The organism is Kitasatospora sp. NPDC087271 (assembly GCF_044744605.1).
Classification (GTDB): Bacteria; Actinomycetota; Actinomycetes; order Streptomycetales; family Streptomycetaceae; genus Kitasatospora.
The window spans coordinates 285,192-396,359 of record NZ_JBIUYQ010000001.1 but is presented as its reverse complement, the minus strand read 5'-3'; the positions used below and the strand labels follow the sequence as shown (position 1 = coordinate 396,359).

The following is a 111,168-nucleotide window of genomic DNA, read 5'->3' as shown; positions in this document are numbered from 1 at the left end:
GGGTGATCAGCATGGTGGTGATCTGGTTGGTGACCGGCTCCTGGCCCGCGACCAGCAGCTGGAACACCATGGAGTCGAGTTCCTCGCGGCTCAACTCGCCCGCGTCGTGGGCGGCGACGAGGCGGCCCAGCAGGTCGGCGCCGGCCGTGGCCGGGTCGTGCCGGTCGTGATCATCGGCGGGGTTCCCGGCGCGCTTGTGGGCGACGACGTCGGCGATGTACGTCTGGAGGCCGCGCAGCCGCGCCTCGTACGCCGGGCGACCCGGGTCGTGCGGGCCGACGGGCTGCACGACCTTGCCCCAGTCGCGGTCGAAGCGCATCGCCAACTCGGCCGGCAGACCGATCACTTCGGCGAGCACCCGGAACGGGAAGTGTGCCGCGAAGCCGGCCACCAGGTCGGCGCCGCCGGCCTCGGGCAGTTCGTCGACCAGTGCGTCGGCCAGCTCCCGGAAGCGCGGGCGCAACGACTCCACCCGGCGCGGCGCGAAGGCGTCCAGGACGAGCCTGCGCATCGTGGTGTGCTTGGGCGGGTCCTGGTGCAGCAGGTGGACCTGCAACTGGGAGTGCTGCGGCTCCGGCATGATCGACGCCAGCTTGCGCCAGTTCTCGTTACCCAGCGCGTGGTTCTTGCCGAACCGGGGGTCGTTGAGGGCCTCGTGGGCGGCCTGGTAGCCGGTGACCAGCCAGGCGTGGATGCCGCTCGGGAACTCCACCCGGTGCACCGGCCCGGCCTCGCGCATCCGCCGGTAGAGCGGGTACGGGTCGCTCTTGTACGCGGGGCCGTACAGCGGTACGGGGTCCGGGAGCTGGTCGTACCCGTACGGGCAGCGCGGCTCGTCCGCCGGGTGGGCCGGCGCCGGGTCGTGGACGGTGTCGGTCATCTGCGGTGTTCCTCCGGTCGTGCGGGCATGACGGGGTGCGGGCTCTGGGGGCACGGGCCCCGGGGTGCGGGCGAGGGGAGTCGGGGAGACGCGGTCCGGCGGTCTCAGGTCCGTGGACGGCGGTGCAGGGCGAGCAGGACCACGGCCGTCGCCGCGACCAGGGCGGCCATGGCGATACCCGCCCGGGTGCCGGTGGTGGCACGGTCGCCGGCCAGCGCGGCGGCGCCGGCCAGGGCCGGGCCGAGGGCGAAGCCCAGGCTGCGGGCCAGTTGGACGGCGGAGCCCGCGGTGGCGAGCTTCCCGGGGGGCGAGGCGGTCATCACCAGGGCCTGGGTGGGGCCGCCGTTGAGGCCCATCCCGACACCGGCCAGGGCGAGCCGCCAGGCGACGTCGGCCGCGGACCAGCCGGTGTCCAGCGGGACGAGCAGCGCCAGGCCGAGGGTGGTGACGGTGGCGCCGGCGAGCGCGGTCGGGCGGGCGCCCCAGCGGTCGGCCAGCCGCCCGCCGACCCGGCCGGCCAGCACCATGCCGAGCGGGAAGGCCAGCATGGTGAGCGCGGTGGCGGTGGCGCTCTCGCCACCCGGGCCGCGCAGGTGCTGGGCGAGCAGGTTGTGGCAGGCCGCGAAGCCGGCGGCGAGGGCCAGCACCGACGCGTTGACCCCGACGGTTCCGGCGGCCCGCAGCACCTCGGCGACCGGCCTGCCCCCGGGGCGGCGCAGCCAGACCAGCACCAGAGGGGCGGCGGGCAGCGCCAGCAGCAGCCACAGCGGTGCCTCCGGGGCCAGGGTCAGTGCGAGCAGCACGGCGGCGACGGCCGCGCCTATCAGGGCGGCGTCGCCGAGTGATGCCCGGTCGGGCGGGCGCAGGCGGCCCCGCCGCGGGGCGTACCGGCGCACGATCAGCACGGCGGCCAGACAGACCGGCAGCTTGATCAGGAAGACCGCCCGCCAGCCGAAGTGGTCCAGCAGCAGGCCGCCGATGACCGGCCCGGTGACGGCGCCGAGCGGGCCGAGCGTCGCCGGGACGCTCATCGCCCGTCCGCGGGACTCGGGGCGGACGGAGGTGGCGGCCAGCACCGGCATCAGGACGAACAGCACCGCGCCGAAGGCGCCCTGGAGCAGCCGGGCGGCGATCAGCCAGCCCGCCCAGGGGGCGAGGGAGGCCAGCACGCTGCACGCGGCGAAGCAGCTGACGGCGAGCAGCAGCGCCGAGCGGGTGCCCACCTGGTCCAGCCAGCGCCCGGCGGGCAGGAGGAGCGCCACCAGAGGGAGTTGGTAGCCGAGGGTGGCCCACTGGGCGACCCCGGCGGACACGTGCAGGCTGGCCGAGATGTCGGTGAGGGCCAGGTTGACCACGTTCATGTCGAGCATCGCGACGAACGAGAGCAGCCCGGCGGCCACGACCAGGATCCACCGGTCCGCTGCATCGGATTGACGGCTCGTCAGTGTGGCGGCGGCCAGTGGCTGTTGCGCTGCCATGGAGTCCCTCCGTTGCCCGGCTGCTGTCCCGGACACCGCCTCGGCGGCGGGGTCCGGTACAGCAGTCGGAGGCGCGGGGGCTCCAGTTCCGAACATGTGGGGGAATTTTCGGATGGGCGGACGGATGGGCGGGTGGGGGTGGCAGGTGGCGTGCGGCGGGCAGAAGACAACAGACAACTAACAACTGACAGATAACAGATTTCGAAATCTGTTATCTGTTAGTTGTCATCTGTTACCCGCCACCTGCCGTCCGTCCGCTCAGCAGGCCGCTGCGAGTTCCCCGCCCTCGGCCGCGCGGAGCCGGGCTATCAGCTCCTCCCGGGCGCGGGCGACTCGGGAGCGTACGGTGCCGATCGGGCAACCGGCGACCTCGGCCGCCTCGGCGTAGCTCAGGCCGACCACCTGGGTGAGCACGAAGGCCTCCCGCCGCTGGGCGGGCACCCGGTCGAGCAGGTCCCCGAGCGCGACGCCGTCCTCGAACCCGGCCGCCGGTTCGGCCCCCTGCCGCTCCGCCGCCTCCTGCCAGTCCGGCAGCGCCGCGCAGCGCGGTCGGGCGGCGGCCGTCCGGTACCGGTCGATCACCGTGCGCCGGGCGATCGACAGCAGCCAGGTGCGGGCCGAGGAGCGGCCGGCGAACGCGGGCAGGCCGCGCAGCGCGCGCAGGAAGGTCTCCTGTGCGAGGTCGTCGGCGGACTGGACGTCGGTGAGGTGCGCGACGAACCGCCAGACGTCCCGCTGGGTGGCACGGACGAAGGCCTCGACGTCCGGGGCCCGGCCCGCGCGGGCGGTCAGCGCGAGCGCGGTGAGCTGCTCGTCATCCACGGCGGCCTCCCACCCGGCTGGTCCCACCGCGAGGATAGTGCGGGACGATGGTCGTATGAGATGCGCGCAGTTCCGTACCGCCCTGTCGGCCCGGCTCGACGGCGAACCGACCGGACTGCCGGTTGGCCGGCTGGACGGGCACGTCGCGCGCTGCGCCGGCTGCCGGGCGTGGCTGGAGCGGGCCGAGCAACTGCGCGGCCGCGTCCGGGTGAGCGCCGCCGCCGGCCCGTCGGAGGAGTGGTCGGCCCGCCTGCTGGACGGGCTCGGCGTGAGGGGGCTCGGGGGCGGTCAGGCTCCGGACGGGCCGGAGGCCGTGGAGCGGTAGGACGGTGGCGCCGGCCCAAGCCGGTGCGCCGTCGTAGTCAGGCATGCGAAGGTCCTGAGGGGAGGGCTGGGAGCGGCGCCACCCGAGGCGGCGCCGCCGGCGGTCCATGGGACTTCCGCGCGGCCCACGGCGCCTCCACGGAGGAGACGGCGGGCGGGCGCGGGCCCGGGCCCTGGCGGCACGGCGGCGAAGGCACGGCCGAGCGGCAGGGCGACCTGCCCGCCGAGCGAACCCCGTGGGCCCTGCGGTCCCCGGCGGCGGTGGGCTGCCGGGGCGGTGGGCGGAGGAGTGGGGGCGGCGGGCGCGTCAGCAGGCGAGGGCGAGCGCCGGCGGGCCGCGCCGGACCACGGCATGGGTGAGCAGCACCGACCGGGATGGCCGGGTCCGGCCGCCGGTGGGCCGGGGCGCAGTCGGCGGGCGGTAGCCGAAGGGGCGCGCGAACAGCGCCAACAGCGGGAGCACCAGCACTCCCGCGACCACGGTGCCGAGCGCGCCGAGCAGGTCGAAGAGCCGGACCAGCGCGGCGTCCCCGCGCCACAGCAGCAGCGCGCAGGCCAGCGCGGCGAGCGCGTGGGCGGCGATCATCCCGAGGGACATCCCGTGCGCCATCCCGTGTGCCATGCCGTGTGTCGTCCCGGAGGGCATCCCCGCCATCCCGGCCACGTCCAGCGCCGTCCCATCGGCCGAAGCCGAAGCCGAAGCCGAAGCCGAAGCCGAAGCGGACGCGGAGACCGACATGGAGACCGACGCGGACGTGGGTACCGATACCGATACCGGGGCGGAAACCACACCCGCCGCCGCCGTCCCGTGGTGCATGCCAGCCATGGCGTGCAGGCCGTTGGCGGCGGGCGGGACGTCCGGGTCGAGGCCCGCCATCCGGGCCAGCTCGACGGGGGAGAGCCCGCCGGGGATCCGCTCGGGGTTGCAGAGCAGCAGCGAGGCCCAGTCCGTGGTGGCGAGCCGGCCGAGACCGCCGCCTCCCCGCCCGAGCGCCGCGGCCTGTTCGAACAGCAGGTGCAGCGCGCTCTGCGCCGCGACCATCCAGGCGCTGATCGCGCCGAGCCCGCGCCGCTTGCCGGCGAGCAGCCAGGTCAGACCGAGGACGGCCCCGAACGCGCCGGCCAGCACCGGCGGTGAGACCCCGGCTCCGGCCATGGCGACGTGCGCCGCGGCGGCCAGCGCCACGCACAGCGCGGCGAAGACCACGGCGCGCAGCAGGCGGATCCGGTCGGTCATCACGATGGCACTCATCGTCGCACCCGTCCCGCCCGGCCCGGACCGCACCCTCCGGTATTGGCCGGTTCCACCCCGTGAGACCATGCCCGGCCCCGTGCCGCCGCGCGTCGAGACGCCCGGTCCGGCCGCCGCACCAACCCGTTCGTACGACCATCGACGCGGTTTGACATCGCTCCCCGCTTGCTCACTAAATGTGCACACCCCGGTACCGATGGTGGCCGCCGGGCGGACCCCGAACGCGAAGCAGGAGGCCCGGCCATGGAGACCTCGACCGGCTTGGCGGCCCCCGCCGCCGACCTCGCCGACCCCCGCTTCTGGCAGCTGCCCGCCCCCGCCCGCGCGGCCGCCTTCGCCGAACTGCGCCGACTCCCCGCGCCGGTGTTCTTCGGAGATCCCGCCACCGGCCGGGGCTTCCACGCGCTGGTCCGCCACGCCGACGTGGTCGAGGCCAGCCGCACCCCCGCGGTGTTCCTCAGCGGCCCCGGCGTCACCACCCCGGAACCGCCCCGCTGGGTCCGGCTGGTGTTCGGCGACTCGATGGTCAACCTCGACGACCCCCGGCACGCCCAGCTGCGCAGGATCGTCTCGCGAGCCTTCACCCCCCGGCTGCTCGGCCAGGTCGAGGAGGACATCCGCCGCGTCGCCACCCGCCTGGTCGACGACGTCGAGCGGAGGCGGCCGGAGGACTTCGTCACCTCCGTGGCCGCCGAGCTCCCCTTCCAGGTGATCTGCACCATGATGGGGATCCCGGAACACCCGCGCCGAATGATCCTGGACCAGGTCAACCACGCTTCCGAGAACATCGGCGTGGCCCGCCCGCTGCGCCGCCGGATCCGGATGCCCGGGCGCGGGCTGCTGGCGCTGGCCCGCATGCAGGGCATGGTCGCCTCGATCGGCCGTGAGCGCCGCCGCAGGCCCACCGAGGACCTGATCTCCGCCCTGGTCACCGCCGACGTGGACGGCCGTCGGCTCACCGGACGCGAGCTCGGCGCGTTCTTCTCCCTGCTGCTGGTGGCCGGAGTGGAGACCACCCGCAACGCGCTCGCCCACGGCCTGCACCTGCTGACCGCGCACCCGGAGCAGCGCGCCCTGCTGCTCGCAGACCTCGACGGGGGGCTCGGCGGTGCGGTCGACGAGATCATCCGCCACGCCACGCCGATCATCCACTTCCGCCGGACCCTCGCCGTCGACCACGAGCTCGGCGGCCCCGGGGGCCCGCTGCTGCGCGCGGGAGAGAAGGTCGCACTGTTCTTCGGCTCGGCCAACCGGGACGAGACGGTCTTCCCCGACCCGGACGCGTTCGACATCACCCGCACGCCCAACCCCCACCTCGGCTTCGGCGGCGGAGGGCCGCACTACTGCATCGGGGCGCACCTGGCCCGGCAGGAGATGAAGGTGCTGTTCCGCGAGCTGTTCGCCCGGCTGCCCGAGGTGCGGTCGGTCGGCGAGCCGGACATCGTTCCGTCCAACTTCGACCACCGGGTCCGGTCGCTGCGCTTCACGTTCTGAACCGTCCGAGCCCTCCGAGCCCTCCGAGCCCTCCGAGCCCTCCGAGCCCTCCGAGCCCTCCGAGCCCTCCGAGCCCTCCGAGCCCTCCGAGCCCTCCAGCCCTCCGAGCCCCCGTTCGCGCCCTACCCGCCGATCGGCAGCCCCCGGTCGGCCTTCACCTGCTTCATCGTCAGATGGGAGTTGACCTGCGCGATCCCCGGCAGGCCGGAGAGCACGTCGGTGATGAAGCGCTCGTACGCGGCGATGTCGGCCACCGCGATGCGCAGCAGGTAGTCGGGTTCCCCGAAGAGGCGGTGCGCCTCCACCACTTCCGGCAGCTCCGCCACCCGGCGTTCGAACTCGGCGACCGTCACCTGATCCTCGTGACGCATGGTGATCGTGACGAAGGGTTGGAAGCCGCGTCCGACCGTCGTGCCGTCCAGGAGCGCGCGGTAGCCGCGGATCACGCCGTCCTGCTCCAGTTGTCGGACCCGGCGCAGGCAGGGGGAGGGGGTGAGGTCCACCCGGGCGGCCAGGTCGGCGTTGGTCAGGCGGCCGTCCTGCTGGAGCTCGCGGAGGATTCTGCGGTCGATTCGGTCCATGGCGCAATATTCTGCCAAAACGCGGGCCGGGCGAGCAGGAAGTGGCCATCGCGTGCCAGGGCTATCCGGCTACCTTCAGTGACCGAACGCACCGGACAGGTGCCGCGAGGATCACCGGACCAACGGCCGGGACCCGCCCGAACGAGCACGACAGGTCACCGCCACCCATGGACACCCACGCCCTCCTCCTCTTCCTCGGAGTCGACCTGCTGCTGGTCTGCACACCGGGGCCCGACTGGCTCTACATCGCCGCCCGGGGCCTCGGCCAGGGCCGGCGCGCCGCCTTCACCGCGGTCGGCGGCGTCTGCGCCGGCTACGCCGTCCACACCCTGCTCTCCAGCGCCGGCCTGGCCGCCGCGCTGCGTGCCGTCCCCGCCGCTCTGCCCGTCCTGCGCCTCACCGGCGCCGCGTACCTGCTGGTGCTGGCCGTCACCATGCTGCTCGCGCTGCGCAAGGGCGGGGGCGCCACGGCCCTCACCGAGCCCAAGCCGCAGCCCACCGCGACCGTGCTGCGCCAGAGCATGCTGACCGCCCTGCTCAACCCCAAGGGGCTGCTGCTCTACCTCTCCCTGGTGCCGCAGTTCGTCGAGCCGGGCGCCGCGCTGCCGGTCGGCGGGCAGGTGCTCGCCCTCGGCTCGCTCAACGTGCTGGCCTGCGCCGTCGTGTACGGGCTGGTCGCGCACGCCAGCGGACGCCTGGGCGGACGGCTCGGCGGCACCCCGCGCGCGGCGCGCCGGATGACCCTCGTCTCGGCGGTGCTGCTGATGCTGGTGGCGGGCGTCACGGCGAGCGCCTGAGAACGGGAGCACAATGCCGGGCATGACAGAGCGTCCGACCTTCCCCGGCACCCGGCCCGCCGATCAGCCCGCGCCCGCCGGTCAGGCCGTGTCCACCGATCAGCCCGCGCCCGCCGATCAGCCCGCCTCCACCGGTCAGGCCGTGTCCACCGAACAGCCCGCCCCCGGCGGGGAACCTGCGGACCGGCCCACCGCCGAACTCTGGACCGCCCTCGGCGGATCGGCCGACCTGCTGGGGCGGGTCTCCTTCCACGGCCCCGGCGACGTCCTGCCCTCCGGCCTGCCGGTGCGCCGGCTCGCCCGGGCCACCGTGGCCGCCTGCTCGCTGGCCGCCGCCGAACTCGCCGCCCACCGTGCCGGCGGTCCGGTCCCCGCCGTCCGGGTGGACCAGGGCGCCGTCGCCACCGCCTTCGTCAGCGAACGCCACCTGACCGTCGACGGTCGCACGCCCGTCAGCTTCGCCCCGCACTCCGGCTTCTGGCGCACCGCCGACGGCTGGGTCCGCACCCACGCCAACTACCCGCACCACCGCACCCGACTGCTCGCCGCCCTGGACCTGCCAGCCGACGCCGGGCCCGAACAAGTCGCCGAGTTGCTGGGTGGACTGCCGGCGGAGCAGGTCCAGGAGCGGGCGTTCGAAGCGGGGGCGCTCGCCGTGGCCGTCGCGCCGGTGAGTGCCACCATGCACCCCCTGGTGGAGAGCCGGGTGACCGGCACCGCGCCCGTCCGCCCGCTCGGCGACGCCGGCCCGGAGCGGCCCGCCGCCGGGATCCGCGTCCTCGACCTCACCCGGGTCATCGCCGGACCGGTCGCCACCCGCACCCTCGCCCTGCTGGGCGCCGACGTCCTGCGCGTCGACCCGCCCCAGCTCCCCGAGGCCGACGACGCCCACGCCGACACCGGCTTCGGCAAGCGCTCCACCCGCCTCGACCTCGCCGATCCCGCCGACCGCGCCGTCTTCGACGGCCTGCTCGCCACCGCCGACGTCCTCGTCACCGGCTACCGCCCCGGCGCCCTCGACGCGCACGGCCTCGCCCCCGACGCACTGTCGGCCCGCCACCCCGGCCTGATCGTCGCGCAGCTCTGTGCCTGGGGCTGGACCGGCCCCTGGGCCGGCCGGCGCGGCTTCGACAGCCTCGTCCAGGCCGGCGTCGGCATCGCCGCCCACGAGGCCGGCCCCGACGGCCGCCCCGGCGTACTGCCCGCCCAGGCCCTCGACCACGGCACCGGCTACCTCGTCGCCGCCGCCGTCCTGCGCGCCCTCACCGAGCAGCGCACCGGTCGGCCCGGCGGCCGCCACCTGCGGTTCTCCCTCGCCGGTACGGCCTCGTGGCTGCTGCACGGCATCCCGCCCGAGGCGCCCGCCCCTGCTGCCCCGGCGGACGGCGCTCCGGACACCGGGGCGTACGACCCGGCCCGGTGGCTCGCCGAGACCGACTCCGCCTACGGACGGCTGCGCCACGCCCTGCCGCCCATCGCCTACACCGGCGCACCCACCGACTGGTCCCGCCCGCCGGGGCGCTGGGGGACGGACGCGCCGGTCTGGCTCTGAGGACGCCGCGCAACCGCCGCCCCGACCGGCGGTGTCACCGGCGGCTGGCAGCATCGGCGCATGACTGCACACGCCACCGACTACACCTGGTTCGAGCAGCGCTACCCCATCCCCGGGGCAGCCCACTGCCTGACGCTGGTCGAGGGGATCACCGCCGACGAACTGCTGCGCCGCTTCGGCGCCCTGCCCGGGCGGGAGGTCACCGGCCTGGACGCCGTGGTCGCCGCCTGGGAGACCTTCGACGACGGGGAGGACGAGGAGGCGGAAGCCCGGATCGAGCCGGAGGATGACCGGCTGCTCGTCGCCGTCACCGAACTCGACGGGTGGGCCGTCGTCGTCGAGGTCTTCGGCTACCTCGGCAGCCTGCCCGACGTCATCCGCCGCCTCGCCGACGGCACCCGGCTGGTCTCGCACTTCCGGAACGCCGTCGCGGTGGACCACTTCAACTGGTGGGAGCAGGGCAGCTGCCGGCTTCAGTTCGAGCCGCTGTTCCCCACCCAGCGGCACGGTTCGGACGCCGACGCCCCCGGTGTCCCCGCGCTGCTGACGGCCTGCGGCTTCCAGCTCGACGGGGAGGGTCACGACCTGCACACCGAGGCCGCGTTCGCGCTGGCCGAGCGGCTGACGGACGTCCGGCTCACGCCGGAACGGCTGGAGGCCGCCACGTTCCGGATCGGCTACGCGCCGACGCGCTAGCTAGCTGCGGAGTGAGGCCCGTGAAGTCAGGCCCGTGAAGTCAGACCCCCGCCGGGATCTGCTTGGCCCGGCCTCGCATCTGGAGGGCCGTCACGATCTCGATCAGCCCGAGGATCAGCAGCCAGCAGCCGGCCAGGACGGTCAACGCGGCGATCGAACCGACCGGCCAGACCAGCAGCAGCACACCGGCCACCGTGTTGGCCGCTCCTGCGAAGGCCTGCCAGCCACGGGCCGGCATCTCCGGGTCGGAGACCGCGGCGGCGAGCTGGGTGATGCCCCGGAACAGCCAGCCGATGCCGATCCAGATCGCCAGCAGGACCAGCGACTGCGCCGCGCTGCGGAAGCAGAGCAGCCCCAGCAGGACGCAGATCGCCCCGCTGATGAAGGCCAGCACCCGCAGTGCGGTGGTCGCGTGGGTGCCGAACGCGGCGACCAGCTGCACGATGCCGATGACCAGCAGGTAGAGGCCGAACAGCACGCCCACCACCAGCAGGGTCTCCTTCGGCCAGACGAAGACGACGATTCCGAGGGCCAGCGAGACGATTCCGGCGAGCAGCAGGACCTGCCAGGCGGCCTTGGCGAGCTGGCCGAGCGGACCCTGGACCGGGGAACCGTCGGGGGTGATGATCGGGGAAACCACGGTGGTGCACTCCTCGGGGCCGGGGACGGGCAGGGGTCGAACCCCAGACTGGCCGGGCCACCGCCGACCGGCGCGTCGGGTACGGCCGTTCGGGGGACGGAGACAGGAGAGGGAGGAGAGGTGGCGGAGGGGGATGGAAGGGGGACGGGAGAGGGAGCAGGGAGGAGACGAATGTTCGATGGAGCGGCTCCGGTGGCCTTCCGGTCGCCGGAACGACACCGTCCGGCCGCCTGCCGTCGATATCATCCGGCGGTATGACTTCTGAAGGGTGGGGGACCCGTTCGGTCGAGCCGGTCAGTCAGCACTACATCGTCTGCGGGGGCAACGCACTGGCCCACCGGCTGGTCCTGGAACTCGTCGAGCACTACGAGGTCCCGGTCGTCGTCCTGGTCGCCGATCGCACCCGCGACCACGCGCCGCAGATCGAGCAACTCCCCGGCGTCGCCGCCGTCGTCGAGTACGCCAGCATCACCGACGAGGCGCTGCGCGAGGTGTCGATCGACACCGCCCGCGGCCTCGCCCTCGTCGAGGGCAGCGACCAGGACAACATCCACGCCGCGCTCAGCGCCCAAGGCCACAACCCGGACATCCGGATCGTGCTCCGGATGTTCAACCAGCGCCTCGGCGAGAACATCGAACGGCTGCTCAGGAACGGCGCCGCGCTCTCAGGTTCCGCCACCGCCGCACCCGCGTTCGCCGCGGCGGCGCTCGGGCGGCCCAACTCGGTCGAGATCGGCGGACGCTTCCTGCACATCGCCTTCGACGAGGCCATCACCTCCGACCGGATCTGCGTGGTCGCCGACCACATCGACCGCCAGGACCTCAGCAGGATCCGCCTGCTGCCCGAACAGCGCGGCGACTCGGCCGACTTCGTCCGGCTCGCCAGCGAGTTCGGCGACGACGGGCCGGTCCGCCCCGGTGGCGTCCGCCGCGACGCGGAGCCGGAGCCGGAGCCGGTGCCCGAGGAGGAGCCGGGCGGCGTGGCCGCCCTCCAAGCGCTGCGCATCGAACCCAGGGAACCGATCAGCTGGGTGCGGCGGGCGCGCTGGCGGCTGCTCGACATGATGCGCTTCTTCACCAGCGCCCGGATGCGGCTGGTGCTGCTCACCGCCCTCGCCGCAGTGCTGATGGCCTTCGGCGTTCTCTGGTACCTGAACCGGAACTTCGGCTGGACCCTCTACATCTCGCTACTCGACCTCGCGGGCGCCGCCCAGCCCGACCAACTCGCCGACATCGCCGCCGGGACCGGGACGGGCGGGCTGTGGCAGCGGGTGGCACAGGTGGTGATCACCATCTGCGGGATCACCTTCGCCCCGGTCGCCACCGCCATCGCGGTCGAGGTGCTCGGCTCCGGGCGGCGCGGGCAGCCCCGCAACCCCGGGGCCGGCACCCGGGACCACGTGATCGTCGTCGGCCTCGGCAACGTCGGCACCCGGGTCGCGGCCCAACTGCACGAACTGGGCGTGCCGGTGGTCTGCATGGAGCGCGACCCGCAGGCCCGGGGCATCGCCGCCGCCCGGGCGCTCGGCATCCCGGTGGTCCTGGGCGACGGCCCGTTCGAGGAGCAGTTGCGCCGCGCCCGGTTGAAGCACAGTCGGGCGCTGGTCGCGGTCAGCGGCGACGACGCCACCAACCTGGAGGCGGCCCTGGAGGCGCGCCACGGGAATCCCGAAGTCCGCGTGGTGGTGCGGCTGTTCGATGACAACTTCGCCGGGCACTTCTACGCGACGCTGGACAACGCGGCCTCGCGCTCGGTCTCGTACCTGGCCGCACCCGCCTTCGCCGCCGCCCTGATGGGGCGCGAGGTGCGCGGGATGCTGTCGGTGTTCCGGCACGTGCTGCTGATCGCCGAGTTGACGGTCGAGGACGGCAGCGGGCTGATCGGGATGAACCGGCACGACCTGGAGGACCCGGGCGGCGTCCGGGTGATCGCCGTCCGGTTCGCCCGCAGCGCGCAGTTGCAGTGGAACTTCCCCGACCGCACCCGGCGCCTCACCCCCGGCGACCAGATCGTGGTCGCCGCCACCCGTAGCGGGCTCGCCCGGCTCAACACCGCGCTGGTGGACGAGGTGTGATGGCGGCCGACGGGTAACAGCCGACAGGTAACAGCTAACAGATAACAGCTGACAGATTTCAGATGACGAAATCTGTCAGCTGTTATCTGTTGCTTGTCGGCTGTTACCTGTCAGCTGTCAGTCGTGAGCGGCCAGGTCACCGATTGGTGAAGGACGGCGGGCGCTTCTCGGCGAACGCCGCCATGCCCTCCTTCTGGTCCGCCGTGGCGAACGCCGCGTGGAACAGCCGACGCTCGAAACGGACGCCCTCGGCGAGGGTCGTCTCGAAGGCGCGGTTGACGCTTTCCTTCAGCATGACGGCCGCCGGGGTGGACATCGCCGCGACGGTCTCGGCCACCGTCAGGGCCTCGGCCAGCAGCTGGTCCGCCGGGACGATCCGGGAGACCAGGCCGGCCCGCTCGGCCTCCTCGGCGCCCATCATCCGGCCGGTCAGGCACAGTTCCATCGCCTTCGCCTTGCCGACCGCCCGGGTCAGCCGCTGCGAGCCGCCGATGCCCGGGATCACGCCGAGCTTGATCTCCGGCTGCCCGAACTTCGCGGTGTCCGCCGCCAGCAGGATGTCGCACAGCATCGCCAGCTCGCAGCCGCCGCCCAGCGCGAACCCGGCCACGGCCGCCACGACCGGCTTGCGCAGCGCGCCGAGCCGGTCCCAGGGGCCCAGCCAGTCGTCCAGGTAGACGTCCGGGAACCGGTTGCCCTGCATCTCCTTGATGTCGGCGCCGGCCGCGAACGCCTTCTCCGAGCCGGTGATCACCAGACAGCCGATCTCCGGGTCCCGGTCGAAGGCGGTCGCGGCCGCGACCACCTCGTTCATCAGCTGGGTGTTCAGCGCGTTGAGCGCCTTCGGCCGGTTGAGCGTGATCAGTCCCACCCGGCCCTTGCGCTCGACCAGGATCGTCTCGTAGGTCTCGGTCTCGGTCATCGCCGTTGACTCCCATTCCGCTGCTCGGCGCCGCGCGGGCGCGCCCTGACCATCCAACGATCTACGACGCGCCCCGCCTCGCGCCAGTCTTGGTATGCGAGACGGTCGTCACGGGTCCGGCTCCCCGCTGCGGAGCCGGGGCCCAGGGCTCCGGACACGGGCCGCCAGGGGTCAGAAGCGGACCCCGTAGCGCTCGGCCGCCTGCCGGACGGTCTCCGCCTTGACCTCGCCCCGGCGCGCCAGCGCGGCCAGCGCCGCCACCGCGACCGACTGGGCGTCCACGCCGAAGTGCCGGCGCGCCGCGTCCCGGCTGTCGGAGAGGCCGAAGCCGTCCGTGCCCAGCGACGTCCAGTCCTGCTCCACCCACGGGCGGATCTGGTCCGGCACCGCGCGCATCCAGTCGCTGACCGCCAGCACCGGCCCGGGCGCCCCTGCCAGTGCCCGCGTCACGTAGGGGACGCGCGCCGCCGCACCCGTACCGGCCGCAGCCTGCGTCAGGTTGGCCGCGTCGCAGTCCAGTGCCTCCCGGCGCAGCTCCGTCCAGGAGGGTGCCGACCAGACGTCCGCCGCCACGCCCCAGTCCTCGCCGAGCAGTTGCTGGGCGGCGAGTGCCCAGCGAACGGCGGTGCCCGAGGCGAGCAGTTGGAGCCGCGGCGCGTCGCCGTCCGGGGAGGGATCCGCCGGGCGGTAGCGGTACAGCCCGCGCAGGATGCCGTCGGTGATGTCAGTGACGTCGGTGACGTCGGTGACATCCGTGCCGGTCGGCAGCGGCGGCTGTGGCAGCGGCTCGTTGTAGACGGTCAGGTAGTAGAACACGTCCTCGCCGTGCGGGTGTCGGGGGCTGCTGCCGTACATCCGGCGCAGGCCCTCGCGGACGATCACCGCGACCTCGTACCCGAAGGCGGGGTCGTAGGACAGTGCCGCCGGGTTGGTGGAGGCGATCAACTGCGAGTGTCCGTCGGCATGTTGAAGACCCTCGCCGGTCATCGTGGTGCGTCCGGCGGTGGCGCCGATCAGGAAGCCCCGGCCCAACTGGTCGGCCAGGGCCCACATCTGGTCGGCGGTGCGCTGCCAGCCGAACATCGAGTAGAAGATGTAGAACGGGATCACCGGCTCGCCGTGGGTGGCGTAAGCGGTCGCGGCGGCGGTCAGCGAGGCCATCGAACCGGCCTCCGTGATGCCCTCGTTGAGGATCTGGCCGGTCGCCGACTCCTTGTAGTGGAGCAGCTGGTCGCGGTCGACCGGGTCGTAGGTCTGCCCCAGCGGCGAGTAGATGCCGGCGCTCGGGAAGAGCGACTCCATGCCGAAGGTGCGTGCCTCGTCCGGGACGATCGGCACCCAGCGGTGGCCGGTGGCCTTGTCCCGCATCAGGTCCTTGACCAGTCGGACGAACGCCATGGTGGTCGCGATCTCCTGCGTGCCGGAGCCCTTGAGCAGCGTCTCGAAGGGCTTCGCGGGCAGCTCGGGCAGCGGGGTGAAGCGCACCCGGCGGGCGGGCGCGGGGCCGTCCAGCGCGGCGCGCCGCTCCCGGAGGTAGTGGGCCTCCGGGGAGTCCGGGCCCGGGTGCGCGTACGGGACCAGCTCGCCGGTCAAGGCGCTGTCCGGAATGGGAAGTTCGAGCAGGTCGCGCATCGCCCGGAACTCCGCCCCGGAGAGCTTCTTCATCTGGTGGTTGGCGTTGCGGGCCTCGAAGCCGGGGCCGAGCGTCCAGCCCTTGACCGTCTGCACCAGCACCACCGTGGGGGCGCCCCGGTGCTCCAGCGCCGCACGGTAGGCGGCGTACACCTTGCGCGGTTCGTGCCCGGCCCGGGAGGTCGCGACGATCTCCAACAGCCGCTGGTCGTCCACGGTTTCGGCGATCGCCCGGAGCTCGGGCGCGGCCTGGAACAGGTGCTCGCGGACGTAGCGGGCGTCCGAGGCGGCGTAGGTCTGGAACTGTCCGTCCGGCACCGCGCCGAGCCGGCGCACCAGCGCGCCCGTGGTGTCGCGGGCCAGGAGGTCGTCCCAGGCCTCGCCCCACAGTGACTTGACGACGTTCCAGCCGGCGGCGCGGAACTGGCGCTCCAGCTCCTGGACGATCTTTCCGTTTCCGCGTACCGGTCCGTCCAGGCGCTGGAGGTTGCAGTTGACCACGAAGGTGAGGTTGTCCAGCCCCTCGCGGGCGGCCAGGGCGAGCGCGGCGGTCGACTCCGGCTCGTCCATCTCCCCGTCGCCGAGGAACGCCCAGACGTGCGAGCCGGAGGTGTCCTTGATGCCGCGCGCGGTCAGGTACCGGTTGAACCGGGCCTGGTGGATGGCCGACAGCGGTCCGAGGCCCATGGACACGGTCGGGAACTCCCAGAACCACGGCAGCCGGCGCGGGTGCGGGTACGAGGGCAGGCCGCCGCCGCCGGCCTCCTGCCGGAAGCGGTCCAACTGGGCCTCGCCGACGCGTCCTTCGAGGAAGGCGCGGGCGTAGACGCCGGGCGCGGCGTGGCCCTGGACGTACAACTGGTCGCCGGAGCCGTCGGCCTCCTTGCCGCGGAAGAAGTGCTGGAAGCCGACCTCGTACAGCCAGGCGGCGGACGCGTACGTGGCCATGTGCCCGCCGAGACCGCCGCGGTGGTTGCCCCTGGTCACCATGGCGGCGGCGTTCCAGCGGTTCCAGGCGGTGATCCGGCGCTCCATCGCCTCGTCGCCGGGGAACTCGGGCTCGGCGCCGGTCGGGATGGTGTTGACGTACGGGGTGTCCAGGAGCGGCGGGACGTCGAGCCGGCGCAGTTCGGCGTGTTCGACGAGGCGGCGCAGCAGGTGGGCGGCGCGGTGCGCTCCGCCGAAGTCGCGGGCGGCGTCCAGGGAGGCGCGCCACTCCGCCACCTCTTCGGGGTCGTGGTCGGGAAGCTGGTCGAGCTGGGACACGGATGGTTCCCCTTTGCCGGTGCTTCAGAGTGTCGATTCCGGGATGCGGAATGACATTTCTCTCCATGGAAGGTCTCTATGGACGGTAGGGAGTGATCCGGCGGCGCGTCAACCGCTACCGGGGGGTAATGTGAGCGATGATCGATCATCTTTATGCGAACTACAATCCCGGGCCAGGACCCCGCCCGGATCCGCTCAGGCGGAGCGGTCGGCGTACTCCAGGACGTGTTCCGCCAACAGCCGCCCGACCTCCGGATCTCGCCGCCGGAAGGCCTCGATCAGCGGAGCGTGGTCGGCCGCGTTCTCGTGCAGCTCCGGGCGGACCCGGTGCAGCGACAGCACCGTCCACACCTCCACGCCCAGCCCCTCCCAGGTCCGCAGCAGCGCCCCGTTGCCGGCGGCGGCCACGATCTCGCGGTGGAAGGCCACGCCGTGCCGGGCCTGCCCGAGCGCGTCACCCGCCCCGGCCGCCGCCGCCATCCGTTCCGCGTGCCGCTCCAGGGCGGCGGTGTCCCCGGCCAGGCGGATGACCGCAGACTCGGCGGCCAGCCGCTCCAGTGCGGCCCGCACCTGGTAGACCTCGCGCAGTTCGGCCGGGCTGATCTCGCGCACCCGCACGCCCCGGTTGGGCTCGGCGTCGAGCAGCCCGAGCGACTGCAGCGAGCGCAGCGCCTCGCGCACCGGCGCCTGGCTGACGTTCAACTCGGCGGCCAGGCGCCGTTCCACGATCCGGTCGCCGGGCTGCCAGCGCCCGTTCAGCAGGCCCTCCAGCAGCAGTCCGCGCACCTGCTCGCCGAGCGGCACCCGGGACAGCGGGTCGGCGTCCCCGGCAGGCGGCGGAGGGCTCGGGCGGGTCATGCGGGCTCCTTGATCGTGGTTCATGACGCGTGGTTCATGACGCGTGGTTCATGACGCGTGGCGGTGCGGGGCCGGCGCCGCCGCCCGGTCAGGCCAGGCCCAACTCGTCGCCCACGCGAGGGGCGAGGAAGCGGGCGACGTCCGCCTCCCCGACCTCGGCGAGCGTCGCCGGGGACCAGTGCGGGGTGCGGTCCTTGTCGATCACCTGGGCGCGGATGCCCTCGACCAGGTCGTGCCCGCCCAGCGCGGCGCAGGAGACGCGGTACTCCTGGTCGAGCACGGCCTCCAGGGAGGGGAGCGTGCGGGCCCGGCGCAGCGCGGCGAGGGTCACCGTGACGGCCGTGGGGGAGTTGCCGAGGACCAGCTCCGCGGCCTCCTTCGCCTCCGCCACGCCGGAGTCCAGCAGTCGTTCGACGATCTCCGCGACGCTGTCGGCCGCGTAGCAGGCGTCGATCCAGCCGCGCTGTTCCGCGAGCGGGGCCCCCGGCGCGGGCTCGGCGTGCGCGGCGACGACGGCGGCCGGGTCGGGGCTTTCGGCCAGGGCGTCGAGCAGCGCCGCGATCCGCGTCGAGGGGACGAAGTGGTCCGCGAACCCGCACAGCAGCGCGTCACCGGGGCCCATCGAGGCCGAGGTGAGGCCGAGGTGGGTGCCCAACTCGCCCGGGGCGAGCGCGAGCAGCCGACTGCCGCCGACGTCCGGGACCAGCCCGATCCGGGTCTCGGGCATGGCGACGGTGGAACGTTCGGTGACGATCCGGACCGCGCCGTGGGCGGACAGGCCGATGCCGCCGCCCATGGTGATGCCGTCCATCACCGCGACGTACGGCTTCGGGTAGTGGGCGATCAGCGCGTTCAGCCGGTACTCGTCGCGGAAGAAGGCCCGGGTGCCGGCCCCGCCGGCCTTGGCGTCGTCGTGCAGTGCGCGGAGGTCGGCCCCGGCGCAGAGGCCGCGCTCGCCGGCGCCGGTCAGGACGACGGTGCGCACCCGGTCGTCCGCGGCCCATCCGGCCAGCGTCGCGTGGACGGTGGTGATCATGCCGTGGGTCAGCGAGTTGAGCGCCCGCGGTCGGTTCAGCACGATCCGTCCGGCCCCGCCGTCCAGGGAGACCTGGACCTCCGCCACCTCTGCGCTCATCGGGTCCGTTCCCGTCGTTCGGTCGTTCCTCGGTCTTGACGACTCCTGTCGCCCACCGTACCGGGGCGGCGCGGAGCCGTGATCACCTGACCGGGGGGCGGGCCGTCCTCGCGGCCCGCCGGCCGGCCGCCCGGGCCCGGTTCGGGGCCCTACGGCCAGGCGCGCAGGGCGAGTTCGGCGGTCCGGGCCAGGTCGGCGACGGTGGCGCCGTCCCGGGCCTGCTGCGACATGCCCTGGATGACCGTGCCGAAGTAGCCGGCCAGCGCGTGCGGGTCGGCGTCGGGCGGGAGTTCGCCGTCCGCCTGGGCCGTGCGCAGCCTGGTCTCGAAGGCGTGGAGGTTGCGGTTGCGCAGATCGCGCAGGTGGGCCTGGACCTCGGCGTCCTGCGGGGAGACGTTGGTGGCGGCGCTGATCACCAGGCAGCCGGCCGGGTGGGAGGGGTCGGGGTAGATGGCCGCCGCCTCGCGCAGGATCCGGGCGAAGGCCGCGTACGCGGTGGTCTCCTCCTGTAGGGCGGCCTCCGCGAACGCGCCGACGGGGGAGTGGCCGTAGTGGCGGACGACCTCATCGAAGAGCGAGCGCTTGTCGCCGAACGCGGCGTAGAGGCTGCCGGGCCGGATGCCCATGGCGGTGGTCAGGTCGGTGACGGAGGTGGCCTCGTAGCCGCGCTCCCAGAACAGCCGGGTCGCCGCCGTCAGCGCCTCGCCCCGGTCGAAGGTCGGTGGTCGTCCGCGCCGGGGCCGCGTCGGGTTCTCGGTCATGCCGGAATTTTAGAACACCCGCTCAACAAGTGTGTTAGCTTCTTTCTTGAGCGACCACTCAACAAATAGGGTGGGCGAAGCGGGAAGGGGCTCAGTCATGGGCAGGCAGGCACTCAAGGGCAAGACCGCGCTGGTCACCGGGGGCAGCAGGGGGATCGGCCGGGCGATCGCCCGCAGGCTCGGCCGCGACGGCGCCACCGTCGCCGTCGGCTACGCCCGCGATCAGGAGGCGGCGGGCGAGGTCGTCGCGGGCATCCGCGCCGACGGCGGCCGGGCCTTCGCGCTGCCCGCCGAACTCGGCCGGCACGGGGACGCGGCCGCGCTGTGGGAGGCGTTCGACGCCGGGATCGGCGCGCACGCGCCCGACGGCGGCGTCGACATCATCGTGAACAACGCCGGGATCGGGCGCAGTGCCGACCTCGCCGCGCTCACCGAGGAGGGCTTCGACGAGGTCTTCGCCGTCAACGTCCGTGCGCCGTTCTTCGTCGTCCAGCACGGACTGCACCGGCTGCGCGACGGCGGCCGGATCATCAACGTCTCCAGCGGCGCGGCCCGCCTCGCCATGCCGGAGATCATCGCCTACGGGGCGACCAAGGGGGCGCTCGACACCTTCACCCTCAACCTCGCCAAGCAGCTCGGCCCGCGCGGGATCACCGCCAACTCGGTCGCGCCGGGTGTCGTCGACACCGACGTCAACGCCGGCTGGCTGCGCGGCAACGCGGAGGCGGAGGCCCATGCGGCCTCGCTCGCGGCCCTCGGCCGGGTCGGGCAACCGGAGGACGTCGCGGACATCGTCGCCTTCCTCGCCTCCGATGACGCCCGCTGGGTCACCGGCCGGGTCATCGACGCCACCGGTGGGGCGGGCCTGTAGGCGCGGTGCGTCCGGTGCGCGGGGGGGGGAGTTCGAGGAGGGGGCGGGGGTAACGGATAACAGCTGACAGATGATGAAATCTGTCAGCTGTTATCTGTCATCCGTTCGCCGTCAGTTGTCGGCCGGAGGCTGTGGACCGGAGGCTGTGGACCGGCTACGGCTGGACCCGCCCCGTCACCTCGCCGAACCCGATGACGGCGCCGTCCGGCCCCGGCGCGGTGGCGGTGATGGTGACCTCGTCGCCGTCCTCCAGGAACGTCCGGGTGGTGCCGTCCGGGAGCTTCAGCGGCTCCTCGCCGTTCCACGTCAGCTCGATCAGCGCGCCGCGGGTCTCCGGCTCCGGCCCGCTGACGGTGCCCGAGGCGAACAGGTCGCCGGTGCGCAGCGAGGCGCCGTTGACCGTCATGTGGGTGAGCTGCTGCTGTGCCGTCCAGTACATCGAGGCGAACGGCGGCCGGGACACCAGGTGCCCGTTCAGCCGGACTTCCAGCGCCAGGTCCAGTCCCCACGGTTCGCCGCCGCGGTCGTCCAGGTACGCCAGCGGCTCGACGTCGCGCTCGGGCGGCGCGACCCGGGCGTGCTGCAGGGCGTCCAGCGGGACGATCCACGGGGAGACGGAGGTGGTGAAGGACTTACCGAGGAACGGGCCGAGCGGCACGTACTCCCAGGCCTGGATGTCGCGCGCGGACCAGTCGTTGACCAGGCAGACGCCGAACACGTGCTCGCGGAAGTCGTCCAGGACGACCGGTCGGCCCAGCTCGGACGGGGTGCCGACGACGAAGCCGACCTCCGCCTCGATGTCCAGCCGCCGGGTCGGCCCGAACGACGGCGCCGGGTCGGAGGGGGCCTTGCGCTGCCCGTGGGGCCGCACCACCGGGGTGCCGGAGACGACCACCGTGCCGGCCCGCCCGTGGTAACCGATGGGCAGGTGCTTCCAGTTGGGGGTGAGCGGCTCCGAGCCCGGGCGGAAGATCCGGCCCAGGTTGGTGGCGTGGTGCTCGGAGGCGTAGAAGTCGACGTAGTCGGCGACCTCGAACGGCAGGTGCAGCTGGACCTCGCCCGCCGGCAGCAGCGCAGGCGACAGCGCCTCGCGGTAGGACTCGTCCGTCAGCCACCGCGTGAGGTCGGCCCGGACCTGCGTCCAGGTCGAACGCCCCGCCGCCAGCAGCGGGTTGAGCGAGTCCGCGGCCAGCAGCACGGACGGCGCCCCGGCCGCCCGGGCGGCCGCCGCGGCGTCCAGCACGAAGTCCCCGACGCGCACGCCGATCCGCCGCCGGCCGGGCTGGTCGGCGGCGGTGAACACGCCGTACGGCAGGTTGTGCACGCCGAACGGCGAGTCCTGGGCGCTGGCGAGCCAGCTGCGGGGGGTGGTGCTCAACGGTCCTCCTGGGGCTGTGACGTGGACGGCAGCAGGCCGAGCGCGGCCAGGTCGTCCAGGGGCTCGGCGATGCTGCACGTGCCGAACGCGGTGAACGAGTTCCGGATCACCGTGACCTGACGATCGGTCAGCGCGTGGACGGCCTTGGCCAGCACCGCGCCGTCGCGTTCCGCCAGCACCGCCGCTGCTGCGGCCCGGTCGGTCTCCTGCGCGGCCAGCAGCACGTTGAGGAAGCCGTGGTGCTCGAAGCCGGTGGTCGGGTCGGTGTGCCGGACGGCGTTGTGCAGTCCGGCGGTGCACTTGTACGGCAGTCCGCGCAGCGCGCAGCCGGTGAGGAAGGCGGCCAGTTCCTCCTCGTCCGGGAACGCCTCGGCCACCACCCCGCCGGTGCGGAACTTCGCCCGGTAGGGGCTGTCGACGAGCACGTCCAGCACTTCGCCCAGGCCGTCGCCGCGCAGGAGTTCGCGCGGCAGCTCGATGGCGGCCGGGACGTCCGGCGGCAGCAGCCGGTCCAGGGCGGCGACCGCCTCGGCGGCGTCCCGGACGGCGAGTTCGACGCCGGCCACCTCGAAGGACGCGGCGGCGGCGAGCGCCGGGCCGAGTTCGGCACTGCCCCCCGGCAGTACGAGCCCGACCCCGAGCGGCGCACCGCCCGCCACCGCCGCGGCCAACTCGCCCAGCCGGCCGGCCCCGCACAGGAGCGGGCCGACCGCCTCGGCGTACCAGGCCGCGCGGTGCCCGCGGTGCGCGGGCACCGCCTCGGCGACCGGCAGGTTCCCCGGGGGGAACACCGCGGCGTCGTCGAAGAGCCCGTGGAACAGCTCGGGGATCGCCCCGGTGGCCGGTGAGTCGGGCGCGGTGGACGAGGCGGCGCTCATCGCCCGGGCCCCCGCCCGGCCCAGGTCCAGGCGTAGTCGCCGTCCTCGCCGGCCCGGCCGCCCTCGCCGAGCTCCAGCGGGCGGAACGTGTCCACCATGACGGCGAGTTCGTCGAAGAACTCCACGCCGATGCTGCGCTCGTAAGCGCCGGGCTGCGGCCCGTGGGTGTGCCCGCCGGGGTGCAGCGAGATCGAGCCCTGGCCGATGCCCGAGCCCTTGCGGGCCGCGTAGTCGCCGCCGCAGTAGAACATGACCTCGTCGCTGTCCACGTTGGCGTGGTAGTACGGCACCGGGATCGACAGTGGGTGGTAATCCACCTTGCGGGGAACGAAGTTGCAGATCACGAAGCCGTTGCCCTCGAACACCTGGTGGGCCGGCGGCGGCTGGTGGACCCGGCCGGTGATCGGTTCGAAGTCCCGGATGTTGAAGGCGTACGGGTACAGGCAGCCGTCCCAGCCGACCACGTCGAAGGGGTGGTGCGGCACGGTGTAGCGGGTGCCCGAGACGCCGTTCGGGCCGCGGTGCTTGACCAGCACGTCGACGTCTCCGGCGGCGTCCCCGGTGGCGTCGACGACCAGCGGGCCGACCGGGCCGCGGAAGTCCCGCTCGCAGTACGGCGCGTGCTCCAGCAGCTGCCCGTACTTGGAGAGGTAGCGCTTGACCGGGGTGATGTGGCTGTTCGCCTCGATGCAGTACGCACGCAGCGGTTCGTCCCCGGCCGGCACCCAGCGGTGGGTGGTGGCGCGCGGGATGATCACGTAGTCGCCCTGGCCGACCTCGATCGAGCCGAAGACCGTCTCGACCGTGCCGGAGCCGGACTCCACGTACACGCACTCGTCACCGAGTCCGTTGCGGTACAGCTCGCTCGGGGCCCCGGCGGCGACGTACGAGATCCGCACGTCGCCGTTGCCGAGGACCAGGCGGCGGCTGCCGACGACGTCCGCGGACTTCCACTCCTGGTCCGCGAACAGCTCGTGCAGCTTGAGGTGGCGGGGGAGCAGGGGGTGGTTGGGCACCGTGGACTGGTCCGGCAGCTCCCACGGCACCGCGTTCACCACGGCTGAGGGGATGCCCCGGTGGTAGAGCAGCGAGGAGTCCGACGAGAACCCCTCCTCGCCCATCAACTCCTCGTAGTACAGCCCGCCTTCGGGTGTGCGGTGCTGGGTGTGCCGCTTGGGCGGGATGCTGCCCAGCTGCCGGTAGTACGCCATCTCCCTGCTCCTCCTCGACCGTGCTCAGCCGACCGTCCTCACGGTACGCCCGACCGTGCTCAGAGTTCCCCGGCACTCACAGGTTGCCGCGGGCGTCCTGCTCGCGCTCGATCGCCTCGAACAGCGCCTTGAAGTTGCCCTTGCCGAAGCCCAGCGAACCGTGCCGCTCGATGAACTCGTAGAAGACGGTGGGGCGGTCGCCGATCGGCTTGGTGAAGATCTGCAGCAGGTAGCCGTCCTCGTCGCGGTCGACCAGGATGCCGCGCGACTTCAGCTCGTTGATGTCCACCCGCACCTTGCCGATCCGGGCGCGCAGCTCCGGGTCGTCGTAGTACGAGTCGGGGGTGTCGAGGAACTCCACGCCGCGCGAGCGCAGCACGTCGACGGTGGTGAGGATGTCGTTGGTGGCGAGCGCCATGTGCTGGCAGCCGGGGCCGGTGTAGAACTCCAGGTACTCGTCGATCTGCGACCGCTTCTTGGCGATGGCCGGCTCGTTGAGCGGGAACTTCACCCGGTGGTTGCCGCTGGCGACGACCTTGGACATCAGGGCGGAGTAGTCGGTGGCGATGTCGTCGCCGACGAACTCGGCCATGTTCACGAAGCCCATGACCCGGTTGTAGAACGACACCCACTCGTCCATCCGGCCCAGCTCGACGTTGCCGACGGCGTGGTCGAGGGCCTGGAACAGGCGCTTGGGCGAGCCCTCCGGGCGCTGGACCTTGCTCTGCGCGGTGATGTACCCCGGCAGGTAGGGGCCGTGGTAGCGGGAGCGGTCGATCAGGGTGTGGCGGGTCTCGCCGTAGGTGGCGATGGCCGCGCGGCGCACGGTGCCGTTCTCGTCGGAGACGTCGTTCGGCTCCTCCAAGACGGTGGCGCCGGTCGCGCGGGCGTGCGCGATGCACTTGTCGACGTCCGGGACCTCCAGCGCCAGGTCGACGACGCCGTCGCCGTGGCGGCGGTGGTGGTCCAGCAGCGGGCTGTCCGGCAGCACCCCGCCCTTGATCACGAAGCGGCAGGAGCCGGAGCGGAGCACGAAGGCCTTGCGGTCACGGCGGCCGGTCTCCGGGCCGGAGTAGGCGACCAGCTCCATGCCGAACACGGCCTGGTAGAACTGGGCCGTCTGGGTGGCGTTGCCGACCACGAAGACGACCGCGTCCTGCGCGGTGACGGGGAACGGGTCGGTGGCCGGGTCGTGCTCGACGAGGCCGACGAGGCGGCGCAGCTGGTCGGCGTCGAGGCCGGCCTCGCGCTCCTCGGGGGTCAGCTCAAGGGCGTGGGACTGCGGGGTCATCGGTCGTTCCTCCACTTTTGGCCTCGGCTCTGAGGCGTCCGCTTGAGGCGGCCGCGCCGCGAACGGGTGGGCGGTGCGGCTGGCGGAGAGCTTGCTCCTGTCCGGGTGGCTGGGCAACAGGTCGGGATTTCACTGTTCAATGTGTACAAGCTGATCAGGAAATCCCGCATTCGGCTGCGCAAAATGTGCTGCCGATCGGGACCGGTTCACGGGGCCCGCGACACCGGGTCCTGGGCGGTCCCGAGCGGGGGGAGGTGGCGCAGGAACCAGGCCCCGGCGAGCTCGGCGACCTGGTCCAACGTGCCCGGCTCCTCGAACAGATGGCCCGCACCCGGCACCACCGCCAGTTCGCTCACGCAGTGCAGCCGGGCCCGGGCCCGCCGGTTCAGGTCGATCACGGTGGTGTCCAGGCCGCCGACCACGAGCAGCGTCGGGGCGCTCACCCGGCCCAGGACGTCGGGACCGGCGAGGTCGGGGCGCCCGCCGCGGGAGACCACCGCGCCGACGGCGGGCCCGAGCGCGGCGGCGGTGTGCAGGGCGGCCGCGGCGCCGGTGCTGGCGCCGAACAGGCCGAGCGGCAGGCCGCGGGTCTCCTCCAGCCGGCCCAGCTCCTCGGCGACGGCAGTCAGCCGGTCACCGAGCAGACCGACGTCGAACACCTTGCGGCGGTCCGGCTCCTCGGCCTCGGTGAGCAGGTCGAACAGCAGCGTGGCCAGCCCGGAGCGGTTCAGGTACCGCGCGACGTGACGGTTGCGCGGGCTGCGCCGGCCGCTGCCGCTGCCGTGCGCGAAGAGCACGATGCCGCTCGGTGCGGCGGGGACGGTCAGGCGGCCGGCGAGGCGCACACCGGCGGCGCGCAGGACCAGCTCGCGGTCCACGTCCACCGGCCCCGGCGCGCGCCGCCCGCCCGCGGCCTCGGCGAGCAGCCGCAGGACCTCCTCGTCGCCGGTCTGCGCGAAGTCCCCGTAGAACTCGCCGATCGCGAAGAACGGCGACGGTGTGCCGACGCAGACCAGCTCGTCGGCGACCTCGGACAGGCGCTCCGTCCAGTCCGCCGGGGCCACCGGGACGGCGAGCACCACCCGGGCCGCGCCCCGGGCCCGGACGATCCGGCAGGCGGCCCGGGCGGTGGAGCCGGTGGCGACGCCGTCGTCCACCACGATCACCGTGCGGCCGCGCAGGTCGGTGGGCGGGCGGCCGCCCCGGTAGCGGCGGGCCCGGCGCTCCAACTCGGTGCGCTCGCGCCGCTCCACGGCGGCCAGCTGGTCGTCGCCGACCCCGGCCAGCCGGATGACCTGCTCGTTCAGCACCCGGACGCCGTCCTCGCCGATCGCCCCCATGCCCAGCTCGGGCTGGTAGGGCACGCCGAGCTTGCGGATCACGCAGATGTCCAGCGGCGCGCCGAGCGCGGCCGCCACCTCGGCGGCCACCGGAACCCCGCCCCTGGGCAGCGCCACCACCACGGTGTCGGCGCCGCCCAAGTGGCCCACGCGGGCGGCCAGCCGCCGGCCCGCGTCGGTCCGGTCGGTGAAGTGGGTCCCGGTGCCGTGCATGACGCGCCCTCCGTGTTCCACGGTACGTCCGGGCGCCACCGGGCGGGGCACCGAGGAGACGGGGCACCGGGGGCGTGGGCCGGAGGTGCGGACCGGGGTGCGGACCGGGGGTTCAGGCCCGTGCCCCCGGTCCGCACCCCCGGGGTCGTTCCACGTTCCGCGCGGCGGCTACGGCCGCATCTCGTACGCGCCCGACAGCTCCTCGACCCGGGCCCACACGGCGGCGGCCCGCTCCGCGTTGGCGACCGGCCGGCGCACGTTCGCCAGCGCCCAGGCGGCCTGCTCCGGGGTCGTCGAGGCCTTGCCGTGCAGCTCGGTCGCGTGCGCGGAGAAGTCGCGGACCAGCGCGTCGAAGATCTGGTCCAGGACGTCCTCGTCCAGGCCGGTCAGCTCCGCCTGCTCCAGCACCAGCTGGCCGTAGACGATCAGTGCGAACAGCTGGCCGATCTCCAGCAGGAAGTCCAGGTCCGCCTGCTGCTCCTTGCTCGGCGCGTGGCTGAGCAGCAGCTCGCAGAAGCCGTCGGCCTGTTCGCGGAAGCGGGCGACGTTCGGCAGCTGCGTGTGGCGGTCGTACGCGGTGCGCCAGTCGTGGAAACGGATCGCGCCGAGGCCGCGGGCCGCGCCCTGGCGGAACAGGAAGGCGTCATCGGCGGCGTCCAGCCGGGTCGGCACCGGAGCGTAGTCGCTCGGGGCGAACAGGTAGTTGCCCATGAACTTGAGGATCAGCGCCAGGTTGACGTGGACGGTGCCCTCCAGCTTCGGCAGGCCGCGGATGTCCTTCGCCGCCTTGTCGAAGTAGGTGTCCGCCTCGAAGCCCTTGGCGGCGATGACGTCCCACATCAGGTCGATGACCTTCTCGCCCTCGGTGGTGACCTTCATCTTGGTCATCGGGTTGAACAACAGGTAGCGGCGGTCCTCGGGGGAGGCGGTGCGGAAGTAGTCCACGGCCCGCGCGCTGAACATCTTCATCGCCACCAGACGGGCGTACGCGTCGGTCAACTCCCGTCGCACGTGGGGGAAGTCGGTGACCTTCCGGCCGTACAGCACCCGGTTGTGGGCATGCGTGACGGCCTCGTACATCGCGTGCTCGCAGATGCCGACCGAGGCCGTGCAGAGGTTGAACTTGCCGACGTTGACGGTGTTCAGCGCGGCGTCGAAGGCGGCCTGCCCGGTGTGCAGCACGTCCTCGGCGCGCACCGGGTAGCCCTCCAGCCGGAACTCGCTGACGTACATCTGGGCGTTCACCACGTTCTTGACCAGGTGGTACGCGTCGTGGCGGCTGTCGGCGGCGAAGAAGACGTAGCCCTCGGGGCCCTCGACGTCGGAGCGGCGGCCGAACACCGAGACCAGGCCGGCCACGTTGCCGTTGCCGATGTAGTACTTGGAGCCGGTCGCGGTGAAACCTCCCTCGCCGTCCGGGGTGAGGATCATGTCGGTGGAGTAGATGTCGGCGCCGTGGGTGCGCTCGGAGAGGCCGAACGCCATGACGTGACCCTCCGTCAGGAGCTTGGCGGCGCGGGCCCGGACGGCCTCGTTCTTGCTCTGCCAGACCGGCCCGAGGCCGAGGATGGTGACCTGCCAGGTGTACCAGTAGCCGAGGCCGTAGAAGCCGAGGATCTCGTTCAGCTCGGCGATCCGGGAGGTGTCCCAGCGCTTGCCCGGGTCGGCCGCGGACGGGGTCAGGAACTCCGCGAACAGGCCCTCCTTGGCGGCGAATTCGAGGAAGTCGGCGTACCAGGTGCGGTCGACGTAGGTGTCGATCAGCGCCTTCTTGCCGCGGGACTCGAACCAGTCCACGGTCGCGCGCAGCAGCCGGCGGGTCGGCTCGTCGAACTGCGCGGGGTCGTACGTACGCGGGTTGAAGAGCATCACGGGCTCCCGGGGGTCGAGGGTGAGGGGTCGAGGGTGAGGGGTGGCGGGTGAGGAGGCGGCGGGTGGTGGCCGGCGGGTGACGGCGAACAGCGAACAGATGACAACTGACAGATTTCAGATTTCAGCGTTCAGATTCTGTTATCTGTCACCCGTCATCTGTGACCTGCCATCCGCGGCGAGGCGGTGCAGGGTGGCGAGCACGTCGTCGAGCCAGGCGAGGGTCATCCGCTCGTACTCGATGCCGCCGCGCAGCACCACGTGCTGGAGCTCCTGCTGGGTGTCGAGCGCGGTGAGGTCGGGGAAGTCGCGCTGCTCGCCGTGCAGGTAGCGGGCGAGCAGGGCGGCGTGGCTCTCGCGGTGCCGTTCGACCTCGGAGATCAGCGCGGCCGGGTCGTCGAAGGCGGCGGCGCGGATCTTGACCGCGAGCTCGTGTCGGACGGACTCCGGCTCGACCGGTTCGCGCAGCCAGCCGGCGAGCACGGCCCGTCCGGCGTCGGCCGCCGAGTAGACCTTCTTGTCCGGCCGGCCGTCCTGGGCGACCTCTTCGGCGGCGACCCAGCCGTCGGCCTCCATCCGCCGCAGCACCTTGTAGATCTGCTGGTGGGTGGCGGTCCAGAAGCGCCCGATGGAGCGGTCGAAGCGCCGGGCCAGTTCGTAGCCCGAGCCAGGCTGCTCCAGCAGTGAGACGAGGATCGCGTGCTCCAGTGCCATGTTCGGCATCCTCCTATGCAACGAATTGCATAGGCAATGGGGGTCCGGAGTGGTGAGACGCAGGTCACCGGCGTGATCGGATGGTTATCGAGCATTTACGGCCAAAAGGCGCAAATCGTCGGAGAAGCGCCAGAATGGGTACGGGGCATGCGCCCTCCATGTTCCGAACCATAGGAGGTGGTATCGGTGTCTACCCAGATTCCGATGGGCATGGAGCATCACCCGGACATCGTCGAACTACGGGAGCACTACGAGCGGATCACCTCGACCCCGCGCGCCCAGGCCACGGAGGCCCTGGCCGTGCTGGCGGGCCTCTTCCTGGCGGCATCGCCATGGATCGTCGGCTTCACCGCCTTCAACACGCTGACCGTGACCTGCCTGATCGTCGGCCTGGCCTACTGCGTGCTGATGGCGGGATACGGGTCGGCCTACGAGCGCACCCACGCGAGGGCCTGGGCGGCCACCGTGCTCGGCGCGTGGACGATCGTCTCCCCCTGGCTCGTCTCCGGATCGGCCGCGCAGGGCAGGAACATCGTCACCTGCGTCATCGTCGGTGCCGTGATGTTCCTGCTCGGTCTCGCGGCGATCTCGATGGCCACGATCACGGCGAACGGAGCAGCGATGCGACTCGGCCGCGCCGGCCGCGCCAAGGGCTGACGTCACTGACAGCCCGTGTCCGGGGCGTGGAGGGCCGAACCGTCCTCCGCGCCCCGGCGCACGTCGTCAGGGAGCCGCGGCCGTCACGGGCGGGTCGGTGGCCGTCACGGGCGGGTCATCCGCAGGACGTCGAGGGCCTCGTCGAGCTGCGCACGGGTGAGCTTGCCCTGTTCCACGTAGCCGTGCTCCAGCACGACCTGTCGGATCGTCTTCCGCTCGGCCAGCGCCCGCTTGGCGACCTTCGCCGCCTCCTCGTACCCGAGGTAGCGGTTCAGCGGGGTGACCACCGAGGGGGAGGACTCCGCGTACTCCCGGGCCCGTTCGACGTTGGCGGTGATGCCGTCCACCGTCCGGTCCGCCAGCAGGCGGGCGCTGTTGGCGAGCAGCCGCACCGACTCCAGCACGTTGCGGGCGAGTACCGGGAGCATCACGTTCAGCTCGAAGTTGCCGCTCGCGCCGGCCAGGGTGACCGTCGCGTCGTTGCCGACCACCTGGGCGGCGACCATCAGCACCACCTCCGGGAGCACCGGGTTGACCTTGCCCGGCATGATCGACGAACCGGGTTGCAGGTCCGGCAGGTTGATCTCGCCGAGGCCGGTGCGCGGGCCCGAGCCCATCCACCGCAGGTCGTTCGCGATCTTCGTGAATCCGACGGCCACCGTGCGCAGTTGCCCGCTCAGCTCGACCAGGGAGTCGCGGGCGCCCTGCGCCTCGAAGTGGTCCCGCGCCTCGGTGAGCGGCAGGCCGGTGGTGCGGGCGACCTCCTCGATCACCGCCGCCGGGAAGCCCGGCGGGGTGTTGATCCCGGTGCCCACCGCCGTGCCGCCGAGGGGCAGTTCGGCGACCCGGGGGAGCGTCGCCAGCAGCCGCTCCCGCCCGTGCCGGACCTGGGCGGCGTAGCCGCCGAACTCCTGGCCGAGGGTGACCGGCGTGGCGTCCATCAGGTGCGTCCGGCCCGACTTGACCACCTGCGCGAACTCGGCGGCCTTGCGCTCCAGCGCCTCCGCCAGGTGCTCCAGCGCCGGGATCAGGTCGTGCGTGACGGCGGCGGTGGCGGCGATGTGGATCGAGGACGGGAAGACGTCGTTGGACGACTGGCTGGCGTTCACGTGGTCGTTCGGGTGGACCGGGCGGCCCAGCCGCTCGGCGGCCAGGGTGGCGATCACCTCGTTGGCGTTCATGTTGGACGAGGTGCCCGAACCGGTCTGGAACACGTCCACCGGGAACTCGTCGTCCCACCGCCCTTCGGCGACCTCCTCGGCCGCCGCCGCGATCGCCGCCGCCGTGTCCTCGTCCAGGACGCCGAGGCGGGCGTTCACCCGGGCCGCTGCGGCCTTGATCCCGGCCAGCGCGGCGATGTGCGCGCGCTCCAGCCGCTGGCCGGACACCGGGAAGTTCTCCACCGCCCGCTGCGTCTGCGCCTGCCACTTCGCGGCGGCCGGCACCCGGACCTCGCCCATCGAGTCGTGCTCGACGCGGTACTCCCGCTGGTTCTCCTGCTCGTCACCCATCACGCGCTGCACCTCCTGAACGGGCCGGTGGTCCGGCCCCGAGCGGTCTCCGATCACCACAGCCGCGCGTGGGCCCCGGGTATTTCCTCCCGGCCGCATCCGGTTGTCGCAGCCCGGCCACGCTCGCCGTTCCGGCCCGGCCGCGTCCACGGTGACGGTCGGGCCGCGTCCGCCGGGCCGTGTCCGTGGTCACCGTCGCGTCCGCCGGGCCGTGTCCGTCGTTACCGCCGCGTCCGCCGGGCCGCCCCCGTCGTTACCGCCGGGGCAGCTCGGCGCGGACGAGTTCGCCCGGCGCGGTGCCGGCCTGGGCGACCAGGGCGCCGCCCGGCGCCCAGAAGCCGGAGCCGCCCGAGGTCTGCGGCTGCTCGCCGCTCGCCCCGGCAGAAGTGGCCAGCACGGCCCACACCCCGTGGGCGGCGGCGCGGTCGCGGAGGTGCCCGTCGCGGCGGGCGGCCTGCGCGGGCCCCGCGCCGTACAGGGTGGAGGCGACGTAGGCGTCGATGCCGAGCGCGGCGGTCTCCTCGGCGTGCGTGGGATCGGCGGCGTCGGCGCAGATCGCGAGGCCGAACCGCAGGCCGTCCAGTTCCAGGACGGCGGGTCCGTCGCCGGGGGTGAACCGGTCGTGCTCGGCGCCGTGCAGCCGCGTCTTCCGGCACGCGACGACGGCGCCTTCACCGGTGACGGCCAGGGTGGCGATGGACTCGCCCCCGCCGGGCTCGGTGACCGGCGCGCCGACCAGGGCGGTCGTGCCGGTCGCGGCGCAGGCGGCGACCAGCGGGGCGAGGCGCGGATCGGCCGGGCCGAGCGCGGGCGCGGCCAGGTCGTACCCGGTCAGGGACAGCTCGGGGAACACCACCAGGCGCGCGGCGGCCTCCCGTACCGCCTGCGCGTGCCGTTCGACGTTCACGGCCAGGGTGTCCGGGCGGCCGGCGTCGGCGCAGGCGGGCTGGGCGACGGCCACGGTGACGGTGGCGGTGGCGGCGATCAGGGGTGCGGGCATGGCGGTGCCTCCGGGCGCGAGGTGGAAAAGATCAACGTATGCGCAGGTCCGGGCGGTGGACAAGGGTTTCGCGTGGCAGCCGGGAGGGAGGCGGCCGGGGCGGACGCACGTACCGCTCCGCGTTGTCCCTGGAGCGGCCACTGGCCCGGGGCATGATCACCCGAATGGATGAATAGCTGCGTGGAGTGCTTCAAACTGCCGTACGCCACTTCGTACGCTCCTGCCTGGGCCGGATTCACACCGGCCCCACCCTGATCGCCGCTGCTCGGCATCATCGCCGTGCGGCATCACCGCCGCTCGGTGCGGGTGACCGGCTAGTGGGGGCGGACTCATGACGACGACAGGGCGGGGCATGGCCGGGGGCACGGAAGACCGCGGGGGGACGGACCCGGGGGTGGAGTCGAGGACGGCCCCGGGCGCGGCTCCGGAGACGGGCCACGGGAAGGGCCGTGGAAACGCCAGGGGCGGCGGGCTCACCAGGCGGCAGATGCTCGGCGCCTCGGCCGCCCTGGGCGGCGCGGCCTGGCTGCTGCGCGGCACCATCGGCCCGGACAGCGCCGAGGCGGCCACCCCGGTGCCGCCCGGCCTGCCCGCCGGCACCGAGCTGTACCAGCGGGTCTTCCAGAACTGGTCCGGCGAGATCCGCACCGACCAGCTGTGGACCTGCGCGCCCCGCACACCGGAGGAGGTACCGGCGCTCGCCGACTGGGCGCACGCCAACGGCTGGCGCCTGCGCGCCACCGGCTACCGGCACACCTGGGCGCCGCTCACCGTCGCCAACGGGACCCCGGACAGCGCCCGCGTCCTGCTCGTGGACACCAGCCGCCACCTCACCGCGATGACCGCCGACTCGCCGACCACCGTCCGGGTCCAGACCGGCGCCACCATGGAGGACCTGCTCGCCCACCTGGCCGACCGGGGCCTCGGCCTGACCGCGTGCCCGGCACCCGGCGAACTGACCGTCGGCGGGGTGCTCGCCATCGGCGGCCACGGCACCGCCGTACCCGCCGCCCACGAACTCCGGCCGGAGGGGCACGGCTACGGCTCGGTCAGCAACCAGGTCGTCCGGCTCACCGCCGTCGTCCTCGACCCGGCCACCGGCCGCTACACGCTGCGCACCTTCGAGCGCGCCGAGGCCGACAGCGCCGCCTTCCTCGTGCACCTGGGCCGCGCCTTCCTCACCGAAGTCGTGCTGCGGGCCGGCGCGGACCGGCCGCTGCGCTGCGTCAGCCGTCTCGACATCCCGGCCACCGAACTGTTCGCCCGCCCCGGCACCGGAGGCGGTGGTGGTGGGCTCCTGGGTGGCCTGCTCGGCGGTGGCGGCCCGCGCACCCTCGCCGACTTCGTCGAGCGCGACGGCCGGGTCGAGGCGATCTGGTTCGCCTACACCGAGTACCCCTGGCTGAAGACCTGGAGCGTCGCCCCGGCCAAACCGCTGGGCGCCCTGCCCGTCGACCAGCCCTACAACTACCCCTTCTCGGACAGCATTCCGGAACCGGTCGCCCGGCTCGCCGGCAAGATCGTCGCCGGCGCCTGGGGATCGGCCCCGCTGTTCGGCCAACTCCAGTACCTGATCGCCAAGGTGGCGCTCACCGGCGACCTCACGGACGTCCTCCTCTCCGGCGGGCTGCTCCGCGACCTGCTCAGCGGCGACCTGATCACCCACCTGCTCGCCGGCGGCCTGCGCTCCGACCTCTGGGGCCCGTCGCGCAGCCTGCTGCAGTACGTCCGGCCCACCACCCTGCGGGTCACCGCCAACGGCTACGCGATCCTCGCCAAGCGTGCCGACCTCCAGTGGGTGGTCAGCGAATTCGCCGCCTACTACCGGAATTTGCTCGCCGACTACCAGGCCCGGGGGGAGTTCCCGGTGAACGGCGCGGTGGAGATCCGGGTCACCGGCGTGGACGACCCGACCTCCTCCGGCGTCCCCGGCGCGCGGCCGCCGCTGCTGTCCGCGCTGCGTCCTCGGGCGGACCGCCCGGAGTGGGACACCGCGGTCTGGCTCGACGTCCTGGCCTTCCCCGGCACCCCGGGGCTGGAACGCTTCGCCCGCGACCTGGAGCAGTGGCTGCTGCACACCTTCGACGGCACCCGGGCGGGCCTGCGGGTCGAGTGGTCCAAGGGTTGGGCGTACACCGCCGACGCGGCCTGGTCCGACCCGGACCTGATCGGTCGGGTCATCCCCGCGAGCCTGCGCGACGGCGGCGGGCCGGGCTGGGATGAGGCGGTCGCCGTCCTGGACCGGCACGACCCGCACCGGGTGTTCGGGAACCCCTTCCTGGACGGGTTGTTGAAGTAGCGGAGCGCATTCGACGGATCGTCAGATGTGTTCCATGACGATTACCGCGAGGGTGTCCGGCGCCAGCGCGCGGAAGACGTGCGGGGCGTCGCCCGGGTAGCTCACGTAGTCGCCCGGGCCCAGCTCGACCGGGGCCTCCGCCGGCCCGGCCAGCGCCCGGCCCGAGCCGACCAGCACGTGCTCGACGGTGCCGGGCATGTGCGGGTCGGAGGCCCGGGTCTCGCCCGGCTGCGCCTCGATCCGGTAGATGTCGCGCCGGGCGTTCGGCGGGCAGGAGGACAGCACGGTCGCCGCGTAGTCGGCGCGCTCGGAGTGGGTCACCGGGCCCTCGCCGGCCCGGATCACCTTGACCGCCGGGCGTGGGGGGTCGACCAGGCGGCTGAACGGCACGTTCAGTGCGACGGCGAGGGCCCAGAGCGTCTCCACGCTCGGGTTGCCCGCGCCCGACTCCAGCTGGGAGAGCGTCGACTTGGCGATGCCCGCGCGCCGGGCCAGCTCCGCCATCGACAGCCCGCCGCGTTCGCGCTCGCGCCGGATGGAGACGGAGATCAGGCCGATCAGGTCCGCGCCGGAACCCGCGCTCGGGGTGGTCCGGTCACTCATGCTTGCCACTCACGCTCTCCTGGCTCCTTCTCCGGCTCCCGTGCGGCTGGTGCCGTTCATGCTGCCACTCGTGAGGGCGGCTGTCCGCATCCGCCCGCCGTTCGTCCTGTCGGCCCAATCGTTCGCCTTGACGAACGGCGGGCGATGGGTTCAGGCTGGTGGACATGCGTTCGATACTCCGAACACTGGAGCGTGCCACCCTTCGGGACATCGCTCTCGTCTGCCTCGCCGACGCGCTCGTCGGCGCCTCCTTCGGCGCGATCAGCGCCTCCGGCGGCCTGCCCCTGTGGGTGCCGGTCGCGCTCTCCGTCCTCGTCTTCGCGGGCGGCTCCCAGTTCGCGGCGGTGGGCGTGGTGCTGTCCGGCGGCGGTGCGCTCGCCGCCGTCGCCACCGGACTGGTGCTCAACGCCCGGCTGCTGCCCTTCGGCTTCGCCGTGGCCGACGTGCTCGACGGCCCGTGGTGGCGGCGGGTGTTCGGCGCGCAGCTGATCACCGACGAGACCGCCGCGTTCGTCCTGCGGCAGGACGACGGGCGACGGCGACGGGCCGCTTTCTGGCTCTGCGGACTGGCGTTGTTCGTGGTGTGGAACGTCTCGGTGGTCCTCGGGGCCCTGGCCGGCGGGCTGATCGGGGACACGGACGCGCTGGGCCTCGACGCGGCCTTCCCCGCCGTGCTGCTCGCGCTCGTGCTGCCCTCGCTCGCGGACCGCCGCGTCCGTACCGCCGCCGTGGCAGGCGCCGTCGTCGCGGTCGCGGCCACGCCGTTCGTCCCGGCGGGGCTGCCCGTCCTGCTCGCCCTCGTCGGGCTGTTGTTCGCCGGGCGGCCCGGAACGCGCGAGGGTCGCGAGGGCTGCGAGGGCCGTGACGGTCGTGACGGTCGTGAGGTGCGGGAGGGTCGTGAGGTGCGGGAGCCGCAGAACTCGCGGGAGTCGTGGGAGTCGCGGAAGGGGGCGCCGGTCGAGGAACCGGGCGTCCCGGTGATCGAGCGGGAGGAAGCCCGGTGATGCCGTTGTACGCCGTACTGCTGCTGGCCGTCGGGACGTACGCCTTCCGCCTCGCCGGGCCGCTCCTCGGCCACCGGCTCGCCCTCTCGGAGCGCGTGCGGCACCTGCTCGCCGTCGCCGCGGCCGTCCTGCTGGTCGCCCTGGTCGCCACCGGCGCCCTCACGCAGGGCCAGGGCTTCGCCGGTTGGGCCCGCCCGGCGGGCGTCCTGGTCGCCGGTGTGCTCGCGCTGCGGCGGGCGCCGTTTCCGGCGGTGGTGGTCGCGGGCGCGGCGACGACGGCGCTGCTGCGGCTGTGCGGGGTGGGGTGAAGGGCGGTCCGTCAGCCGCCCAGCGCCTTGAAGAAGATCGTCGTCGGGTGCGCGCGCCCCGAGGGGTCGGTCGCGTAGTCCGGCACCGAACCGACCCGCGTCCACCCGGCCGCCTCGTACAGCCGCTCGGCCGGGCTGCCCGTCTCGGTGTCCAGCACCAGCAGCCGAAGCCCCAGCTCGGCCGCCCGCTCCTCCAGCACCGCCAGCAGCCGCCCGGCCAGCCGCTGCCCCCGGTCCGCCGGGTGCACCATCAGCTTGGCGACCTCGCCCCGGTGCCGCCCGTTCGCGGGCACCGCCGGGCGCAGCTGGATCGTCCCGGCGAGCCGCCCGTCGGCCTCCGCCCGGACCGTCCACAGCAGCAGCCGCTCCGCCGCGACCTCCGGGGCGAGCGCCCGCCACCACGCCACGGCCTCGGCCCGCCCCAGCGGCGCGAGGAAGCCGATCGACCCGCCACCGTGGACGGTGTCCACCAGCAGTCCGGCCAGTTCCTCCGCCGCGCCGTCCAACTCCTCCGCCGTCACCTGACCGACCGCGTACGCCTCGCCCGCCATGTCGTCTTCCTCACTCGCTCGCGCCCGCCCACCGTCCGGGCGGTTGCGCCATACTCGCCGGTACCGCGCCGAGACCGGGATCCCGTCGATATCCCGCCGACACTACAAGGAGCTTCGATGACGAAGCCGACCCGGATCGACCCGTCCGACCTGCTCGCCGTCGGCGACCTGCTCTCCGACGAGGAGCGGCTGATCCGCGACACCGTCCGGAGGTTCACCGAGGAGCGGATCCGCCCGCACATCGGCGACTGGTTCGAGCGCGGCGTCTTCCCGGCCCGCGAACTCGCCCCCGAACTCGGCGCCCTCGGCGTGCTCGGCATGCACCTCGACGGCTACGGCTGCGCGGGCGCCGGCGCGGTGGCGTACGGGGTCGCCTGCATGGAGCTGGAGGCGGCCGACTCCGGGCTGCGCAGCTTCGTCTCGGTGCAGGGCTCGCTCGCGATGCGCTCGATCCACGCCTTCGGTTCCGAGGAGCAGAAGCAGCGCTGGCTGCCCGGCATGGCCGCGGGTGAGCTGATCGGCTGCTTCGCCCTCACCGAGCCGGACTTCGGCTCCGACCCGGCGAACATGCGGACCCGCGCGGTGCGCAAGGGCGGCGACTGGGTGCTCTCCGGCAGCAAGATGTGGATCACCAACGGCAGCATCGCCGACGTCGCCGTCGTCTGGGCGCAGACCGAGGAGGGCGTGCGCGGCTTCCTGGTCGAGCGCGGATCGCGCGGCCTGACCGCCACCGACGTGCACGGCAAGCTCTCCCTGCGCGCCTCCGTCACGAGCGAACTCGCCTTCGACGAGGTGGTCCTGCCCGCCGACGCCGTCCTGCCGGGCGTCACCGGCCTGCGCGGACCGCTCTCCTCCCTCAACGAGGCCCGCTACGGCATCCTCTGGGGCACCGTCGGCGCCGCCCGCGACTGTTACACCGCCGCCCTCGACTACGCGAAGAGCCGGATCCAGTTCGGCCGCCCGATCGCCGGATTCCAGCTCACCCAGCACAAGCTCGTCGAGATGATGCTGGAGGTGGAGAAGGCCTACCTGGTCGCCCTGCGGATCGGTCGGCTCAAGGAGGAGGGCGCGGCCCGCCCGCCGCACGTCAGCTTCGGCAAGCTCAACAACGTCCGCACGGCGCTGGAGATCGCCCGCAGCGCCCGGACCGTCCTCGGGGCCAACGGCATCACCACCGAGTACCCGGTGCTGCGGCACGCCAACAACCTGGAGTCGGTGCTCACCTACGAGGGCACCAGCGAGATCCACACCCTGATCCTGGGCGAGGCCATCACCGGCGAGTCCGCCTACCACTGACGGGCCGTCCACCTCGGGAATTCCGGTGGCCGGGACCGTCGCGGCCCGGCTACCGTGCCCACCGTGAACAGCAAGCCCACCGCGCCCGGCACCGCCCCGACCACCACCCTCTGGCGCCCCACCGGCCCCGAGGAACTGGCCCTGGTCGAGGCGTCCGGCCGGCGCGCCTGGCCGCCCCGGCTGCCCGAGCAGCCGATCTTCTACCCCGTCCTCAACGAGGACTACGCGATCCGCATCGCCCGCGACTGGAACGTCCCCGCCTCCGGCGTCGGCTACGTCACCCGCTTCGAGGTCGACACCGCCTTCCTCGCCCGCTATCCGGTGCAGCGGGCGGGCGGCCGTACGATCCTCGAACTCTGGGTCCCGGCCGAGGAGTTGCCGGAGTTCAACCGGAACATCGTCGGCCGCATCGAGGTCGTCCACGAGTTCCGCCCCCAGCCGTGACGCGCCCCGCCGCGCCGGGCCCGGGTGAGGTGCGCCCGGGCGGGGCGCCCGCAACCGTGCCCCACTCGGCAGCGACGGCGCGCGAGGTGCGCTCGGACCACGTGCTGCTCAGCTCCGCCCAGCGGACCAGCACCACCGCGCTGCTCACCCAGGCCGCCGCCCGGCGCGGCCTCGACACCGCCGTCCTGGACGGCCCGGCCACGGTCGAGCGACTCGCGGGGCGGCCCGTCCACTGGTACGGCGGCCCGCTCTCCGCGGCCCGGATCGCCGGACCGCTCGGCCTCGCCCTGCTCGAACCCGACGACGACTGGCTCACCCGCCTGCCCGAGGAGTTCACCCGGCGCCGGATCGAGCTCACCACCCTCGCCGAGGCGTGGACGCTGCGCCGCCCGGCGTTCGTCAAGCCACCCGCCGACAAGTCGCTCCCGCCCGCGGTCTACCCGGACGGCACCCGCCTGCCGCGCACCGGCGACCGGATCGGCCCCGACACGCCCGTCCTGGTCAGCGAGCCGGTGACCTTCGCCGCCGAGTACCGGCTGTTCGTCCGCGACGGCGAGGTGCTCACCGGTAGCCGCTACGCCCGCTTCGGCCGGCTCGACCCGGCGCCGCTGAACGCCGAGGCCGGCGCCTTCGCCCGGCGCCTGCTCGCGGCAGTCGGCGACACCCTGCCCAGCGCCGTCGCCCTGGACGTCGGCCCGATCGCGGACCCCTACGACCCGGTCGAGCACTGGGCCGTCGTCGAGGCGAACCTGCCGTGGTTCGCGCACTGCTACGCCGCCGACCCGGACCGCGTCCTGGACGTCGTGCTGCGCGCCGCCGGACCGGTCTCCCAACTCGCCCGAGTCGACCGCCGATTCGTCCGTACGGCCGCCTGACACCCGGCGGACACCCCGCGTTCGGCGGGCGGATGCCGGACGGTACGGCGGGCGGTGGAGCATGGCGCGGTCGGCGGCGCCCTCGGCGGGCGCGGCCGGGTGTGCACGACCGAAAGGAACCCCCGCCATGTCCGCTGCCCAGTGGCCCCGCCCCCGGGTGCTCGTCGTCGGGATCGACGGCGTCCGCCACGACTACCTGGAGCACGTGCCGATGCCGCGCCTCCAGGAGCTCGCCGAGGCCGGGTTCCTGGTGCCGGTGACCGTGGCGGACACCACGCCCACCATGTCCGGGCCGTGCTGGGCCACCATCGTCACCGGCGTCGAGCCCGCCAAGCACGGCGTCTGGGGCAACCACCTCGGCGGCAACCGGCTCGACGTGTTCCCCGACTTCGCCACCCGGCTCGCCCGCGGTGACCGCCGCCGCACCTTCGTCGCGGCCGGCTGGGACCCGCTGATGATCAACGAGTCCGGCGGCCCGCTGTTCCGCGCCCCCGGCCGGCTCTCGTACATCGCCCCGGCCGAGGACACCCCCGAAGCCTGGGAGGCCGTCGACGAGGAGGTCACCCGCGAGGCCGTCCACGTCCTGGGCACCGCCGACCCGGAGGCCTCCTTCGTCTACCTCGGCGCCGTCGACGAGACCGCCCACTTCCTCGGCTGCGGCGACGAGTACCGGGCGGCCATGCGCACCGCCGACGAACGGCTCGGCCGACTGCTCGACGCCGTGCGCGGTCGCGCCGACCACGCCGACGAGCAGTGGACCGTCATCGTCGTCACCGACCACGGCCACGTCGACGCCGGCGGCCACGGCGGCCGCACCGTCGAGGAGCGCACGGCCTGGGTCGCCTGCGCCGGGCACGGCATCCCGGCCGGCCCGCCCACCGGGGAGATCCGCCACCCGGACGTCGCCGCCCAGGTGTACGCCTCGCTGCTGCGCCCCATCGACCCGCACTGGACCCTCGACGGCCGGCCCTTCCCGGTCGCCCGGCCGGTGCCGGTGCCGGAGACGGTGTCGGCGCCGATCTGACCGGAGCTCTGATCGGCGGTCCGGTCGGTGCTCTGACCAGCGATCCGACCAGGTATCCGACCAGCTATCCGACCGGGGCCGGCACCGTCGACGACCCCGGGACCGACGACGCCTCAGGGGCGCGCTGATGCATCCGGGTGCAGCAGGCCGGGCTGCGCCGGAGGCCGGCTTGAGTGACGCTCGATCGAGGCCCGGGCGGCACTCGAAGACGGTGTGCCAGCCTGGGCGCCCCACCGTGTAACCCCGAGACCGGGTCGCTGGACATACCTCTGAAGGTGGAGACGGTACCCCGTGGGATGGAGACAAGATCGCGACCTCGTGGTGACGCTCCGGAGGGACGGCAAGGGCCACGATGGATACACCCGGACGGCAGACCTCGCCGACCGGACCGGAACCGGAGACGGAGAGGACAGACGGGCATGAAGGGCATCGTGAGCAAGGTCGCACTGGGAGTCGCGGGCACCGGCATGGCCGTCGCCGTGGCGGCCGTGGCAATCGGCCCGAGGGTGTCCGAGTGGTACGACGGACGCCACCAGGAGCAGGCCACCTACGACACCGGCAGCCAGGCCAAGGCCGAGCGCCGTTCGATGCCGACCTGGCTGCCCGACAACGCCTCTTCGGTGAAGTACCTGATGTCCACCACCGGCGACGACCGCCTGCTGCGCGCCACCCTCCCGGAAGGTCGGCTGCCCGTCGGCTGCAGCACCGGCCTGCCCGGCAAGTCCGCGCACTCGGTGCCGCTGTCGCTCAAGGCCGGCTGGTTCCCCGAGGGCGTCGCGGCCAAGGCCAGTGGCACCTGCGGGCACTACAACGTGACGCTCACCGGCAACCAGCTCTACGCGTGGCAGGACGGCGCGGCGGTGCAGGCGGCCCTGCGCGCGGAGCGGCCCACCAAGCACTGAGCCGGGCACCCTGCACTGAGCCGGGCACCCTGCACTGAGCCGGGCACCCTGCACTGAGCCGGGCACCCTGCACTGAGCCGGGCACCCTGCGCTGCGCCGGGTTCCGCGCACCGCGCCGGGTGCCCGCACCGAGCAAGCCGTGAGGCTCCGAGTACGCCGTCAGGCTCCGACCGGCCCGCCGGGCACCGACAGGTGCGGGCGGGCCGTCGTCGTGCGCGGGTGCCGTCGGTGTGGCCGACGGTGGACCAGCGGGAGGGCCCCCGCTGTCGGAAACGGCCGGGGCTGCGATAGGACGGAGCGTGGACAAACCCGTCCCGCTGCCGTCCCGTCCCGTTCCCCGTTCCGTGAGGAGCCCCATGCCCGGCCCGACCGTCGGCCCTGCCGGCGACACGTCGACCGCTCCCTCCGCCGCCCCCACCACCGGCCAGTCCCGCCCCGGCCGGGCCACCATCGCCGTCCTGGGCGGTCTCGTGGCGCTCGGCCCGCTCACCACCGACCTCTACCTGCCCGGGCTGCCCGAGATCGCCGACGACCTGGTCGCCGAACCGGCCGCCGTCCAGCTCACCCTCACCTTCTCCATGTTCGGGGTCGCGGCCGGGCAGTTGCTCTTCGGACCGCTCAGCGACCGCTACGGCCGCCGCCCGCCGCTGCTCGCGGGGCTCGTCCTCTACACCCTGGCCAGCGTCGTGTGCGTGATCGCGCCGAGCCTGACGGTGCTGATCATCGCCCGCTTCATCCAGGGCGCGGCCGGATCCGCCGGGCTGGTCATCGGCCGGGCCGTCGCCCGGGACCGCTTCCAGGGCGTCGCGATGCTGCGGTTCCTGGCCTCCATCGCGCTGATATCCGGGCTGGCGCCGATCCTCGCCCCGATCCTCGGCGCGCAACTGATGCGGTTCACCTCGTGGCGCGGCACCTTCGGCGCGCTGACCGCGCTCGGGCTGCTCCTGACCCTGGCCGCCTTCGGGGCGCTGCGCGAGACCCTGCCGACGCAGAACCGGGGCACCGGCGGGGTGGGCGCGGCGCTGCGCACGATGGGGCGGTTGCTGCGCAACCTGCCGTTCCTCGGGCTGGCGCTGACCAGCGCCTTCGCCTTCGGTGCGCTGTTCGGCTACATCAGCGGGTCGTCCACGGTGCTTCAGCACGTGTACCAGGTCTCGCCGCAGACCTACAGCCTGCTGTTCGGGGCGAACTCGCTGGCCATCGTCGTCATGACGCAGTTGAACGGACGGGTGCTCGCGCGCCGCTTCGCCCCGCGGGGGCTGATGCTGGCCGGGCTGGCGACGGCGGTGGTCGCCGGGGTGGCGCTGGTGCTGCTGACGGCGGTCTGGGACTTCGGGCTGGTCGGGTTCTGCCCGCCGTTGTTCGTGATGATGGGCAGCATGGGTGTGGTCCTGCCGAACACGGCCGCGCAGGCGCTCAGCCTGGTCGAGCCGCGGGCGGCCGGGACGGCGTCGGCGCTGCTCGGCACCGGCAACTTCCTGTGCGGGGCGGTGGTCGCACCGCTGAGCAGCCTCGGCGGCCGGCCGTCGGCGGTGCTGCTGGCGGTGGTCGTCCTGGCGAGCGGGGTGCTGGCGATGGCGGCGTACGTGACGCTGTGTCGGCCCGGGCGGATGAGAACGGCGGAGGTCGAGGTGGTGGCCGGGAGCTGACGGCCGCCGGCCGGCGACGAACAACAGGCAGAAAACAGATAACAGCTGACAGATGATGAAATCTGTCAGCTGTTATCTGTTATTCGTTCCCTGTCAGCCGTCAGCCGTCAGCCGTCAGCCGTCAGCGGTCAGCCGTCGGGCGTCGGGCGTCGGGCGTCGCGCGCAGCTCAGGCGATCGAGAAGTCGTCGCCGAAGACGTTGCCCTGGCCGTACCAGCCGTGCAGGTACACGGTGACGGTGCCGGAGGCGCCGGTGGTGAAGGGGACGGTCAGCTTGGTCCAGCCGGAGGCGTTGGTCCAGGAGCTGGCGGTGGCGTCACCGCTGACGCCGAGGTACGCGTAGTTGCCCTGCACCCAGCCACTCAGCGTGTAGCTGGTGTTGGCCTTCAGCGTGACGGTCTGCGAGCACTCGCCGGTCTGGCCGGCGGTCGCCGCCGCCTGGAGCGCGTAGGAGCCGGAGTGGACCGGGGTGGAGACCACGGCGCCGCCGCTCTGGCAGGTCCACGGGGCGAGGCTGCCGGTCTCCAGACCGCCGTTGACCAGGCCGGTCGGCGGCGGGGTCGTCCCGGTGACGGTCAGCGCGTACGTGGCGGTGTGGGTGCCGGACGGCCCGGTGGCGGTCACGGTGAGCGGGTAGCTGCCCGCCGTGGTGGCCGAGGTGGTGGCGATGTTGAGGGTGGCGCCGGTGCCGGCGGTGACGCTGCCGGGGGTGACGGTGGCGGTGACGCCGGCCGGGGCGCCGCTGACCGACAGGTTGAGGCTCTGCGCCGAGCCCGCCGTCACTGCCGTGGCGACGGCCGCCGACGTGGACGAACCAGCGGCCACGGTACCGGAGTTCGGGTTCACCGCGACCGAGAAGTCGTTGCCGGGCTGGGTGCCCGTGACGTTCAGGGTGAAGACGCCGGTGTGACTGCCGGAGGCCGCGCTGCCGGTGACCGTCAGCTGGTAACTCCCGGGCGCCACCGCCGAGGTGGTGGTGACGTTGAGGGTGGCGCCGGTGCCGGCGGTGACGCTGCCGGGGGTGACGGTGGCGGTGACGCCGGCCGGGGCGCCGCTGACCGACAGGTTGAGGCTCTGCGCCGAGCCCGCCGTCACTGCCGTGGCGACGGCCGCCGACGTGGACGAACCGGCGGTGACCGTCGCGGAGTTGGGGTTGACGGCCACGGAGAAGTCGTTGGTCACCGTCGAGCCGCTGGTGAACGGCGCGAAGATGTGGGTGAAGTCCCAGGTGTTCTGGCTGATGCCGGAGCAGGAGTCGTCCCCCGCCTTGCCCGGGCAACCGCCGTTGTCGCGCTGGAGCGCCCAGAAGGACAGCGTGTTGATGCCCTTCGACACCGCCCAGTTGTAGACGGTGGTGGCGTTGGCCACGGTGAAGGTCTCGGCCGCGCCGTAGTCGTCGATGCCGGGCATCTCGGTGATCCCGATCGAACCCCACAGCTGGGCGGGGGTCTTGGACGGGTAGAGCTTGGCGAGCTGGTTGTAGAGGCCCTGCGCGGAGGTCTGGGTGTCGGCCGCCATGTCGTGGGTGGCGCCGTCGTAGTAGTCGAAGGTCATCATGTTGACGACGTCGATCCGGGCGTTGTTGCTGACCGCGTTCTTCAGCACGGCGAGACCGCTGGAGGCGAGCCCGGTGGTGGTGGTCGGCAGCGTGTAGGAGAACTGGACGTTCCGCCCGTTGGCGGCGGCCCAGTCCTGCACGATCTTGATCGCCTTGTTGCGGCGGTCGATTCCGGCCGTGTTGGTCAGCGAGTTGTCCTCGATGTCGAGGTCGATCCGGCTGACGTCGTAGGTGGTGACGAGGTTCTCGAAGGCTGCTGCGATCTGGTTGACGTCGGTGCAGCTGTCGGCCAGTTCGGTGCCCGTGTTGTCGGCGGTGTAGCCGCCGAAGGAGGGGATCACGTCCCCGCCGTTGGCCCGGATGGTGGCGATGTCGGCGCCGAAGGTCGAGGAGGAGACCGGCTTGGAGGTGTCGCCGTTCCAGTACGGGGTGCAGGAGCCCTTGGTGGCGGCCTGGAGGAACGCCATCGTCAGGTGCTTGGCCCCGGACTGGGCGGCCAGGGCGGCGGGGCTCTGCCCGGTCCAGGACTCGAAGTAGGGGGCGAAGACCCGGCTGGGGAGCGGGGTCGCGGCCTGGGCGGAGCCCGTCCCGGCGGCGACCAGGCCGGCCGAGGCGGCCAGCGTGGCACAGGCTGTCAGGGCCGCCTGGATGGTTCTGCGTAGACGCATGGATTCTCCAACATACGTGGTGGGGCGGGACGTTGGGGATGCGCGCATGATCGGGGCGCGACGGCTGTGTGGGGTCGGCTGCGCGGGCCCGGACGTGCGGACGTGTGGGTGTGCGGACGTGCGGGTGTGCGGACGTGCGGGTGTGCTGACGTGCGGGACTGCTGGGTGTCCGGATGTGCGGGCGCGCGGAAGCCCACCGACTCGCGCGGAGGCGGGTGGCGGGTACGCGTGTGCGCACGCCGTACGGAGCGGGGGTGGTGCGGGACAGGGCAGGGCAGGGCAGTGCCTCAGCCGCCGGTGGTCACACCCCCACAGTGCATCCCGGTCGGATCGACATGCTTATGGTTGGACTAGACCACTGGTCTGTCAAGAGACCTAACAGTTCGTCAACACACCGCCCTCGTGGCCGAAGGGCCGTCCGATCGGCCGGGTGTGCGCGGTGCGGCCGGGGCTGTGGAGGTGGGCGGTGCGGCGGAGGTGGCCGGTGGGGCGGGTCGGCCGCGCTGCCGAAGGGCGGATGCGCCGAAGGACGGATCCGCCGAAGAGCGAAGGTGCCGTGGCCGCGCGCCCGTCGGCGGGAGCGCGGCCACGGCGGCCCGGTGCTCAGGACACCGGGCGGTTCGGGTGGACGCTCCGGGTCACGCCGGCGGCGGGCAGAGGGTGGTCCGCAGCGCGTCGTTGATCTTCGCGGCGGTGTCCGGTCCGAAGCCCTGCGGGTGGTCGGGCGAGGTGAAGCGCTGGTTGGCCAGCTCGACCAGCTTGGACTTGTCCTTGGGGAACTGGAACAGCGCCTGGCACTGGTTCCGGGCCCGGTCCACGGCCTGGTCCGGCTTGCCGCCGACGATTGCCGGGTCGATCGCGTCCAGCGCGGCGACCAGCTTGCCGGTCAGGTCGGTGCCCGGCTTTCCGGGCAGGCCGGCGTCGCTGGGGGGCGTGGGCTTGGCCGGGGCGGGGGCTCCGGGGGAACCGGAGTCCGGGGCGGGGGCCGAGGGGCTGTCGGGCGCGGGCGCCGAGGGGGAGGCGGCCGGGTCGGGCGCGGAGGCCGAGGGCGACTCGGGCGCCGGCGGCGTCGAGGCGGTGCCGGGGGCGGGAGCCGAGGCGGCGGCCGGGGTGGTGGGGGAGCCGGCCGCGGCGGTGGCCGGGTGGGGGCCCGGTCCGGAGCTGGAGCAGGCAGCGAGGCTCACCGCGGCGAATGCCGTGAGGGTGGCGGCGAGGAGACGAGTGCGCATGGCGTCACACTGTCATGTCCGCGGCGCCGAAGGGAAGATCCTCCCGCGAGCGCGGACGGCCCGGGAGGGTGACCTCCCGGGCCGCCGACTCGCCGCGTTCGCAAGACACGGGCGAGGCGCCAGCGAGGCACGGCCGGGGCGCGGGCGAGGCGCCAGCAAGGAACGGCCGGGGCGCGACCGGGCACGGCCAAGGGGCCGGCCGAGGCGTGGTCAGCCGAGGCCGTTGGCCTTCAGCCAGTCCTTGGCCACCGCCGACGGGTCGTCCTTGTCGATCGCGACGCGCTTCATCAGCGCCGTCAGCCCCGCCGTGTCGAGCTTGGCCGAGACCGCGTTGAGGGCCGCCGTCGCGGTGGGGTTCACGCTCGCCTTGTTGACCAGCGGGGTGACGTTCTGCGCGCCGAAGAGGTTCTTCGGGTCGGTCAGCGGGACGAGCTTCAGCTGGACGATCTTCGGGTCGGTGGTGAACACGTTGCCGACCTGGATGGTGCCGTCCTTGAGCGCGTTCGCGGTGGCGTCGCCGGTGGGCTTCCACTCCTTGAAGTTCAGCCCGTAGACGTCCTTGAGCTGCTGCTCGCGGCGGGACTTGAACTCCGGCGGACCGCCTATCGTGAACTCGCCCGCCTTGGCGGCCAGGTCGGCGATGCTCTTGAGGCCGTACTTGTCGGCGTTCTCCTGGGTGACGCTGAGCGAGTCCTTGTCCTCGGCGGGGGATGAGTCGAGGATCCCCAGCGCGGCGGGCAGCGTCTTGGCCAGCGCCGCGTTCACCTCCTCGGTGGTGGCGGCGGTGGACTTGGCGTCCAGGTAGGCGAGCAGCGAGCCGTTGTACTCGGGCAGGACGCTCAGGCTGCCGCTCTGGAGCTGCCCGTAGAGCACCTCGCGGCTGCCGATGTTGAACTTCTCCTCGACCTTGACGCCCTTGGCCTTGAGGGCCTGCGAGTAGATCGAGCCGAGCAGCACGTTCTCCGGGAAGTTCGCCGAGCCGACGACCACCGTCGAGCCGGCGCCGGCGCCCGAGGCGGCGGGGGAGCCCGCCGCGGAGCCGCCGCCGAGCGGGTCGCCGCCGCCGGAGGAGCCGCAGGCGGTGGCGCCGAGGGCGAGTGCGGCGAGCGTGCCGAGGACGACGGCGCGCCTGCTTCCGTGGTTTGTCGACATGGTGACAGATGTCCTTCCGGAGAGGATGGGGAACGAGGTTCAGCGGGCCCGGCGCTGGGCGCGCATCCCGGGCGGGAGCGCGTACCGGGCGAGCAGGGCGAAGAACAGCTGGGCGCCGACCGCGAGCAGCACCACCAGCAGCGCGCCGCCGACGGTGACGGCGTACTTGCGGGTGGCCAGTCCGTCGATGACGTAGCGGCCGAGGCCGCCCAGGCCGACGTACGCGGCCACGGTGGCGGTCGCGATCACCTGGACGGTCGCGGTGCGAAAGCCCGCCAGCAGGGTCGGCGCCCCGGACGGCAGGCAGACCTGCCACAGCACCTGCGGGTGGGTCAGCCCGATGCCGCGCGCCGCGTCCCGGACGTCCGGGTCGGTGCCGCGCACCCCCTCGACGGCGGCCACCAGCAGCGGCGGCGCGGCGAGCGCGACCAGCGGGATCAGCACGGCCGTGTCCCCGACCCCGCCGAGCAGCACCGCCAGCGTCACCAGGCCGAGCGTCGGCAGGGCGCGGGTGGCACCGGCGAAGGCCGTCACGAGCGTGACGCCGCGCCCGGTGTAACCGATCAGCAGCCCGAGCGGCACGGCGAGCAGCGCCGCGCACAGCAGGGCCTCGCCGGAGAGCACCAGGTGCTCGGTGATCCGGTGCACGATCGAGTCCGGGCCGCTGCGGTGGTCGGGGGCGGAGAAGAAGTCGCCCAGCCAGTTCAGCCAGTTCACGAACCGGCTCCCTTCTCCCGGACGGCCCAGGGCGCGAGCAGCCGGCGGGCGCCCACCAGCAGCAGGTCGACGGCCAGCGCGAGGGCGGCGATCAGCGCGATGCCGGCCACGATCGGGGTCGGGAACGTGCGCTGGAAGCCGTCGATGAACAGGTAGCCGAGCCCGCCGCGCCCGATCAGCGCGCCGACGCTGGCCAGCGAGATGCTGGACACCGCCGCGACCCGCAGCCCGGCGATCAGGTACGGCACGGCGGCGGGCAGCTCGACGGAGGTCAGCCGGTGCCACGGCCCGTACCCCATCGCGGTGGCGGCCTGCCGGACCGGGTCCGGGACGGCGCGCAGGCCGTCCACGGTGGTCGGCAGCAGCACGGCGAGCGCGTAGAAGGTGAGCGGGATCATCACGGTGGCCTGGGTGGCGAGGCCGGTGTAGGGGATGAGCACCACGAACACGGCCAGCGAGGGCAGCGCGTAGACGACGTTGAAGACGGCGGACAGCGGTTGGTACAGCCGGGGGAAGCGCGTGCAGGCCAGGCCCAGCGGGACGGCCAGCAGCAGGCCGATGAGCACCGGGACCAGGGCGATCACGGCGTGGTCGGCGAGCAGGTCGCCGAGGTAGCCGAGGTGGTCGCCGATCCAGTACCAGCGGACGATCGGTTCACCGTCCACCGGCCGCCCCGTCCGTGAGGTCACCGGCCGCCGCGCCGGCTGCCGCACCGCCCGCCGCGTCCACAGGGCCACCGGCTCCCGCACCGCCCGCTGCGTCGGCCGCCGCGGCGGCCACAGGGGCGGACAGCGCGGCGAGGACGGCCTCGCGGCTCGCGGTGCCGGTGGCCCGGCCGTCGGCGTCCAGGGCCACGGCGGCCCCGGCGGGGGAGAGGACGGCGGCGTCCAGCGCGGTGCGCAGGGTGTCGGCGTCCGGCCGGTAGCCGGAGACCGGGTGCAGCTCGGCGGTGGCGGCGTCGCGGTCGATCCAGCCGATCGGGCGGCGCTCGTCGTCCAGCGCCAGCTCCCAGCCGCCGTAGCGCAGCCCGTCGGCCACCGGGCGGACGGCGACGGTGGTCGCGGGGCGCAGGGCGAGGCCGCGCAGGCCCCGGTCGCGGCCGAGGAAGGCGGCCACGCCGTCGTCCGCGGGGGTGGTGAGCAGGGTGTGCGGGTCGGCGAGCTGGGCGATCCGGCCGTGTTCGCGCAGGACCACCACCTGGTCGCCGAGCCGGACGGCCTCCTCGATGTCGTGGGTGACGAACAGCACCGTCTTGTGCAGCTCTGACTGGAGCCGCAGCAGTTCCTCCTGGAGCCCGGCGCGCACCACCGGGTCGACGGCGCTGAACGGCTCGTCCATCAGCAGCACCGGCGGGTCGGCCGCGAGGGCGCGGGCCACGCCCACCCGCTGCTGCTGGCCGCCGGACAGCTGGAACGGGTACCGCTTGCCGGTCTCGGGAGCGAGCCCGACCAGTTCGAGCAGTTCGGCGGCCCGGGCGCGGGCCTTCTTGCGGTCCCAGCCGAGCAGGTAGGGCACGGTGGCGACGTTGTCGATCACCTTGCGGTGCGGGAACAGGCCGGCCTGCTGGATCACGTAGCCGATGCCACGGCGCAGCTTGGCGGGCTCCAGTTCGGCGACGTCCGTGTCGTCCAGCAGCACCCGGCCCGAGGTCGGCTCGACCATCCGGTTGACCATGCGCAGCAGGGTGGTCTTGCCACACCCGGACGGTCCGACCAGGACGGTTATCCGACCGGTCGGGACGTCCAGGTCCAGGCCCTCGACGGCGATGGTGCCGTCGGGGTGGCGCTTGCCGGCGCCCTCGAATCTGATCACGGGGAGTTTCCTCGTCAGGGCGCCCCGGGGAGGCGGCGCCTGTTTCGGTCGTACGGTTGATGGCGGTTCGTCGACAAGCGGCGACGGCGTGGGCCGTACCGGCCGCTGCCGTGACGGCGTCTGTCGGATCGACCGCCCGGGCGTTCTTCCGCCCGCGTGGCTGCCCAGCTTCGGACCGGCGGAAACTCTGATCAGACTATGACCTGCATCATCTCCTGTCTCTCACTTACCACCCGGCACGGGGCCCGGACCCCGCCTCCGGACGGCCCCGGCCGACCGGGCGCCCGACGTTCCGGCAGGTCAGAGGGGCGGGACACGGACACCCTGACGGCGGGTCGAGGGCTCGGGCCCCGGACGATCAGCCCGTCAGCCGCCGAGCGCCCCGGCCCTCCAGGTTCTCAGCCGCTCCGGCGCGTCGGCAGCCCGGAGGCCGCCCAGCCGACGAAGCCGCCGTCCAGATCGGTCGCCCGGTGCAGCCCCAGCTCGCGCAGCGAGGCCGCCGCCAGGCTGGAGGCGTACCCCTCCGAGCAGACCACGATCACCTCGACGTCGTAACCCGACGCCTCGGGGATCCGGTGACTGCCCGTCGGGTCCAGCCGCCACTCCAGGACGTTGCGCTCGATGATCAGCGAGCCGGGGATCTCCCCCTCCGCCGCCCGCTGCGCCGCCGGACGGATGTCCACCAGCAGCGCGCCGTCCAGCTGCGACTGGTACGCCTCCCGGGCACGCGGACGGTGGACCCCCTCGCGGGCCCGCTCCACCAGGTCGTCGATCGTGGTCACCATTGCTCCGGTCCTTCCTCCGAGGTGCGGACGAGCCCGCCGGCCCGCAGGTCGTAGTGCGCCATCGAGCCCAGCGGGGGCGAGTAGGCGTGCAGGGTCACGGCCGGGCCGGACGCGGTGTTGCGCACGTCGTGCACGTACTCGGGGCCGAAGGCGCGGGCGGTGCCGGCCGGGACCCGGCGGATCAGCAGGCCCTGCTCCGGCCCGCCGAGGGACAGCTCCTCCAGCTCGCCGAGGGCGACGGTGAACGCGCCGCGCGAGCCGCCGTGGTCGTGGAAGCCGGTGGACTGGCCGGGCAGCCAGCTGATCAGCCACACCTCGTGGTCGTCGTCGGCCACCAGCCGCCGGTACCAGCGCTCCTCGGTGGAGAGCCGGACGAGGTGGATCCACTGGTCGGGCTGTTCGGCCAGTTCGCGGACGACGGTGCGCAGGGCGCTCGGGGTGAGCGGCGCGCGGGTCTCCTCGGTGGCGGTGGCGGCGGCCTTGGCTGTTCTGGCCGGTGCCGGTGCCGGTGCCGGTGCCGGGGCTTGGGCGGCAGCGGGTTCGTCGGGGGCGAGGTTCAGGCTCATGGGGGCGTCCTCGGGTGCAGCGGGAACGTCGGCGGGGTGCGCCCTGGTCCGGCGGCGGGCGAGGGCGCGGGCCGACGGAGCGGCACGGCACGCGCGGATGCGCCGGGCGGGGCGGGAATCAGAACGCTGGGTGCGGGTGTGCGGCGCGGGCCCTGGTGGACGTCACAGGGCGGGGGCAGCGGGGAGAGTCAAGGTCAACAGGCACAGATGGAACTCGCCTGGCGTCGCAGATCGACGTGCAGGCGGCAGACCAGAGTGGTGCCGGTGTCCATGCGCCGGATCCTTCCCGAGCCAACCGGACGAAGTCAAGCCGGATGGGGCCGGCCGCCGCCGGCTGCGCCGCACTGCTCCACCCCCGGCCGACCGGCCGTCGAGCCGTTCTGGACCGGAACCGCCGAACGGCACTCGCATGCGTAAGGACCCCACGCGCGGGGTAAATGATCGTTTCATCCCATCCAGAACCCTCTGCGTGTCCGCGTCACGAGATCGCCCCAGATGCGTTACCGCCAACGTATTGTCAGGCCACCGAGGCCCGGCCTACGGTCTACAGACCGCTTTCTACGCACGTAGACCCCTGCGGATCCCCGGCGGTCCGCAGACGAGACCCGCCCGCCCCGTCAACCCTCAGACCGCAGGCCCGACCCCATGGCCGGGCGGCGGAGTTGCGGAGGTATCCATGTCGCAGATCGTCCGTGCCGCGCTCGTCCAGACCCGCTGGACCGGCGACCAGGAGAGCATGATCGCCCTTCACGAGCGGTACGCCCGCGAGGCCGCCGCCCAGGGCGCGAAGATCATCGGTTTCCAGGAGGTCTTCAACGCCCCGTACTTCTGTCAGGTCCAGGAAGCCGAGCACTACCGCTGGGCCGAAGCCGTCCCCGACGGCCCCACCGTCCGCCGGATGCAGGACCTCGCCCGTGAACTCGGCCTGGTGATCGTCGTCCCGGTCTACGAGGAGGAACAGGCCGGGGTCTACTACAACACCGCCGCCGTCATCGACGCCGACGGCAGCTACCTCGGCAAGTACCGCAAGCACCACATCCCGCAGGTCAAGGGCTTCTGGGAGAAGTACTACTTCAAGCCCGGCAACCTCGGCTGGCCCGTCTTCGACACCGCCGTCGGCAAGGTCGGCGTCTACATCTGCTACGACCGCCACTTCCCCGAGGGCTGGCGCGCCCTGGGCCTGGCCGGAGCGCAGATCGTCTACAACCCCTCCGCCACCAGCCGAGGCCTCTCCGCCTACCTCTGGCAGCTGGAACAGCCCGCCGCCGCCGTCGCCAACGAGTACTTCGTCGCCGCCATCAACCGCGTCGGCACCGAGGAGTACGGCGACAACGACTTCTACGGGACCTCCTACTTCGTCGACCCGCGCGGCCAGTTCGTCGGCGACGTCGCCTCCGACAAGGAGGAGGAGCTCGTCGTCCGCGACCTCGACCTCGGCCTGATCGAACAGGTCCGCCAGCAGTGGGCGTTCTACCGGGACCGCCGCCCCGACGCCTACGGACCGCTCGCCGAGGCCTGAGGAGCAGCGCGATGACCACCCGCGACCCGCACCAGCGCACCATCGTCCGCGGCGGCCTCGTCATCACCGCCGCCGACGAACTCCACGCCGACGTCCTCATCGAGGGCGAACGCATCGCCGCCCTCGCCACCACCGGCGGCTCCGCCGCCGAGGCCTGGAGCGCCGACACCGTCATCGACGCCACCGGCCACTACGTCATCCCGGGCGGCGTCGACGCCCACACCCACATGGAACTGCCCTTCGGCGGCACCTCGGCCTCCGACACCTTCGAGACCGGCACCCGGGCCGCCGCCTGGGGCGGCACCACCACCATCGTCGACTTCGCCGTGCAGTCCGTCGGCGGCTCGCTGCGCGAGGGCCTGGACACCTGGCACGCCAAGGCCGACGGCAACTGCGCCGTCGACTACGCCTTCCACACCATCGTCTCCGACGTCAACGAGGGCGTCCTCAAGGAGATGGACGCCCTCGTCGACTCCGGCGAGTCCACCTCCTTCAAGCTTTTCATGGCCTACCCCGGCGTCTTCTACAGCGACGACGGCCGCATCCTGCGCGCCATGCAGCGCGGCGCGGTCAACGGCGGGCTGATCATGATGCACGCCGAGAACGGCATCGCCATCGACGTCCTGGTCGAACAGGCCCTCGCCGCCGGGCACACCGCACCCCGCTACCACGGCGAGGTCCGCCGTGAACTCCTGGAGGCCGAGGCCACCCACCGGGCCATCAAGCTCGCCCAGGTCGCCGGCAGCCCGCTCTACGTCGTCCACGTCTCCGCGGCCGCCGCCCTCGCCGAGCTCGTCCAGGCCCGCGACGTCGGGCTCAACGTCTTCGGCGAGACCTGCCCGCAGTACCTGTTCCTCTCCACCGACAACCTCGCCGAGACCGGTGCCGACGGCTTCGAGGGCGCCAAGTACGTGTGCAGCACGCCGCTTCGGCCGCGCGAGCACCAGGAGACGCTCTGGCGCGGACTGCGCGCCAACGACCTCCAGGTGGTCTCCACCGACCACTGCCCGTTCTGCTTCACCGGGCAGAAGGAACTCGGCCGCGGTGACTTCTCGAAGATCCCCAACGGCCTGCCCGGCGTGGAGAACCGGATGGACCTGCTCCACCAGGCCGTCGTGGACGGGCACATCACCCGTCGGCGCTGGATCGAGATCGCCTGCACCACGCCCGCCCGGATGTTCGGGCTGCACCCGCGCAAGGGCACCATCGCGCCCGGCGCCGACGCTGACCTCGTCGTCTACGACCCCACCGCCGTGCAGACCGTCTCCGCCGCCACGCACCACATGAACGTCGACTACTCGGCGTACGAGGGCCGCCAACTCACCGGCCGCGCCCGCACCGTGCTCTCGCGCGGCACCGTCGTGCTGGACGGCGAAACCTGGCTCGGCCGGGCCGGCCACGGCACGTTCCTGCGCCGCGACACCTGCCAGTACCTGACCTGACCACTCTCCCGCGCCGCCGCCCGGGCCTGTGCGCACGACCGCCCGGGCGGCGGAACCACCCTCCCCGGAGCCACCATGGACATCGGCCTCGTCCTGCAGACAGACCCGCCCGCCCGCCTGCTCATCGACCGGATGATCCGCGCCGAACAGGCCGGGTTCAGCCACGGCTGGACCTTCGACTCCTGCGTCCTGTGGCAGGAGCCGTTCGTCATCTACAGCCGGATCCTCGCCGAGACACGGCGGTTGACCGTCGGACCGATGGTCACCAACCCCTCCACCCGGACCTGGGAGGTCACCGCCTCCCTGTTCGCCACGCTCAACGACATGTACGGCAACCGCACCGTCTGCGGCATCGGCCGCGGCGACTCCGCCATGCGGGTCGCCGGACGCCACCCCGCCACCCTCGCCCGGCTCTCCCAGGCCATGCACGCCATCAAGGAGCTGGCCGAGGGGCGGACGGTCGAGGTGGACGGCACCGAGATGCACCTGCCGTGGGTCGGCCCAGGCGCCCAACTCCCCATCTGGATGGGCGCGTACGGGCCGAAGGCGCTTGCACTGACCGGTCGTCAGGCCGACGGGTTCATCCTCCAGCTGGCCGACCCGTACCTCACCGAGTACATGGTCAAGGCGGTGCGGTCCGCCGCGGCCGAGGCCGGCCGGGACCCGGACGCCGTCACCATCTGCGTCGCCGCCCCCGCCTACGTGACCGCCGACGACTCGCCCGCCGCGCTCGCCCACGCCCGGGAGCAGTGCCGCTGGTTCGGCGGGATGGTCGGCAACCACGTGGCCGACCTGGTCAGCCACTACGGCGCACACTCCGAGCTCGTCCCGGAGGCCCTCACCGACTACATCAAGGGCCGCCAGGGCTACGACTACAGCCACCACGGCCGGGCCGGGAACCCCGACACCGCCTTCGTGCCGGACGAGATCGTCGACCGCTTCTGCCTCATCGGCCCGCCGCAGGCCCAACTCGCCCGCCTGGAGCACCTCCGCTCCCTGGGCGTCGACCAGTTCGCCGTCTACGCCATGCACGACGCCGTCGAGGCCACCATCGACGCCTACGGGGCCGACGTCATCCCGCACCTGTCCCGCCAACCTCAGACGTAACGCCATTCATGCGGAGGGGAGTTGCCCATGGCCGACACCGCGACCAGCGGCGGCGGGCAGTGGCATCACTCCGACGGCCGGGTCGAACTCGAACCGGTCGCAGGAGAGTTGCCGTCCAACGGCTTCACCAACGGCGACCTGCGGCCGGTCCCGGTGGCACGGCGCACCTGGACCACCTACAACTTCCTGGCGCTCTGGGTCGGCATGGCCCACAACATCCCGTCCTGGACGCTCGCCTCGGGGCTCGTCGCGCTCGGCATGGACTGGAAGCAGGCCGTGCTGACCATCGCGCTCGCCAACCTCGTGGTGCTCGTGCCGATGCTGCTCACCGGGCACGCCGGGACGAAGTACGGCATCCCGTTCCCGGTGTTCGCCCGGGCCGCGTTCGGACTGCGCGGCGCCAACCTGCCCGCGCTCATCCGGGCGGCGGTGGCCTGCGCCTGGTTCGGCATCCAGAGCTGGATCGGCGGCGAGGGGATCTTCCTGCTGGCCGGCAAGCTGCTGGGCGAATCCTGGCGCACGGCAGCGGAGTTCGGCGGCTATCCATGGACGCAGTGGGTGTCGTTCCTGCTGTTCTGGCTGATCGAGATGGCCATCATCGCCCGTGGGATGGAGACCCTCCGGCGGTTCGAGAACTGGGCCGCGCCGTTCGTGATCGCCGGCGCGCTGGCGCTGCTGGCATGGATCACCGTGAAGGCGGGCGGGTTCGGTCCGCTGCTCGACCAGCCGTCCGAACTGGGCTGGGGCGGCGGGTTCTGGAAGGTCTTCTTCCCCGCGCTGATGGGCATGATCGGGTTCTGGTCGACCCTGTCGCTCAACATCCCCGACTTCACCCGCTTCGGGGGCAGCCAGCGCGCCCAGATCCGCGGGCAGGCGCTCGGCCTGCCGACCACGATGACGCTCTTCGCGCTGCTGTCCGTCCTCGTCACCTCCGGCTCGCAGGCCGTCTACGGCGCACCGGTGTGGGATCCGATCGAACTCGCCGCGAAGATGGAGAACCCGGTCGGCATCCTGTTCGCGCTGCTGACCGTCCTGATCGCGACGCTGTCGGTGAACATCGCCGCCAACGTCGTCTCGCCGGCCTACGACCTCGCCAACCTGCTGCCCCGGCTGGTCGACTTCCGTACCGGGGCGCTGATCACCGGCGTCGTCGGGATCGCGATCTTCCCGTGGAGGCTGATCTCCGACCCGCACGTGTACATCTTCACCTGGCTGGGTGTGGTCGGCGGCCTGCTCGGGACGGTGGCCGGGGTCCTGATCGCCGACTACTGGGTGCTGCGTGGCACCCGGCTGCAACTCGCCGAGCTGTACCAGCCGGGCGGGGCGTACTGGTACGCGGGCGGGTGGAACTGGCGGGCGGTGACGGCGCTGCTGGTCGGGGGCGTCCTGGCGATCGGCGGCTCGTACGGCGGGCCGTTCCCGGCGGACGGGCTGCTGCCCGTGTTCAAGCCACTGGCCGACTACGGCTGGGCGGTCGGCTTCGGGTCGGCCTCGGTGCTGTACCTCGTGCTGGGCGTGGTCCCGGGTGCCCGGCGGGTGGGCGGGCGCCACGGGCGGACGGCGGCGGACGGCTGACAAGTGACAGCGGACGGATAACAGCGAACAGATAACAGCGGACGGATGACAGCGAACAGATAACAGATTTCGAAATCTGTTATCTGTTTGCTGTCACTTGTTCGCTGCCGGTTGCCCGCTGTCATTCGCCCGTCGCTGCCCGGTCGACGGCCGCCAGCACCTTCGCCGCACCGTCCTCGGCCGCGAGCGTGGCGGCCGCCGCCCGGGCCTGGTCGCGGTAGCGGGGGTCGTCGAGGGCCTGGCGGATGGCGGCGGCGAGGCGCGCGGCGGTGAGGGCGTGCAGCGGTACCGGCCCGGGGGAGACGCCGAGGCGGGTGAGCCGGTCGGACCAGAACGGGGCGTCGAGCTGTGCGGGTACCGGGACGGCCGGCGTGCCGCAGCGCAGGGTGGCGGCGGTCGTGCCGGCGCCGGCGTGGTGGATCACGGCGGCCATGCGGGGGAACAGTCAGTCGTGCGGGGCGTCGCCGATGGTCAGGACGTCCTCCGCCTCGCCGGCTCCGAGGTCGCTCCAGCCCGACTGCAGGACGGCCCGGACCCGGGCGGCGCGGACCGCGGCGACCACCGTCGCGGTGAGCCGGGCGGGGTCGGGGACGACCAGGCTGCCGAAGCCGACGAAGACCGGCGGCGGTCCGGCGGCGAGGAAGTCGAGCAGTCGGGCCGGGGGGTGCCAGTCCGGATCCCGTACCGGCCACCAGTAACCGGCCACGTCCAGCCCCGGGCGCCAGTCGGCGGGCCGCGGGACCACGGCGGGCGAAAACCCGTGCAGGACGGGGTACTTGCGCCTGGCGTGGGCGGCACCGAGCGGCGGTAGGCCGAGGCGGCGCCGCAGCCCGCGTACGGCGGGGGCGAAGAGCTGGTCGGTCGCGACCTGGACGGCGTGCCCCGCGAGCAGGTTGCCCGGGCGGCCGAGTGAGCGGGCACCGGTGACAGCGGGCGCGAACTCCCTGGTGGGGGAGAGGGGTTGGAGGTGTAGGCCGATGCTGGGAATGCCCGCAGCCTCGGCGGCGACCTGGCCGAGCGGGCTGGTGGTGCTGGTGGTGAGCAGCAGGTCGGTGCCGAGTGCCGTGGCGTCGGCGATGCCGTCGGCGAGCTCCGGCATGAACTTCCGCCCCAGCTTTAGAAGTTGCAGGACGGCGCGAGGTCCGGTGCCGGCCTGGAGCAGGCGCCGCCCCTCGGCGGAGGCGAGTTCGGCGCGCGGGTCGACCGGCAGCGGGCGGAACTCCAGCCCTGCGGTCCGCACCGAGGCGGCGAAGGTGGCGTGGGTTGCGACGGCCACCTGATGGCCGGCCGCCTGGAGGCGGGCGCCGAGCCCGGTGAACGGGGCCACGTCGCCCCGGGATCCGGCGGTGGCGATCAGGATGCGCATGGCCGCAGTATCCCGGCGCGGGTGCCCCGCCGGAAAGGTGCCGTGCCCGGAGCGGCCCGGTCCGGGGTGGCCGGTTCGGGCCGGTGCTCCCGCGGCGCCGGAACCGGGCGGTGGTGGGCGGCGTCCTTCCTGGCAGAGCGGCGGAACGGGGCCGCCGCGCCGTGGACGGGAGGGACAGATGAGCATCGTCGCGTGGATCGTGCTTGGCCTGCTGGCGGGGGCACTGGCCAAGCTGCTGCTGCCGGGGAAGGACCCGGGCGGCCTGATCGTGACAACCCTGATCGGTATCGCCGGCTCCTTCGTCGGCGGTTGGATCGCCTCGCACTTCCTGCACAGGTCGGTGACGGCGCACTTCTTCGACATGGCGACCTGGGTGTCGGCGATCGGCGGGGCCCTGGTGCTGCTGATCATCTACCGGCTGGTGTTCGGCAGCTCCCGACGCTAGCCCGGGCGCCGGGAACCGGCCCCGCGCCGACGCGGATACGGTGTCGCACAGCCGAGCCGGCCAGGCCCACGGGGCGGCCGGCTCGGCTCAGCGCGTCGGTGTCGACGCCTCCGCGACCCACTCCGGCAGGTCCTCGCGGGCGGCCAGCCAGGCGGTCGGCACCTCGGCGAGGCCGGTGCGAGCGGCTACCGCCCCGGCGGCGATCGCGCAGGTGGTGTCCGTGTCGCCCCAGCCCTCCAGGGTGTGCCAGATGGCCTCGGGCAGTGAGTCCAGGTGCCCGGCGGCGGACCAGAGGGCGAACGGGACGGTGTCCGGGGCGGAGATCATGAACCCGGAGCCGAGTACGTTGGCGGCCTGCCGGACGCTCGTGTGTCCGGGCAGCCGGGCGGCGATCCGTAGACCGGAGCGCACTTCGCCGTCCGGCAGACGCCCGGCCACCTCTGCCAGCAACTCGGCACGGCCGGGCGGGTTTTGGCCCCGGCTGCGGACAGCGAGTGCCGTGGCGAGGGCGACTGCCACCGCGCCCGCGACCGCCTCCGGGTGGAAGTGCGTGGTGAGTGCCTGGAGTTCGGCCTGCCGGGCGACGGCGTCCAGGTCGTCCACGAACCAGGCGCCCAGTGGGGCGACCCGCATCGCGGCGCCGTTCCCGTACGAGCCCTGACCCTCGAACTGAAGCGAGGTGATGGCGCGCCAGTCCCCGCCGGCGCCGATCTCACGCAGTACCCGGTGCATCGACGGGCCGTACTTGCGCCCGTACTCGCGGGCGTACTCCTCGGCGAACTCGCCGGCCAGCGCATCCTGCCGGACCTCGCCCCAGGAGGCCAGGTGGCGGACGAGGACCAGCGCCATCGCGGTGTCGTCGGTCCAATGCCAGGGCGCCGGGCGGAGCCGGCGGGCGGCCAGCGCGGCGGGCGCCTCGTCGAGCGGGGCCGAGAACCAGCGGTCGCCGAAGGCGTCGCCGAGGGCGAGCCCCTGCAGACTGTCCAGGGTCGGACGGGGCGGAGGGGTCGGACGGGGCGGAGGGGTCGGACGGGCCGGACGCATGTCGTCCTCCAAGTGAGATCAACCGTGCGCGGCAGTCTGCCGGACGGCCGGGCCCGTCGGCGACCGGGTTTCGCTCCGGTGTCGGCGAGCCCGGCCGTCGGTGTCCGGGTTCAGGGGCGCCCGGGGCTTCGGAGGTCCGTCACTTGGCGAGCAGGCCGCCGAGGATGAGCTTCCAGAGGGCCTCGAAGCGGTCCTCGATGGTCGGCTCGGACCACGAGGACGCGTACGCCGGGTCGTGGAAGGGGCCGGTGGCGTCGAAGACTGCGCGGGCCGTGGAGCGGATGTGGGCGAGCTTGAACTCCTTGCTCTCCATGCCGTCCTGGACGATCTGGGCGATCTGGGTGACCAGGGTGTCGATGTGGGCCTCGACGATGCCGCTGTTCTCCTCGACCAGCACCATGTAGGTGGCGAACAGCTCCGGGTCGTCCAGCGCCTTCTTCCGCTTGGCCGCGAACAGCGTCACCAGCCAGCGGTGCAGCCGCTCGACGGCCGAGCCGGCCTCGGTCGAGATGAAGGCGAGCTGGTGGTGCGCCTGGTCGAGCCAGCGCTGGGTGACCGCCTCGCGCAGCGCGGCCTTGCTCGGGAAGTGGCGGTAGACGCTGCTGTGGCTGACGCCGAGGATCCGGGCGACGTCCACGACGGTGGCCTTGGCCGGGCCGAACCGCCTGAGGACGTCCTCCGCCGCGATCAGGATCTGCTCGGCGGTGAGTGTGGTGTCCGTGGTCACGGGGAGGTCCGTCCTTAGGGTCGTGCGGTCGAGGGTGGTGCTGCCGTCCCCGGCCGTCGGGCCGGTTCCGGTGGGTCAGTGCTCGCTGTCCAGGTGCGCCATCTGGGCGGCAGCGTAGCGGTCGCCCGCTGCGGAGCCGGCGGGGACGGCCGCCTCGATGGCCGCGAGGTCGGCCGCGGTGAGCGTGACGTCCAGCGCGCCCAGCGCCTCGGTGAGGCGGTCGCGGCGGCGGGCGCCGACCAGCGGAACGACGTCCTCCCCGCGCGAGGCGACCCAGGCGATGGCGACCTGGGCGACGCTCGCCTCCTTCGCGGAGGCCACCGCGCGCAGTGCCTCGACGAGCGCGAGGTTGTGGGCCAGATTGTCGCCCTGGAAGCGCGGGCTGTGGCCACGGAAGTCGGTGCCGGCCAGGGTGCGGCCCTGGTCCCAGTGGCCGCTGAGCAGGCCGCGCGAGAGCACGCCGTAGGCGGTGATGCCGATGCCGAGCTCGCGGGCGGTGGGGAGGATGGTGTCCTCGATCGAGCGGGAGATCAGCGAGTACTCGATCTGCAGGTCGCTGATCGGGTGGACGGCGGCGGCGCGGCGCAGGGTGTCGGCGCCGACCTCCGACAGGCCGATGTGACGGACGTAGCCGGCCTTCACCAGGTCCGCGATGGCGCCGACGGTCTCCTCGACCGGGACGTTCGGGTCCAGGCGGGCGGGGCGGTAGACGTCGATGTGGTCGGTGCGCAGTCGGCGCAGCGTGTAGGCGAGGGCGGTCTTGGTGGCGGCGGGGCTCGCGTCGTAGCCGAGCCACTGGCCGTCCGGGCCGCGCTGGGCGCCGAACTTCACGCTGATCTGCACGCTCTCGCGGGCGCGGCCGCGCAGGGCCTCGTGGATCAGCAGCTCGTTGTGGCCCATGCCGTAGAAGTCGCCGGTGTCCAGCAGGGTGACCCCGGCGTCGATCGCGGCGTGGATGGTGGCGATGCTCTCGGCCTCGTCGGCCGGGCCGTACAGGTCGGACATGCCCATGCAGCCGAGGCCGAGGGCGGAGGTGACCGGTCCGGAGGTGCCGAGGGTGCGCTGTGTGGGGCGGGAGGTCGTGGCCACGGGGACTCCAGGGGTGGGTGCGGCGATGGGTGGGGTGACCCGGGGTCCACTATGGCACGACAGCGAACAGATTTCAAAATCTGTTCGCTGTCGTCTGTTATCTGTTATCTGAAAGCTGTCACCTGTTATCTGTCACCCGCCGACTCGATCGGCCGCCCGGCTGCGGTTCTCGTACGCGAGTGCCTCGTCGGCTGCGGCCTCGTCGGCCGGGGGCTCTGGCGGCGAGGCCGGACCCCAGTCCTCCCGCCCGCCCAGTGACCGCAGCAGGTAGGCGCGGGCCGGCGGCAGGTTGCGCCACACCGTGCGCTCACCCAGCCCGTACGCCGCCTCGAACCGCCGCAGCAGTCGCACCACTGCCCGGTGGCGGGCGCTCTGCCGGGGCCCCGAGGACAGGGTGCGGGCCGTCGTCGTGCCGAGGTAGCCGAAGTACGTCAGCTCGCCCCCGGGCAGAAGCAGCCGCAGGTAGAGGTCGAGGAGGTGGCGTACCTGGGCCGGCTCGAAGTTGGTGAACGGCAGGCCCGACACGATCACGTCGTACCGCTCGTCCGTCTCGCCGGCCCTGCCGGCTCGGCCCGTCTCGTTCGTCTCGTTCGTCTGGTCCTGGGGCAGTTCCTCCACCCGGCAGACCGACAGCCGCAGGGCGACACCCGGGCGTCGTGCGGCCAGCACCGGGTCCTCGCGCAGCCGGTCGGCGAAGCGCGGGTTCGCCTCGACGACGTGCAGCCGGTCGCCCGGGAGCAGTACTTGGGCCAGCCGGCGGGTCACGACGCCCGTCCCGGCGCCGACTTCCAGCACCGAGATCGGCCGATTCGGGCGGCTGGTGGCCGGAACCACCAGGGCGTTCACGAGGTCCTCACCGCTCGGGGCCAGCGCTCCGGTGTCGTGGAAGGTGCGCAGGGCCTCGGCGAGGAACAGCAGGTGGTCCCCGGCGGACCGTGAACTGCGCTGCGGGGTAGAGAAGTCGGGGCGCGGGCGGAGCTGTTCGGTGGTCATGCCTTCGACGCTAGGCAGCCCCGCCGCACCTCGAATCGGCCGACGAGCGACGCGCACCCCCGACGAAAGTCGAGGGTGCGGGTACCCGGGAGAAGGGGGCACCCGCCCGCCGCCCGCCCGTAACATCGAGCCGGACGGACAGGCGACGGACGACGGGCGGACGGAGCGAGCGCGGAGGGAGCCCCATGCGAGAGGACGGGAGCGGCCCGATGCGCGCAGGCCTGTTGGGCTGGTACGGCCCGGGCCGCCGGGTGTGGAGCGAAACCCTGCTGCTGCTCGGCATCCTCGCGCTCACCGCCGAGGAGGGCCTCTCCCAGTGGGTCCACGCCGACGAGCCGTTGCGGCTGCCCCGGACCGTCGTGGCCGTCCTCGCCTCGCTCTCCCTGCTGTTCGCCCGCCGCTACCCGATGGCCTCCGCCGTCCTGCCGGTGCTCACCGGCGGCCTGTTCAACCGTGCCTTTCCCGGGCTGTTCAGCGTCTACTACCTCGCCTCCCTCGGCCGGACCGGCCCGGCGGCGGCCGGCGGCGCCCTCATCGCGATGGTGGGCGCGACCCGAGCCGATTCGCTGGTCGGCTGGGCGGGCACCACCGGATCCCAACTCCTCGTTCAGGCGGCGACCTTGTCCTTCGGCCTGTGGCTGCACGGCCGCAGGGTGCTGATCCGCACCCTGCACGAGCAGGTGGACGCGCTGCGCCGGGAGCGTGAGTTGCGCGCCGAACGGGCCCGGGCCGCCGAACGGGCCCGGATCGCCCGGGAGATGCACGACGTGCTCGCCCACCGTCTCAGCCTGCTGGTGCTGCACGCCGGGGTGCTGCGCGACCAGGCCCTCGCCGGTACCGTCGCCGCAGACCCGGACCGGCTCACCCACCGCCTCGAACTGCTGCGCACCACCGCCGCCCACTCGCTCGACGACCTGCGTGACGTCCTCGGCGCCCTGCGGGCCGACCCGCCGACAGCACCGGCCGCCGAGGAGGTGCCGGCCGCACCGCCCCGGGTGGCGCCCGTCCCGGTGCCTGTCCCGGCGCCCGCGCTGCGCGACCTCACCGAACTCGTCGGTGAGGCCACTTCGGCCGGGCAAGAGGTCGAACTGGCCCTCTCCGGCGACCCGGAGACCGTCCCCACCACCCACCGGCTGGCCGTGCACCGCCTGGTCCAGGAGGCGCTGACCAACGCCCGCAAGTACGCGCACGCCGCGCCCGTCACCGTCCGGGTTCGCTACGGGGCCCCGGCCACCACCGTCGAGGTCCGCAACGGCCAGGGGGAGGCGTCGCCGAACGGGCCGGGCACCGGCGGCGGGTACGGTCTGGTGGGGCTCGCCGAACGGGTCGACGCGCTCGGCGGCTACCTCGACGCGGGACCGGACGGTGGTGGCGGCTTCCGGCTCGCAGCCCGCCTGCCCGCACCGGAGCGCCCGCCGCGGACCGCGCCAGGGTCCGCGCCAGGGCCCGTCCCAGGACCAGGCCCAGAACCGGGACACGACCCCGGATCCGGCCCTTCCCCGGCCCTTGCCCCCTCCCCGACCCCGCAGCCGAAGGACGCCGAATGATCCGCACGATGGTGGTCGACGACGACGCGCTGGTGCGGCTCGGCCTCGTCGACCTGCTCGCCCAGGACCCGGCCCTCACCGTGGTCGCCGAGGCCATCGACGGACTGCAGGCCGTCGAACTCGCCCGCAGCCAGCAGATCGACGTGGCGCTCATGGACATCCGGATGCCCCGGCTCGACGGCATCGCCGCCACCAGGCGCCTGCGCGAACTGCCCGACGCCCCGCGCGTGATCGCGCTCACCACCTTCGACCTCGACGAGTACGTGTACCAGGCGCTCGCCGCCGGGGCCGACGGCTTCCTGCTCAAGGACACCCCGCCCGCCGAGATCGCCCGGGCCGTCCACGTCGTCGCCGGCGGCCAGGGGATGCTGCACCCGGCGGCCGCGCGGCGACTGATCGACCGCTACCACCGCACCGGTGCGCCCCGGTCGGTCGCCGCCCGTAACCGGGTCGCCGGGCTGACCCCGCGCGAGACCGACGTGCTGCGCGAACTCGCCGACGGGCTCTCCAACGCGGAGATCGCGGGCGTCCTCGGGATGCGCGAGAGCACCGTGAAGGCGCACGTCAGCCGGATCCTGACCGGGTTGGGCGTCGGCAACCGGGTCCAGGCCGCGCTGCTCGCGCGCGATTCCGGGCTGGTCGGGGACGGCGCCTGAGCCGGCACCGGGCGCTGTGGGGCGGTGCGGTGCGATGGTGCGATAGTGCGGTGCCGTCGTGGCTCGCGTGGTCGCTGGTCCTGCCGATGCGCGATGCCCGGTGGTGCGCGCGGTGGTGGGTGAGGCGTCATGTCGTCCGGTGTTCACGCGAGTGTTCCCGGGGCGTCGGACCGGGCTCCCCCTGAGCCGGTCGCGTGCTCCCGGTTCGTACCGCGCGCTGAGCCGTTGTCACCCATCCGGCGTGGAAATCCCGCGCCTTGGCGGTTTGCGCTGCCGAACCCGGGCGGCGGGTCCATGGTGGAGATGGGCGCGATCCGGCGACCGCGCCCGCGCGCCGATCCAGGCCCGCGCGCCGCGCGCCCGCCGCTGTTCTCCGACGGGTGTCCGAGGCTGAGGGCCCGGTCCCGGCACGCTGGGAGCAGGGCCACCTCGCAGGAAGCCGAACGGTTCTTCTAGGCTCACATCTCGGCTTCCCTGCGGCGGTCCGGCCCGTTGCGCCCGCCGTCAGGAAGCCGCCGTCCACGGGGCCCCGGGCGGACCGGGGCCACCGGATCGAGCGAGGAGGACGCAATGCCAAGCACGCCGCCCAGCCGTTCCACCGCACTTGGGCCAGACGGTCCGTTCCGAAGGGCCGGGCACCATCCCGGTCGATCGGCGCGGTCCGGCCGGGCCTGGCAGCCGGGTTGGGGTGGCCGGCCGGTCCGGCCGCTGAATACCGGCGGCGGCCGCGGAGGCGAACGTTGAGTCCCCAGATCGTCGGGTCGCCCGCCGCGCCGAGTGCCGCCGCCCCCGACGGTGACTCCGCCCCCGCGCCCGCCCCTGCCTCGGACCGCGCCCCCGTCGACCTCCCGGCCGCTGCTGACGGTGAGGCCCTCACCGCTACCGCTACTGCTACCGCTACCGCTCATGCCACGGCCACGGCCACGGTCACCGTCACAGCCTCGGCCACCGCTGCCGCGACCGCCGCACTCCCCGGCCTGCCGCAGGCCCTCAGCACCCGTGCCCGTACGCTGGCCGGGGCCGTCCGGCGCCGGTGCACGGACCTGGCCCGGATCGAGTCGCCCAGCGGAGACGTGCCCCGACTCGACGCTCTCGCCGAGGAGTTGAGCGCCGGGTTCAGCGCCACCGGTGCCACCGCGCGACGCGAGCCCGGGCCGGCCGGTGACCACCTGGTCCTGGAGTGGGAGGGACAGGACGAGACGCTGCCGCACCTGTTGATCGTCGGCCACCACGACACCGTCTGGCCGGTCGGCACCCTCGCCGACTGGCCGGTCACCGAGCAGGACGGTCTGCTCAGCGGCCCCGGCGTCGTCGACATGAAGGGCGGACTCGCCATCCTGGAAGGCGCGTTCGCCCTGCTCGCCGACCTCGGACAGCGGCCGCACCGCGCCGTCCGGCTGGTCGTCGTCTCCGACGAGGAGGTCGGCAGTCCGGACGGACGGCGCCTGGTCGAGCGCCAGTTGCGCGGCGCGGCCGCGGTCCTCGGGCTCGAACCTCCGCACCCCGACGGCCGGTTGAAGACGGCTCGGCGCGGCAGCACCCGGGTCCGGCTCACCGTCACCGGGCGTGAGGCCCACGCGGGCAACGACGCCCACGACGGGGTGTCGGCGGTCGACGAACTCGTCGACCAGCTCGTCGTCGTCCGCGGCCTCGCGGGACAGCCGGGGACGGAGCTCAACGCCGGTCGGATCAGCGGGGGTTCGCGGGCCAACGTGGTCGCGGGCCGGGCCGAGGCCGAGCTCGGCCTGCGGTTCTCCACCGTCGAGGCGCAGCGCCGTACGCTCGACAACCTGGCTCGGCTCACCGCGCTGCGCCCGGGGGCCAGGGTCCGGACCGAGGTGCTGTCCAGCCGTCCGGCGTGGCCCGAGCGCACCGGTAACCCGCTGCTGCGGCACGTTCGTTCACTCGCCGCGGTGCTCGGGCAGCAGCTGGACGGCGGTCCGGCGGGCGGTGCGGGGGACACCAATCTGCCGGGCTCGCGCGGGCTGCCGACGCTGGACGGTTTCGGCGCGGTCGGTGCCGGCGCTCATGCCCGGCACGAGCACATCCGGCTCGACCAGCTGGCACCCCGGATCGCCCTGCTGGCCGCGCTCCTCGCCGTACCGCTGCCGAGGCTGCGCGACCGCACGGAGGGTTGAGCGGGCTGCCGGCGGCCGGGGGCTGTCGGCGAACAGGGAACAGGGAACAGGGAACAGAGAACAGAAGACGGATGACAAGTAACAGCTGACAGATAACAGCTAACAGATAATGAAATCTGTTAGCTGTTATCTGCTTGTCGCCCGCCCGCCCGCCTGCCCGCCCGCCGTGGCCCGCCCGTCGACGACTGTCCGCCGCCCGGAACCCCGCCCCTCACCCGCGTCCCTTGCCATCCCTCCACCTCGCCGCGCAGAATGGTACCGACCGAACGGTCAGTCGGTTGGCGCCGTGGGCGCCGGCGCGGGACACGAGAGGTGATCGTGGTGACAGCAGAGGTGGCCGAGGCGGTCCCCGCGCAGGCGCAGGAGGACCGGTTCGAGGCGGTCGTCGCCGCCGAGCAGCGGATCGAGCCCAGGGACTGGATGCCCGACGCCTACCGGGCCACGTTGGTCCGCCAGATCGCCCAGCACGCCCACTCCGAGATCATCGGCATGCAGCCCGAGGGCAACTGGCTCACCCGCGCCCCCTCGCTGCGCCGCAAGGCGATCCTGCTCGCCAAGGCCCAGGACGAGGCCGGCCACGGCCTCTACCTCTACGCCGCCGCCGAGACCCTGGGTGTCGACCGCGCCGAGCTGACCGAGAAGCTGATCTCCGGCCGGCAGAAGTACTCCTCGATCTTCAACTACCCGACCCTCACCTTCGCCGACGTCGGCGTGATCGGCTGGCTGGTCGACGGCGCCGCGATCTGCAACCAGGTCCCGCTGTGCCGCTGCAGCTACGGCCCGTACGCCCGCGCGATGGTGCGGATCTGCAAGGAGGAGTCGTTCCACCAGCGTCAGGGCTACGAGCTGCTGATGACACTGATGCGCGGCACCGAGGCGCAGCGCCGGATGGTCCAGGACGCGGTGGACCGCTGGTGGTGGCCGTCTCTGATGATGTTCGGGCCCCCGGACGCCGACTCGCCGAACACCGCCCGCTCGATGGCCTGGCGGATCAAGCGGCACACCAACGACGAGCTGCGCCAGCGCTTCGTCGACATGACCGTCCCGCAGGCCGAGCACCTGGGCGTCACGCTCCCGGATCCCGAGCTGCGCCGGAACGAGGAACGCGGCGGCTGGGACTTCGGCGAGCCGGACTGGTCCGAGCTGACCAGGGTCATCCACGGCCAGGGCCCGTGCAACGCCCAGCGGGTCGAACGCCGCCGGACGGCGCACGAGGACGGTGCCTGGGTCCGTGAGGCGGCCGTCGCCTACGCGGCCAAGCGCCGCGCCGAACAGTCCGCCGAACCCGGGCGGCCCACCGGATCCGAACCGCCCGTCGAAGCCGGGCAGCCCGGGCGTACGGGCGAGCCCACGGAACAGGAGAACGGAAAGTGACCGAGTCCAAGGCCGGCTGGCCGCTGTACGAGGTGTTCGTGCGCCCCCGACGCGGGCTGAACCACGTCCACGTCGGTTCGCTGCACGCGGCCGACGACCGGATGGCCCTGCTCGCCGCCCGCGACCTCTACACCCGCCGCAACGAGGGCGTCAGCCTCTGGGTGGTCCGCTCGGACGCGATCACCGCCTCCACCCCGGACGAGCGCGACCCGTTCTTCGAGCCCAGCGGGGACAAGGTCTACCGCCACCCGACCTTCTACGACATCCCCGAGGATGTCCCGCACATCTGACGGGGGAACCGCCATGCAGGACCACAGCACGCAGGTCGGCGCTGACGTCGACGCCGCCGACCACGTCTACCTCGGCCTCGCCGAAGCCACGCCCGGCCCCGAGGGCGAGGGCCGCTGGGCGTACGGGACGGGCTTCGCCGACCCGCTGCTCGGCGTGGACACCGCCGTGCCCGCCGGAGTGGACGGTGCGGACCTCGCCGCCTACTGCCTGATGCTCGGAGACGACGCCCTGATCCTCTCCCAGCGGCTGATCGAGTGGTGCACGCGGGCGCCCGAACTGGAGGAGGAGGTCGCGCTCGCCAACCTGGGCCTCGACCTGCTCGGCCAGGCCCGGCTGCTGCTCACCCGGGCCGGCCAGGCGGACGGCTCCGGCCGCACCGAGGACGACCTGGCCTACTGGCGGGAGGACCACGAGTTCCGCAACGTCCGGCTGGTCGAGGCCCCGAACGGCGACTTCGCCCACTCGATCGCCCGGCTGCTGCTGTTCGCCACCGCGCGCTGCGCCCTGTACGAGGCGCTGAGCGCGCACCCGGACCCGGTGCTGGCGGCGGTCGCCGCCCGGGGCGTCAAGGAGCTGGCGTACCACCGCGAGTACGCCACCGCCTGGACGCTTCGGCTCGGTGACGGCACGCCGTACTCCTCGGCGCGGATGCAGGCCGGGCTGGACGCGCTCTGGCCGCTGCTGGAGGAACTGTTCACGGCCCACCCGGTGGAGCTGCGGACGGGCGCCGATCCGGCGGCGCTGCGCGAACCGGTGCTGCGCTCGCTCGGCGCCGTTCTCGCCGAGGCCGGGCTGACCGTACCGGACGTGCGGCCGCTGGCCACCGTGCTCGGCCGGGCCGGCCGGGACGGCGTGCACACCGAGGCGCTCGGCCCGCTGCTCGCCGAATTCCAGGTGCTGGCCCGCGCGCACCCGGGGGCGACGTGGTGAGCGCGGCGCTGACGGAGCGCGGGACGGCCTGGGAGGTCGCGGCGGCCGTGCCGGACCCGGAGCTGCCCATGCTGACCCTGGCCGACCTGGGCGTGCTGGCCGAGGTGGCGGTGGACGACGGCGCGGTGACCGCCTGGCTGACCCCGACCTACTCGGGTTGCCCCGCCGTGGCCGAGATGGCCGCCGACGTGGACCGCCGGCTGCGCGCGGCCGGGTACCGGGACGTCCGGGTCCGGCTGCGGCTGGATCCGCCGTGGTCGACCGATCTGATCACCGCCGAGGGCCGCCGCAAACTCGTCGAGGCGGGTATCGCCCCGCCGCGTCCGACCTCCGCCGTCGGCGTGGCCGGCCCGGTCCCGCTCGCGCTCGGTCCCACCCGCACCACCGCTCCGGCCGGCACCTCCGCTGCCGCTTTCGCTTCCGCAGCCGCCCCCGTGCCCTGCCCGCGCTGCGGCGGCGCGGACACGGAGGAGCTGTCCCGCTTCGGTTCCACCGCCTGCAAGGCGCTCTGGCGCTGCCGCGCCTGCCGGGAGCCGTTCGAACGCGTCAAGGAGATCTGAATGCCCGCCGCTTCGCCCGCCGCGTCCCAGGCCGCCGCCTCCCAGACCGAAGCCTCCGCCGCCGCGCACGCCGACACTCCCGCTGAGGCCGCGGTGTCCACGCTGCGCCCCGCCCGCCGCCCGACCTTCCACCGGCTGCGGATCGAGCGGGTCGAGCGGCTCTGCGACGACGCCGTGGCGGTGACCTTCGAGGTGCCGGACGGGCTCGCGGCGGACTTCGTATTCCGGCCGGGGCAGACCCTGACGCTGCGCAAGGTGGTGGACGGCGTCGACGAGCGCCGCTCGTACTCGATCTGCGCCCCCGCCGACGGGCCGCTGCGGATCGCCGTCCGGGAGGTGCCCGGCGGGCTGTTCTCCCGGTGGCTGGTCCGGGACGCGGGGCCGGGCGAGGAGGTGGACGTGCTGACGCCGTCGGGCCTGTTCACCCCCGACCTCGGCGTTCCGGCCGAGCACGTGCTGCTCGCGGCCGGTTCCGGCATCACCCCGATGCTGTCGATCGCCGCGTCCGTCCTGGCCGCCGACCGCAGCTCCACCGTCACCCTGCTGTACGGCAACCGGCGCAGCGACACCGTGATGTTCGCGGACGAGCTGGCCGACCTGAAGGACCGCTACCTCGGCCGCTTCCAGCTGGTCCACGTCCTGTCCCGGGAGACCCGTGACGCCGAACTGCTCAGCGGGAGGCTGGACCCGGAGCGGGTGGGGGCGCTGCTGGGGGCGCTGGTGGATGTCGGGAGCGTCGGGCACTGGTGGCTGTGCGGCCCGTTCGGGATGGTCGCGGGGGCGAAGGAGCTGCTCGCCGGGCTGGGCGTGCCGGGCGAGCGCGTGCACCAGGAACTGTTCCACGCCGAGGACGAGCCGGTGTCCGAGCGACCGGAGGACCGGGACGGCGCGGCGGGAGCGGCCGACGGCCCGCACAGCGAGGTCACCGTCGTCCTGGACGGGCGCGGCAGCACGCTCTCCCTGCCGTGCGACCGCTCGATCCTGGACGGTGCCCAGCGCTCCCGCCCCGACCTGCCGTTCGCCTGCAAGGGCGGGGTCTGCGGCACCTGCCGTGCGCTGGTCACCGAGGGCGAGGTCGAGATGCGCCGCAACTTCGCGCTGGAGGAGAAGGAGCTGGCTGCCGGCTACGTCCTCACCTGCCAGGCCCGCCCGATCACCGACCGGGTGACGGTCGACTACGACCGCTGAGCGGCCGACCGCCCCGCCCTTCCCCTCCTGACTGCTTCAGACCACGGCCGGGGCGGGCAGCCCGGCCGGGTCGCCGAGCAGGTGGACGAGGTCGCTGACGGCGGCGCGACCGGCCCGGTTGGCGCCGATGGTGCTGGCGGACGGGCCGTAGCCGACCAGGTGGATGCGCGGATCGGCGGTGGCACGGGTGCCGGTGAGCGCGATGCCGCCGCCGGGGGAGCGCAGCCCGAGCGGGGCCAGGTGGCCGACCTCCGGGCGGAAGCCGGTGGCCCACACGATCGCGTCCACCGCCAGCTCCTCCTCCCCCCAGGCGACGCCGTGCTCGGTGAGCCGGTCGAACATCGGGCGGCGGTGCAGTGCGCCCAGCTCCTCGGCACGCCGGTAGGCGACGGACGGGCCGAGCCCGGTGACGCTCACCACGCTGCGCACCGGCAGGCCCTGCCGGACCCGTTCCTCGACCCTGGCGACCACCGCGCGCCCGTACTCGGGGGTGAACGGCCCCTCGTGGTAGACGGGCGGGGTCCGGGTGACCCAGACCGTCTCGCCGACCGCCGCCACCTCGGACAGCACCTGGATCGCCGAAGCGCCCCCGCCCACCACCAGGACGCGCCGGCCGGCGAACTCCCCGGGGCCGCGGTAGTCGGCGTAGTGCAGCTGGCGACCGGCGAAGTGGCCCGGGTAGTGGGGCAGGAACGGGCGGGTCCAGGTGCCGGTGGCATTGATCAGCGCCCGCGTGGACCAGGTGCCGTGGTCGGTCTCGACCAGCAGCCGGGAGTCCGGGCGGTCCGACTCGGCGCGCACCGCGCGAACGGCGACGGGGCGTACGACCGGGAGCGCGTGCCGGGCCTCGTACGCCGCGAAGTACCCCGGCACGACCTCGCGCGCCGGGGCCTCGGGGTCGGGCGCGGGGAGTTCGGCGTCCGGGAGGTCGTGGAAACCGTGCACGGTGGCCATCCGCAGGGACGGTGAGCGGTGCGCCCAGGCGCCGCCCGGCGCGGGGTTGGCGTCGAGCACGACGAAGCCGCCGTCGGCGTCCGCCCGGTAGGGGGCGAAGCCGCGGCGGCGGAGGTGGTAGGCGGCGGACAGTCCGGCCTGTCCGGCGCCCACCACCAGGACGTCCACCACCTGAACGTCCACTACCAGGACGTCCGCGTGCCGCTGCCCGCCATTGGTTGCACCGTAAACAGTCACGCCGGTGAAACATCGGGGGTGCGGCGGGTGTTCCCGCGTCCGCGGGTGCTTGCGGTCCCGCCGCGTGGCGCCCCGCGCGGGCGGCGCGTCAGACGACCGGGGAGATCACCGCGGCCGTGCCGTAGGCGCAGACCTCGGTGCCGACGTCCGCCGCCTCCGTCACGTCGAAGCGCATCATCAGCACCGCGTTCCCGCCGCGCGCCTTGGTCTGCTCGATCAGCCGCTGCATCGCCTCGTTGCGGCTCTCGACCAGGGTCTTCGTCAGGCCCCGCAGCTCGCCGCCGATCAGCGACTTCAGTCCGGCGCCGATCTGGCTGCCGAGGTGGCGGCTGCGCACGGTCAGCCCGAAGACCTCGCCGATCACATGATCGACCCGGAAGCCGGGGATGTCGTTGGTGGTCACGACCAGGACGTCGGCGTTCGGGCCCTGCCCGCCGCCGTACTCGTTGATGTCAGCCATGGGTCCATCCTGCCGTGTCGTACGTCCGAGTGATCGAGGCGGGGCCGGGCGATGGCCGAGAAGGGGTCCAGAAGCTGGCTCAGACCGGTGATCGGGCGGCCGAAAGGCCGTACCGTAGCCCCATGGGCGAGCGAAGCGATCATCCACAGGGGCCGGGCGCGGCGGAGGACTCCGGCGCGCAGGAGATCGAGGCGACGGTGGTGCTGGGCCTGCGGATCACCGACTGGCCGGCGCTGCGCGCCGCCGCGATCAGGGCCGTCGAGGAGCTGGTGTTCGAGGGCGTCGACCCGGCCGGCCAGCGCCGCGAGCTGCTGCGCGAGGTCTCCGAGGACGCCAACGCGGCGCTCGGCGCCCTGCTGCACCCGGACCGGCTGGTGGCCGCGATCCCCGGGGTCGAGGCGATCGGCGGCACGCTGGAGATCAGCGTCACCGAGGACTTCGCGCCGGACTTCGCCGAGCTGTTCCCGCTGGAGGGCGACGAGGACGAGGACGGCGGCGCCGGCGCGGACTGGACCCTCACCCCGCGCACCGCCTGCCTCCTGCACGCCCAGCTGATCGGCCTGGCCGACGCCGCCTACGACGACTTCGACGAGCACGGTGACGACCCGGTCGTCGACGGCGAGGACGCCGACTGGGCGGTCTACGCCCGCCTGCCCCAGCGCACCTGGCGGCTGCACCGGAACTGGCGCCGCGCCATGGCCCGGGCCTTCGACGACCTGGCCGACGACCTCGCGCTCGGTGAATGGCCGCTGCCGCGATGTCTGGCCGAGGACATCGGGCTGCGGATGGCCCTGGTGGACGCCCGGGCCCTGCTCGGCGCGCAGCCCGAGTCGGTGGCCGACATGATGGGCGGCCTGCCGGCCGACCTGTACGACTACGACTGGGACGGCTGTCACGACGAACTGTTCGGCGTCTACGGACCGGACGACGGCGACCCGGAGCTGGGCGCCGAGCAGCGCACCGAGGTGCTGCTGGCGGCCACGCACCCGGAGGGCTGGTTCCTGACGTACGAGGACGCGGAGGCGCGGGACCCGCAGCGCGGCTACCGGCGCTGACCGGCCGTCGGGCCGGGTTGGCCCTGGTCGGGATGGTGCGAAGTGCTCTTCGGGCGCTGCGACGGGTGGGCGACTAGGCTGCGGGCATGTCCGATACGTCTGATGTGCGTGCGGTACCCGGGGGGCCGGACAGGGCGGACGGTCCGGAGGGCCGGGACGACCAGGTGCTCAGCCGGATCGCGCTCGGACTGGACGGTGTGCAGGCCGCCCAGCGCGGGCGGACGGCCGAGGCGCGGGCCAGCTTCGAGGCGCTCTGGGCGGCGCTCGGCGAGCGGGGCGACGTCTTCCACCGCTGCGTCCTCGCCCATTACCTGGCCGACCTACAGGACCATCCGCAGGACGAGCTGGAGTGGGACCGGCGGGCGCTGGCCGCCGCCGACTCGCTGACCGCCGAGCGTGCCCAGACCTACGAGTCCGCGCTCCAGGTGCGCGCGTTCTACCCCTCGCTGCACCTCAACCTGGCCTCGGACCACCTCAAGCTCGGCGAGCCCGACCTCGCGCGCGAGCAGCTGGAACGCGCCGTGCGCAGCCTGGACGCGCTCCCCGAGGACGCCTACAGCGCGGGCATCCGGTCGGCCGTCGACGAACTGCGGCAGCGGCTGCGCTGAGCGGCGGTGTGCGGGGGCGAAGGTGTGCGGGGGCGGGGGTGTGCAGGGGCGGGGGCGTGCAGGGGCGGAGGTGGAGATGGCGGCGGCTCGGGTGGTTCGGGGCGGGTCGTACGGGGCTCCCGGCACCGCGTGATCACCGGGGTGGCGGGGCTGGCATGCTGGACGGGTGACTTCTCCGTTCGACACCCCTGCTCCCGATGCCGCTTCCGATTCCGCTCCGGCGCCCGTTGCCGCCGCCGACGACGCCCCGGCCCCGGCGGACCGTGACGCGCGGCCGCAGTACGTGCTGCCGCTGCTCGTCCGGCTGGAGAAGGCCACGCCGCCCGGGCGGACCGACGCGCTGGAGACCTCGGCCCGGGCGGTGCTCACCCTGCTGTCCGACTCGCGGGTGACCGACGCGGACGGCGAGTGGGCGGAGCGGGTCGAGGCCTGGGAGGACGCCCGGATCCGCAAGGTGGTCCGGCGGGCCCGTGGCGGGGAGTGGCGCCGGGCGGGCGAACTGCCGGGGATCACGGTGAGCGGACGGGAGGCCGAGGTACGGGTGTTTCCGCCGGTTCCGTTGGACGGCTGGCCGAAGGACCTCGCCAAGCTCCAGGTCTCCGGGACGGACTTGGAGGAGACCGCCGAGGTCGGCGCTCCTGAGCCCGGGTTGCCGGTGCTGTGGCTCAACCCGGAGCTGGAGATGAGCGCGGGCAAGACGATGGCGCAGACCGGCCACGCCGCCCAGCTGGCCTGGTGGCGGCTGGACGAGGCGCAGCGCAAGGAGTGGGCCGAGGCCGGATTCGCGCTCGCGGTGCGGACGGCCCCGGCGGAGGCGTGGGAGGGGCTGGTCGCCAGCGGTCTGCCGCTGGTCCGGGATGCGGGCTTCACCGAGATCGCGCCGGGTAGCTGCACGGTGATCGCGGACCACCCGGCATTGCGGGGGACTGCTGAGGTCTGACAGCGAGCTCGGCCCTGCCTCGGCTCACCCGCCACTGGGCCGTGAACGGGCATGGTGGCGTCCCGACGGTTTGACGACGGAGAGCACGACGTTGGCGACGTACACCGACAGCGCGACGATCGGGATGATCACCAGGTTGTAGCGGGTGAATCCGAGGTGCATGTCCGCGATGGTGCCGGTGGGGTGCTGGTCCACCAGGTGGGCCGCTTCGTGCAGCCGGGCAGTGAGTTCGAAGATCGAGGCGGCGGTGGCGGCCAGGGTGAGCCAGAACTTGACGGCAACCCAGCGGTACCTGAACAGGCGCCAGGGGGTGCCGAGCGCGAGGAGCAGTCCGGTCAGCAGGGAGAGCAGGCTCAGCGGGAAGACCAGCGCGTCGCCGAGGAGCGGCATCATCCGGTAGGCGCTGCGCAGGGTCTCCGCGCTGTCCGTCAGCAGCCCTGTCGCGCCGAGTGTGAGCAGGCAGAGCATCAGGCCCAGCCAGCTGACCGAGCTGACGATGTGCACGACCACCGCGCTCTTGCGGGCAGTCGGTGAGAGGCGGAAGTTCTTGGGCTGCCGGGCGCCCGGACGGGGCGTTGCCGCGGAGGACGCGGCGGGGGTGGTCATACGGGGTCCTTCGGGAGGCGACGGGGGAGGGGGCCTGCGTCAGGCTCTCGTGGCGAGCGCCGTGGTTGCCGGCCGGTGGCTGCGGCCGGCCACCGGCGTCAGAGCATGATGCGCCCGCCGGCCACGTCGATCGTCAGGCCGGTCAGCCAGGACGACGACTCGGACGCGAGGAAGAGCGCGGCGTGAGCGACATCGGCGGGCACTCCTGCGCGGCCCAGCGGGAACTGCCTGACGATCAGCGGGAGCTTGTCGGCGGGTATGCGCTCCTGCTGGCTCTCCGTCATGATCAGGGACGGAGCGAGGCAGTTGACCCGCACGCCGTACCGGCCCACCTCCTGTGCGACCTGGCGGGTGAACATCAGCACGCCCGCCTTGGCCGCCGCGTAGGAGGCTGCGGCACCGCCGGGAAGCCGCCCGGCGGTGGACGCCATGGTGATGATCGAACCGCTGCCGCGCTCGATCATGCCGGGCAGGAAGGTCTGCACGGCCAGGAAGGTGGTGGTCAGGTTCAGGTCGACCACCGAGCGCCAGTGCTCCAGGCTCATCTGCTCGATCGGCACCGGGTCGCCGCCTCCGCCGACGAACGCGCAGAGCACTTCGATCGGACCGACGGACTGCTCGGCCTGTGCACGCAGCCGCACGAGGTCGGCGGGATCGGTGCAGTCGGCCGTCATCGCGACCGCCGTTCCGCCTGCCGCGCGGATCTCGCCGACCGTCCGGTCGACGGCACTCCGGTCGCGGCCGACGACGGCTGCCTTGACACCGTTGGCGGCCAGGGCCTTTGCCGTCTCGGCTCCGATGCCCCGGGAACCTCCGGTGACGAGGGCGGCCTTGCCCGCGAGATCGGGATAGGTGGGCAGTGGCGTGGTCATCGGTGTGGCTCCGTGGGTTCTCGGTTGACGGTGAATCGGCCGGCGGGCGGCGTGGTCTCGTCAGACATGGGAGGGGACCGTGGCGTCATCGGCTTCGGCCGGGCGTCGCGCCGGTTGAGGGCGCCGGCCTGGCGGCCGGCGCGTCGCCCCGGACTGATCCGCCGATGCGGGCACCTGCCGCCCGTGCCGACCCCAGGAATCCTCGTCGCCGCGCCTGCACGCCGTCGTCGCCCGAGCGGCGGCCGTCGGGATACTCCTGCTGACGTAGCGTCGCGTCCCGGTGGTACGACGCTGGGAGGAGGTCGAAGTGCCAGTCTCAGACCAGCTGCTGACACGACACAAGGCGAATGCTCTCTTGGTGGCCGAGCCCTTGGTGCGACCCGCGGCCGAAGCACCAGGCCCGTGTGAGGGCGGCCGGCGATCCGGTACCCCCGCGGGCGTACGGCGGAAGCCTTCCTCCGGAGGACGCCCCGGCGCGGCCGGCGCGGTGAACTGAACCGCGCCGGACGTGGGCCTTCCAGCCGGCGCCGTCCCTTGCCTGGAGGCTGTCGACCTTGTCGTCCTTCACCTCGCCCCGCCGGTCGTCCGCGGGAGCGCTCAGCGGCATCCTGTACGTGCTCCTCTTCGTGGCCAGCCTCGTCATCAGCGGCATCACCGCGCCCTCCGGGCCGTTCGCCACCCCGTACTCCAGTGACGACGTGGTGCGGAAGTACCTGCTCGCCGATCCGGCGGCGCTGCACCGCTCGCTTCAGGTGGGAGCCCTGTTCCAACTGCTCTCGGCGCTGGCGCTGCTGGCGTTCGTCCCCTGGCTCACAGAGTTCGTGGGCCGCTACGGCACCCCGGTGCGGGCGGGTGTGGTCCGGGCGGCGGGCAGTGCGTCCGGGGTCCTGCTGGTGCTGTCCGCGAGCGCGGGTTGGGTCCTGTCGCTGCTGGGCACCGCCGCGGACCTGCCGGTGTCCCGCGCCCTCATGGACCTCGCCTTCATCACCGGCGCCGCGCCCGCGATCGGTACGCTCGGCGTGGTCCTGTGGCAGGTGTCGCGCACCGCGCTGGTGAGCCGGGCGCTGCCCGCCTGGGTGGCCTGGTCCGGACTGGCCCTGTCCGCCGCGAGCATGTTGTCTCTGCTCTCGCTGGTCGCCGAGCCGGCCACGCTGCTGATCCCGGTCGGACGTTACGTCGGCTTCCTCTGGTTCGTCGCGGTGAGCCTGACGCTGTGGCGTCGGGACGGCGGCACCCCCTCCACGGGCCAGTCGCGTACTACGGCGGGAGTAGCTGCGCCCGCACCCGCGAGCTGATGCCCGGGTGTGGCGCGCCGCACTAGCCTTCCGGCATGAACGAGTTGCGCCCGTCGTGGAAGCCGCCGTGGAACCGGTCCGGCCGGGCGGGCCTGCCCGTGCTCTCGTCGCTGGCCGTCGCCTGCTTCCAGGTGGCGGGCACGGTCGGCGCAGGGCACCGGCAGCCCGACCGCGTCCAGCTCGACGCCCTCGGCTACGCGCTGCTCCTGCTCGGCCCCGCCGCGCTGCTGCTGCGCCGCCGCCACCCGGCGGCGGTCATGGTCGGCACCACGGCGGTCACCATCGGCTACCTGCTCGCCGGGTACCCGTACGGCCCGGTCTTCGTCAGCCTTGGTGTGGCGTTCTTCGCCGCGGTCCAGTGCGGGCAACGGCGGGAGGCCTGGGCCTGCGGCGGCGCCTTCTACGCCGGTCAGCTGCTGATGAGCTACGCGGTTCCGCACGACTGGCTGCGGGCCAAGAGCTGGCAGGCCAACGCCTGGCAGGAGTTGGGCCTCACGGCGGTGCTGCTGCTCATCGCGACCGGTGCGGAACTGGCCCGGACCCGCCGCGAGCAGTCCGCCGCCGCCAGAGCCGCCGCGGAGGAGGCACAGCGGCGCCGCGTCGACGAGGAGCGGCTGCGGATGGCCCGCGAGCTGCACGACATCCTGGCGCACAGCATCTCGTTGATCCACGTTCAGGCCGGGGTGGCGCTCGAACTCATCGACGCCCGCCCGGAACAGGCCAGAAGCGCCCTGGCGACGATCAAGGCCGCCAGCAAGGAGGCCCTGGGCGAGGTCCGGCAGGTCCTCGGCACGCTGCGCGGACCGGGGGCCACCGCGCCGCGCACTCCCGCCCCCGGCCTGGACCGGCTGGACGAACTGGTCGACCAGGCCGGCCGGGCAGGCCTGACCGTCAGCGTCCGTTCCGAGGGCGTCTTCGGGGAGGTCCCGGCCGCCGTCCAGCGGGCCGCCTTCCGGATCGTCCAGGAAGCCCTGACCAATGTGATCCGCCACTCCGCCGCCCGGACGGCCTTCGTGCTGCTCTCCCGGACGGCCGACGGCCTCACCGTGCAGATCGACGACCCGGGCCCGGTGGGCGGCGGCGACGCGGGCGGCTCGGGAGCCGGACTGATCGGGATGCGGGAGCGGGTCGCCGCCTTCGGGGGCACCCTGGAGGCGGGCCCGTACGACGCGGGCTTCCGAGTCCGGGCCCGCCTGACGAGGGGTGACTGATGATCAGGGTGCTGCTGGTGGATGACCAGATGCTGGTCCGGGCCGGGTTCCGGGCGTTGCTCGACGCCCAGCTCGACGTCGAGGTGGTCGGCGAGGCCGACGACGGCGAGCAGGCCCTGCGCCTCGCCGTCGAGCTGCGCCCCGACGTGGTGCTGATGGACATCCGGATGCCCCGCCTCGACGGCCTGGAGGCCACCCGGCGGATCGGGGCCGACCCGGAGCTCGGCGGGGTGCGGGTGGTCGTACTGACCACCTTCGAGCTCGACGAGTACGTCTTCGAGGCGCTGCGGTCGGGCGCGGCAGGGTTCCTCGTCAAGGACGCCGAGCCGGCCGAACTGCTCCGGGCGGTCCGGGTCGCTGCCGCAGGCGACGCGCTGCTCTCGCCGGGCGTCACCCGGCGCCTGATCGGAGAGTTCGCCGCCCGCTCGAAGGAGCCGCGGGCGGTCGGCCTTGAGATGCTCACCGAACGCGAACGCGAGGTGCTTGCCCTGGTCGGGCTCGGGCTCTCCAACGAGGACATCGCACGCCGCCTGGTGGTCAGCCCGCTGACCGCCAAGACGCATGTCAGCCGCGCCATGGTCAAGCTCGGCGCCCGCGACCGTGCCCAACTGGTCGTCCTAGCCTACGAGTCCGGCCTGGTCCGCCCCGGCTGGCTCGGGTGACGAGTGACAGATGGCAGCGAACAGATGGCAGCGAACAGATAACAGACTTCGAAATCTGTTATCTGTTATCTGTTCGCTGTTTGTTGCCATCGGCCACCGGCCCACCGCCCGCCGTCGGGCGCTACTCGCCGGAAGCCTGGTGCCGCCGGATCGCCCGCAGCCCGCCGCAGGCGGCTGCGGCCGTCCAGAGGGCCATGATCAGCAGTCCGGTCCAGTGGCCGTAGTGGATGCCGGCCTCGGTCCGGGTGTGCATCGCGTACAGGCCGGCCCGGTCGGGCAGGAACTGGCCGACCTCGCGGACGCCGGGGATGGCCGCCAGCCAGGTGGTGCCGAGGAACACCATCGGGCCGAGCAGGCCGAGCGCGGCGCTGAAGTTGCCCAGCATCGTGGTCAGTCCGAGGCAGAGCAGTACCAGCAGCGGGTGGTAGAGCACGCCGGCCACGAAGCTGCGGGCCAGGCCGGGGGTTGACCAGTCCAATCCGACGGTGGCGTCGACGGCCAGGAACGAGCCCGCCGTCGACGCCAGCCCGAGCAGCAGGCCCAGCCCGGCTCCGAGCGTGAGCTTGGCGCCGTACAGCCGAGCGCGCCGGGGGACGGCGATGAACGAGGTGCTGATCATGCGGGTGTTGAACTCCTGCCCGATCAGCAGGATCCCGAGGCAGGCCACGGCCACGTGCCCGAAGAGCAGCCCGTAGTAGATCCCGTTGGCCGGGTCAGTGCCGGGGGCCACGGTCTTGGGGTCGGAAGCGGCGCTGACGGCCGCAGTGACCCCGACGGTCAGGACCAGGGCGACCAGCGGGGCCGCCCACTGGGAGGGCAGGGTGGTGAACTTGATCCGTTCGGCGCGCAGGGCGTGGGCCGCGCTCATTGTCATCTTCCCTTCGTTCGTGGTCACTTGGCGCGCCGCAGGGCGAGCAGGCCGCCGTAGGCCGCGGCGCCGGCCCACAGGGCCATGATCAGCAGTCCGGTCCAGTGCCCGTACGAGACCTGCGGGTCGTCGGCGTAGTGCAGTGCGTACTGGCCGGCCCGGTCGGGCAGGAACTGGGCCACCTGCCGCACCCCGGCGACGCCGCCGAGCAGCGGCGAGAGCAGGAAGACGACCGGTACCAGCAGTCCCATGGCGGCGGTGAGGTTGCCGAGCAGCGCGGTCGCGCCGAGGCAGAACACCACCAGCAGCACCGGGTAGAGCACGCCGGCGGTGGCGCTGCGGACGAAGGCGGGGCCGTCCCAGTCGCCGGGGACGGTGGCCGCGTACCCGGCGAAGGCGCCCGCCGTGCCCGCCGCGCCGACGCCGAGTCCGACCAGCGCGCCGAGCGTGAGCTTGGCGCCGTACAGCCGTCCGCGCCGGGGGACGGCGGTCAGCGAGACGTCGATCATGCGGGTGTTGAACTCCTGGCCGATCAGCAGGACCGCGAAACAGACCAGCGCGGCCTGGCCGAAGTTGAGCCCGTAGAAGACGCCCACGCCGGGGTCGTCGGTGAGGTTGTGCTCCGAGCCGCCGAGGGCCGCACCGATCGCCGTGGTGGTGCCCACGGTGAGCGCGAAGGCGAGCAGCGGGGTGATCCAGAGCGAGCGGAGGGTGGCGAGCTTGATCCGCTCGGCGTCGAAGGCGCAGAGGTGGTGCCGGAGAGTTGAGTCGGGGCTCATGCGGTGGCCTCGGCGCGGTACTCGACGCTGTCGGCGGTCATCCGCATGAACGCCTCCTCCAGCGAGTCCTGTTGGACCGCGATCTCGTACAGGACCACGCCGTGTGCGGCGGCGAGCGAGGCGATCTGCTCGGGTTCGGCGCCGGTCACCTCCCAGGCGCCGTCGTCGACCTCGGTCGCGGTGAGGTTGTCGGCGGTGTCCGACTGCCGGAGCAGGTCGCCGCCGAACAGGGCGGCGAGCTTGGCCGAGTTGACGGCCCGGACGCGGATCCTGGTCCGGCCGTGATGGTCGATGAACTCGGCGGTGGCGGCGTCCGCGAGCAGCCGACCACGGCCGATGACCACCAAGTGGTCCGCGGTGAGCGCCATTTCGGTCATCAGGTGGGACGACACCAGCACCGACCTGCCCTCGGCGGCCAGTTCGCGCAACAGGGTGCGGATCCAGCGGATGCCCTCCGGGTCGAGACCGTTGACCGGTTCGTCCAGCAGCAGCACCGGCGGGTCGCCGAGCAGCGCGGCGGCCACCCCGAGCCGCTGGCGCATACCGAGGGAGAAGCCGCGGATCCGCCGTCCGGCGGCGTCCGTCAGGCCGACCTGGGCGAGCACCTCGTCCACCCGGCGCGGCGCCAGGCCGTTGCTCGCCGCGAGCCAGCGCAGGTGGCCGGCGGCGGTGCGGCCGCCGTGCAGGGCGTGGGCGTCCAGCAGGGCGCCCACCTGTCGTAGCGGCTGGACGAGTTCGGTGTACCGGCGGCCGCCGACCAGGGCGCTACCGGCGGTGGGGCGGTCCAGGCCGAGGATCAGGCGCATGGTGGTGCTCTTACCGGCGCCGTTCGGGCCGAGGAAGCCCGTCACCAGGCCGGGCCGGACCTCGAAGGACAGGTCGTCGACGACGCGCCGACCGTCGTACTCCTTGGTGAGGCCCTGGATCTCGATCACGGCCGCGCTCCCCTCTCGGTGCTCCGGTGCCGGGTCGTCCGGCTAGTGGTCACATTCGACCGGAGCGGGCCGTACCGGCGGATCCCGCCGGAGTCGGGAGCCGCCTCCCTCCCGGGAGGGAGGCGGCGGCAGGCCGGCGGGGGAGCCCGGGCCGACCGCTGAGCTGGCAGGATGGTGGAATGCCCAGGATCCTCGCGCCGCTGCTGGCCGGCGCCACGTACGCGCGCCTGCTGCACCTGCTGGTCGGGTGGATCTTCGTGGGCGTCGTCCTGATGATCTACCCGGGGACGTACCACAAGAGCCTGGGCGAGATCGTGGTCGCCGGCGCCGCGGTGGACACCGCCCTGCTCGCCCTGGTCGCCCTCGTCCCCGCGACGCGGCGCGCCGAGGGGGTGCAGGCGCGGCTGCTGCTGCTGCCCGACCGCGAGGAGGACATCGCCGCCGAGTCCTCCCGCACCTGGGCGGACCGGCGGCGCACCGCCGGCTGGCTGATCGGGCGGGTCGTGCTCGGCTCGGTGGTCGGGTTCGCGACGGCCTTCGGCCTCACCAGCGGCTACGACCTGCTGACCGGACCGGACTCGTTCTGGTACCTCCCGCTCGCCCCGGTGCTGGTGCTCGGCTACGGCTGGCTGGTGGTGTCCGCCGGGCGCCTCCAACTCGCCATGGCCGTGAGGCTGCTGGGGCCATCCCCGGCGGAGCGGCTGGCGGAGGCGGAGCTGCGCGCCGAACGGCTGCTGGAGCGCAACAGGTTGGCCCGCGAGCTGCACGATTCCATCGGCCACGCACTGACGGTGACGGTCCTTCAGGCGGGTGCCGCGCGGGAGGTCGGGGACCAGGTGTTCACCGCCAAGGCGCTCGAAGTCATCGAGGAGACCGGCCGCCGGGCCATGGAGGACCTCGAACGCACCCTCGTCCTGCTCCGCGAGACGCCGGAGGGTACGGCCGGCAACGGAACGGCCACCGAACAGCCCGGTGTCGACCAGTTGCCCGCACTGTTCGACACCGCACGGTCGGCCGGGAGCCCGGTCGAGGCGCGGATCGAGGTGCCGGCGGGCGCGCTGCCCGGGGTGCTCTCCCGCGAGTCCTACCGGATCGTCCAGGAGGGTGTCACCAACGCGCTCAAGTACGCGCCCGGCGAGCCGGTCAGCGTCCGGATCGCCGTTCAGGGCGGGCAGTTGGAGCTGCGCTGCGCCAATCGCCCGGCGGTCGGCGGCGTTCCGGCGCGTCTCCCGGGCGGCGCGGCGGGCAAGGGCGGCAAGGGGCTGCGCGGCATCCGGGAGCGCGCCACGCTGCTCGGCGGGGAGGCCACCGCCGGGGTTTCGGGCGACGGGGGCGGGGAGTGGGTGCTCGCCGTCCGGTTGCCCCTACGCTTGGGCTCGTGACGAACGATCTTGTGGGCGACGGACCGTCGAGGGGCTCCGCCGGGATGATCGACATCCTGCTCGCCGACGACGAGGAACTGGTCCGGGCCGGGATGCGGGCCGTCCTGGAGGCACAGGGGGACCTACGGGTGGTCGGTGAGGCCGCCGACGGCGCCGACGCGGTGGCGCTGGCCCGCACGCTGCGCCCGCACGTCGTCCTGATGGACGTCCGGATGCCGGTGCTGGACGGCCTGGCGGCCACCCGCGAGCTCCTGCGCCCCGGCGCGCCGGGGGACCAGCCGCCGAAGATCCTGGTCGTCACCACCTTCGAGAACGACGACTACGTCTACCAGGCGCTGCGCGCGGGCGCCGACGGCTTCCTGCTGAAGCGCTCCCGAGCGGCCGAGATCGCGCACGCGGTACGGCTGGTGGCGGCGGGCGAGTCACTGCTGTTCCCGGCCACGATCCGCCGCCTCGCGGCCGGCCACGGCAATCCCGCCGCCCGCGCGACCATGGAGCGGGCGGCGCTGACCGAGCGCGAGGCGGAGGTGCTGCGGCTGGTCGCGCGCGGCCTCAGCAACGGGGAGATCGCCGAGCTGCTGTTCCTCGGCGTGCAGACGGTGAAGACCCACGTCAGCAGTGTGCTGGCGAAGCTCGGGGCGCGGGACCGCACCCAGGCGGTGATCGCCGCGTACGAGTCGGGCTTCGTCGAGCCGTCGGAGTAGCGCAGAGCGCAGCGGGCAGGAACTCGGCGGAGACGCGGGCGGCCCGGCGCGGTGTCGGGGTCAGGCCGGGTACGCGTGGGTCTGGGTGGCTTTGACGGAGGCCCAGACCTCGGATCCGGGCGCCAGCCCCAGCTCGGCGACGGCGGCCGGGGTGAGGTCGGCGGCCATCGGGAGTTCGCCCGCGAGGTCGGCGCGCACCTGGTCGCCGTGCAGGTCCAGGCCGGTGACCTCGACCTTCCACACGTTGCGCGCGCTGGACTGGGGTCGTTCGCGGTGCAGGGTCACGGCGGACGGCGGGAAGGCGACGAAGGCCGGGCCGGACAGCTCCTCGGTGGTGGCCAGGACCGTGCCGGCCGTGAGCGTGACCTGGTGGCCCTCGGCCACGCCCTGGTACAGGTTCAGTCCGACCAGGCGCGCGATGTAGTCGGTGCGCGGCCGCCGGGCGACCTCCGCCGGGCTGCCGGACTGCACCTCGTGCCCGCCCTCGATCACCACCAGCCGGTCGGCGAGCACCATCGCGTCCAGCGGGTCGTGCGTCACCAGCACCGCCACGGCCTCGAACTCGGCCAGATGACGCCGCAGTTGGGCGCGTACGTCGAGCCGGGTGCGGGCGTCCAGAGCGGCCAGCGGCTCGTCCAGCAGCAGCAGTCGGGGGCGGACGGCCAGCGCCCGGGCCAGCGCCACCCGCTGGGCCTGGCCGCCGGAGAGGCTGCCGGGTCGTACGGAGGCGTGGTCGGCCAGGCCCATCCGCTCCAGCCAACCGGCCGCCTCGGCCCGGGCGGCACGCTTGGGGCGGCCCTGGCAGCGCGGGCCGAAGGCGACGTTGTCGAGCGCGCTGAGGTGCGGGAAGAGCAGGTAGTCCTGGAACACCACGCCGACGGGACGCTCCTCGGCGGGGGTGTGCACGCGTTGCCCGGGCTCCTCCAACAGGCGTCCGTCCAGGCGCAGGTGGCCGCCGGTGAGCGGGAGCAGTCCGGCGAGGGCGCGCAGGGCGGTGGACTTGCCGGCGCCGTTCGGGCCGAGCAGCGCGATCACCTCGCCGGGTGCGGCAGTGAGGGCGAGGTCGAGGGTGAACGCGGCGCGTTCCACCCGCAGCCGGGCGTCGAGGGCGGGTGCAGGTGCAGCCGCGGCGGCCGTGGAGGTGGGGTCGGTGGGGTTGGCCGAGTCGGCCGGGTCGGCCGGGTCGGCCGGGTCGGCCGGGTCGGCCGGGTCGGCCGGGTCGGCCGGGTCGGTGGGGTCGGTGGGGGAGGTGCTCATCGGGGCGGCGTCCAGGGGGTCGGGGCAGCGGTGGCCGGGCTCCGGCCCGGGGCTCGCGGGGCCGTCACGGGGTCGACATCCAGCGGTCGCGCAGGCCGACCAGGACCGCGACGGAGACCACCAGCAGGACCAGCGACAGCGCGATCGCCGCCTCGGGGTCCGATTCCATGGCGAGGTAGACGGCCAGTGGCATGGTCTGGGTGCGGCCCGGGAAGTTGCCCGCGAAGGTGATCGTGGCGCCGAACTCGCCGAGCGCCCGGGCCCAGGCGAGGACCGCCCCGGCGGCGATACCCGGGGCGATCAGCGGCAGGGTCACCCGGCGGAACGCCGTCAGCCGGGAGGCGCCCAGGGTCGCGGCCGCCTCCTCGTAGCGGGGGTCGGCGGCGCGCAGCGCGCCCTCCACGCTGATCACCAGGAACGGCATCGCCACGAACGCCTCGGCGATGACCACTCCGGTCGTGGTGAACGGCAGCGTGATGCCGAAGGCCGAGTCCAGCCAGGAACCGACGATGCCGCGCCGTCCGAGGACCAGCAGCAGTGCCACGCCGCCGACCACCGGCGGCAGCACCAGCGGCAGGGTGACCAGGGCCCGGATCACCCGTCGGCCCGGTAGCTCGGTGCGGGCGAGCAGCCAGGCCAGCGGGACGCCGAGGACCAGCGAGACCGCCGTGGCCGCCGTCGCGCAGATCAGCGACAGACGCAGGGCGTCCCAGACGGCGGCGCTGGTGAGCTGCTCGGACAGGCTGCTCCAGGGCGCCCGGACGAGCAGGCCGACCAGCGGCAGGATCAGGAACGCCAGCCCGAGCAGCGCCGGGAGCAGCAGCGTGACCGGGACGCGGTGGGTGCGCCGGCGCCGGCGTGGCAGGGCTTTCGCCGTTCCTGCCACGCCGGGCCCGGTGCCGGTGGTGCGCCCGGTGGTGCGCCCGGAGCCGGTGGTGCGCTTGGTGGTGCGGTCGCTCACGGCGCCTGGAAGCCCGCCGCGGTGAGCACCTGCTTGGCCTCGGGCGACTGGATGTACGCGACGAAGGCGGCGGCGCCGTCCTTGTTCGGGGCCTTGGCCAGGGCGGCGATCGGGTAGTCGTTCACGGCCTTGTCGGCCTCGGGGAAGTCCACGCTGTCGATCTTCCCAGCGTCCGCCTTCACGTCGGTCTTGTACACGAGCGAGGCGTCGACCTCGCCGAGCTCGACCTTGGTCAGCGCGCCCTTGACGTCCTGCTCCAGGGTCACCGGGGTGAGGTTGACGTTGGCGGCCTTGAGCGCGGTCAGGGCGGCGGCGCCGCACGGCACCTCCTTTGCGCACAGCGCGACCTTCACACCGGAGGCGGTGAGGTCGTTCAGGCCCGCGACGTGCTTGGGGTTGCCCTTGGGCACGGCGATGGTGAGCGTGTTCTTGACGAAGGTCTTCGGGTCGCCGCTCGCGCCGCCCGCGTCGGTCACGGTCTTCATGGTGGCCGGACTGGCGGCGGCGAACACGTCCGCCGGGGCGCCCGAGTTGATGCTGGTGGCGAGGCTGGAGCTGCCGCCGAAGTTGAACTTGACCTTGGCGCCCGGGTTCGCGGCCTCGAACTTCTTGCCGAGGTCGGTGAACGTCTCCTTGAGCGAGGCGGCGGCGAAGACGGTGATGTCGCCGGTGGCCTTCGGGACGCTGTCGCCACCGGCCGCCGACGAGGCCGAGGAACCCGCCGTCGAAGCGGCCGAGGAGCTGCCGGACTTGCCACCGCCGTCGCTGCCGCAGGCGGTGGCCCCGAGGCTGAGGACGAGGGCCGCCGCGGCGGCGACGGCGAGTCTGCGGGTGGTCGTACGGGTGCTCATCGGGGCTTCCCCTCCAGGGCGCGCGCCGGAAGGGGCGCGGAGTGAGGCCGCAGGTGCGGCCATTACGGTGATCATAGTGCCGCAAATGCGAGTGATAAGTCCTCTGTCGCTTCGCACAGGCGGGGTGTGGCGGCGCTCTCCGCCCGGCTGTGCGAAGGCTCAAACGTGCACGGACGGCGCCGGAGCGGAGTGTTGCGGGGGTCGGCGTGACGGCCTGCGTGAGGGCCGGCGTGAGCGTGCCGCCGGGGAAATTACGTCGCGCAGGGGGTGGCCGGGCGGACAGAGTGGGGGCGATTCGTACGGCAGTCCGTACACACCACCCGGGCCGAACGGCCCAGAAGAGGAGGAGGGGTCCGTCCATGTCCACGTTGCGCGTCACCGCGGAGAAGCTGGTCGTCCTGGAGCACCCGAACGCCGACGCACTGGAGCTCGCGCAGGTCGGCCTCTATCGGGCGGTGGTCGCCAAGGGCAGGTACCGGACCGGCGACTACGCCGTCTACATCCCCGAACAGTCGGTCCTCCCGGTGGAGTTGATCGAGGAGCTGGGCCTGACGGGCAAGCTGGCCGGCAGCAAGTCCGACCGGGTGAGGGCCGTCCGGCTGCGCGGTGAGCTGTCCCAGGGCATCGTCTGCCTGCCGGCCGCGCTCGCCGGCACCGACCTGGCGGACGCCGCCGGGCGCGGCGAGGACTTCGCCGAGCTGCTCGGAGTCGTCAAGTGGCAGCCCCCGGTACCGACCTCCATGAGCGGCGACGTGCTGAGCGCGCCCGACCTGCTGCCCTGGGTGGACATCGAGAACCTCAAGCGCTACCCCGACGTCTTCGAGCCCGGCGAGCCCGTGGTGCTGACCGAGAAGCTGCACGGCAGCTGCTGCCTGATGACGTACACCGCCGCCACCGGCGAGGTCCGGGTGTCGTCCAAGGGCATCGGGGCGCAGGGGCTCTCACTGGTCGAGGACGAGCGCAACCTGTACTGGCGGGCCGTGCGCGCGTACGACCTCCCCGCCGTGGCGGCCCGACTGGCCGAGCGGCTGGGCGCCGAGCGGGTCGGCGTCTTCGGCGAGGTCTTCGGCGCCGGTGTGTAGGACCTGACGTACGGGGCCTCCGGCCGTGCCGAACTGCCCGGCTACGCCGTGTTCGACGTGTCGGCCGTGGTGGACGGGCAGCTGAGGTGGTACTCCGCCGCCGAACTGCTCGCTGCCGAACTGCTCGACGGCGAACTGCCGCTGGTGCCCGAACTGTGGCGGGGGCCGTTCGACCCGGAGACCGTGCTGGCCTTCGCCCAGGGCAAGGAGACCGTCTCCGGGCGTGAACTCCACCTGCGCGAAGGCGTGGTGGTCCGGCCGGTGACCGAGCGCTGGAGCCCGGTGGTGGGCGGACGGGCGATCGCCAAGGTGGTCGGTGACGCCTACCTGACGCGCAGGGGCGGCACCGAGTACGAGTGATCCCCGCCCCGTCGCGCCCTCTCGCGCCCTCCCGCGCGCTTTCGCGCCTTCCGGCGCTGATGGCTCGTCAGCTAGGTTGATGGGTCGCCTGTGGAGAATGGAGTGCCGATGACCGCCGCCACCGCCCTCATCCCCGGGCCGGCCGGAAACCCCCTGGTCGGGTCGCTGTTCGACCTCACCCGCCGCCCGCTGCGCACCTACCTCGCCGCCCACCGCGACCACGGGGACGTGGTCCGGTTCCGGGTCGGGCCGCCCGGGCTGCGGGTCGAGTTCTACGGGGTGTTCTCCCCGGAGGGCGTCCAGCAGGTGCTGGGCGGCGAGGCCGCCAACTTCCGCAAGGAGAACGCCTTCTACGACGAGTTGCGGACCAGCGTCGGCAACGGCCTGCTGACCAGCCAGGACGGCGACTACCAGCGCCAGCGCCGGCTGGTCCAGCCGCTGTTCACCCGCCGCCGGGTGGACGGCTACGCGGGCGCCGTCGCCCGGGAGGCACGGGCGCTCGCCGAGCGGTGGAACGCGATCCCGGTCGGGGTCGTGGACGCGGCGGAGGAGATGTCCCGGTTCGCGCTGCGAGCCGTCGCCCGGATCCTGTTCGGCGCGGACGTCGAGGAGGCGGTGGCGGTGGTGGACCGCAGCTTCCCGGTGCTCGGTGAGTACGTCTGGGACCGGGGTTTCGCGGCGATCCGCATCCCGCGCGCCTGGCCGACCCCCTCGAACCGGCGCGGCGCCGAGGCCCAGCGCGCCCTGTACGCGGTCTGCGACCGGATCATCGCCGAGCGGGCCGCGCGCGGCGGCCTGGACGAGGACGCGGACGACCTGCTCACACTGCTCGGACGGGCCCGTGGCGAGGACGGGGAGCAACTCGACCCGGCCGAACTCCGGGACCAGGTACTGGTGTTCCTGCTCGCCGGGCACGAGACCACGGCCACCTCGCTGGCCTTCGCGCTGCACCTGCTCGCCAAGCACCCCGAGCAGCGGAAGCTCGCCCAGCAGGAGGCGCAGACCGTGCTGGCCGGTCGGGAACCGACCGCGGCGGACCTGGAGTCGCTGCCGTACATCACCCGGGTGCTGAAGGAGGCGATGCGGCTCTACCCGGCGGCGGCCCTGGTCGGGCGGCGGGCGGTCGCCGAGACGGTCATCGACGGGTACGTGATTCCGGCGGGTGCCCAGGTCGTCGTCTCGCCACTGGTCACCCACCGGCACCCGGGGCACTGGCCGGACCCGGAACGCTTCGACCCCGACCGCTTCCTGCCCGAGCAGGAGAAGGACCGGCACCGCTACGCCTGGTACCCGTTCGGTGGTGGTCCGCGGGCGTGCATCGGGCAGCACTTCGCGATGCTGGAATCGGTGCTGAGCCTGGGCGTGCTGCTGCGGGACTTCGAGATGGAGGCGGTGGACGAGCGGGTGGCGCTCGCCCAGGGCATCACGCTCCGCGCGGCGAGCCCGATGCGGATCCGGGTGACGGCGCGGGGAGCCGAGGGGCTCGCCGGGTAGCGGCTGACAGCTTCAGCGTTCAGCCTTCAGCGTTTCAGATTTCAGATGACAGAAGATGAAATCTGTTATCTGTCATCTGTTTGTTGTCATCTGTTCGCCGCTTCTCCGGGCGTGTGGCCGACCGGCGCCCACCGGGGGGTGCGGGTGCGCGGCGGGGGCGCCGCCCCGGCGGGACGGCGCCCCCGATCGGCTCTGCCGGTGCCTCAGCCCCGGCTCTGGAACACGATCCTGGTCCAGGTGGAGCCCGGGCAGTTGCCCCAGACGTCCCAGGCCTGGGATCGGGCGCCGATCCACAGGCCGGTGGTGCTCGTGCCGTTGGCACAGTAGGTGATGGTGCGCAACTCGCCCGAGTAGACGTTGCAGTAGCCCTCCCAGCGCCACCCGTAGTTCGCGGTGATGACGCAGTGGTAGGAGGCGGCGGTCACCTCGGGCGAGGCTCCGACGGCATTGGCGGTGATGGTCTGGTCGGCGGCGGCGACGGTGGGCGCGGCGGCGGCGGGCAGGGTGGTGGTCCCGAGCACGCCGAGGGTGGCCGCGGCGGCCGCCCCGAACGTGGCGATCTTCCTGGCGATGTGACCTCGCATGGCGGTTTCTCCTCGCTCAGCGGTACGGATCGGGCAGTGCGTCCCCGGCCGTCCAGATCCACGGGGTGGGTGAATTCCGGCTTCCCGTCCGGCCGATGACGTATTGCGCACGAATGACTGCGGACAGTGAGACGACGGCCTATGATGTGAGCTGTGTCACAACCTTTTCTTTGGGTCGTGACCTGCCCAACTGGGCTTTCGGAGTGCCGATTTCCGGGGAGAGCGGCATGGCGGAATGCGACGGTAGGTGTGGCGGCGGACGCGGGGGCGGCGGTGGGAAGGACTTCGGTCCGAGGCCTGCCGATCGTCAATCGGACGATTTCAACCGGGTGTTCACGGAAATGCTGCCGAGGCTCCACCGGGCGGCCGCGTCGCTCACCGGCGGGCTCGCCGCCGGGGACGTGGTGCATGACGCGTATCTGCGGATCGCCCGCAGGCCGGAGCGGTTCCTGAGCCATCCGCAGCCCTACGCCTACGTGTTCACCACGATGGCGAACATCCTGCGCGACCAGTGGCGCCGGGAACGGCGGAGGGTCGTGCTGCCCGATCCGTGCGAGACGGCCGAGCGGGAGCGGGACCGGCCGCCGGTCGAGTCGCCGTCGGGCGGGATGGCCGAGCTGCAGGCGCGCTGGGAGGTGCTCCGGCTGCTGGGCTGTCTGACGGCGAAGCAGGCCCGCGTGGTGGTGCTGGTGGACCTCGACGGCTACACCGTCGACGAGGCCGCCGAACTGCTGGGCCTGCATCGCAGCACGCTGGCCGTCACCCGTCGCCGCGCCCACGGGAGGCTGCGCGCGGTCCTCGCGCGGGAGCGGGAACGCGAGCGGGAACACGAGCGGGAGGGCGGGCGGGAGGGCGAGCGGGACCATCGGCCGGGGCCCGCCCTCGAAGCGGCGCCCGGCGCGGGGTCCGATGCGGGGTCCGATGCGGGGCCCGGCGCGGGCCCTGGGGCGGCGCCCGAAGCGGCACCCGACGCACCGAGCTGACGCTAAGTCAGCTGATGCGCCGCCCCGGCCCGTACGCTGAAAATCGTGATCACGTACGAGGACCACCGCCTCCGCGCCCTTGCTGACGACGGCCGCTGGCCCGAACTGCTGACCGCCTACCGGCAGGGTCGGGCGGCAGCCGTGGAGCGCGCCGGGGAGGAGCCCGCGGCGGCGCTGACCGCGCCGCTCGGCCACCTGATCGCCTACTCGGCGCCGCCGGAGCTGGCCGTCCGGCTGTTCGACCGGGACGGCGGCCCGGGGACGGTCGCCGGGGTCGCCGACCATGACGCCGGTCCGCTCTGGGAGGTGCTGGCGACCCGGCATTCCTGGCTGCGGCTGGCCCCGCTGCTCGTCCCGGCCCCGGTGCGCCGACTGGTCGCGCAGACCCGGGTGCTGCTCGGCGAGGACCTCTCGTACGGGGCCGAACCCGACCCGGAGGGCGTGCCGCTGCTGCTGGCGCCGTGGGAGGCGGCCGGCTGGGACGAGGGGGCGCGGGTGCGCCAGTACCTGCCCTGCGGGGGCGCGCGCAGTGCGCTGCTGACCCTGCCGGCCAGCCGGGAGGGTCTGGGTGACGTGACGCTGCCCGCATCGGGCGTACGGCTGGGCGGGCAGCGGGCGACCCGGGCGCTGGCCGCACTGGCGGACTGGGCGGAGGTGGTCTGCGTCCGGGGCCCGGCGCCGCAGGCGGCCGCCCAACTGGCCCGTAGTTCCCGGGTCACCGGCGGGTACCTGCCGTTCGCGCTGGTCTATCCGGCGCTGGTACAGGCCGCCGTCGTGGACCGCGGGCGGGGCTCGGCGCACGGACGGCTGGCACTCTGGCGGGCGTTGGTCGCGATGGCCGGCGCGAAGGGTACGGACGGTTCGGGCCGGGCGGAGGTCGACGCGCTGGTGGCCCGGATGCGCTGCTTCATCTGGCACGAGCCGGCCGCCGGGCTGCGCCATCTGCACGTCGCGCTGGAGGACCCGGCCTGTGGCCTGGCCTGGGCGGTGAGCGGCTCCGAGGACCTGTGAGAACCGGCGAGGACCTGTGGGGACCCGCGAGGACCGGTGAGGACCGGTGAGGACCGGTGAGGACCGGTGAGTACTTGTGGCGAAGGCCCGTCGGGCATGCGGAACCCCCGGTCCGGCGCCGTTTCCGGGGGAGGTGGTGGCGCCGGACCGGGGGCGTATGAGGGGGCCGCTCAGGCGGCCGCAGCCGCACCGCTCTGGACGGGGACGGCTTCCGGAGTCGCCGGGACGGCCTCGGGGGCCTCGACCGGCCCGCCGTGCGCGTCGACCAGGGTCCGCTCGTCGAACGGCTCCTCGCCGGCCAGCACCCGCTGGGCGCGGTCCGCGTCGAGTTCGCCGGTCCAGTGCCCGATCAGGACGGTGGCGACGGCGTTGCCCGCGAAGTTGGTGAGCGCACGGGCCTCGGACATGAAGCGGTCGATGCCGACGATCAGGCCGACCCCGTCCACCAGCGCGGGCTTGTGCGACTGCAGTCCGCCGGCCAGGGTGGCCAGCCCGGCGCCGGTGACCCCGGCCGCACCCTTGCTCGCGATCACCATGAACACCAGCAGTGAGAGCTGCTCGCCGATCGACATCGGCTTGTCCATCGCCTCGGAGATGAAGATCGACGACATGGTGAGGTAGATCGCGGTGCCGTCGAGGTTGAAGCTGTAGCCGGTCGGCACGGTGATGCCGACGACCGGGCGGCTCACGCCGAGGTGCTCCATCTTGGCGATCAGGCGGGGCAGCGCGCTCTCGGAGGAGGAGGTGGAGAGGATCAGCAGGAACTCGCGGCCCAGGTAGCGCAGCAGGGCGAACACGTTGACCCCGGCGACCAGTCGCAGCAGCGCGCCCAGGACGACGACGACGAACAGCACGCAGGTCGCGTAGAAACCGATCATGATGACCGCGAGGCTCTTCAGCGCGGCCGTGCCGGTCGCCCCGACGACGGCGGCCATCGCCCCGAAGGCGCCGATCGGCGCGACCCACATGATCATCGACATGACCCGGAAGACCAGCCGCTGCACGTGCTCGATCCCGCGCAGTACCGGGGCACCGGCCGGGCCCATCGCCTGGAGGGCGAAGCCGGCGAGCAGTGCGACCAGCAGGGTCTGCAGCACCTTGCCCTCGGTGAGGGCCGAGAACGTGGTGGTGGGGATCATCCCGAGCAGGAAGTCGGTCGTCGACTGGGCGCCGCCGGCGACGGCCTGGGCGTGGCCGGACTTCGCGAGCGCGGCGGTCAGGTGCAGGCCGCCGCCGGGCTCCAGCAGGTTGCCGATGGCCAGGCCGATGGCCAGCGCGACGGTCGACATGACGAGGAAGTAGCCGAGGGCGAGGCCGCCGACCTTGCCGACCTTGGCGGCCTTGGTCACCGAGCCGATGCCCAGCACGATGGTGCAGAAGATCACCGGGCTGATCATCATCTTGATCAGGTTGACGAAGCCGGTGCCGACCGGCTTCAACTCCACGGCGAAGCCGGGGGCGGCCAGCCCGACCGCGATGCCCGCGACCACGGCGGCGATGACGGCGAGGTAGAGGTAGTGGGTCCGGTCCCTGCGTCTGGATCCCCCCGCCGGTGCGGCTCCATCGATCGACATCTGCGGCTCCTTCGCCGTGCGGTCCTGGCGGCCCCGGGTGGTGGGCCGCTCTGACTATCGGGCCTGGGCGTGACGGAGGTCACGTTTGCGTTCATAGAGTTCACGGCCGGGTGCCGCTGGGCGTGGGGTGCGACGGGGCTGGGGGGCGTTCGTCGACAGGTCGTCGGCAGGCCGCCGACCTGTCGCGGGCCCCTGGGTGACCCCGGGAGTGTGGTGCACACTGGCAGGCATGTCCGTGCGCACCGCCCCCACGCCCTCGCGCCGACGGCTCCCGGCACCCCGCGGGCTGGTCCGCAGCCTGGCTGGGCAGCTCTTCGTCGTCCAGGTGGTCATCGTCGCCGCCGTGGTGGCGGGCGGTGCGGTGCTCGCGTACCTCTTCACCGCAGACCGGGCCGAGGACGCGGCCCGCCGTCAGGTCACCACTGTCGCCCACGCCGTCGCCGACTCGCCGTCCGTGCGGGCCGCCGTCACCACGCCGGACCCGACCGCGGTGCTCCAGCCGTACGTCGAGCAGGTGCGGGTGGACACCGGCGTCTCCTTCATCACCGTCATGGACACCGAGGGCGTGCGCTGGACCCACCCGCTGCCCGAGCAGATCGGCAAGCGCTTCCTCGGGCACATCGACTGGGCACTCGCGGGGGAGACCCGCAGCGAGACGTACACCGGCACGCTCGGGCCGTCCGTGCGGGTGGTGACGCCGGTGCTGGACGACCGGCACCAGGTGATCGCGCTGGTCAGCGCGGGCCTCACGGTGGAATCCATCTCCGCGCAGTTGAGCGGCCCGCTGCTCGCCCTGGTCGGGGTGGCGGTGGCCGCGCTCGGGGTCGGCGGCGTGGGCACCTACCTCGCCAACTCCCGGCTGCGGCGGCACACCCACGGCATGGGGCCGGCCGAACTCAGCCACCTCTACGAATACCACCAGGCGACCCTGCGCTCGGTGCGCGAGGGGCTGGTCCTGCTGGACCGCGCGCACCGGGTGGTGCTCTGCAACGACGCGGCCCGTGAACTGCTCGGACTGGGCGGCAACTTGGAGGGACGCCTGATCGTGGAGCTGGGGCTGCCGCGGGCGCTGGTCGCGGCCGTGCTCGGCGACGAGCCGGTCCGGGACGAGGTGCACCTGACCGCCGAGCGGGTGGTGGTGCTCAACACCTCCACCATCGGCACCGGCCTCGGCCGGGTCGTCACCCTGCGCGACCACACCGAACTCCAGTCGCTCAGCGGAGAGTTGGACTCCGTTCGGGGCTTCACCGAGGCCCTCGGGGCGCAGGCGCACGAGGCGGCCAACCGGCTGCACGCCGTCGTCTCGCTGATCGAACTCGGCCGCCACGAACAGGCGGTGGAGTTCGCCACCGCCGAGCTCGCGCTCGCCCAGCAGCTCACCGACCGGGTGGTCGCGGCGGTCGGCGAACCAGTACTGGCCGCGCTACTGCTCGGCAAGGCGGCCCAAGCGGCCGAACGGGGAGTGGAGTTGACCCTCACCGACGACAGCCGGATCGACGACGGGCTGCTGCCGCCCGGGCTCTCCGCGCGGGACCTGATCACCGTCCTCGGCAACCTGATCGACAACGCCGTGGACGCCGCCATCGCCGGAGCCGCGCAGAGTGCGGTGCCGCCGGAGGTCACCGTCACTGTGCGGATCGATGGCGGTGGCGTGGGTGGCGTGGGTGGCGTGGGTGGCGGCGACGCGGCTCCGGGTGGCGGCGATTGCCTGCTGCTGCGCGTCGCCGACACCGGGGCGGGGATCGACCCGGCCGCCGTCGAGGACGTGTTCCGGCGCGGCTGGAGCACCAAGCAGGACGTGCGCGGGCACGGTCTCGGGCTGGCGCTGGTCTCCCAGGCCGCCCGGCGCAACGGCGGCAGCGTCGAGGTCGGGCGCGACCGGGGTGCGGTGCTCACCGTCCGGCTGCCGCTCGCCGGGCTGCCGGCACGATCCGGTGAGCGGCAGCCGGGACAACTCGGGAGCCCGGAGCAACTCGGGAGCCCGGAGCAACTTGGCCAGCCAGGCCAGCCGGGGCAGCCAGGCCGGCCGGGGCAGCCGGGGCAGCCGGGGCAGCCGGGGCAGCCGGGCCGACGGGAAGGGGTGTCGTGATGACCGAGGTGACCGCCGGGCCGGGGATCTCCGTGCTGGTCGTCGAGGACGACCCCGTGGCCGCCGCCGCGCACACCCTCTACGTCGAGCGCGAACCCGGCTTCCACGCCGCCGGGACGGTGCACAGCTGCGCCGACGCACTGCGCTTCCTGGACCGCGCCCGCGCTGCCGGGAGGCCCGTCGACCTGACCCTGCTCGACCTCTACCTGCCGGACGGCCACGGCCTCCACCTGTGCCGCTCGCTGCGTGCCGCCGGCCACACCACCGACGTCATCGCGGTGACCTCGGCCCGCGACCTGGCGATGGTGCGGCAGGCCGTGTCGGCGGGCGTGGTCCAGTACCTGCTGAAACCGTTCAGCGCCGCCGCCCTGCACGATCGCCTGGAACGCTACGCCCGCTACCGCGACAGCCTCGGGCGCACCGGCGAGGCGACCGGGCAGGACGAGGTCGACCAGGCGTTCGCCCTGCTCCGCACGCCCGAGCGCAGCAGTCTCCCCAAGGGGTTGAGCGCGCCCACCCTGGACACCGTCGCCGCCGTACTGCGCGAGACGGCGACGGGCCTGTCCGCCGCCGCCGCGGGCGTCGCCGCCGGGGTCTCCCGGATCACCGCGCGCCGTTACCTCGAACACCTCGTCGACACCGGGCGGGCGGTGCGGGAACCGCAGTACGGGAGCGTGGGGCGGCCGGAGCTCTGCTACCGGTGGAAGGGTGGCGGGGCGGCTCCGGGTCGGCGGGGGTGAGGGCCGTGACCTTTTCGCCGGTGGCTCGTTGGCAGGACCGGGGGCGGTTCACTCACTCGGGTGGTTCTGGGGGCCCCTGGGGTATCCCGCCAGGTCAGGGGCGATAAAGTTAGGCTTACCTAACTTCTCCTGGGGGTTTGCCTTGTCGCTCGCCGCCGTTCCCGCCCAGGCTCCGGCCTCCTCCTCCGGAACTGTCGGAGCCGCCGGAGCCGTCGGAGGTGTCGAAGCCGTCGGTGTCTCTGGAGCCGCCGGTGCCGCCGGTGCCCCGGCCTCCGGCGAGGCCATCCTGCGCCGCCAGCGCGTACGCGAGTCCGCCGCCCGTACGTACGCCCGGTCCTTCCCGATCGTCCCGGTACGGGCCCACGGCATGACCGTCGAGGGCGCCGACGGGCGGCGCTACCTGGACTGCCTCTCCGGCGCCGGGACGCTCGCCCTCGGGCACAACCACCCGGTGGTGCTGGAGGCGATCCGTCGCACCCTCGACAGCGGCGCCCCGCTGCACCTGCTCGACCTCGCCACCGCCGAGAAGGACGACTTCACCAGCGCCCTCTTCGAGAGCCTGCCGGCCGACTTCGCCGCCGGTGCCCGGATCCACTTCTGCGGGCCCGCCGGCACCGACGCCGTCGAGGCCGCGCTCAAACTGATGCAGACCGCCACCGGCCGGTCCGGCGCGCTCGCCTTCACCGGCGCCTACCACGGCATGACCGCCGGAGCCCTCGCGCTCACCGGAAACGTCGCCGTCAAGGAACCGCTGCCGAGCGGCGGCGAGGTCGTCCGGCTGCCCTACCCGTACGGCTACCGCTGCCCGTTCGGCGTCGGCGGCGAGGCCGGCGCCGACCTCGCCGCGACCTACGTCGAACGGCTGCTCGACGACCCCTCGGGCGGGGTCGTCCCGCCCGCCGCGATGATCCTCGAAGCCGTCCAGGGCGAGGGCGGCGTCGTCCCCGCGCCCGACGGCTGGCTGCGCGAGATGCGCCGGATCACGGCTGAACGGGGCATCCCGCTGATCGTCGACGAGGTGCAGACCGGCGTCGGGCGCACCGGGGCGATGTGGGCCGTCGAGCACAGCGGCATCGTCCCGGACGCCATGGTGCTCTCCAAGGCTATCGGCGGCAGCCTGCCGCTCGCCGTCGTCGTCTACCGGGAGGACTACGACGGCTGGCGCCCTGGCGCCCACACCGGCACCTTCCGCGGCAACACCCTCGCCATGGCCGCCGGCGCCGCCACCCTGCGCCACGTCGCCGCCCACGGGCTGGCCGAGCGCGCCGCCGTCGTCGGCGAGCGGATGACCGCCCGGCTGCGCGGGCTCGCCGCCGAACTGCCGGTGATCGGCGACGTGCGCGGGCGCGGCCTGATGCTCGGCGTCGAACTCGTCGACCCCGCCGCCGAACCGGACGCCTGCGGGGCCAGGCCGGCCGACCCGGCGCTCGCCCGCCGGGTGCGGGAGGCCTGCCTGGCACGCGGGCTGATCGTCGAGCTCGGCGGGCGCCACGACGCGGTGCTGCGACTGCTGCCGCCGCTGACCATCACCGACGAGCAGGTCGCCGCGGTGCTCGACCGGCTGGCCGACGCGATCGCGGCCGCTGCGGCCGTCGAACCCGTCGCTGCGGCGAGCGCCGCGGCTCCCGCGGCCCGGGGCGCCGAATGAGCGCGCGGCGAGGGGGCGATGGCGGTTCAGGGGAAGGTTCGGGAGGAGGCTCGGGCGCCCGAGCCGGGGCCGGTGGTGACTCCGGTGCCGAGGGCGGGTCCGGGGCCGGAGTCGGGGCCGGCTCTGGAGTCGGAGGTGGTTCGGGAGTCGGAGGCGGTTCGAGGGCCGGAGGTGGTTCGAGGGCCGGAGGTGGTTCCGATGCGGGTTCCGGCTCGGGTTCCGGCGCCGCAGCCGGACTGCCCGGCGGGCCCGCCCCGTTGGACGCCCTCGCGGGCGGCGTCGGCGGGCCCGGCGCGCTCGGACCGCTGCTGGCCACCGTCCTCGACGCGCTCGACCACGGCATCGCCCTGCGCGGCGGGCCGCTGCCCGCAGGCAGTCCGGCCGAGCTCGGTGCGCTGGTCGCCGACGGTCTGGCCGGCGCCCACGGGCCCGGCGCGCTCGCCCGCCTCACCGAACTCCTCGCCTACGGCGCGGCCGACCCCGCCGATCCGGCCTGCGCCGCCCACCTGCACTGCCCGCCGCTCGCCGTGGCCGCCGCCGCCGACCTCGTGGTCAGCGCCCTCAACCCCTCCCAGGACTCCTGGGACCAGGCCCCCGCCGCCACCGCCCTGGAGACCGCCCTCCTCGCCGAACTCGCCGCCCTCGTCGGCTACGACCCGGCCCGCGCTGCCGGCGTCCTCACCTCCGGCGGTACCGAGTCCAACCTCATGGGACTCATGCTGGCACGGGACCAGAAGCTGGACGGCATCGTCGAATTGGACGGCATCCCGGCCGGAGTCCGGCCGTGCGTCGTCGCCTCCGAGGCCGCGCACTTCTCCGTCCAGCGCGCCGCCGCCCTGCTCGGGCTCGGCGAGCGCGCCGTCACCACCGTCCCCGTCGACCGGCAACTCCGGATGGAACCAAAGGAGTTGGAGCGGACCCTGGCCGAGGCCAGCTGGGCCGGACGTACCCCGATCGCCATCGTCGCCACCGCCGGCACCACCGACACCGGCGGCATCGATCCGCTGCACGTCGCCGCCGACCTGGCCGGCCGCTACGGCGCCTGGCTGCACGTCGACGCCGCGTACGGCGGCGGCGCGCTGCTCTCCGACCGGCTCGCCCCGCTCCTCGACGGCATCGACCGCGCCGACTCCGTCTCCCTCGACTGGCACAAACTCGGCTGGCAGCCCGCCGCCGCCGGCGTCTTCCTGGTCCGCCGCACCGAGACCTACGTCTCGCTCGCCCGCCGCGCCGAGTACCTCAACCCCGTGGACGACGAGCAGGCCGGCTACCCCAGCCTGCTCGGCCGCTCGCTGCGCACCACCCGGCGGGCCGACGCCTTCAAACTCGCCGTCACCTTGCGCACCCTCGGCCGCGACGGGCTCGGCCGACTCGTCGACGCCTGCCACGAACTCGCCCGGTCGGCCTCCGAGGCCGTCCGCGCCGAACCGTCGCTCGAACTCCACGCCGAACCCGCACTGACCGTCGTGCTGTTCCGCTACCGGCCGCCGGGCCTGACCGACGAGGCTGCCGTCGACGAACTCAACGGCAGCCTGCGCCGGTTGCTGCTGCGCACCGGGCGGGCGGTGGTCGGGCGGACCGAACTCCCGGGCGAGGGGCCGGGCCGGGTACGGCTCAAGCTCACCCTGCTCAACCCGCACGCCACGGCGGGGGAGGTCCGTGCACTGCTGCGCGAGGTGGTGGGCGCCGGGCGGAAGGCCGAGGGGGACCGGGCCGGCTAGGCGCGCGCTGCGGGGAGTCGGTCACCGCCGGTCACCGCCGGTCATCGCCGGCCGACCGGCGCCCGGGCAGGCCCCGTTCGGGACCGAGGACCAGGGCGCCGATTCATGACCGCGACCGGATGACCATGGTTGCCGCGGTGGCGGTGGCGGTGGCGGTGGCGGTGGCGGCGGTGGCGGTGGTGTGGCGGTGGTTGCGGTCGGTCAGTCGCTCAGGAGTGTGGTGCGGGTGAGCTCCCAGGTCTCCGGGTCGGCGGCGACCAGGAGGCCGTTCTCGCAGCCGGGGGCCTCGGGGCGGTAGGGGGTCCCGTCCAGCCGGGCGGACACGCCGCCGGCCTCGGTGACGAGCAGGGAGCCGGGGGCGTGGTCCCAGGGGAGGGTGCGCCAGTAGAGGAGGAAGTCGAAGCGGCCCTCGACGACGTCCGGGTACTCGATTCCGGCGGCGTGCCGACCGGGGGAGACCTCGCCGAAGGCCGACTCGTTGGCCTGCAAACGCCGGCGGTGTTCCGGGTCGAGGTAGCGGCTCTTCACGGATCCGCGCAGCTTCGCGGCGTCGCGCGGTGCCGGCGGCCGGGTCAGGCGCACGCCGTCGCGCCAGGCCCCGGAGCCCAGTTCGGCGCAGTAGGCGGTGGCGGTGGCGGGCTGCCAGATCCAGGAGGCGACGGTCTCTCCGCCGCGGACGAGCGAGCACATCACGGCGTACTCGGGGCGGCCCGCGACGAAGTTGGCGGTGCCGTCGACCGGGTCGACCAGCCAGGCGGCGGGCTCGTCGTGGAGAGCCTGGGCGAGTTCGGGGTCGGCGGAGACCGCCTCCTCGCCGACCACGGGGACGGGCAGCAGCTCGCGCAGGCGACGGGCGATGATCACCTCGGCCTCGCGGTCGGCGACCGTCACGATCTCGCCGGGCGCCTTCTCCATCACCTCGCCGGCGGCCAGCGCCCGGAAGCGCGGCTCCACCACCTCGGCCGACGCCTCGGCGAGTATCTCCGCCACCTTGTCCATCAGCACGTTCGCGCTCCCTTCGCTGCCTACCACTGTCGCACGAGTGTGCGGAGGTGACCTGCGGCGACCCCTGGGGCGGGCGGGGCCCACGGGTGGGGTCCGGCGCGCGGACGGGCGGGCGGCGGGGCTCGAACAGGGAACGGCGAACAGATAACAGCTGACAGATAACAGATTTCGAAATCTGTTATCTGTCAGCTGTTATCTGTCGGCTGTTATCTGTTACCTGCTGCCCGCCGTCCCGGGGGTGCCCTCAGTCGCCCAGGTAGTGGAACCCCGGGCGCGGGTGCATCAGGAACTCGTGGTGCGAGATGTTCCAGGCGTACGCGCCCGCCATCGCGAACAGCACCCGGTCGGCTGCCCGCAGGCCGTCGGCGTCGGCGGCGGCCCGGGCGAGGACGTCCTTCGGGGTGCAGAGCTGGCCGGCCAGGGTGGCGCGGCCGGTGGCGACGGCGGGGCGCGGCCACGGGTGCGGCCAGGCGTCGACCGGGAGCACCTCGAAGGGCTGGGAGTGCCCCCGGGTGGCGGGGGTGCGCAGGTGGTGGGTGCCGCCACGGACCACCGCGAAGTCCTCGCCGTGGCTCTGCTTCACGTCCAGCACCTCGGTCGCGTACCAGCCGCAGTGGGCGGTCAGGGCCCGGCCGGGTTCGATCCGCAGGGTCAGGCCGGGGTGGGCGTCCAGCAGCTTGGCCAGCCCTTCGCCGAAGGCCGTCCAGTCGAAGTGGTTCGCCGGGTCGTCGTAGTCCACGGCCATTCCGCCGCCGACGTTGACCTCCGTCAGCGGGAAGCCGTGCCGCTCGGCCAGCGCGGCCGACCAGGCCACGATCTGCTCGGCGACGGCCAGTTGTTCCGCCGCCGCGAGCCCGCTGGCCAGATGGGCGTGCACGCCGCGCAGACGCAGCCGCCGTCCGAGCGGGCCGGTGCCGTCGCCGGTGCCGTCGCCGGTGAGCTGGCGCACGCACTCCTCGGCGCGGTCCGGGTCGAGCCCGAAGGGCGTCGGTCGCCCACCCATCGCGAGTGCCACCGCGTCGAGCGCACCGGTGGCGACCGGCAGGTTGACCCGTAGCAGCACGTCGACCACCGTGCCCGGCCGGTCCGCGAGGACGGCGTCGAGCCGGTGCAGTTCCTGCTCGCTCTCGATGTGCCAGCGGTGCACCCCGGCGTCCACGGCGGCGGCGATCTCGGCGGGCGTCTTGCCAGGGCCGCCGAAGGCCAGCGGCGCGTCCGGAACGGCCGCCCGCACGTGCGCCAACTCACCTCCGCTGGAGACCTCGTAGCCGTCGACCGCGTCGCGCAGCGCGGCCAGCAGCGGCGCCTCCGGATTGGCCTTGGCGGCGTAGTACAGCTCGACCCGCGCGGGCAGCGCGGCCCGGACGGCGGCGGCGTGCGCGCGCAGCGCCGCCAGGTCGTAGACGTAGGCGGGCAGGGCGTCGGGCGCGAGGGCGGCGACGTGCCGGCGGACGATCTCGGTCATCGGGCGGCGCTCCCGAGGGAGAGGGGGGTAGCGGCGCGGGCGGCCTGGGCGAGGACGGATCCGGCGAGCGGCGAGGGCAGGCGGACGTAGCCGGCCTGTCGGTCGGCCTTGCGCTCCCAGCGGGTGAGCAGGTTGGCCTTGGCCGGCAGCGGCACGCCCGCGAGCAGCGCCCGCAGCCGGGGCGGGCGGCCGTGGCCTGCCGCGTACTGCTCCAGGGTGTCCCGGACCGCCTGCCACAGGGCGCCCTCCAGCTCGGGGTGGCGGTCGGCGAGGGCGGCCAGCAGTTCGGCGACGTGGTTGACCAGCAGGCAGTAGACCACCCGGTCCCAGCCGCGTTCGGCGTCGTACGTCATCGGCCCGGCGACTTCGGGCGGGAGGGCGGCCAGGATGTCGGCGTTGTGCTCGGGGACGAGCTTGGTGCCCTCCAGGTCGCGGAAGAGCACCTGGGTGGGGTGCCCGGTGGCGTCGACGCCGATGAGCACGTTCTGCAGGTGCGGCTCCAGCACCACGCCGTGGTCGAAGTAGGCGGCGAGCACGGGCGGGATGAGCAGCCCCAGATAGGCCCGCCACCAGTCCAGGGCCCGGGAGGCGTCCGAACTCCCCTCCAGCAGACGGGAGATGTGGGAGGAGCTGGTCGGGTGCTCGTCGGCGACGGCGGCGGCCAGCAGCGGGGTGACGCCGGGCCGCAGCACGCCGCCGAAGCCCTCGCGGACGATCAGGCCGAAGCCCTCGTACAGTGCCTGGTCGGGTCGGCCGTCGGCGCCGGGCAGGGCGAGGGTGCGGAACGCGGGCTCGCGCAGCATCGCCGCGTCGGGGAAGCGCCGGGCGAGGTCGGCGAGGGCGGGGGCGAGCAGCCGGGTGAGTTCGACGGCGCCGGTGAGCTCGTAAGCGGCGTTCTTGCGCAGGCAGTTGGTGATGCGCACGTTGAGGCTGAACTTGAGGAAGGCGTCCGCGCCGTGGAGGGTGCGCACCGAGGCGGTGGCGGCGAACTCCTCGCCGCGCGGCCCGAGGTCGAGGACGTCCCCGCGGTCCAGGGCGTCGCGCAACAGCGGGTGATCGCCGATGAGTTGGTACTGCCAGGGGTGGGCGGGCAGCAGGCGGTATCCGTCCGGGACGTCGCCGAGGCCGTCCAGCAGGGCGCTCGCGCTGTCGTCCAGGGACTGCTCGGTGAGCAGTTCGGTGCGGACGGCGAGGTGGCGCAGCGGGAACGCCGCACGGGACTCCGGGGCGTACCCGCGCCAGTCCCCCCGGGCGGCGGAGCGGGACTTGGGCGCCGGGTGGAAGCGGTGGCCGAACAGCAGGGCCTGCTCGGACTCCAGGTAGCGGTCCGGTCCGGAGACCGGGCGGTCGGCCAGGCTCTGCCGGAGGCCGTCGTGGCTGGAGGTGACCTGGCCGAGGAACTCCTCGTTCACCGTGCCGGTGCGCAGCTCCAGTTCGTCCTGCACGTGTTCCGCCAGCTCTCGCCAGTCCAACTCCGCCCAGATGCCGCCTCGTTCGATCTCGACCGGGCCGGTGAAGCGGTGCGCGCCGAGCAGCGAGGTGCGGCGCAGGGCGATCCGCAGCAGGGCGCCGCGCCGGGGCAGGCGCAGCAGCAGGCGGCCGTCGGCCACGGCGGTCTGGTGCTCGGGGGCGGAGACCTCGCGCAGCAGGCAGTTCAGCAGGGTGTGGGCCACCGCGTCGTCGGCGGTGGGCAGTTCGTGGCTGATCGGCTCGTGGGTGATCGACTTGGGGGCGATCGGCTCGGGGGTCATCGGCGACTCCAGCGCTGGCGGAGGGACGGGAGGGAGAATGCGGTGGCCGCGACGGCGGCCAGCAGGGCGGCGGCGGTGCCGGCCACCACGGGCGCGGCGGCGCCGAACTGCCCGTTGGCCAGCGCTGCGACGGCTCCGGCGGCGACGGCGCCGCCCTTGGAGACGAGTTCGAGCGTGCCGAACATCCGCCCGGGTGCGCGCCCTTGGGCCGCTCCGGCGGCGAGCACGGCGAGGCAGACCAGGCCGAGCGTGAGCCCGGCGCCGAGCAGCAGCCGGACGGCGACGAAGACCGGGAGCGAGTACGCGACGGCGTGCCCGGCCAGGCCGAGCGCGACGAGGCCGAAGCCGAGTGCGATGCCGGTGTGCGGGCGGGCTTGGAACAGCGTGTGGACGCGTGCGGCGAACACCAGGTAGCACAGGTGTGGCAGGGCGAACAGCACGCCGGTGGTGGTGCCGGAGACGCCGGGAAGCCGCTGCTCGGCGAGCGAGATGAGATAGGGGAAGGAGATGACGGTGGCGAAGACGAAGACGAACTCGAAGACGTAGAGCGGGAGGAGCGGGGAGGCGGGTGCCCGCTCGGCGTGGCCCTCCGACGCGGGGGCGGCCGCCGGACGGTCCGGCTCGGGCAGCAGGGACAGCAGCAGCGCGGCGGCGAGCGGGAGGACGGCCATCACCAGGTACTGGCGGTGCGGGTCGATCCACGGGGACAGCGCGCCGACCAGGATCGGGGCGGCCACCAGGGCCGCCCGGGCGCTGCCCTGCATCAGGGTGAGTGCGCGGGACAGTCGCGGTCCGTCGAGGGCGGCGGCGAGGTAGCCGTTGGTGGCGGCGAAGGTGCCGCCGAGGAAGCCCTGAAGGACCAGCGCGAGGGTGAACGCGGGCAGGCTGCCGGCGGCCCCGGCCAGCAGGAAGGAGACGGTGAGCCCGAGTTGGGCGCGCAGCAGCAGCCGCTTGCGGCCGAAGCGGTCGGCGAGCCGGCCCCACAGCGGTGCGCCGAGCGCGCTGAAGACCGTCGGGACGATGTAGAGCACGCCGGCCCACCGGGCCTGCGGATCGCCGAGCGTGGGCAGGATCGCGGTCAGGTACGGCGGCAGGCCCAGCGCGGCGAAGGAGGCGACGAAGTAGCAGGCGGCGACGGCGTGCACCTGGCGGCGGCCGAGTCCGCCGGAGTGGTCGGTCCCGTGGCCGGACCGCTGCGAAACGGTCTCCACACTCACCGGGTGATCCCGTTCGCCAGCAGGTAGTTGGGGCCGCTGGTGTAGTGCTTGTTGATGTCGGCGGCGCCCGAGCGCTGCTTGCTGAGCAGGGTCCCGGCGCTGACCATGGCCTTGACCGGCAGGCGTTCGGCCTCCAGCAGGTCCGTCCGCAGCGGCTCACCGGCCGGTCCGATCCGGTCCACCGCCTCGGCCAGGCGCTTTCGCAACAGTGCGAGCACGTCGGTGAGTTCGGCGCGACGGTGCTCGGCGAGGCCGAACGCGAGCGCGCCGGTGCACAGGTGGCCGGTGATGGTGGTGAACAGGTCGGTGAGCGCCCGGTCGTCGTCGCCGAAGATCCGGTCGTCGTCGAAGTCGGCCCGGGTGGGGGCGAGTTCGCCGAGGCGGGCGGTCATCCGGGCAGTGTGCACGCGCGGGCCGTCGTCGTCCTTGTAGAGCAGGCGCAGTCCGTCGCCGTCGAGCACCAGGGAGGTGTTCTGCTGGTGCGACTCCAGTGCTATGCCGTAGTCGAACAGCGTGGTCTGCCAGTCCAGCAGCAGTTCCAGCAGGGCGTCGTAGAAGGCGAGTTGGTCGCCGTCGTGGAATCGGTCGGCGAGGTGGTCGAGCACCAGGCGGCCGCCGGGCGCGGGGGCCAGCAGGGCGGCCAGCGGGACGGTGACGGCCCGCTCCAGCCCGGCGGGGTAGCGGCGCAGCAGGACGGCCAGCAGTTCGTGACCGGCGTGCGCCCAGGTCTGCTCGTCGGCGTGCAGGACGCGGCCGGCGAAGCGCGGCTCGCGGGCCAGCACGGCCTCGATCAGGCGCTGGCCGGCGGCGCCGTCGAGCAGCGTGCCGGGCTTGATGGTGCGGCGGTTGAGCCGGCCCAGCGTGGCGGTGGCGAGCGGGAGTTTGAGGTGGCAGGCGGGGTCGTCGGCGACGGCGACGGTGCGCATGGAGAGCGTCGGCACGACGGTCAGGTAGGGCCGTTCGGCCAGCACCGCGCGGTCGGCCAGGCCGGCCGCCTCCAGTGCCTCGTCCAGCGGGGCGCCGACGGTGAGGGGGTGGACCGGCAGGGTGGTCCAGCCGTCGCCGGGGCAGGCGTCCGCAAGGCCCAGCCAGGCCGGAGTGGGCCACCAGCTCGGGAGCGGGCGCCGGCCGTGGGTGGTGAGGGCGTCGGTCGGGACGGCCAGCCAGCGCAGCTCGAACGCGGGGTGGAACTCCGGTGCGTAGGATTTCAGTTGGTGTTCGGTGAGGCCGGACCGGCCGCGCGCGGTCGGGTAGACGGGGTGGTCGAGGTAGGCGGCCAGGGTGTCGTGGCCGAGGGCGGCGGCCAGACCGGTCCAGTCGGCCGGGTCCTCGCCGTACAGGTCGGTGAGCCGGGCGTGCACCTCGGGCCGCGCGCGCTCGTGCAGTTCCATGGTGGCGAGGGTCTGGCGGCACTCCTCGGCGAAAGCGTCCCAGCCGGGCCGGTCCTCGGCCTCGGCCAGGCCGGCCAGTGCTGCCACGATGACGTCCAGGCCGGTGAGCCGGCGCCCGGCCAGCTCCAGTAGGGGCAGCCGGGCGGCGTACTCGCACTGGAAGCCCTCGACGGCGACGGGCAGGGCGAGTTCGGCGTCCGCGACGGTGAACCAGGCGCCGTCCGCGCGGTCCTCCACGGCGCCGCGGGTGCGCAGGCCGAGGACGTCCTCGCGCAGCAGGGCGGAAAGCACCCGCAGGGTGAGCTGCTCGTCGGCGGTCACGGGGTGATCTCCCAGCGGTTGGCGGCGCGGAACCGGGCGACGGCGGCGTCCACGGCTTCCTGGTCGGCGCCGATGGCCCACATCACGCCCAGGTAGTCGCGGTTGGTGCGGTAGTGCTCGTGCCGCTCGCCGAGCGGGCGCAGCGGGCGGTAGGCGAGCCGGACGCCGTCGCGCTCCTCGTCGTACGGCCCGGGGGCGGCGGTGAGGAGGCCGGCGCGGTCGGCGCAGACCACCTCGTTGCGGGCCCGGCGCGGGGTCGCGGCGCACTGCGCGCCGAGGTCCGCGGGGAGTTCCCGGCCGAGGTGGGCGGCGAGGATGTGCTCGAAGAGCGGGATGCCGAGGACCTCGGCGAGCATCAGGTCGCACTGGTCGCCGATGGCGCGGTAGTTGACCTCGATGATCCGGGCGCGGCCGTCGGGCTGCACGACGAACTCGGTGTGGCAGGCGCCGAGTCCGATCCCGAGCGCGTCGAGTTGGGCGAGCACCTGCGCGACCACCTCGCCGGGGTGCGCGGGGACGAACTCCAGCACCTCCTCGATGAAGTCCGGCGGCGGGGAGAGCTGCGTGCGGAAGCCGCCGAGGACGTGCCGGCGGCGGCCGTCGCCGAGCGTCTCCAGGGTGCACAGCCGGCCGTCCAGGAACTCCTCGACGACCAGCGTCGCGCCGGCCCGGCGGTGCTGGATCTCCCGGCAGCGGAGGGCGAGTTCGGCGGCGTCGGCGACCAGTGTGACGTCCTCGCTGGCCACTCCCTCACGAGGTTTGACCACGCACGGGAACGGCGGCTCCAGCTCGGCCGGGTCCTGCCCGGGGGCCAACTCGGCGGACCAGACGGCGTCCTGGCCGGTCAGGGCGAGGTGGCGGCGCAGCTGGCCCTTGTCCTTGGCCCGCAGTGCGGCCTTCCAGTCCTTGGCGGGGAGGCCGAAGTACTCGGCGGCCAGGGCGGTCTGGGTCTGCAGGTGGTCGCTGTTGCTGAACACCGCGTCGGGCGCGTGGTGGCGGGAGACCAGGCTGATCACGGCGCGGAAGTCCCGGACGTCGCACTCCAGCACCGCGGGTGCGGTGAACGGGAGGTCGGCGTAGGCCTTCTGGTGGGGTTCGGCGTGGTCGGTCAGGACGGTGACGTCGAGCCCGAGCCGGGCGGCGGCGGGCAGGAAGCCGGCGGTGACCGAGTCGGTGGGGTTGAGGGCGAGCAGGTAGAGCCGCATGGGGTGGTGGTCCTTGAGGGTGGTGGCGGACGGGGGTGACCGCGGGCGGTGGCGGCCACAGCGGCAGCCGCCTCCGCCCGCCGTCGTCCGTCGGCGGTTACTTGGGCGCGTCCACGCCCGCGGCCTTGGCGATGTCGCCGAGCATGGCGTCGGCGGCCTGGACGCCGATGCCGGACATCCAGGTCTCGTCCGGGACGTTGAAGACCTTGCTGTTCTTGACGGCGTTCAGGCCCTGCCAGACCGGGGTCTGCTGGACCTCGCTCTCCTTGGTCTTGGACGGGTCGTCGGCGGTGGTGACGAACACCAGGTCGGCGTCGGCCTGGTTGATCTGCTCGGCGCTCACCTCGACGATGTTCTTGTCGACGTCCTGGGCGGCCGGGCGGGCCAGGCCGACGTCCTTGAGCACCACGCCGCTGTAGGAGGCCTTGGCGTAGAGGCGGGTCGGTCCGGCCACGAAGCGGACCACCGAGGCGGTCGGCATGGTGCCGCCGTTCTTCGCCTTGATCGCCTCACCGAGCTTGGTGGCCCGCGCCTCGTAGTCGGCGAGCGCCTTCTTGGCCTCGTCCTCCTTGCCGAGCGCCTGCGCGTAGAGGGCGAGGTTCTCCTTCCACGGGAACCCGGTGGTCTCGGCGAGCACGGTCGGCGCGATCGCGTTCAGCTGGTCGTAGACCTTGGCGTGGCGGACCTTGGAGGAGAGGATCAGGTCGGGCTTCAGGGAGGCGATCAGTTCCAGGTTCGGCTCGTTCATCGGGCCGACGTCCTTGGTGTCCTTGATCTTGTCCTTGAGGTAGTTCGGGAACCCGCCCTCGGTCTTCATGTGCGGCGACACCGCGCCGACCGGCGTGATGCCGAGCAGCGTGACGTCGTCCAGCTCGCCGCTGTCCAGCACCACGACGCGCTTGGGCTGGGCCTTGATCTGGGCGGTTCCGGCGGCGTGGGTGACGGTGCGCGGGAAGCCGGCGGACGCGCCGGCGCTCGCGGAGGAGGCGTCCCCGCTCTGCTTGGTCCCGCCGTCGCTGCCGCAGGCGGCGAGCAGCGTGGTGGACAGGGCGACGGCGAGGACGGCGACGGGGAGGCGGCGGTTCATGGGGGTCCTTGGATCGGGTCGAGCGGGCGTCGGGTTGCGGAGCGTCGAGGGTGAGGAGCGTCGGGGGTGACGAACGGGGGCAGTGGTCAGCGGTCGGCGGCGCGCGGCCGGGTCCGCGCCCGGGGGACGACCAGCGGCGTGCCGGTCTCCGGGTCGGGCACCACCCGGCACGGCACCTGGAACACGGCCTCGACCAGGTCGGCGGTGAGGACCTCGGCGGGCGGTCCGGCGGCGGCGAGCCGCCCGTCCTTGAGCACCACCAGGTGGTCGGCG

102 protein-coding genes and 1 pseudogene (2 of these 103 running past the window's edge) are annotated in these 111,168 nt (G+C 73.5%); 46 read left to right on the top strand and 57 right to left on the bottom strand.

Annotation, left to right across the window (positions count from 1 at the left end):
• The 3 genes from ACIO9K_RS01735 to ACIO9K_RS01725 form a co-directional block, all read right to left on the bottom strand.
• Nucleotides 1-880, bottom strand: the 5' portion of a protein-coding gene (locus ACIO9K_RS01735; protein ID WP_400326041.1) for a cytochrome P450. It extends 491 nt beyond the left edge of the window; only the first 880 of its 1,371 coding nucleotides appear in the window; the start codon lies at nt 878-880; the stop codon falls past the left edge of the window.
• A 104-nt stretch (nt 881-984) separates the two neighbouring features.
• The gene (locus tag ACIO9K_RS01730) at nt 985-2,358 is read right to left on the bottom strand and encodes an MFS transporter (RefSeq protein WP_400326039.1); all 1,374 of its coding nucleotides are present in this window, start codon (nt 2,356-2,358) and stop codon (nt 985-987) included.
• Nucleotides 2,359-2,616: 258 nt separating this feature from the next.
• Entirely contained in the window at nt 2,617-3,180 is a 564-nt protein-coding gene (locus tag ACIO9K_RS01725) for a sigma-70 family RNA polymerase sigma factor (protein ID WP_363579536.1), read from the bottom strand.
• A gap of 55 nt (nt 3,181-3,235) precedes the next feature.
• On the opposite strand from ACIO9K_RS01725, the gene ACIO9K_RS01720 reads away from it, so the two are divergent.
• The gene (locus tag ACIO9K_RS01720; protein ID WP_363579534.1) at nt 3,236-3,505 is read left to right on the top strand and encodes a zf-HC2 domain-containing protein; all 270 of its coding nucleotides are present in this window, start codon (nt 3,236-3,238) and stop codon (nt 3,503-3,505) included.
• A gap of 306 nt (nt 3,506-3,811) precedes the next feature.
• Here ACIO9K_RS01720 and ACIO9K_RS01715 read toward each other — a convergent pair whose 3' ends face one another.
• Nucleotides 3,812-4,756 carry a hypothetical protein gene (locus tag ACIO9K_RS01715; protein ID WP_400326034.1) on the bottom strand — a complete coding sequence of 315 codons (945 nt, stop codon included), beginning with the start codon at nt 4,754-4,756 and terminating at the stop codon, nt 3,812-3,814.
• Between the two features lie 243 nt (nt 4,757-4,999).
• Here ACIO9K_RS01715 and ACIO9K_RS01710 point away from each other — a divergent pair, with 243 nt between their 5' ends.
• Entirely contained in the window at nt 5,000-6,250 is a 1,251-nt protein-coding gene (locus ACIO9K_RS01710; RefSeq protein WP_363616509.1) for a cytochrome P450, read from the top strand.
• Nucleotides 6,251-6,372: 122 nt separating this feature from the next.
• On the opposite strand, the gene ACIO9K_RS01705 is transcribed toward ACIO9K_RS01710, so the two are convergent.
• Nucleotides 6,373-6,831, bottom strand: a complete 459-nt coding sequence (locus tag ACIO9K_RS01705; RefSeq protein WP_363616511.1) for an Lrp/AsnC family transcriptional regulator — start codon at nt 6,829-6,831, stop codon at nt 6,373-6,375.
• Nucleotides 6,832-6,998: 167 nt separating this feature from the next.
• Between ACIO9K_RS01705 and ACIO9K_RS01700 the strand changes: the two genes are divergently transcribed.
• Genes ACIO9K_RS01700 through ACIO9K_RS01690 form a run of 3 tightly spaced genes read left to right on the top strand, consistent with a single transcriptional unit; the run spans nt 6,999 to nt 9,876 of the window.
• Nucleotides 6,999-7,628 carry a LysE family translocator gene (locus ACIO9K_RS01700; RefSeq protein ID WP_363579528.1) on the top strand — a complete coding sequence of 210 codons (630 nt, stop codon included), beginning with the start codon at nt 6,999-7,001 and terminating at the stop codon, nt 7,626-7,628.
• Nucleotides 7,629-7,650: 22 nt separating this feature from the next.
• The gene (locus ACIO9K_RS01695; RefSeq protein WP_400326029.1) at nt 7,651-9,180 is read left to right on the top strand and encodes a CoA transferase; all 1,530 of its coding nucleotides are present in this window, start codon (nt 7,651-7,653) and stop codon (nt 9,178-9,180) included.
• A 60-nt stretch (nt 9,181-9,240) separates the two neighbouring features.
• Nucleotides 9,241-9,876 carry a DUF6461 domain-containing protein gene (locus ACIO9K_RS01690; RefSeq protein ID WP_063349874.1) on the top strand — a complete coding sequence of 212 codons (636 nt, stop codon included), beginning with the start codon at nt 9,241-9,243 and terminating at the stop codon, nt 9,874-9,876.
• A 40-nt stretch (nt 9,877-9,916) separates the two neighbouring features.
• On the opposite strand, the gene ACIO9K_RS01685 is transcribed toward ACIO9K_RS01690, so the two are convergent.
• Nucleotides 9,917-10,516 carry an HdeD family acid-resistance protein gene (locus tag ACIO9K_RS01685; RefSeq protein ID WP_363616517.1) on the bottom strand — a complete coding sequence of 200 codons (600 nt, stop codon included), beginning with the start codon at nt 10,514-10,516 and terminating at the stop codon, nt 9,917-9,919.
• Between the two features lie 254 nt (nt 10,517-10,770).
• Between ACIO9K_RS01685 and ACIO9K_RS01680 the strand changes: the two genes are divergently transcribed.
• Nucleotides 10,771-12,591 (top strand): NAD-binding protein, encoded by a 1,821-nt coding sequence (locus ACIO9K_RS01680; protein ID WP_363616519.1) that lies wholly within the window; start codon nt 10,771-10,773, stop codon nt 12,589-12,591.
• Between the two features lie 136 nt (nt 12,592-12,727).
• Here ACIO9K_RS01680 and ACIO9K_RS01675 read toward each other — a convergent pair whose 3' ends face one another.
• From ACIO9K_RS01675 to ACIO9K_RS01655, 5 genes are all read right to left on the bottom strand, one after another.
• The gene (locus tag ACIO9K_RS01675) at nt 12,728-13,513 is read right to left on the bottom strand and encodes an enoyl-CoA hydratase (RefSeq protein ID WP_063349877.1); all 786 of its coding nucleotides are present in this window, start codon (nt 13,511-13,513) and stop codon (nt 12,728-12,730) included.
• Nucleotides 13,514-13,684: 171 nt separating this feature from the next.
• Nucleotides 13,685-16,411 carry a pyruvate dehydrogenase (acetyl-transferring), homodimeric type gene (gene aceE, locus ACIO9K_RS01670; protein ID WP_400326024.1) on the bottom strand — a complete coding sequence of 909 codons (2,727 nt, stop codon included), beginning with the start codon at nt 16,409-16,411 and terminating at the stop codon, nt 13,685-13,687.
• Between the two features lie 195 nt (nt 16,412-16,606).
• Nucleotides 16,607-17,269: a GntR family transcriptional regulator gene (locus ACIO9K_RS01665; RefSeq protein WP_400326021.1), complete on the bottom strand. Its 663-nt coding sequence runs from the start codon at nt 17,267-17,269 to the stop codon at nt 16,607-16,609.
• Between the two features lie 88 nt (nt 17,270-17,357).
• Nucleotides 17,358-18,404, bottom strand: coding sequence for an enoyl-CoA hydratase/isomerase family protein (locus tag ACIO9K_RS01660; RefSeq protein WP_400326018.1), 1,047 nt, complete (start codon nt 18,402-18,404; stop codon nt 17,358-17,360).
• A 149-nt stretch (nt 18,405-18,553) separates the two neighbouring features.
• Nucleotides 18,554-19,165: a TetR/AcrR family transcriptional regulator gene (locus ACIO9K_RS01655; RefSeq protein ID WP_400326015.1), complete on the bottom strand. Its 612-nt coding sequence runs from the start codon at nt 19,163-19,165 to the stop codon at nt 18,554-18,556.
• A 97-nt stretch (nt 19,166-19,262) separates the two neighbouring features.
• On the opposite strand from ACIO9K_RS01655, the gene ACIO9K_RS01650 reads away from it, so the two are divergent.
• Nucleotides 19,263-20,036 carry an SDR family oxidoreductase gene (locus ACIO9K_RS01650; protein WP_363616525.1) on the top strand — a complete coding sequence of 258 codons (774 nt, stop codon included), beginning with the start codon at nt 19,263-19,265 and terminating at the stop codon, nt 20,034-20,036.
• 154 nt (nt 20,037-20,190) lie between these two features.
• Here ACIO9K_RS01650 and fahA read toward each other — a convergent pair whose 3' ends face one another.
• The 7 genes from fahA to ACIO9K_RS01615 all read right to left on the bottom strand — a co-directional run bounded on the left by fahA (nt 20,191) and on the right by ACIO9K_RS01615 (nt 28,930).
• Entirely contained in the window at nt 20,191-21,414 is a 1,224-nt protein-coding gene (gene fahA / locus ACIO9K_RS01645) for a fumarylacetoacetase (RefSeq protein WP_363616527.1), read from the bottom strand.
• Complete coding sequence (locus ACIO9K_RS01640) at nt 21,411-22,292, bottom strand: hypothetical protein (protein WP_400326011.1); 882 nt, start codon at nt 22,290-22,292, stop codon at nt 21,411-21,413. The genes fahA and ACIO9K_RS01640 overlap by 4 nt, the downstream gene beginning before the upstream one ends.
• On the bottom strand, nt 22,289-23,503 hold the full coding sequence (locus ACIO9K_RS01635) for a cupin domain-containing protein (RefSeq protein WP_363616531.1): 1,215 nt from the start codon (nt 23,501-23,503) through the stop codon (nt 22,289-22,291). The genes ACIO9K_RS01640 and ACIO9K_RS01635 overlap by 4 nt, the downstream gene beginning before the upstream one ends.
• A 76-nt stretch (nt 23,504-23,579) precedes the next feature.
• Nucleotides 23,580-24,794: a 4-hydroxyphenylpyruvate dioxygenase gene (gene hppD / locus ACIO9K_RS01630; protein ID WP_400326007.1), complete on the bottom strand. Its 1,215-nt coding sequence runs from the start codon at nt 24,792-24,794 to the stop codon at nt 23,580-23,582.
• A gap of 206 nt (nt 24,795-25,000) precedes the next feature.
• Nucleotides 25,001-26,347, bottom strand: coding sequence for a phosphoribosyltransferase family protein (locus ACIO9K_RS01625; RefSeq protein WP_400326004.1), 1,347 nt, complete (start codon nt 26,345-26,347; stop codon nt 25,001-25,003).
• Between the two features lie 168 nt (nt 26,348-26,515).
• Nucleotides 26,516-28,216: an acyl-CoA dehydrogenase family protein gene (locus tag ACIO9K_RS01620; protein ID WP_363616535.1), complete on the bottom strand. Its 1,701-nt coding sequence runs from the start codon at nt 28,214-28,216 to the stop codon at nt 26,516-26,518.
• Nucleotides 28,217-28,357: 141 nt separating this feature from the next.
• Entirely contained in the window at nt 28,358-28,930 is a 573-nt protein-coding gene (locus ACIO9K_RS01615; RefSeq protein ID WP_400326000.1) for a PadR family transcriptional regulator, read from the bottom strand.
• Nucleotides 28,931-29,116: 186 nt separating this feature from the next.
• On the opposite strand from ACIO9K_RS01615, the gene ACIO9K_RS01610 reads away from it, so the two are divergent.
• Entirely contained in the window at nt 29,117-29,587 is a 471-nt protein-coding gene (locus ACIO9K_RS01610; protein ID WP_063349890.1) for an SPW repeat protein, read from the top strand.
• A gap of 104 nt (nt 29,588-29,691) precedes the next feature.
• On the opposite strand, the gene ACIO9K_RS01605 is transcribed toward ACIO9K_RS01610, so the two are convergent.
• Complete coding sequence (locus tag ACIO9K_RS01605; protein ID WP_363616539.1) at nt 29,692-31,098, bottom strand: class II fumarate hydratase; 1,407 nt, start codon at nt 31,096-31,098, stop codon at nt 29,692-29,694.
• 253 nt (nt 31,099-31,351) lie between these two features.
• A complete protein-coding gene (locus ACIO9K_RS01600; protein ID WP_400325996.1) occupies nt 31,352-32,098 on the bottom strand; it encodes a carbon-nitrogen hydrolase family protein in 747 nt (248 codons plus the stop codon).
• Nucleotides 32,099-32,585: 487 nt separating this feature from the next.
• Between ACIO9K_RS01600 and ACIO9K_RS01595 the strand changes: the two genes are divergently transcribed.
• Nucleotides 32,586-34,397, top strand: a complete 1,812-nt coding sequence (locus ACIO9K_RS01595) for a cholesterol oxidase substrate-binding domain-containing protein (protein ID WP_400325993.1) — start codon at nt 32,586-32,588, stop codon at nt 34,395-34,397.
• A 21-nt stretch (nt 34,398-34,418) separates the two neighbouring features.
• Here ACIO9K_RS01595 and ACIO9K_RS01590 read toward each other — a convergent pair whose 3' ends face one another.
• Nucleotides 34,419-35,000 carry a helix-turn-helix domain-containing protein gene (locus ACIO9K_RS01590; RefSeq protein WP_363579666.1) on the bottom strand — a complete coding sequence of 194 codons (582 nt, stop codon included), beginning with the start codon at nt 34,998-35,000 and terminating at the stop codon, nt 34,419-34,421.
• 164 nt (nt 35,001-35,164) lie between these two features.
• On the opposite strand from ACIO9K_RS01590, the gene ACIO9K_RS01585 reads away from it, so the two are divergent.
• Together ACIO9K_RS01585 and ACIO9K_RS01580 are read left to right on the top strand one after the other, a co-directional pair.
• On the top strand, nt 35,165-36,004 hold the full coding sequence (locus ACIO9K_RS01585; RefSeq protein WP_400325990.1) for an AzlC family ABC transporter permease: 840 nt from the start codon (nt 35,165-35,167) through the stop codon (nt 36,002-36,004).
• Nucleotides 36,004-36,312: an AzlD domain-containing protein gene (locus ACIO9K_RS01580; RefSeq protein ID WP_063349896.1), complete on the top strand. Its 309-nt coding sequence runs from the start codon at nt 36,004-36,006 to the stop codon at nt 36,310-36,312. Before ACIO9K_RS01585 ends, ACIO9K_RS01580 begins: the two co-directional genes overlap by 1 nt.
• 11 nt (nt 36,313-36,323) lie before the next feature.
• Here ACIO9K_RS01580 and ACIO9K_RS01575 read toward each other — a convergent pair whose 3' ends face one another.
• Nucleotides 36,324-36,863 (bottom strand): GNAT family N-acetyltransferase, encoded by a 540-nt coding sequence (locus ACIO9K_RS01575; protein WP_363616546.1) that lies wholly within the window; start codon nt 36,861-36,863, stop codon nt 36,324-36,326.
• Between the two features lie 117 nt (nt 36,864-36,980).
• On the opposite strand from ACIO9K_RS01575, the gene ACIO9K_RS01570 reads away from it, so the two are divergent.
• The 6 genes from ACIO9K_RS01570 (at nt 36,981) to ACIO9K_RS01545 (ending at nt 43,053) form a co-directional block, all read left to right on the top strand.
• Nucleotides 36,981-38,159, top strand: coding sequence for an acyl-CoA dehydrogenase family protein (locus tag ACIO9K_RS01570; RefSeq protein ID WP_363616548.1), 1,179 nt, complete (start codon nt 36,981-36,983; stop codon nt 38,157-38,159).
• A gap of 63 nt (nt 38,160-38,222) precedes the next feature.
• The gene (locus tag ACIO9K_RS01565) at nt 38,223-38,603 is read left to right on the top strand and encodes an ADP-ribosylation/crystallin J1 (RefSeq protein ID WP_400325985.1); all 381 of its coding nucleotides are present in this window, start codon (nt 38,223-38,225) and stop codon (nt 38,601-38,603) included.
• Between the two features lie 101 nt (nt 38,604-38,704).
• On the top strand, nt 38,705-39,478 hold the full coding sequence (locus tag ACIO9K_RS01560) for an ATP-grasp domain-containing protein (RefSeq protein ID WP_400326633.1): 774 nt from the start codon (nt 38,705-38,707) through the stop codon (nt 39,476-39,478).
• Nucleotides 39,479-39,605: 127 nt separating this feature from the next.
• A complete protein-coding gene (locus ACIO9K_RS01555) occupies nt 39,606-40,502 on the top strand; it encodes an alkaline phosphatase family protein (RefSeq protein WP_400325982.1) in 897 nt (298 codons plus the stop codon).
• A gap of 419 nt (nt 40,503-40,921) precedes the next feature.
• A complete protein-coding gene (locus ACIO9K_RS01550) occupies nt 40,922-41,404 on the top strand; it encodes a hypothetical protein (protein WP_363579474.1) in 483 nt (160 codons plus the stop codon).
• A gap of 356 nt (nt 41,405-41,760) precedes the next feature.
• A complete protein-coding gene (locus ACIO9K_RS01545; protein ID WP_363616556.1) occupies nt 41,761-43,053 on the top strand; it encodes a multidrug effflux MFS transporter in 1,293 nt (430 codons plus the stop codon).
• A 167-nt stretch (nt 43,054-43,220) separates the two neighbouring features.
• On the opposite strand, the gene ACIO9K_RS01540 is transcribed toward ACIO9K_RS01545, so the two are convergent.
• From ACIO9K_RS01540 to ACIO9K_RS01500, 9 genes are all read right to left on the bottom strand, one after another.
• Nucleotides 43,221-45,278, bottom strand: coding sequence for a glycosyl hydrolase family 18 protein (locus ACIO9K_RS01540; protein ID WP_363616558.1), 2,058 nt, complete (start codon nt 45,276-45,278; stop codon nt 43,221-43,223).
• A gap of 638 nt (nt 45,279-45,916) precedes the next feature.
• The gene (locus ACIO9K_RS01535) at nt 45,917-46,507 is read right to left on the bottom strand and encodes a hypothetical protein (RefSeq protein WP_363616560.1); all 591 of its coding nucleotides are present in this window, start codon (nt 46,505-46,507) and stop codon (nt 45,917-45,919) included.
• Between the two features lie 210 nt (nt 46,508-46,717).
• Entirely contained in the window at nt 46,718-47,659 is a 942-nt protein-coding gene (locus ACIO9K_RS01530; RefSeq protein ID WP_350875079.1) for an ABC transporter substrate-binding protein, read from the bottom strand.
• A gap of 39 nt (nt 47,660-47,698) precedes the next feature.
• The gene (locus ACIO9K_RS01525; protein ID WP_363616562.1) at nt 47,699-48,376 is read right to left on the bottom strand and encodes an ABC transporter permease; all 678 of its coding nucleotides are present in this window, start codon (nt 48,374-48,376) and stop codon (nt 47,699-47,701) included.
• Nucleotides 48,373-49,041 (bottom strand): ABC transporter permease, encoded by a 669-nt coding sequence (locus ACIO9K_RS01520; RefSeq protein ID WP_363616564.1) that lies wholly within the window; start codon nt 49,039-49,041, stop codon nt 48,373-48,375. Before ACIO9K_RS01520 ends, ACIO9K_RS01525 begins: the two co-directional genes overlap by 4 nt.
• Nucleotides 49,031-50,188 (bottom strand): ABC transporter ATP-binding protein, encoded by a 1,158-nt coding sequence (locus ACIO9K_RS01515; protein ID WP_400325975.1) that lies wholly within the window; start codon nt 50,186-50,188, stop codon nt 49,031-49,033. The genes ACIO9K_RS01520 and ACIO9K_RS01515 overlap by 11 nt, the downstream gene beginning before the upstream one ends.
• Before the next feature lie 398 nt (nt 50,189-50,586).
• Nucleotides 50,587-50,973 (bottom strand): rhodanese-like domain-containing protein, encoded by a 387-nt coding sequence (locus ACIO9K_RS01510; RefSeq protein WP_400325973.1) that lies wholly within the window; start codon nt 50,971-50,973, stop codon nt 50,587-50,589.
• Nucleotides 50,967-51,539: a cysteine dioxygenase gene (locus ACIO9K_RS01505; protein WP_400325970.1), complete on the bottom strand. Its 573-nt coding sequence runs from the start codon at nt 51,537-51,539 to the stop codon at nt 50,967-50,969. The genes ACIO9K_RS01510 and ACIO9K_RS01505 overlap by 7 nt, the downstream gene beginning before the upstream one ends.
• 194 nt (nt 51,540-51,733) lie before the next feature.
• Nucleotides 51,734-51,811 (bottom strand): putative leader peptide, encoded by a 78-nt coding sequence (locus ACIO9K_RS01500; protein WP_106981192.1) that lies wholly within the window; start codon nt 51,809-51,811, stop codon nt 51,734-51,736.
• A gap of 404 nt (nt 51,812-52,215) precedes the next feature.
• On the opposite strand from ACIO9K_RS01500, the gene ACIO9K_RS01495 reads away from it, so the two are divergent.
• From ACIO9K_RS01495 to ACIO9K_RS01480, 4 genes are all read left to right on the top strand, one after another.
• Nucleotides 52,216-53,058, top strand: a complete 843-nt coding sequence (locus ACIO9K_RS01495; protein WP_063349907.1) for a nitrilase-related carbon-nitrogen hydrolase — start codon at nt 52,216-52,218, stop codon at nt 53,056-53,058.
• Nucleotides 53,059-53,069: 11 nt separating this feature from the next.
• Nucleotides 53,070-54,500 carry a dihydropyrimidinase gene (gene hydA / locus ACIO9K_RS01490; protein ID WP_363616572.1) on the top strand — a complete coding sequence of 477 codons (1,431 nt, stop codon included), beginning with the start codon at nt 53,070-53,072 and terminating at the stop codon, nt 54,498-54,500.
• Between the two features lie 75 nt (nt 54,501-54,575).
• On the top strand, nt 54,576-55,607 hold the full coding sequence (locus ACIO9K_RS01485; protein ID WP_400325965.1) for a TIGR03842 family LLM class F420-dependent oxidoreductase: 1,032 nt from the start codon (nt 54,576-54,578) through the stop codon (nt 55,605-55,607).
• Nucleotides 55,608-55,634: 27 nt separating this feature from the next.
• Complete coding sequence (locus tag ACIO9K_RS01480) at nt 55,635-57,182, top strand: NCS1 family nucleobase:cation symporter-1 (protein WP_400325962.1); 1,548 nt, start codon at nt 55,635-55,637, stop codon at nt 57,180-57,182.
• Between the two features lie 121 nt (nt 57,183-57,303).
• On the opposite strand, the gene ACIO9K_RS01475 is transcribed toward ACIO9K_RS01480, so the two are convergent.
• Both ACIO9K_RS01475 and ACIO9K_RS01470 read right to left on the bottom strand, forming a co-directional pair.
• Nucleotides 57,304-57,615, bottom strand: a complete 312-nt coding sequence (locus tag ACIO9K_RS01475; RefSeq protein ID WP_400325960.1) for a nucleotide disphospho-sugar-binding domain-containing protein — start codon at nt 57,613-57,615, stop codon at nt 57,304-57,306.
• 12 nt (nt 57,616-57,627) lie between these two features.
• Nucleotides 57,628-58,548: a glycosyltransferase gene (locus ACIO9K_RS01470; RefSeq protein ID WP_400325957.1), complete on the bottom strand. Its 921-nt coding sequence runs from the start codon at nt 58,546-58,548 to the stop codon at nt 57,628-57,630.
• Between the two features lie 178 nt (nt 58,549-58,726).
• Between ACIO9K_RS01470 and ACIO9K_RS01465 the strand changes: the two genes are divergently transcribed.
• Nucleotides 58,727-58,993: a GlsB/YeaQ/YmgE family stress response membrane protein gene (locus ACIO9K_RS01465; protein ID WP_350875097.1), complete on the top strand. Its 267-nt coding sequence runs from the start codon at nt 58,727-58,729 to the stop codon at nt 58,991-58,993.
• Nucleotides 58,994-59,080: 87 nt separating this feature from the next.
• On the opposite strand, the gene ACIO9K_RS01460 is transcribed toward ACIO9K_RS01465, so the two are convergent.
• The 4 genes from ACIO9K_RS01460 to ACIO9K_RS01445 form a co-directional block, all read right to left on the bottom strand.
• Nucleotides 59,081-60,037 carry an ADP-ribosylglycohydrolase family protein gene (locus ACIO9K_RS01460; RefSeq protein ID WP_400325954.1) on the bottom strand — a complete coding sequence of 319 codons (957 nt, stop codon included), beginning with the start codon at nt 60,035-60,037 and terminating at the stop codon, nt 59,081-59,083.
• A 139-nt stretch (nt 60,038-60,176) separates the two neighbouring features.
• Nucleotides 60,177-60,764: a TetR family transcriptional regulator gene (locus ACIO9K_RS01455; RefSeq protein ID WP_363616582.1), complete on the bottom strand. Its 588-nt coding sequence runs from the start codon at nt 60,762-60,764 to the stop codon at nt 60,177-60,179.
• A 75-nt stretch (nt 60,765-60,839) separates the two neighbouring features.
• Complete coding sequence (locus tag ACIO9K_RS01450) at nt 60,840-61,853, bottom strand: aldo/keto reductase (RefSeq protein ID WP_400325951.1); 1,014 nt, start codon at nt 61,851-61,853, stop codon at nt 60,840-60,842.
• 132 nt (nt 61,854-61,985) lie between these two features.
• On the bottom strand, nt 61,986-62,846 hold the full coding sequence (locus ACIO9K_RS01445) for a class I SAM-dependent methyltransferase (RefSeq protein WP_400325948.1): 861 nt from the start codon (nt 62,844-62,846) through the stop codon (nt 61,986-61,988).
• Between the two features lie 185 nt (nt 62,847-63,031).
• Between ACIO9K_RS01445 and ACIO9K_RS01440 the strand changes: the two genes are divergently transcribed.
• The 8 genes from ACIO9K_RS01440 (at nt 63,032) to paaE (ending at nt 71,530) form a co-directional block, all read left to right on the top strand.
• Entirely contained in the window at nt 63,032-64,393 is a 1,362-nt protein-coding gene (locus ACIO9K_RS01440; protein ID WP_400325945.1) for a sensor histidine kinase, read from the top strand.
• On the top strand, nt 64,390-65,049 hold the full coding sequence (locus ACIO9K_RS01435; protein ID WP_400325942.1) for a response regulator: 660 nt from the start codon (nt 64,390-64,392) through the stop codon (nt 65,047-65,049). Before ACIO9K_RS01440 ends, ACIO9K_RS01435 begins: the two co-directional genes overlap by 4 nt.
• Before the next feature lie 740 nt (nt 65,050-65,789).
• Nucleotides 65,790-67,187, top strand: coding sequence for a M20/M25/M40 family metallo-hydrolase (locus ACIO9K_RS01430; RefSeq protein WP_363616590.1), 1,398 nt, complete (start codon nt 65,790-65,792; stop codon nt 67,185-67,187).
• A gap of 252 nt (nt 67,188-67,439) precedes the next feature.
• Entirely contained in the window at nt 67,440-68,561 is a 1,122-nt protein-coding gene (gene paaA, locus ACIO9K_RS01425; RefSeq protein WP_400325938.1) for a 1,2-phenylacetyl-CoA epoxidase subunit PaaA, read from the top strand.
• Nucleotides 68,558-68,851, top strand: a complete 294-nt coding sequence (gene paaB / locus ACIO9K_RS01420; RefSeq protein WP_030056311.1) for a 1,2-phenylacetyl-CoA epoxidase subunit PaaB — start codon at nt 68,558-68,560, stop codon at nt 68,849-68,851. Before paaA ends, paaB begins: the two co-directional genes overlap by 4 nt.
• Nucleotides 68,852-68,864: 13 nt before the next feature.
• A complete protein-coding gene (paaC, locus tag ACIO9K_RS01415; protein ID WP_400325934.1) occupies nt 68,865-69,782 on the top strand; it encodes a 1,2-phenylacetyl-CoA epoxidase subunit PaaC in 918 nt (305 codons plus the stop codon).
• A complete protein-coding gene (gene paaD, locus ACIO9K_RS01410) occupies nt 69,776-70,342 on the top strand; it encodes a 1,2-phenylacetyl-CoA epoxidase subunit PaaD (protein WP_400325931.1) in 567 nt (188 codons plus the stop codon). Before paaC ends, paaD begins: the two co-directional genes overlap by 7 nt.
• On the top strand, nt 70,343-71,530 hold the full coding sequence (gene paaE / locus ACIO9K_RS01405; protein ID WP_400325928.1) for a 1,2-phenylacetyl-CoA epoxidase subunit PaaE: 1,188 nt from the start codon (nt 70,343-70,345) through the stop codon (nt 71,528-71,530).
• 36 nt (nt 71,531-71,566) lie between these two features.
• On the opposite strand, the gene ACIO9K_RS01400 is transcribed toward paaE, so the two are convergent.
• Nucleotides 71,567-72,667, bottom strand: a complete 1,101-nt coding sequence (locus tag ACIO9K_RS01400; protein ID WP_400325925.1) for an NAD(P)-binding domain-containing protein — start codon at nt 72,665-72,667, stop codon at nt 71,567-71,569.
• 142 nt (nt 72,668-72,809) lie between these two features.
• Complete coding sequence (locus ACIO9K_RS01395) at nt 72,810-73,181, bottom strand: YbjQ family protein (RefSeq protein WP_350875121.1); 372 nt, start codon at nt 73,179-73,181, stop codon at nt 72,810-72,812.
• Between the two features lie 122 nt (nt 73,182-73,303).
• Between ACIO9K_RS01395 and ACIO9K_RS01390 the strand changes: the two genes are divergently transcribed.
• From ACIO9K_RS01390 to ACIO9K_RS01380, 3 genes are all read left to right on the top strand, one after another.
• The gene (locus tag ACIO9K_RS01390; protein WP_400325922.1) at nt 73,304-74,236 is read left to right on the top strand and encodes a hypothetical protein; all 933 of its coding nucleotides are present in this window, start codon (nt 73,304-73,306) and stop codon (nt 74,234-74,236) included.
• An 86-nt stretch (nt 74,237-74,322) separates the two neighbouring features.
• Complete coding sequence (locus ACIO9K_RS01385; RefSeq protein ID WP_400325919.1) at nt 74,323-74,844, top strand: hypothetical protein; 522 nt, start codon at nt 74,323-74,325, stop codon at nt 74,842-74,844.
• A gap of 166 nt (nt 74,845-75,010) precedes the next feature.
• Nucleotides 75,011-75,784, top strand: coding sequence for an aminoacyl-tRNA hydrolase (locus ACIO9K_RS01380; protein ID WP_400325916.1), 774 nt, complete (start codon nt 75,011-75,013; stop codon nt 75,782-75,784).
• Between the two features lie 24 nt (nt 75,785-75,808).
• Here ACIO9K_RS01380 and ACIO9K_RS01375 read toward each other — a convergent pair whose 3' ends face one another.
• Both ACIO9K_RS01375 and ACIO9K_RS01370 read right to left on the bottom strand, forming a co-directional pair.
• Nucleotides 75,809-76,390 carry a DUF2269 domain-containing protein gene (locus tag ACIO9K_RS01375; RefSeq protein WP_400325913.1) on the bottom strand — a complete coding sequence of 194 codons (582 nt, stop codon included), beginning with the start codon at nt 76,388-76,390 and terminating at the stop codon, nt 75,809-75,811.
• A 98-nt stretch (nt 76,391-76,488) separates the two neighbouring features.
• The gene (locus tag ACIO9K_RS01370; protein WP_363616606.1) at nt 76,489-77,262 is read right to left on the bottom strand and encodes an SDR family NAD(P)-dependent oxidoreductase; all 774 of its coding nucleotides are present in this window, start codon (nt 77,260-77,262) and stop codon (nt 76,489-76,491) included.
• Between the two features lie 554 nt (nt 77,263-77,816).
• On the opposite strand from ACIO9K_RS01370, the gene ACIO9K_RS01365 reads away from it, so the two are divergent.
• Genes ACIO9K_RS01365 through ACIO9K_RS01355 form a run of 3 tightly spaced genes read left to right on the top strand, consistent with a single transcriptional unit; the run spans nt 77,817 to nt 80,430 of the window.
• The gene (locus ACIO9K_RS01365) at nt 77,817-78,557 is read left to right on the top strand and encodes a hypothetical protein (protein WP_400325910.1); all 741 of its coding nucleotides are present in this window, start codon (nt 77,817-77,819) and stop codon (nt 78,555-78,557) included.
• Nucleotides 78,558-78,592: 35 nt separating this feature from the next.
• The gene (locus ACIO9K_RS01360; RefSeq protein ID WP_400325907.1) at nt 78,593-79,768 is read left to right on the top strand and encodes a sensor histidine kinase; all 1,176 of its coding nucleotides are present in this window, start codon (nt 78,593-78,595) and stop codon (nt 79,766-79,768) included.
• Nucleotides 79,768-80,430: a response regulator transcription factor gene (locus ACIO9K_RS01355; protein WP_363616612.1), complete on the top strand. Its 663-nt coding sequence runs from the start codon at nt 79,768-79,770 to the stop codon at nt 80,428-80,430. The genes ACIO9K_RS01360 and ACIO9K_RS01355 overlap by 1 nt, the downstream gene beginning before the upstream one ends.
• Before the next feature lie 121 nt (nt 80,431-80,551).
• Here ACIO9K_RS01355 and ACIO9K_RS01350 read toward each other — a convergent pair whose 3' ends face one another.
• Genes ACIO9K_RS01350 through ACIO9K_RS01340 form a run of 3 tightly spaced genes read right to left on the bottom strand, consistent with a single transcriptional unit; the run spans nt 80,552 to nt 83,012 of the window.
• A complete protein-coding gene (locus tag ACIO9K_RS01350) occupies nt 80,552-81,298 on the bottom strand; it encodes a hypothetical protein (protein ID WP_363616614.1) in 747 nt (248 codons plus the stop codon).
• 23 nt (nt 81,299-81,321) lie between these two features.
• On the bottom strand, nt 81,322-82,077 hold the full coding sequence (locus tag ACIO9K_RS01345) for a hypothetical protein (RefSeq protein WP_400325902.1): 756 nt from the start codon (nt 82,075-82,077) through the stop codon (nt 81,322-81,324).
• A complete protein-coding gene (locus ACIO9K_RS01340) occupies nt 82,074-83,012 on the bottom strand; it encodes an ABC transporter ATP-binding protein (protein ID WP_400325899.1) in 939 nt (312 codons plus the stop codon). The genes ACIO9K_RS01345 and ACIO9K_RS01340 overlap by 4 nt, the downstream gene beginning before the upstream one ends.
• 179 nt (nt 83,013-83,191) lie before the next feature.
• On the opposite strand from ACIO9K_RS01340, the gene ACIO9K_RS01335 reads away from it, so the two are divergent.
• A complete protein-coding gene (locus tag ACIO9K_RS01335; RefSeq protein ID WP_400325897.1) occupies nt 83,192-84,394 on the top strand; it encodes a sensor histidine kinase in 1,203 nt (400 codons plus the stop codon).
• Between the two features lie 44 nt (nt 84,395-84,438).
• Nucleotides 84,439-85,098: a response regulator transcription factor gene (locus ACIO9K_RS01330; protein ID WP_363579664.1), complete on the top strand. Its 660-nt coding sequence runs from the start codon at nt 84,439-84,441 to the stop codon at nt 85,096-85,098.
• A 60-nt stretch (nt 85,099-85,158) separates the two neighbouring features.
• Here the strand turns inward: ACIO9K_RS01330 and ACIO9K_RS01325 are convergent, their stop codons facing one another.
• The 3 genes from ACIO9K_RS01325 to modA all read right to left on the bottom strand — a co-directional run bounded on the left by ACIO9K_RS01325 (nt 85,159) and on the right by modA (nt 88,167).
• Nucleotides 85,159-86,355, bottom strand: coding sequence for an ABC transporter ATP-binding protein (locus ACIO9K_RS01325; RefSeq protein WP_400325894.1), 1,197 nt, complete (start codon nt 86,353-86,355; stop codon nt 85,159-85,161).
• Between the two features lie 64 nt (nt 86,356-86,419).
• Nucleotides 86,420-87,241 (bottom strand): ABC transporter permease, encoded by an 822-nt coding sequence (locus ACIO9K_RS01320; protein ID WP_363617006.1) that lies wholly within the window; start codon nt 87,239-87,241, stop codon nt 86,420-86,422.
• A gap of 71 nt (nt 87,242-87,312) precedes the next feature.
• Nucleotides 87,313-88,167, bottom strand: a complete 855-nt coding sequence (gene modA / locus ACIO9K_RS01315; protein WP_400325891.1) for a molybdate ABC transporter substrate-binding protein — start codon at nt 88,165-88,167, stop codon at nt 87,313-87,315.
• 359 nt (nt 88,168-88,526) lie between these two features.
• Between modA and ACIO9K_RS01310 the strand changes: the two are divergent.
• Both ACIO9K_RS01310 and ACIO9K_RS01305 read left to right on the top strand, forming a co-directional pair.
• Nucleotides 88,527-89,609 (top strand): annotated as a pseudogene (locus ACIO9K_RS01310) (RNA ligase (ATP)).
• Between the two features lie 108 nt (nt 89,610-89,717).
• Nucleotides 89,718-91,103: a cytochrome P450 gene (locus tag ACIO9K_RS01305; RefSeq protein WP_363616627.1), complete on the top strand. Its 1,386-nt coding sequence runs from the start codon at nt 89,718-89,720 to the stop codon at nt 91,101-91,103.
• Between the two features lie 203 nt (nt 91,104-91,306).
• On the opposite strand, the gene ACIO9K_RS01300 is transcribed toward ACIO9K_RS01305, so the two are convergent.
• Nucleotides 91,307-91,687: a hypothetical protein gene (locus ACIO9K_RS01300; RefSeq protein WP_363616629.1), complete on the bottom strand. Its 381-nt coding sequence runs from the start codon at nt 91,685-91,687 to the stop codon at nt 91,307-91,309.
• A gap of 113 nt (nt 91,688-91,800) precedes the next feature.
• Between ACIO9K_RS01300 and ACIO9K_RS01295 the strand changes: the two genes are divergently transcribed.
• Both ACIO9K_RS01295 and ACIO9K_RS01290 read left to right on the top strand, forming a co-directional pair.
• Nucleotides 91,801-92,670: an RNA polymerase sigma factor gene (locus tag ACIO9K_RS01295; RefSeq protein ID WP_363616631.1), complete on the top strand. Its 870-nt coding sequence runs from the start codon at nt 91,801-91,803 to the stop codon at nt 92,668-92,670.
• 45 nt (nt 92,671-92,715) lie between these two features.
• Nucleotides 92,716-93,681 (top strand): hypothetical protein, encoded by a 966-nt coding sequence (locus ACIO9K_RS01290; RefSeq protein ID WP_363616633.1) that lies wholly within the window; start codon nt 92,716-92,718, stop codon nt 93,679-93,681.
• A 170-nt stretch (nt 93,682-93,851) separates the two neighbouring features.
• On the opposite strand, the gene ACIO9K_RS01285 is transcribed toward ACIO9K_RS01290, so the two are convergent.
• Nucleotides 93,852-95,255, bottom strand: coding sequence for a cation:dicarboxylate symporter family transporter (locus ACIO9K_RS01285; RefSeq protein WP_363579391.1), 1,404 nt, complete (start codon nt 95,253-95,255; stop codon nt 93,852-93,854).
• A 229-nt stretch (nt 95,256-95,484) separates the two neighbouring features.
• On the opposite strand from ACIO9K_RS01285, the gene ACIO9K_RS01280 reads away from it, so the two are divergent.
• The 4 genes from ACIO9K_RS01280 to ACIO9K_RS01265 all read left to right on the top strand — a co-directional run bounded on the left by ACIO9K_RS01280 (nt 95,485) and on the right by ACIO9K_RS01265 (nt 101,453).
• Nucleotides 95,485-97,344 (top strand): ATP-binding protein, encoded by a 1,860-nt coding sequence (locus ACIO9K_RS01280; RefSeq protein WP_400325885.1) that lies wholly within the window; start codon nt 95,485-95,487, stop codon nt 97,342-97,344.
• Complete coding sequence (locus tag ACIO9K_RS01275; protein WP_363579387.1) at nt 97,344-98,084, top strand: response regulator; 741 nt, start codon at nt 97,344-97,346, stop codon at nt 98,082-98,084. Before ACIO9K_RS01280 ends, ACIO9K_RS01275 begins: the two co-directional genes overlap by 1 nt.
• Before the next feature lie 283 nt (nt 98,085-98,367).
• Nucleotides 98,368-99,732, top strand: coding sequence for a diaminobutyrate--2-oxoglutarate transaminase (locus ACIO9K_RS01270; protein WP_400326628.1), 1,365 nt, complete (start codon nt 98,368-98,370; stop codon nt 99,730-99,732).
• 257 nt (nt 99,733-99,989) lie between these two features.
• Nucleotides 99,990-101,453: a pyridoxal phosphate-dependent decarboxylase family protein gene (locus ACIO9K_RS01265; protein ID WP_400325882.1), complete on the top strand. Its 1,464-nt coding sequence runs from the start codon at nt 99,990-99,992 to the stop codon at nt 101,451-101,453.
• Nucleotides 101,454-101,654: 201 nt separating this feature from the next.
• Here the strand turns inward: ACIO9K_RS01265 and ACIO9K_RS01260 are convergent, their stop codons facing one another.
• The 8 genes from ACIO9K_RS01260 to ACIO9K_RS01225 all read right to left on the bottom strand — a co-directional run.
• The gene (locus tag ACIO9K_RS01260; RefSeq protein ID WP_363617008.1) at nt 101,655-102,452 is read right to left on the bottom strand and encodes an inositol monophosphatase family protein; all 798 of its coding nucleotides are present in this window, start codon (nt 102,450-102,452) and stop codon (nt 101,655-101,657) included.
• A gap of 250 nt (nt 102,453-102,702) precedes the next feature.
• Nucleotides 102,703-103,923 (bottom strand): type III PLP-dependent enzyme, encoded by a 1,221-nt coding sequence (locus ACIO9K_RS01255; protein WP_400325879.1) that lies wholly within the window; start codon nt 103,921-103,923, stop codon nt 102,703-102,705.
• On the bottom strand, nt 103,920-105,674 hold the full coding sequence (locus ACIO9K_RS01250; protein ID WP_400325876.1) for an IucA/IucC family protein: 1,755 nt from the start codon (nt 105,672-105,674) through the stop codon (nt 103,920-103,922). Before ACIO9K_RS01250 ends, ACIO9K_RS01255 begins: the two co-directional genes overlap by 4 nt.
• On the bottom strand, nt 105,671-106,891 hold the full coding sequence (locus ACIO9K_RS01245) for an MFS transporter (protein ID WP_400325873.1): 1,221 nt from the start codon (nt 106,889-106,891) through the stop codon (nt 105,671-105,673). The genes ACIO9K_RS01250 and ACIO9K_RS01245 overlap by 4 nt, the downstream gene beginning before the upstream one ends.
• The gene (locus tag ACIO9K_RS01240) at nt 106,888-108,603 is read right to left on the bottom strand and encodes an IucA/IucC family protein (RefSeq protein ID WP_400325870.1); all 1,716 of its coding nucleotides are present in this window, start codon (nt 108,601-108,603) and stop codon (nt 106,888-106,890) included. Before ACIO9K_RS01240 ends, ACIO9K_RS01245 begins: the two co-directional genes overlap by 4 nt.
• Nucleotides 108,600-109,808, bottom strand: a complete 1,209-nt coding sequence (locus ACIO9K_RS01235; protein WP_400325867.1) for an acetyl-CoA carboxylase biotin carboxylase subunit family protein — start codon at nt 109,806-109,808, stop codon at nt 108,600-108,602. The genes ACIO9K_RS01240 and ACIO9K_RS01235 overlap by 4 nt, the downstream gene beginning before the upstream one ends.
• A gap of 97 nt (nt 109,809-109,905) precedes the next feature.
• Entirely contained in the window at nt 109,906-110,895 is a 990-nt protein-coding gene (locus ACIO9K_RS01230) for an iron-siderophore ABC transporter substrate-binding protein (protein ID WP_363616649.1), read from the bottom strand.
• An 86-nt stretch (nt 110,896-110,981) separates the two neighbouring features.
• Nucleotides 110,982-111,168, bottom strand: partial view of an ABC transporter ATP-binding protein gene (locus tag ACIO9K_RS01225; RefSeq protein ID WP_363579374.1) — the end only. 656 nt of this gene lie beyond the right edge of the window; the window shows 187 of its 843 coding nt (coding positions 657-843); its start codon lies off the right edge, out of view — the gene reads right to left on this strand; the stop codon is at nt 110,982-110,984.

What these genes read in the sequence shown, in the direction of transcription:
- ACIO9K_RS01730 (WP_400326039.1), bottom strand. Translation starts at nt 2,358, where the DNA reads ATGGCAGCGCAACAGCCACTGGCCGCCGCCACACTGACGAGCCGTCAA.
- ACIO9K_RS01465 (WP_350875097.1), top strand. Translation starts at nt 58,727, where the DNA reads ATGAGCATCGTCGCGTGGATCGTGCTTGGCCTGCTGGCGGGGGCACTG.
- ACIO9K_RS01620 (WP_363616535.1), bottom strand. Translation starts at nt 28,216, where the DNA reads ATGCTCTTCAACCCGCGTACGTACGACCCCGCGCAGTTCGACGAGCCG.
- ACIO9K_RS01350 (WP_363616614.1), bottom strand. Translation starts at nt 81,298, where the DNA reads ATGAGCGCGGCCCACGCCCTGCGCGCCGAACGGATCAAGTTCACCACC.
- ACIO9K_RS01580 (WP_063349896.1), top strand. Translation starts at nt 36,004, where the DNA reads ATGCCGTTGTACGCCGTACTGCTGCTGGCCGTCGGGACGTACGCCTTC.
- ACIO9K_RS01335 (WP_400325897.1), top strand. Translation starts at nt 83,192, where the DNA reads ATGCCCAGGATCCTCGCGCCGCTGCTGGCCGGCGCCACGTACGCGCGC.
- ACIO9K_RS01555 (WP_400325982.1), top strand. Translation starts at nt 39,606, where the DNA reads ATGTCCGCTGCCCAGTGGCCCCGCCCCCGGGTGCTCGTCGTCGGGATC.
- ACIO9K_RS01260 (WP_363617008.1), bottom strand. Translation starts at nt 102,452, where the DNA reads ATGGACAAGGTGGCGGAGATACTCGCCGAGGCGTCGGCCGAGGTGGTG.
- ACIO9K_RS01605 (WP_363616539.1), bottom strand. Translation starts at nt 31,098, where the DNA reads ATGGGTGACGAGCAGGAGAACCAGCGGGAGTACCGCGTCGAGCACGAC.
- ACIO9K_RS01530 (WP_350875079.1), bottom strand. Translation starts at nt 47,659, where the DNA reads ATGTCGACAAACCACGGAAGCAGGCGCGCCGTCGTCCTCGGCACGCTC.
- ACIO9K_RS01345 (WP_400325902.1), bottom strand. Translation starts at nt 82,077, where the DNA reads ATGAGCCCCGACTCAACTCTCCGGCACCACCTCTGCGCCTTCGACGCC.
- ACIO9K_RS01275 (WP_363579387.1), top strand. Translation starts at nt 97,344, where the DNA reads ATGACCGAGGTGACCGCCGGGCCGGGGATCTCCGTGCTGGTCGTCGAG.
- ACIO9K_RS01535 (WP_363616560.1), bottom strand. Translation starts at nt 46,507, where the DNA reads ATGCGCACTCGTCTCCTCGCCGCCACCCTCACGGCATTCGCCGCGGTG.
- ACIO9K_RS01510 (WP_400325973.1), bottom strand. Translation starts at nt 50,973, where the DNA reads ATGGTGACCACGATCGACGACCTGGTGGAGCGGGCCCGCGAGGGGGTC.
- ACIO9K_RS01325 (WP_400325894.1), bottom strand. Translation starts at nt 86,355, where the DNA reads ATGAGCACCTCCCCCACCGACCCCACCGACCCGGCCGACCCGGCCGAC.
- ACIO9K_RS01360 (WP_400325907.1), top strand. Translation starts at nt 78,593, where the DNA reads ATGAACGAGTTGCGCCCGTCGTGGAAGCCGCCGTGGAACCGGTCCGGC.
- ACIO9K_RS01305 (WP_363616627.1), top strand. Translation starts at nt 89,718, where the DNA reads ATGACCGCCGCCACCGCCCTCATCCCCGGGCCGGCCGGAAACCCCCTG.
- ACIO9K_RS01655 (WP_400326015.1), bottom strand. Translation starts at nt 19,165, where the DNA reads ATGACCGAGAACCCGACGCGGCCCCGGCGCGGACGACCACCGACCTTC.
- ACIO9K_RS01715 (WP_400326034.1), bottom strand. Translation starts at nt 4,756, where the DNA reads ATGAGTGCCATCGTGATGACCGACCGGATCCGCCTGCTGCGCGCCGTG.
- ACIO9K_RS01230 (WP_363616649.1), bottom strand. Translation starts at nt 110,895, where the DNA reads ATGAACCGCCGCCTCCCCGTCGCCGTCCTCGCCGTCGCCCTGTCCACC.
- ACIO9K_RS01485 (WP_400325965.1), top strand. Translation starts at nt 54,576, where the DNA reads ATGGACATCGGCCTCGTCCTGCAGACAGACCCGCCCGCCCGCCTGCTC.
- ACIO9K_RS01600 (WP_400325996.1), bottom strand. Translation starts at nt 32,098, where the DNA reads ATGCCCGCACCCCTGATCGCCGCCACCGCCACCGTCACCGTGGCCGTC.
- ACIO9K_RS01720 (WP_363579534.1), top strand. Translation starts at nt 3,236, where the DNA reads ATGAGATGCGCGCAGTTCCGTACCGCCCTGTCGGCCCGGCTCGACGGC.
- ACIO9K_RS01625 (WP_400326004.1), bottom strand. Translation starts at nt 26,347, where the DNA reads ATGCACGGCACCGGGACCCACTTCACCGACCGGACCGACGCGGGCCGG.
- ACIO9K_RS01480 (WP_400325962.1), top strand. Translation starts at nt 55,635, where the DNA reads ATGGCCGACACCGCGACCAGCGGCGGCGGGCAGTGGCATCACTCCGAC.
- ACIO9K_RS01280 (WP_400325885.1), top strand. Translation starts at nt 95,485, where the DNA reads ATGTCCGTGCGCACCGCCCCCACGCCCTCGCGCCGACGGCTCCCGGCA.
- ACIO9K_RS01695 (WP_400326029.1), top strand. Translation starts at nt 7,651, where the DNA reads ATGACAGAGCGTCCGACCTTCCCCGGCACCCGGCCCGCCGATCAGCCC.
- ACIO9K_RS01295 (WP_363616631.1), top strand. Translation starts at nt 91,801, where the DNA reads ATGACTGCGGACAGTGAGACGACGGCCTATGATGTGAGCTGTGTCACA.
- ACIO9K_RS01300 (WP_363616629.1), bottom strand. Translation starts at nt 91,687, where the DNA reads ATGCGAGGTCACATCGCCAGGAAGATCGCCACGTTCGGGGCGGCCGCC.
- ACIO9K_RS01570 (WP_363616548.1), top strand. Translation starts at nt 36,981, where the DNA reads ATGACGAAGCCGACCCGGATCGACCCGTCCGACCTGCTCGCCGTCGGC.
- ACIO9K_RS01495 (WP_063349907.1), top strand. Translation starts at nt 52,216, where the DNA reads ATGTCGCAGATCGTCCGTGCCGCGCTCGTCCAGACCCGCTGGACCGGC.
- ACIO9K_RS01690 (WP_063349874.1), top strand. Translation starts at nt 9,241, where the DNA reads ATGACTGCACACGCCACCGACTACACCTGGTTCGAGCAGCGCTACCCC.
- ACIO9K_RS01615 (WP_400326000.1), bottom strand. Translation starts at nt 28,930, where the DNA reads ATGGCACTGGAGCACGCGATCCTCGTCTCACTGCTGGAGCAGCCTGGC.
- ACIO9K_RS01545 (WP_363616556.1), top strand. Translation starts at nt 41,761, where the DNA reads ATGCCCGGCCCGACCGTCGGCCCTGCCGGCGACACGTCGACCGCTCCC.
- ACIO9K_RS01540 (WP_363616558.1), bottom strand. Translation starts at nt 45,278, where the DNA reads ATGCGTCTACGCAGAACCATCCAGGCGGCCCTGACAGCCTGTGCCACG.
- ACIO9K_RS01500 (WP_106981192.1), bottom strand. Translation starts at nt 51,811, where the DNA reads ATGGACACCGGCACCACTCTGGTCTGCCGCCTGCACGTCGATCTGCGA.
- paaA (WP_400325938.1), top strand. Translation starts at nt 67,440, where the DNA reads ATGGTACCGACCGAACGGTCAGTCGGTTGGCGCCGTGGGCGCCGGCGC.
- ACIO9K_RS01700 (WP_363579528.1), top strand. Translation starts at nt 6,999, where the DNA reads ATGGACACCCACGCCCTCCTCCTCTTCCTCGGAGTCGACCTGCTGCTG.
- ACIO9K_RS01635 (WP_363616531.1), bottom strand. Translation starts at nt 23,503, where the DNA reads ATGGCGTACTACCGGCAGCTGGGCAGCATCCCGCCCAAGCGGCACACC.
- ACIO9K_RS01390 (WP_400325922.1), top strand. Translation starts at nt 73,304, where the DNA reads ATGGGCGAGCGAAGCGATCATCCACAGGGGCCGGGCGCGGCGGAGGAC.
- ACIO9K_RS01585 (WP_400325990.1), top strand. Translation starts at nt 35,165, where the DNA reads ATGCGTTCGATACTCCGAACACTGGAGCGTGCCACCCTTCGGGACATC.
- ACIO9K_RS01255 (WP_400325879.1), bottom strand. Translation starts at nt 103,923, where the DNA reads ATGACCGAGATCGTCCGCCGGCACGTCGCCGCCCTCGCGCCCGACGCC.
- ACIO9K_RS01590 (WP_363579666.1), bottom strand. Translation starts at nt 35,000, where the DNA reads ATGAGTGACCGGACCACCCCGAGCGCGGGTTCCGGCGCGGACCTGATC.
- ACIO9K_RS01650 (WP_363616525.1), top strand. Translation starts at nt 19,263, where the DNA reads ATGGGCAGGCAGGCACTCAAGGGCAAGACCGCGCTGGTCACCGGGGGC.
- ACIO9K_RS01440 (WP_400325945.1), top strand. Translation starts at nt 63,032, where the DNA reads ATGCGAGAGGACGGGAGCGGCCCGATGCGCGCAGGCCTGTTGGGCTGG.
- ACIO9K_RS01375 (WP_400325913.1), bottom strand. Translation starts at nt 76,390, where the DNA reads ATGACCACCCCCGCCGCGTCCTCCGCGGCAACGCCCCGTCCGGGCGCC.
- ACIO9K_RS01250 (WP_400325876.1), bottom strand. Translation starts at nt 105,674, where the DNA reads ATGACCCCCGAGCCGATCGCCCCCAAGTCGATCACCCACGAGCCGATC.
- ACIO9K_RS01665 (WP_400326021.1), bottom strand. Translation starts at nt 17,269, where the DNA reads ATGACCCGCCCGAGCCCTCCGCCGCCTGCCGGGGACGCCGACCCGCTG.
- ACIO9K_RS01370 (WP_363616606.1), bottom strand. Translation starts at nt 77,262, where the DNA reads ATGACCACGCCACTGCCCACCTATCCCGATCTCGCGGGCAAGGCCGCC.
- ACIO9K_RS01355 (WP_363616612.1), top strand. Translation starts at nt 79,768, where the DNA reads ATGATCAGGGTGCTGCTGGTGGATGACCAGATGCTGGTCCGGGCCGGG.
- paaE (WP_400325928.1), top strand. Translation starts at nt 70,343, where the DNA reads ATGCCCGCCGCTTCGCCCGCCGCGTCCCAGGCCGCCGCCTCCCAGACC.
- ACIO9K_RS01660 (WP_400326018.1), bottom strand. Translation starts at nt 18,404, where the DNA reads ATGAGCGCAGAGGTGGCGGAGGTCCAGGTCTCCCTGGACGGCGGGGCC.
- ACIO9K_RS01710 (WP_363616509.1), top strand. Translation starts at nt 5,000, where the DNA reads ATGGAGACCTCGACCGGCTTGGCGGCCCCCGCCGCCGACCTCGCCGAC.
- ACIO9K_RS01470 (WP_400325957.1), bottom strand. Translation starts at nt 58,548, where the DNA reads ATGCGCATCCTGATCGCCACCGCCGGATCCCGGGGCGACGTGGCCCCG.
- modA (WP_400325891.1), bottom strand. Translation starts at nt 88,167, where the DNA reads ATGAGCACCCGTACGACCACCCGCAGACTCGCCGTCGCCGCCGCGGCG.
- ACIO9K_RS01640 (WP_400326011.1), bottom strand. Translation starts at nt 22,292, where the DNA reads ATGAGCGCCGCCTCGTCCACCGCGCCCGACTCACCGGCCACCGGGGCG.
- ACIO9K_RS01595 (WP_400325993.1), top strand. Translation starts at nt 32,586, where the DNA reads ATGCTCGGCGCCTCGGCCGCCCTGGGCGGCGCGGCCTGGCTGCTGCGC.
- ACIO9K_RS01675 (WP_063349877.1), bottom strand. Translation starts at nt 13,513, where the DNA reads ATGACCGAGACCGAGACCTACGAGACGATCCTGGTCGAGCGCAAGGGC.
- ACIO9K_RS01505 (WP_400325970.1), bottom strand. Translation starts at nt 51,539, where the DNA reads ATGAGCCTGAACCTCGCCCCCGACGAACCCGCTGCCGCCCAAGCCCCG.
- ACIO9K_RS01705 (WP_363616511.1), bottom strand. Translation starts at nt 6,831, where the DNA reads ATGGACCGAATCGACCGCAGAATCCTCCGCGAGCTCCAGCAGGACGGC.
- ACIO9K_RS01550 (WP_363579474.1), top strand. Translation starts at nt 40,922, where the DNA reads ATGAAGGGCATCGTGAGCAAGGTCGCACTGGGAGTCGCGGGCACCGGC.
- ACIO9K_RS01575 (WP_363616546.1), bottom strand. Translation starts at nt 36,863, where the DNA reads ATGGCGGGCGAGGCGTACGCGGTCGGTCAGGTGACGGCGGAGGAGTTG.
- ACIO9K_RS01385 (WP_400325919.1), top strand. Translation starts at nt 74,323, where the DNA reads ATGTCCGATACGTCTGATGTGCGTGCGGTACCCGGGGGGCCGGACAGG.
- ACIO9K_RS01445 (WP_400325948.1), bottom strand. Translation starts at nt 62,846, where the DNA reads ATGACCACCGAACAGCTCCGCCCGCGCCCCGACTTCTCTACCCCGCAG.
- hppD (WP_400326007.1), bottom strand. Translation starts at nt 24,794, where the DNA reads ATGACCCCGCAGTCCCACGCCCTTGAGCTGACCCCCGAGGAGCGCGAG.
- paaC (WP_400325934.1), top strand. Translation starts at nt 68,865, where the DNA reads ATGCAGGACCACAGCACGCAGGTCGGCGCTGACGTCGACGCCGCCGAC.
- ACIO9K_RS01285 (WP_363579391.1), bottom strand. Translation starts at nt 95,255, where the DNA reads ATGTCGATCGATGGAGCCGCACCGGCGGGGGGATCCAGACGCAGGGAC.
- ACIO9K_RS01475 (WP_400325960.1), bottom strand. Translation starts at nt 57,615, where the DNA reads ATGGCCGCCGTGATCCACCACGCCGGCGCCGGCACGACCGCCGCCACC.
- ACIO9K_RS01680 (WP_363616519.1), top strand. Translation starts at nt 10,771, where the DNA reads ATGACTTCTGAAGGGTGGGGGACCCGTTCGGTCGAGCCGGTCAGTCAG.
- ACIO9K_RS01435 (WP_400325942.1), top strand. Translation starts at nt 64,390, where the DNA reads ATGATCCGCACGATGGTGGTCGACGACGACGCGCTGGTGCGGCTCGGC.
- ACIO9K_RS01235 (WP_400325867.1), bottom strand. Translation starts at nt 109,808, where the DNA reads ATGCGGCTCTACCTGCTCGCCCTCAACCCCACCGACTCGGTCACCGCC.
- hydA (WP_363616572.1), top strand. Translation starts at nt 53,070, where the DNA reads ATGACCACCCGCGACCCGCACCAGCGCACCATCGTCCGCGGCGGCCTC.
- ACIO9K_RS01395 (WP_350875121.1), bottom strand. Translation starts at nt 73,181, where the DNA reads ATGGCTGACATCAACGAGTACGGCGGCGGGCAGGGCCCGAACGCCGAC.
- ACIO9K_RS01330 (WP_363579664.1), top strand. Translation starts at nt 84,439, where the DNA reads ATGATCGACATCCTGCTCGCCGACGACGAGGAACTGGTCCGGGCCGGG.
- ACIO9K_RS01460 (WP_400325954.1), bottom strand. Translation starts at nt 60,037, where the DNA reads ATGCGTCCGGCCCGTCCGACCCCTCCGCCCCGTCCGACCCCTCCGCCC.